This is a genomic window from Mycobacterium nebraskense, from assembly GCF_002102255.1.
Classification (GTDB): domain Bacteria; phylum Actinomycetota; class Actinomycetes; order Mycobacteriales; family Mycobacteriaceae; genus Mycobacterium; species Mycobacterium nebraskense.
This window is the reverse complement of sequence record NZ_LQPH01000066.1, coordinates 1-115343: the sequence shown is the minus strand read 5'-3', so window position 1 is coordinate 115343 and position 115343 is coordinate 1. Positions and strand designations below refer to the sequence as shown.

At 68.2% G+C, this 115343-nt stretch carries 99 protein-coding genes and 4 pseudogenes (1 of these 103 running past the window's edge); 56 read left to right on the top strand and 47 right to left on the bottom strand.

Translation table 11 applies throughout. The features are described from left to right. The 14 genes from fadD5 to AWC17_RS06825 form a co-directional block, all read left to right on the top strand. Positions 1-50, top strand: the 3' portion of a protein-coding gene (gene fadD5, locus AWC17_RS06890) for a fatty-acid--CoA ligase FadD5 (RefSeq protein WP_046185406.1). 1591 nt of this gene lie to the left of the window's left edge; 50 of the gene's 1641 nt are visible here — the last part of the coding sequence; the start codon falls outside the window, past its left edge; the stop codon is at positions 48-50. Between the two features lie 347 nt (positions 51-397). Then, positions 398-1114: an MlaE family ABC transporter permease gene (locus tag AWC17_RS06885; RefSeq protein ID WP_372517411.1), complete on the top strand. Its 717-nt coding sequence runs from the start codon at positions 398-400 to the stop codon at positions 1112-1114. Between the two features lies 1 nt (position 1115). Continuing rightward, entirely contained in the window at positions 1116-1985 is an 870-nt protein-coding gene (locus AWC17_RS06880; RefSeq protein WP_046185408.1) for an MlaE family ABC transporter permease, read from the top strand. Between the two features lie 5 nt (positions 1986-1990). Continuing rightward, positions 1991-3292 carry an MCE family protein gene (locus AWC17_RS06875; protein WP_046185409.1) on the top strand — a complete coding sequence of 434 codons (1302 nt, stop codon included), beginning with the start codon at positions 1991-1993 and terminating at the stop codon, positions 3290-3292. Beyond that, positions 3289-4329 carry a virulence factor Mce family protein gene (locus AWC17_RS06870; RefSeq protein ID WP_046185410.1) on the top strand — a complete coding sequence of 347 codons (1041 nt, stop codon included), beginning with the start codon at positions 3289-3291 and terminating at the stop codon, positions 4327-4329. The genes AWC17_RS06875 and AWC17_RS06870 overlap by 4 nt, the downstream gene beginning before the upstream one ends. Next, entirely contained in the window at positions 4326-5918 is a 1593-nt protein-coding gene (locus tag AWC17_RS06865) for a virulence factor Mce family protein (protein WP_047322380.1), read from the top strand. The genes AWC17_RS06870 and AWC17_RS06865 overlap by 4 nt, the downstream gene beginning before the upstream one ends. After that, positions 5915-7528 carry a virulence factor Mce family protein gene (locus AWC17_RS06860; RefSeq protein WP_085164456.1) on the top strand — a complete coding sequence of 538 codons (1614 nt, stop codon included), beginning with the start codon at positions 5915-5917 and terminating at the stop codon, positions 7526-7528. The genes AWC17_RS06865 and AWC17_RS06860 overlap by 4 nt, the downstream gene beginning before the upstream one ends. Positions 7529-7632: 104 nt before the next feature. Next, positions 7633-8793 carry a virulence factor Mce family protein gene (locus tag AWC17_RS06855; RefSeq protein ID WP_046187036.1) on the top strand — a complete coding sequence of 387 codons (1161 nt, stop codon included), beginning with the start codon at positions 7633-7635 and terminating at the stop codon, positions 8791-8793. Beyond that, the gene (locus AWC17_RS06850; RefSeq protein ID WP_046187035.1) at positions 8787-10337 is read left to right on the top strand and encodes a virulence factor Mce family protein; all 1551 of its coding nucleotides are present in this window, start codon (positions 8787-8789) and stop codon (positions 10335-10337) included. The genes AWC17_RS06855 and AWC17_RS06850 overlap by 7 nt, the downstream gene beginning before the upstream one ends. A 206-nt stretch (positions 10338-10543) precedes the next feature. Beyond that, complete coding sequence (locus tag AWC17_RS06845; protein ID WP_231588632.1) at positions 10544-11149, top strand: Mce protein; 606 nt, start codon at positions 10544-10546, stop codon at positions 11147-11149. Continuing rightward, entirely contained in the window at positions 11146-12117 is a 972-nt protein-coding gene (locus AWC17_RS06840) for an RDD family protein (protein WP_085164454.1), read from the top strand. Before AWC17_RS06845 ends, AWC17_RS06840 begins: the two co-directional genes overlap by 4 nt. Next, a complete protein-coding gene (locus AWC17_RS06835; RefSeq protein ID WP_046185437.1) occupies positions 12114-12668 on the top strand; it encodes a mammalian cell entry protein in 555 nt (184 codons plus the stop codon). The genes AWC17_RS06840 and AWC17_RS06835 overlap by 4 nt, the downstream gene beginning before the upstream one ends. After that, positions 12635-13339, top strand: a complete 705-nt coding sequence (locus tag AWC17_RS06830; protein WP_085164452.1) for an Mce protein — start codon at positions 12635-12637, stop codon at positions 13337-13339. The genes AWC17_RS06835 and AWC17_RS06830 overlap by 34 nt, the downstream gene beginning before the upstream one ends. 18 nt (positions 13340-13357) lie before the next feature. After that, the gene (locus tag AWC17_RS06825) at positions 13358-14029 is read left to right on the top strand and encodes a YoaK family protein (protein WP_047322375.1); all 672 of its coding nucleotides are present in this window, start codon (positions 13358-13360) and stop codon (positions 14027-14029) included. Here AWC17_RS06825 and AWC17_RS06820 read toward each other — a convergent pair. From AWC17_RS06820 to AWC17_RS06795, 6 genes and pseudogenes are all read right to left on the bottom strand, one after another. Continuing rightward, positions 14026-15135: a phosphodiester glycosidase family protein gene (locus tag AWC17_RS06820; RefSeq protein WP_141224527.1), complete on the bottom strand. Its 1110-nt coding sequence runs from the start codon at positions 15133-15135 to the stop codon at positions 14026-14028. The two genes, AWC17_RS06825 and AWC17_RS06820, sit on opposite strands and share 4 nt — an antisense overlap. Before the next feature lie 79 nt (positions 15136-15214). Further along, positions 15215-16597, bottom strand: a complete 1383-nt coding sequence (locus AWC17_RS06815; protein WP_047322373.1) for a YhgE/Pip domain-containing protein — start codon at positions 16595-16597, stop codon at positions 15215-15217. Positions 16598-16631: 34 nt separating this feature from the next. Then, positions 16632-17357, bottom strand: a complete 726-nt coding sequence (locus AWC17_RS06810) for a pirin family protein (RefSeq protein ID WP_047322372.1) — start codon at positions 17355-17357, stop codon at positions 16632-16634. 26 nt (positions 17358-17383) lie between these two features. Beyond that, positions 17384-17923: pseudogene (locus AWC17_RS06805) on the bottom strand (MarR family transcriptional regulator); the annotation flags it as partial. A gap of 3 nt (positions 17924-17926) precedes the next feature. Then, a complete protein-coding gene (locus AWC17_RS06800; protein ID WP_085164451.1) occupies positions 17927-19345 on the bottom strand; it encodes an alpha/beta hydrolase domain-containing protein in 1419 nt (472 codons plus the stop codon). Further along, positions 19342-20477: pseudogene (locus tag AWC17_RS06795) on the bottom strand (sigma-70 family RNA polymerase sigma factor). The gene AWC17_RS06800 and the pseudogene AWC17_RS06795 overlap by 4 nt, the downstream one beginning before the upstream one ends. Between AWC17_RS06795 and AWC17_RS06790 the strand changes: the two are divergent. From AWC17_RS06790 to AWC17_RS06775, 4 genes are read left to right on the top strand one after another with little or no spacing between them, the layout of a single operon-like run. Then, positions 20470-21264 carry an alpha/beta hydrolase gene (locus tag AWC17_RS06790; protein WP_372517410.1) on the top strand — a complete coding sequence of 265 codons (795 nt, stop codon included), beginning with the start codon at positions 20470-20472 and terminating at the stop codon, positions 21262-21264. The pseudogene AWC17_RS06795 and the gene AWC17_RS06790 sit on opposite strands and share 8 nt — an antisense overlap. A 34-nt stretch (positions 21265-21298) precedes the next feature. Then, positions 21299-22048 carry a DUF2786 domain-containing protein gene (locus AWC17_RS06785; protein ID WP_047322370.1) on the top strand — a complete coding sequence of 250 codons (750 nt, stop codon included), beginning with the start codon at positions 21299-21301 and terminating at the stop codon, positions 22046-22048. Beyond that, positions 22045-22557, top strand: coding sequence for a TIGR04338 family metallohydrolase (locus tag AWC17_RS06780; RefSeq protein WP_046187437.1), 513 nt, complete (start codon positions 22045-22047; stop codon positions 22555-22557). Before AWC17_RS06785 ends, AWC17_RS06780 begins: the two co-directional genes overlap by 4 nt. Further along, positions 22554-24671, top strand: coding sequence for a beta-glucosidase family protein (locus AWC17_RS06775; protein ID WP_208618365.1), 2118 nt, complete (start codon positions 22554-22556; stop codon positions 24669-24671). Before AWC17_RS06780 ends, AWC17_RS06775 begins: the two co-directional genes overlap by 4 nt. A gap of 155 nt (positions 24672-24826) precedes the next feature. Here AWC17_RS06775 and mymT read toward each other — a convergent pair whose 3' ends face one another. After that, on the bottom strand, positions 24827-24973 hold the full coding sequence (gene mymT / locus AWC17_RS06770) for a copper-binding metallothionein MymT (protein WP_082123224.1): 147 nt from the start codon (positions 24971-24973) through the stop codon (positions 24827-24829). Positions 24974-25129: 156 nt separating this feature from the next. On the opposite strand from mymT, the gene AWC17_RS06765 reads away from it, so the two are divergent. After that, positions 25130-25786, top strand: coding sequence for an O-methyltransferase (locus AWC17_RS06765; protein WP_046186918.1), 657 nt, complete (start codon positions 25130-25132; stop codon positions 25784-25786). 6 nt (positions 25787-25792) lie between these two features. On the opposite strand, the gene AWC17_RS06760 is transcribed toward AWC17_RS06765, so the two are convergent. After that, a complete protein-coding gene (locus AWC17_RS06760; protein ID WP_047322369.1) occupies positions 25793-26776 on the bottom strand; it encodes an NAD(P)H-dependent flavin oxidoreductase in 984 nt (327 codons plus the stop codon). A gap of 174 nt (positions 26777-26950) precedes the next feature. On the opposite strand from AWC17_RS06760, the gene AWC17_RS06755 reads away from it, so the two are divergent. Next, positions 26951-27391: an SPW repeat protein gene (locus AWC17_RS06755; RefSeq protein ID WP_046186670.1), complete on the top strand. Its 441-nt coding sequence runs from the start codon at positions 26951-26953 to the stop codon at positions 27389-27391. 34 nt (positions 27392-27425) lie between these two features. Here the strand turns inward: AWC17_RS06755 and ilvD are convergent, their stop codons facing one another. Beyond that, complete coding sequence (gene ilvD, locus AWC17_RS06750) at positions 27426-29141, bottom strand: dihydroxy-acid dehydratase (protein WP_046186671.1); 1716 nt, start codon at positions 29139-29141, stop codon at positions 27426-27428. A gap of 126 nt (positions 29142-29267) precedes the next feature. Here ilvD and ricR point away from each other — a divergent pair, with 126 nt between their 5' ends. The 5 genes from ricR to AWC17_RS06725 all read left to right on the top strand — a co-directional run bounded on the left by ricR (position 29268) and on the right by AWC17_RS06725 (position 34989). Next, on the top strand, positions 29268-29558 hold the full coding sequence (ricR, locus tag AWC17_RS06745) for a copper-sensing transcriptional repressor RicR (protein ID WP_046186672.1): 291 nt from the start codon (positions 29268-29270) through the stop codon (positions 29556-29558). A 134-nt stretch (positions 29559-29692) separates the two neighbouring features. Then, positions 29693-30925 carry an MFS transporter gene (locus AWC17_RS06740; protein WP_085164449.1) on the top strand — a complete coding sequence of 411 codons (1233 nt, stop codon included), beginning with the start codon at positions 29693-29695 and terminating at the stop codon, positions 30923-30925. A 118-nt stretch (positions 30926-31043) separates the two neighbouring features. After that, positions 31044-32066 carry a L,D-transpeptidase gene (locus tag AWC17_RS06735; protein WP_085164447.1) on the top strand — a complete coding sequence of 341 codons (1023 nt, stop codon included), beginning with the start codon at positions 31044-31046 and terminating at the stop codon, positions 32064-32066. Between the two features lie 92 nt (positions 32067-32158). Next, positions 32159-32746 (top strand): TetR/AcrR family transcriptional regulator, encoded by a 588-nt coding sequence (locus AWC17_RS06730; RefSeq protein WP_046185042.1) that lies wholly within the window; start codon positions 32159-32161, stop codon positions 32744-32746. Further along, a complete protein-coding gene (locus AWC17_RS06725; protein WP_046185043.1) occupies positions 32743-34989 on the top strand; it encodes a molybdopterin-dependent oxidoreductase in 2247 nt (748 codons plus the stop codon). The genes AWC17_RS06730 and AWC17_RS06725 overlap by 4 nt, the downstream gene beginning before the upstream one ends. On the opposite strand, the gene AWC17_RS06720 is transcribed toward AWC17_RS06725, so the two are convergent. Next, positions 34973-36958, bottom strand: coding sequence for a M13 family metallopeptidase (locus tag AWC17_RS06720; RefSeq protein ID WP_085164445.1), 1986 nt, complete (start codon positions 36956-36958; stop codon positions 34973-34975). The two genes, AWC17_RS06725 and AWC17_RS06720, sit on opposite strands and share 17 nt — an antisense overlap. Before the next feature lie 41 nt (positions 36959-36999). On the opposite strand from AWC17_RS06720, the gene AWC17_RS06715 reads away from it, so the two are divergent. Together AWC17_RS06715 and AWC17_RS06710 are read left to right on the top strand one after the other, a co-directional pair. After that, entirely contained in the window at positions 37000-37659 is a 660-nt protein-coding gene (locus AWC17_RS06715; protein ID WP_046185045.1) for a hypothetical protein, read from the top strand. Continuing rightward, positions 37656-38339, top strand: coding sequence for a hypothetical protein (locus AWC17_RS06710; RefSeq protein ID WP_046185046.1), 684 nt, complete (start codon positions 37656-37658; stop codon positions 38337-38339). Before AWC17_RS06715 ends, AWC17_RS06710 begins: the two co-directional genes overlap by 4 nt. Here the strand turns inward: AWC17_RS06710 and AWC17_RS06705 are convergent, their stop codons facing one another. Then, entirely contained in the window at positions 38340-38891 is a 552-nt protein-coding gene (locus tag AWC17_RS06705; RefSeq protein WP_046185047.1) for a helix-turn-helix domain-containing protein, read from the bottom strand. It abuts the gene before it with no gap. Further along, the gene (locus AWC17_RS06700) at positions 38888-41935 is read right to left on the bottom strand and encodes an MMPL family transporter (protein WP_046185048.1); all 3048 of its coding nucleotides are present in this window, start codon (positions 41933-41935) and stop codon (positions 38888-38890) included. The genes AWC17_RS06705 and AWC17_RS06700 overlap by 4 nt, the downstream gene beginning before the upstream one ends. Before the next feature lie 329 nt (positions 41936-42264). Here AWC17_RS06700 and AWC17_RS06695 point away from each other — a divergent pair, with 329 nt between their 5' ends. After that, positions 42265-42816 (top strand): hemophore, encoded by a 552-nt coding sequence (locus AWC17_RS06695; RefSeq protein WP_047322364.1) that lies wholly within the window; start codon positions 42265-42267, stop codon positions 42814-42816. On the opposite strand, the gene AWC17_RS06690 is transcribed toward AWC17_RS06695, so the two are convergent. Continuing rightward, positions 42813-43982, bottom strand: a complete 1170-nt coding sequence (locus AWC17_RS06690) for a lysylphosphatidylglycerol synthase transmembrane domain-containing protein (protein WP_046185880.1) — start codon at positions 43980-43982, stop codon at positions 42813-42815. The genes AWC17_RS06695 and AWC17_RS06690 overlap by 4 nt on opposite strands. A 156-nt stretch (positions 43983-44138) precedes the next feature. Here AWC17_RS06690 and AWC17_RS06685 point away from each other — a divergent pair, with 156 nt between their 5' ends. Further along, on the top strand, positions 44139-45296 hold the full coding sequence (locus tag AWC17_RS06685; RefSeq protein ID WP_046185879.1) for an AI-2E family transporter: 1158 nt from the start codon (positions 44139-44141) through the stop codon (positions 45294-45296). A 4-nt stretch (positions 45297-45300) separates the two neighbouring features. Here the strand turns inward: AWC17_RS06685 and mmpL3 are convergent, their stop codons facing one another. The 3 genes from mmpL3 to trmB are packed head-to-tail and all read right to left on the bottom strand — an operon-like array spanning position 45301 to position 49735. Continuing rightward, positions 45301-48180, bottom strand: a complete 2880-nt coding sequence (gene mmpL3 / locus AWC17_RS06680) for a trehalose monomycolate exporter MmpL3 (protein WP_085164443.1) — start codon at positions 48178-48180, stop codon at positions 45301-45303. Positions 48181-48229: 49 nt separating this feature from the next. Then, complete coding sequence (locus tag AWC17_RS06675; protein WP_372517367.1) at positions 48230-48940, bottom strand: NYN domain-containing protein; 711 nt, start codon at positions 48938-48940, stop codon at positions 48230-48232. 3 nt (positions 48941-48943) lie between these two features. Next, positions 48944-49735, bottom strand: a complete 792-nt coding sequence (gene trmB / locus AWC17_RS06670; RefSeq protein WP_208618367.1) for a tRNA (guanosine(46)-N7)-methyltransferase TrmB — start codon at positions 49733-49735, stop codon at positions 48944-48946. A gap of 171 nt (positions 49736-49906) precedes the next feature. Here trmB and AWC17_RS06665 point away from each other — a divergent pair. From AWC17_RS06665 to AWC17_RS06655, 3 genes and pseudogenes are all read left to right on the top strand, one after another. Next, a pseudogene (locus tag AWC17_RS06665) lies at positions 49907-51002 on the top strand (hypothetical protein). After that, entirely contained in the window at positions 50999-52576 is a 1578-nt protein-coding gene (locus AWC17_RS06660) for a hypothetical protein (protein WP_046186675.1), read from the top strand. Before AWC17_RS06665 ends, AWC17_RS06660 begins: the two are co-directional and overlap by 4 nt. Before the next feature lie 148 nt (positions 52577-52724). Next, entirely contained in the window at positions 52725-54554 is a 1830-nt protein-coding gene (locus AWC17_RS06655) for a phosphoenolpyruvate carboxykinase (GTP) (RefSeq protein WP_046186674.1), read from the top strand. 16 nt (positions 54555-54570) lie between these two features. Here the strand turns inward: AWC17_RS06655 and AWC17_RS06650 are convergent, their stop codons facing one another. Continuing rightward, on the bottom strand, positions 54571-55671 hold the full coding sequence (locus tag AWC17_RS06650; RefSeq protein WP_047323189.1) for a GGDEF domain-containing protein: 1101 nt from the start codon (positions 55669-55671) through the stop codon (positions 54571-54573). 196 nt (positions 55672-55867) lie between these two features. On the opposite strand from AWC17_RS06650, the gene fadD4 reads away from it, so the two are divergent. Together fadD4 and AWC17_RS06640 are read left to right on the top strand one after the other, a co-directional pair. Further along, on the top strand, positions 55868-57385 hold the full coding sequence (gene fadD4, locus AWC17_RS06645; RefSeq protein WP_046186016.1) for a fatty-acid--CoA ligase FadD4: 1518 nt from the start codon (positions 55868-55870) through the stop codon (positions 57383-57385). A gap of 3 nt (positions 57386-57388) precedes the next feature. Then, positions 57389-58336, top strand: a complete 948-nt coding sequence (locus tag AWC17_RS06640) for an enoyl-CoA hydratase/isomerase family protein (protein WP_046186017.1) — start codon at positions 57389-57391, stop codon at positions 58334-58336. A 7-nt stretch (positions 58337-58343) separates the two neighbouring features. Here AWC17_RS06640 and AWC17_RS06635 read toward each other — a convergent pair whose 3' ends face one another. Both AWC17_RS06635 and AWC17_RS06630 read right to left on the bottom strand, forming a co-directional pair. Continuing rightward, positions 58344-58766, bottom strand: coding sequence for a CD225/dispanin family protein (locus AWC17_RS06635; RefSeq protein ID WP_046186018.1), 423 nt, complete (start codon positions 58764-58766; stop codon positions 58344-58346). Between the two features lie 117 nt (positions 58767-58883). Beyond that, complete coding sequence (locus tag AWC17_RS06630) at positions 58884-60029, bottom strand: acyl-CoA dehydrogenase family protein (RefSeq protein ID WP_046186019.1); 1146 nt, start codon at positions 60027-60029, stop codon at positions 58884-58886. A gap of 57 nt (positions 60030-60086) precedes the next feature. Here AWC17_RS06630 and AWC17_RS06625 point away from each other — a divergent pair, with 57 nt between their 5' ends. Genes AWC17_RS06625 through AWC17_RS06615 form a run of 3 tightly spaced genes read left to right on the top strand, consistent with a single transcriptional unit; the run spans position 60087 to position 63619 of the window. Beyond that, positions 60087-61112 carry a MaoC family dehydratase gene (locus tag AWC17_RS06625; RefSeq protein WP_046186020.1) on the top strand — a complete coding sequence of 342 codons (1026 nt, stop codon included), beginning with the start codon at positions 60087-60089 and terminating at the stop codon, positions 61110-61112. 18 nt (positions 61113-61130) lie between these two features. Further along, the gene (locus tag AWC17_RS06620; protein ID WP_082147594.1) at positions 61131-62321 is read left to right on the top strand and encodes a CoA transferase; all 1191 of its coding nucleotides are present in this window, start codon (positions 61131-61133) and stop codon (positions 62319-62321) included. Further along, complete coding sequence (locus AWC17_RS06615) at positions 62315-63619, top strand: amidohydrolase family protein (RefSeq protein WP_046184629.1); 1305 nt, start codon at positions 62315-62317, stop codon at positions 63617-63619. Before AWC17_RS06620 ends, AWC17_RS06615 begins: the two co-directional genes overlap by 7 nt. Before the next feature lie 7 nt (positions 63620-63626). Here AWC17_RS06615 and AWC17_RS06610 read toward each other — a convergent pair whose 3' ends face one another. Beyond that, positions 63627-64526, bottom strand: coding sequence for an alpha/beta hydrolase (locus AWC17_RS06610; RefSeq protein ID WP_046184634.1), 900 nt, complete (start codon positions 64524-64526; stop codon positions 63627-63629). Positions 64527-64857: 331 nt separating this feature from the next. Between AWC17_RS06610 and AWC17_RS06605 the strand changes: the two genes are divergently transcribed. The 6 genes from AWC17_RS06605 (at position 64858) to AWC17_RS06580 (ending at position 71153) form a co-directional block, all read left to right on the top strand. Further along, on the top strand, positions 64858-65526 hold the full coding sequence (locus tag AWC17_RS06605; RefSeq protein WP_046184628.1) for a class I SAM-dependent methyltransferase: 669 nt from the start codon (positions 64858-64860) through the stop codon (positions 65524-65526). A gap of 188 nt (positions 65527-65714) precedes the next feature. Then, positions 65715-66896 carry an alpha/beta hydrolase gene (locus tag AWC17_RS06600; RefSeq protein WP_046184627.1) on the top strand — a complete coding sequence of 394 codons (1182 nt, stop codon included), beginning with the start codon at positions 65715-65717 and terminating at the stop codon, positions 66894-66896. 44 nt (positions 66897-66940) lie between these two features. After that, positions 66941-68350, top strand: coding sequence for a WS/DGAT/MGAT family O-acyltransferase (locus AWC17_RS06595; protein WP_046184626.1), 1410 nt, complete (start codon positions 66941-66943; stop codon positions 68348-68350). Between the two features lie 120 nt (positions 68351-68470). Further along, complete coding sequence (locus AWC17_RS06590) at positions 68471-69256, top strand: crotonase/enoyl-CoA hydratase family protein (RefSeq protein WP_141224525.1); 786 nt, start codon at positions 68471-68473, stop codon at positions 69254-69256. A gap of 101 nt (positions 69257-69357) precedes the next feature. Continuing rightward, complete coding sequence (locus tag AWC17_RS06585) at positions 69358-70860, top strand: class I adenylate-forming enzyme family protein (protein ID WP_046184625.1); 1503 nt, start codon at positions 69358-69360, stop codon at positions 70858-70860. Further along, on the top strand, positions 70857-71153 hold the full coding sequence (locus AWC17_RS06580) for a hypothetical protein (protein WP_046184624.1): 297 nt from the start codon (positions 70857-70859) through the stop codon (positions 71151-71153). Before AWC17_RS06585 ends, AWC17_RS06580 begins: the two co-directional genes overlap by 4 nt. Before the next feature lie 4 nt (positions 71154-71157). Here AWC17_RS06580 and AWC17_RS06575 read toward each other — a convergent pair whose 3' ends face one another. The 4 genes from AWC17_RS06575 to AWC17_RS06565 form a co-directional block, all read right to left on the bottom strand. Continuing rightward, on the bottom strand, positions 71158-71724 hold the full coding sequence (locus AWC17_RS06575; protein ID WP_046184632.1) for a TetR/AcrR family transcriptional regulator: 567 nt from the start codon (positions 71722-71724) through the stop codon (positions 71158-71160). Between the two features lie 89 nt (positions 71725-71813). Continuing rightward, complete coding sequence (locus AWC17_RS33800; RefSeq protein ID WP_264055584.1) at positions 71814-71945, bottom strand: hypothetical protein; 132 nt, start codon at positions 71943-71945, stop codon at positions 71814-71816. Between the two features lie 272 nt (positions 71946-72217). After that, entirely contained in the window at positions 72218-73690 is a 1473-nt protein-coding gene (locus tag AWC17_RS06570; protein WP_085164439.1) for an aldehyde dehydrogenase, read from the bottom strand. Positions 73691-73802: 112 nt separating this feature from the next. Further along, a complete protein-coding gene (locus AWC17_RS06565; protein WP_141224541.1) occupies positions 73803-74579 on the bottom strand; it encodes a class I SAM-dependent methyltransferase in 777 nt (258 codons plus the stop codon). A 61-nt stretch (positions 74580-74640) separates the two neighbouring features. Here AWC17_RS06565 and AWC17_RS06560 point away from each other — a divergent pair, with 61 nt between their 5' ends. Beyond that, on the top strand, positions 74641-75807 hold the full coding sequence (locus AWC17_RS06560) for a glycosyltransferase family 4 protein (RefSeq protein ID WP_046187297.1): 1167 nt from the start codon (positions 74641-74643) through the stop codon (positions 75805-75807). Between the two features lie 29 nt (positions 75808-75836). On the opposite strand, the gene AWC17_RS06555 is transcribed toward AWC17_RS06560, so the two are convergent. After that, positions 75837-77585 (bottom strand): MmpA family trehalose lipid delivery protein, encoded by a 1749-nt coding sequence (locus AWC17_RS06555; protein ID WP_047323180.1) that lies wholly within the window; start codon positions 77583-77585, stop codon positions 75837-75839. 8 nt (positions 77586-77593) lie between these two features. After that, entirely contained in the window at positions 77594-78871 is a 1278-nt protein-coding gene (pgfA, locus tag AWC17_RS06550; RefSeq protein ID WP_167385552.1) for a cell envelope lipid trafficking protein PgfA, read from the bottom strand. A gap of 129 nt (positions 78872-79000) precedes the next feature. Here pgfA and AWC17_RS06545 point away from each other — a divergent pair. After that, positions 79001-80255: pseudogene (locus AWC17_RS06545) on the top strand (acyltransferase family protein). Here AWC17_RS06545 and AWC17_RS06540 read toward each other — a convergent pair. The 3 genes from AWC17_RS06540 to AWC17_RS06530 are packed head-to-tail and all read right to left on the bottom strand — an operon-like array spanning position 80252 to position 83240. Then, on the bottom strand, positions 80252-80728 hold the full coding sequence (locus AWC17_RS06540; RefSeq protein ID WP_046184116.1) for a type III secretion system chaperone family protein: 477 nt from the start codon (positions 80726-80728) through the stop codon (positions 80252-80254). The pseudogene AWC17_RS06545 and the gene AWC17_RS06540 overlap by 4 nt on opposite strands. 48 nt (positions 80729-80776) lie before the next feature. Continuing rightward, a complete protein-coding gene (locus tag AWC17_RS06535) occupies positions 80777-82267 on the bottom strand; it encodes an AMP-binding protein (protein WP_046184117.1) in 1491 nt (496 codons plus the stop codon). Beyond that, positions 82260-83240, bottom strand: coding sequence for a phosphotriesterase family protein (locus AWC17_RS06530; RefSeq protein ID WP_046184118.1), 981 nt, complete (start codon positions 83238-83240; stop codon positions 82260-82262). The genes AWC17_RS06535 and AWC17_RS06530 overlap by 8 nt, the downstream gene beginning before the upstream one ends. 124 nt (positions 83241-83364) lie before the next feature. Here AWC17_RS06530 and AWC17_RS06525 point away from each other — a divergent pair, with 124 nt between their 5' ends. Beyond that, complete coding sequence (locus tag AWC17_RS06525; protein ID WP_046184119.1) at positions 83365-85062, top strand: acyl-CoA dehydrogenase family protein; 1698 nt, start codon at positions 83365-83367, stop codon at positions 85060-85062. Between the two features lie 43 nt (positions 85063-85105). On the opposite strand, the gene AWC17_RS33795 is transcribed toward AWC17_RS06525, so the two are convergent. From AWC17_RS33795 to AWC17_RS06510, 3 genes are all read right to left on the bottom strand, one after another. Continuing rightward, complete coding sequence (locus AWC17_RS33795) at positions 85106-86323, bottom strand: PPE family protein (RefSeq protein WP_197083418.1); 1218 nt, start codon at positions 86321-86323, stop codon at positions 85106-85108. Positions 86324-86447: 124 nt separating this feature from the next. Beyond that, the gene (locus tag AWC17_RS06515; protein WP_231614209.1) at positions 86448-86552 is read right to left on the bottom strand and encodes a hypothetical protein; all 105 of its coding nucleotides are present in this window, start codon (positions 86550-86552) and stop codon (positions 86448-86450) included. Between the two features lie 25 nt (positions 86553-86577). Then, complete coding sequence (locus AWC17_RS06510) at positions 86578-86925, bottom strand: ATP-binding protein (protein ID WP_046184120.1); 348 nt, start codon at positions 86923-86925, stop codon at positions 86578-86580. Between the two features lie 130 nt (positions 86926-87055). On the opposite strand from AWC17_RS06510, the gene AWC17_RS06505 reads away from it, so the two are divergent. Both AWC17_RS06505 and AWC17_RS06500 read left to right on the top strand, forming a co-directional pair. Further along, entirely contained in the window at positions 87056-87748 is a 693-nt protein-coding gene (locus AWC17_RS06505; RefSeq protein ID WP_046184121.1) for a TetR/AcrR family transcriptional regulator, read from the top strand. Continuing rightward, positions 87745-88686: a R2-like ligand-binding oxidase gene (locus AWC17_RS06500; RefSeq protein WP_046184122.1), complete on the top strand. Its 942-nt coding sequence runs from the start codon at positions 87745-87747 to the stop codon at positions 88684-88686. The genes AWC17_RS06505 and AWC17_RS06500 overlap by 4 nt, the downstream gene beginning before the upstream one ends. Positions 88687-88688: 2 nt before the next feature. Here AWC17_RS06500 and AWC17_RS06495 read toward each other — a convergent pair whose 3' ends face one another. Next, positions 88689-90065: an NADP-dependent succinic semialdehyde dehydrogenase gene (locus AWC17_RS06495; RefSeq protein WP_047323179.1), complete on the bottom strand. Its 1377-nt coding sequence runs from the start codon at positions 90063-90065 to the stop codon at positions 88689-88691. A gap of 90 nt (positions 90066-90155) precedes the next feature. Here AWC17_RS06495 and AWC17_RS06490 point away from each other — a divergent pair, with 90 nt between their 5' ends. Next, the gene (locus AWC17_RS06490; protein ID WP_046184124.1) at positions 90156-91802 is read left to right on the top strand and encodes an acetolactate synthase large subunit; all 1647 of its coding nucleotides are present in this window, start codon (positions 90156-90158) and stop codon (positions 91800-91802) included. Between the two features lies 1 nt (position 91803). On the opposite strand, the gene AWC17_RS06485 is transcribed toward AWC17_RS06490, so the two are convergent. The 5 genes from AWC17_RS06485 to AWC17_RS06460 form a co-directional block, all read right to left on the bottom strand. Next, positions 91804-92175 carry a hypothetical protein gene (locus tag AWC17_RS06485; protein WP_046184125.1) on the bottom strand — a complete coding sequence of 124 codons (372 nt, stop codon included), beginning with the start codon at positions 92173-92175 and terminating at the stop codon, positions 91804-91806. A 246-nt stretch (positions 92176-92421) separates the two neighbouring features. Next, complete coding sequence (locus tag AWC17_RS06480; RefSeq protein ID WP_046184126.1) at positions 92422-93867, bottom strand: lipase maturation factor family protein; 1446 nt, start codon at positions 93865-93867, stop codon at positions 92422-92424. 86 nt (positions 93868-93953) lie between these two features. Next, on the bottom strand, positions 93954-98156 hold the full coding sequence (locus AWC17_RS06475) for an alpha-(1->3)-arabinofuranosyltransferase (RefSeq protein ID WP_085164438.1): 4203 nt from the start codon (positions 98154-98156) through the stop codon (positions 93954-93956). Between the two features lie 235 nt (positions 98157-98391). Beyond that, the gene (locus AWC17_RS06465) at positions 98392-98565 is read right to left on the bottom strand and encodes a DUF2613 domain-containing protein (RefSeq protein WP_065443914.1); all 174 of its coding nucleotides are present in this window, start codon (positions 98563-98565) and stop codon (positions 98392-98394) included. Positions 98566-98650: 85 nt separating this feature from the next. Continuing rightward, positions 98651-98851: a DUF2613 family protein gene (locus tag AWC17_RS06460; protein ID WP_046187457.1), complete on the bottom strand. Its 201-nt coding sequence runs from the start codon at positions 98849-98851 to the stop codon at positions 98651-98653. 130 nt (positions 98852-98981) lie between these two features. Here AWC17_RS06460 and AWC17_RS06455 point away from each other — a divergent pair, with 130 nt between their 5' ends. The 3 genes from AWC17_RS06455 to AWC17_RS06445 are packed head-to-tail and all read left to right on the top strand — an operon-like array spanning position 98982 to position 102107. Next, complete coding sequence (locus AWC17_RS06455) at positions 98982-100133, top strand: glycoside hydrolase family 3 N-terminal domain-containing protein (protein ID WP_085164434.1); 1152 nt, start codon at positions 98982-98984, stop codon at positions 100131-100133. 53 nt (positions 100134-100186) lie between these two features. Then, complete coding sequence (locus tag AWC17_RS06450; RefSeq protein WP_046187211.1) at positions 100187-100840, top strand: TetR/AcrR family transcriptional regulator; 654 nt, start codon at positions 100187-100189, stop codon at positions 100838-100840. Positions 100841-100856: 16 nt separating this feature from the next. Continuing rightward, positions 100857-102107 carry a chloride channel protein gene (locus AWC17_RS06445; RefSeq protein WP_047323175.1) on the top strand — a complete coding sequence of 417 codons (1251 nt, stop codon included), beginning with the start codon at positions 100857-100859 and terminating at the stop codon, positions 102105-102107. On the opposite strand, the gene AWC17_RS06440 is transcribed toward AWC17_RS06445, so the two are convergent. Next, positions 102104-102946 carry a MaoC/PaaZ C-terminal domain-containing protein gene (locus tag AWC17_RS06440; RefSeq protein WP_046183496.1) on the bottom strand — a complete coding sequence of 281 codons (843 nt, stop codon included), beginning with the start codon at positions 102944-102946 and terminating at the stop codon, positions 102104-102106. The genes AWC17_RS06445 and AWC17_RS06440 overlap by 4 nt on opposite strands. 17 nt (positions 102947-102963) lie before the next feature. After that, on the bottom strand, positions 102964-104328 hold the full coding sequence (locus tag AWC17_RS06435) for a 3-oxoacyl-ACP reductase (protein WP_047323174.1): 1365 nt from the start codon (positions 104326-104328) through the stop codon (positions 102964-102966). A 150-nt stretch (positions 104329-104478) separates the two neighbouring features. On the opposite strand from AWC17_RS06435, the gene AWC17_RS06430 reads away from it, so the two are divergent. After that, positions 104479-105819, top strand: coding sequence for an acetyl-CoA C-acetyltransferase (locus AWC17_RS06430; RefSeq protein WP_046183495.1), 1341 nt, complete (start codon positions 104479-104481; stop codon positions 105817-105819). Positions 105820-106118: 299 nt separating this feature from the next. On the opposite strand, the gene AWC17_RS06425 is transcribed toward AWC17_RS06430, so the two are convergent. Further along, on the bottom strand, positions 106119-107954 hold the full coding sequence (locus tag AWC17_RS06425) for an acyl-CoA dehydrogenase (RefSeq protein WP_046183494.1): 1836 nt from the start codon (positions 107952-107954) through the stop codon (positions 106119-106121). A gap of 180 nt (positions 107955-108134) precedes the next feature. Here AWC17_RS06425 and AWC17_RS06420 point away from each other — a divergent pair, with 180 nt between their 5' ends. Beyond that, positions 108135-109181 carry an isopenicillin N synthase family dioxygenase gene (locus AWC17_RS06420; RefSeq protein WP_046183493.1) on the top strand — a complete coding sequence of 349 codons (1047 nt, stop codon included), beginning with the start codon at positions 108135-108137 and terminating at the stop codon, positions 109179-109181. Positions 109182-109187: 6 nt separating this feature from the next. Further along, complete coding sequence (locus AWC17_RS06415) at positions 109188-109676, top strand: flavin reductase family protein (RefSeq protein WP_046183492.1); 489 nt, start codon at positions 109188-109190, stop codon at positions 109674-109676. 6 nt (positions 109677-109682) lie between these two features. Here the strand turns inward: AWC17_RS06415 and AWC17_RS32570 are convergent, their stop codons facing one another. From AWC17_RS32570 to AWC17_RS06395, 5 genes are all read right to left on the bottom strand, one after another. Beyond that, positions 109683-109838, bottom strand: coding sequence for a hypothetical protein (locus AWC17_RS32570; protein ID WP_007167353.1), 156 nt, complete (start codon positions 109836-109838; stop codon positions 109683-109685). A 99-nt stretch (positions 109839-109937) separates the two neighbouring features. Then, a complete protein-coding gene (locus AWC17_RS06410; RefSeq protein ID WP_046183491.1) occupies positions 109938-110684 on the bottom strand; it encodes a succinate dehydrogenase/fumarate reductase iron-sulfur subunit in 747 nt (248 codons plus the stop codon). Continuing rightward, the gene (locus tag AWC17_RS06405) at positions 110684-112600 is read right to left on the bottom strand and encodes a fumarate reductase/succinate dehydrogenase flavoprotein subunit (RefSeq protein ID WP_046183490.1); all 1917 of its coding nucleotides are present in this window, start codon (positions 112598-112600) and stop codon (positions 110684-110686) included. The genes AWC17_RS06410 and AWC17_RS06405 overlap by 1 nt, the downstream gene beginning before the upstream one ends. Before the next feature lie 45 nt (positions 112601-112645). Then, positions 112646-113473 carry a hypothetical protein gene (locus tag AWC17_RS06400; protein WP_046183489.1) on the bottom strand — a complete coding sequence of 276 codons (828 nt, stop codon included), beginning with the start codon at positions 113471-113473 and terminating at the stop codon, positions 112646-112648. Between the two features lie 78 nt (positions 113474-113551). Next, complete coding sequence (locus tag AWC17_RS06395; protein ID WP_046183488.1) at positions 113552-113857, bottom strand: hypothetical protein; 306 nt, start codon at positions 113855-113857, stop codon at positions 113552-113554. Positions 113858-113973: 116 nt separating this feature from the next. Here AWC17_RS06395 and AWC17_RS06390 point away from each other — a divergent pair, with 116 nt between their 5' ends. Continuing rightward, positions 113974-114732 carry an isocitrate lyase/PEP mutase family protein gene (locus tag AWC17_RS06390; RefSeq protein WP_046183487.1) on the top strand — a complete coding sequence of 253 codons (759 nt, stop codon included), beginning with the start codon at positions 113974-113976 and terminating at the stop codon, positions 114730-114732. Positions 114733-114812: 80 nt separating this feature from the next. Here the strand turns inward: AWC17_RS06390 and AWC17_RS06385 are convergent, their stop codons facing one another. Continuing rightward, positions 114813-115262 carry an Hsp20/alpha crystallin family protein gene (locus AWC17_RS06385; RefSeq protein ID WP_046183486.1) on the bottom strand — a complete coding sequence of 150 codons (450 nt, stop codon included), beginning with the start codon at positions 115260-115262 and terminating at the stop codon, positions 114813-114815. Positions 115263-115343 lie beyond the last annotated feature (81 nt).

The following is a 115343-nucleotide window of genomic DNA, read 5'->3' as shown; positions in this document are numbered from 1 at the left end:
ACGAAAACCGTTCCACGACAAGAGGTTTTACGGGCAGAGAGGAAAGCTGACGGAAACTGTAACGTTTGCTCGTTGTTGACGAAGGGTTAATTGTGCGGATGCAGTTCACACGTGCAAGGCCATCGGGTACATTCCTGTGGTCTCCGTTACTACTTGCCAGTAGGGAGCCGATGGTCACACACGTTGGGTCGCGGCAAGGTGGGGGCACCCCCGGCCGCATAGCGGCGAGGGGGCGAGGCGTGCTACACGATCCGCCGCGGCGCCCAGAGGCTCGCGGTATCGGCCGGAGGGGGCAGCGGTGACTTCGACGTCGACGAGTCGACAGGGTCCCTACTTGGCCGGTTACCTGCGCGACCAACTGCAGACCCCGCTGACGCTCATCGGGGGATTCTTCCGGATGTGCGTCCTCACCGGAAAAGCACTGTTCCGCTGGCCGTTCCAATGGCGCGAATTCGTCCTGCAGTGCTGGTTCATCATGAGGGTGGCCTTCCTGCCGACCATCATGGTGTCGATCCCGCTGACCGTCCTGCTGATCTTCACGCTCAACGTGCTGCTGGCCCAGTTCGGAGCCGCCGACCTGTCCGGCGCCGGCGCGGCGATCGGTGCCGTCACCCAGCTCGGGCCGCTCACCACGGTGCTGGTGGTGGCCGGCGCCGGGTCGACAGCGATCTGCGCGGACCTCGGTGCCCGCACCATCCGCGAGGAGATCGACGCGATGGAGGTGCTCGGCATCGACCCCATCCACCGGCTGGTGGTCCCCCGCGTGATCGCCGCGACGCTGGTCGCCACTCTGCTCAACGGCCTGGTGATCACCGTCGGCCTGGTCGGCGGCTACCTGTTCGGTGTCTACCTGCAAAACGTCTCCGGCGGCGCCTACCTCGCCACCCTGACCACGATCACCGGCCTGCCCGAGGTGGTCATCGCCACCGTCAAGGCCGCGATATTCGGCCTCATCGCCGGGCTCGTCGGCTGCTTCCGCGGGCTGACCGTGCGCGGCGGCTCCAAGGGGCTCGGCACCGCCGTCAACGAGACCGTCGTGCTCTGCGTCGTCGCGCTGTACGCGGTCAACGTGGTGCTGACGACCATCGGCGTGCGATTCGGAACGGGCCACTGACATGTCAACCGCTGCCGTATTCCGTGCCCGCTTCCCCCGGGCAGCCGAAAACGTCAACCGCTACGGCGGGGCCGCGGGCCGCGGCCTCGACGACATCGGCCAGATGGCCTGGTTCGGGGCGGTGGCCGTCGGGCAGATCCCGCACGCCCTGCGCAACTACCGCAAGGAGACCCTGCGGCTGATCGCCCAGATCGGGATGGGCACCGGCGCAATGGCGGTCATCGGCGGCACGGTCGCCATCGTCGGCTTCGTCACCCTGTCCGGTAGCTCCCTGGTCGCCATCCAGGGGTTCGCCTCGCTGGGCAACATCGGCGTCGAGGCGTTCACCGGTTTCTTCGCCGCACTGATCAACGTGCGCATCGCCGCCCCGGTCGTCACCGGTATCGCCATGGCCGCCACCGTCGGCGCCGGCGCGACCGCGGAGCTGGGCGCCATGCGCATCAGCGAAGAGATCGACGCCCTGGAAGTGATGGGCATCAAGTCGATCTCATACCTGGCGACCACCCGGATCATGGCCGGCCTGGTCGTCATCATCCCGCTCTACGCGCTGGCCATGATCATGTCGTTCCTGTCCCCGCAGATCACCACCACCGTGCTCTACGGGCAATCCAACGGCACCTACGAGCACTACTTCCGGACGTTCCTGCGTCCCGACGACGTGTTCTGGTCATTCCTCGAGGCCATCATCATCACGGCGGTCGTGATGATCACCCACTGCTTCTACGGATACAACGCCCGCGGCGGACCCGTCGGCGTCGGGGAAGCCGTCGGCCGATCGATGCGTTTCTCGCTGGTGTCGGTGCAGGTCGTCGTTCTGGCCGCCGCGTTGGCGCTCTATGGCGTCAACCCCAACTTCGCGCTCACGGTGTAGCCGCCATGACATCGCCAGTGAAAATCAACGCCCCCCGGAACCCGCCGTACAAGCTGGCCGGCATCGCGTCGTTGATCATCGCCATAGTGGCCGTGGTTCTGATCTACGGTCAGTTCCGGGGCGACTTCACTCCCAAGACCAAGTTGACAATGCTGGCGTCGCGGGCCGGGCTGGTGATGGATCCGGGCTCGAAGGTGACCTACAACGGGGTGGAGATCGGCCGGGTGGCCAACATCTCCGAGGTGGTGCGCGACGGCAAGCCGGCCGCCAAGTTCACCCTGGACGTCTACCCCCGGTATCTGTCGTTGATCCCGGCCAACGTGAACGCCGACATCAAGGCGACCACCGTGTTCGGCGGTAAGTACGTGTCGTTGACGACGCCGAAGAACCCGTCACCGCAGAAGCTCAGCACGCACACGGTGATCGACGCGCGGACGGTGACCACGGAGATCAACACGCTGTTCCAGACGGTCACCTCGATCGCGGAGAAGGTGGATCCGGTCAAGCTCAACCTGACGCTGAGCGCGGCCGCCCAGGCGCTGACCGGATTGGGCGACCGGTTCGGGCAGTCGGTGGTGAACGCCAACGCGATCCTCGATGACGTCAATCCGCAGATGCCGCAGGCGCGTCACGACATTCAGCAGCTCGCCGGGTTGGGCGACACCTACGCCAACGCGGCGCCGGACCTGCTGGACTTCCTCAACAACGCGGTGATCACCTCGCGCACCATCAACGCGCAGCAGAAGGATCTGGACCAGGCGTTGTTGTCGGCGGCCGGGTTCGGCAACACCGGCGCGGACATCTTCGAACGCGGTGGCCCGTATTTGGCGCGCGGCGCCCAGGACCTGGTGCCCTCGGCCCAGCTGCTGGATACCTACAGCCCGGAGCTCTTCTGCACGGTGCGCAACTACCACGACATCGAGCCCAAGGCGTCCTCGTTCCTGGGCGGCAACGGCTACTCGCTGAACGCCCACACCGAGGCGCTGTCCGGGTTGGGTCTTGTGCTGAATCCGGTGGCCGCGGTGCCCACCCTCGCGTCACTCGTCGGCGGGCTCGCCGGGCTCGTCGGCGGCGCACCGAACCCGTACACCTACCCGGAAAACCTGCCGCGGGTGAATGCGCGCGGCGGTCCGGGGGGTGCCCCGGGTTGCTGGCAGCAGATCACCCACGACCTGTGGCCCGCGCCCGAATTGGTGATAGACAGCGGCAACAGCCTCGCGCCGTATAACCACCTCGACACCGGATCCCCCTACGCGATCGAGTACGTCTGGGGCCGCCAAGTAGGGGATAACACGATCAACCCATGAAAATCACCGGAACCATCGTCAGGCTCAGCATCTTCTCGTTGGTGCTGCTGGTCTTCACTGTGATGATCGTCGTCGTATTCGGTCAGATGCGCTTTGACCGCACGAACGCATACTCGGCGGAGTTCACCAACGTCAGCGGACTGCGGGCCGGGCAATTCGTCCGCGCCTCGGGGGTGGAGATCGGCAAGGTCAGTTCGGTGAAACTGGTCGACGGCGGCAAGCGGGCGCGGGTGGAGTTCGCCGTCGACCGCTCGGTGCCGCTGTACCAGTCGACGACGGCGCAGATCCGTTACCTCGACCTGATCGGTAACCGCTACCTGGAGCTCAAGCGCGGCGAAGGCGAGGGCGCCGAGAAGGTCCTCCTGCCGGGCGGTTTCATCCCGCAGTCGCGAACCACGCCGGCGCTCGACCTCGACGCCCTGATCGGTGGTTTCAAGCCGCTGTTCCGAGCGCTGGACCCGCAGAAGGTGAACACCATCGCGACGGCTCTCATCACCGTGTTCCAGGGCCAGGGCGGCACCATCAACGACATCCTCGATCAGACCGCGCAGCTGACCACGCAGCTCGGTGAGCGCGACCAAGCGATCGGCGAGGTCATCAAGAACCTGAACATCGTCCTGGACACCACGGTTCGGCACCGCCAGCAGTTCGACCAGACGGTCAACAACCTCGAGGTGCTCATCACCGGGCTGAAGGACCACGGTGACCAGCTGGCGGGCGGGACGGCGCACATCAGCAACGCGGCCGGGACTGTTGCCGACCTGCTCGCCGAGGACCGCGGGCTGCTACACAAGACCCTCAACTACCTGGATGCGATCCAGCAGCCGCTCATCGACCAGCGCGACGGGCTGAACGACTACCTCAAGAGGGTGCCCACCGCGTTGAACATGATCGGGCGCGCGATCGGCTCCTACGGCGACTTCGTGAACTTCTACGCCTGTGACATCACGCTCAAGATCAACGGGCTGCAGGCCGGCGGCCCGGTCCGCACGGTCCGGCTATTCCAGCAGCCGACGGGTAGGTGCACGCCGCAATGAGAACACTGGAACCACCCAACCGGGTTCGCATCGGGCTGATGGGCATCCTCGTCCTGCTGCTGGTTCTTGGCGTGGGCCAGAGCTTCACCAGTGTCCCGATACTGTTCGCCAAGCCCAGCTACTACGGGCAGTTCACCGACACCGGCGGCATCAGCTCGGGTGACAAGGTGCGCATCGCCGGCGTGGACGTCGGCAAGGTGGAGGGCCTGGAGATCGACGGCGACCACATTCGGCTGAAGTTCTCGATCGGCACCGCCTCCATCGGTACCGAGAGCCGGCTGGCGATCAAGACCGACACCATCCTCGGTAAGAAGATCCTGGACGTCGAGGCCAGGGGCGCCCAGCCGCTGCGGCCCGGGGCGACCCTGCCGATTGGACAGAGCACGACTCCCTACCAGATCTACGACGCGTTCTTCGACGTCACCAAGGCCGCTCAGGGCTGGAACATCGACACCGTCAAGGAATCGCTGCACGTGTTGTCGCAGACCATCGACCAGACCTACCCACACTTGAGCGCGGCGCTGGACGGCGTCGCCAAGTTCTCCGACACGATCGGCAAGCGCGACGAGCAGGTCAAGCATCTGCTCGCCCAGGCCAACCAGGTGGCCAGCGTCCTCGGTGACCGCAGCGAACAGGTCGACCGCCTGCTGGTCAACACGAAGACGCTACTGGCCGCCTTCAACGAACGCGGCCAGGCCATCAACGCGTTGCTGGCGAACGTCGCCGCCTTCTCCGAACAGGTCAAGGGCTTCATCAACGACAACCCGAACCTGAACCACGTGCTCGAACAGTTGCGCACGGTCAGCGACATCTTGAAGGAACGCAAAGACGACGTCGCCGCGGGGCTCACCGAGGTCGGCAAGTTCCTGCCGTCGTTGAACGAGGCCATCGCGTCGGGACCGTTCTTCAAGGTGGTCCTGCACAACCTCGCGCTCTACCAGATCATTCAGCCGTGGGTGGACGCCGCCTTCAAGAAGCGCGGCATCGATCCGGAGAACTTCTGGCGTAGCGCCGGGCTGCCCGAATTCCGGTGGCCCGACCCCAACGGCACCCGCTTCCCCAACGGCGCACCGCCGCCGGCGCCCCCGGTGCTCGAGGGCACGCCGGAGCACCCGGGGCCGGCCGTTCCGCCGGGATCGCCGTGCTCCTACACCCCGGCCAACCCGGGCGGCAACGTCACCGTCGGTGACGAGGGCCTGCCGCGGCCGTGGAATCCGCTGCCGTGTGCCGGTGGGGGCATCGGACCGTTCGGCGGCCCGGGCTTCCCGGCGCCGGTCGACGTGATGACCTCGCCGCCGAACCCGGGCGGTCTGCCGCCGACGCCGGGCATCCCGATCGCGGGACGGCCGGGCGACCCGACCCCGGACGTTCCCGGCACACCCGTGCCGCTGCCGGCGCAGGCACCGCCGGGCGCGCGCACCGAGAACCTGGCGCCGGCCGGACCGACGCCACCGCCGTCGACATTCGCGCCCGGGTTCCCGCCGGGACCGGTGGCGCCACCCGGACCTGGCGAACAACTGCCGGCGCCGTTCATCAACCCGGGCGGATCGGGAGGCAGCGGCGCTGCCGGGGGAGGTAGCCAGAATTGAGCACCGCCTTTGATATCCGCAACATCCGGCTGCCGAAGATGACCCGGGCGACCGTGATCCTCGGGTCGCTGGTGATCGTGCTCGCCCTCGTCGTCGGGTTCGTCGGCTGGCGCCTCTACGAGAAGCTGACCAACAACACGGTGGTGGCCTATTTCCCGGCGGCCAACGCGCTCTACCCGGGGGACAAGGTCCAGATCATGGGGTTGCGGGTGGGCGCGATCGACAAGATCGAGCCGGCCGGCGACAAGATGAAGGTCACCTTCCATTACGAGAACAAGTACCGGGTTCCCGCCAACGCCAACGCGGTGATCCTGAACCCGACGCTGGTGGCGTCGCGGGCCATCCAGTTGGAGCCGCCCTATAAGGGCGGCCCGGTGCTGGCCGACAACGCCGTGATCCCCGAGGAGCGCACCCAGGTCCCGGTGGAGTGGGACCAGCTGCGCAACAGCATCACCAACATCATCTCCAAGCTGGGCCCCACGCCCGAGCAGCCGACGGGCCCGTTCGGTGAGGTCATCGAGTCCTACGCCAATGGGCTGGCCGGCAAGGGCAAGGAGTTCAACACGACGCTGAGCAACCTGTCGCAGGCGTTGACCGCGCTCAACGAGGGCCGCGGCGACTTCTTCGCGGTCGTGAAGAGCCTGGCGCTGTTCGTCAACGCGCTGCACAAGGACGACCAGCAGTTCGTCGCGCTGAACCAGAACCTGGCGGAATTCACCACGCGGCTCGCGCACAACGACAGCGACCTTTCGAACGCGATCGAGCAGTTCGACGGTCTGCTGTCCACCGTGCGCCCCTTCTTGAACAAGAACCGCGAAGTGCTGACCTACGACATCAACAACCTGGCCACCGTGACCAACACGATCCTGCAGCCGGATCCGTTGAACGGGCTGGAGACCGCGCTGCACGTCCTTCCGACGGCCGCGGCGAACATCAACCAGATCTACCACCCGTCGCACGGGTCGGTGGTCGCCATCCCGGCGATCACGAACTTCGCCAACCCGATGCAGTTCATCTGCAGCTCGATCCAGGCGGGTAGCCGGCTCGGGTACCAAGAGTCGGCTGAACTGTGCGCGCAATACCTGGCGCCGATCCTCGATGCCATCAAGTTCAACTACCTGCCGTTCGGCGCGAACCTGTTCAGCACCGCCGAGACCCTGCCCAAGGAAGTGGCCTACTCCGAAGACCGGCTGCACCCGCCCAACGGATACAAGGACACCACCGTCCCCGGCATCTGGGTCCCGGACACCCCGACGTCGCACCGCAACACCCAGCCCGGCTGGATCGTCGCGCCCGGGATGCAGGGGCAGCAGGTCGGGCCGATCACCGCGGGTTTGATGACCCCGGACTCGCTGTCCGAGCTCATGGGAGGACCCAACATCGCCCCCGTCCAATCGAACCTGCAGACGCCGCCGGGACCGCCGAACGCTTACGACGAGAACCCGATCGTGCCGCCCATCGGCCTGAACGCTCCGGTGCCCATCCAGCCGCCGCCACCCGGGCCCAACGTGGCCCCGGGTCCGGTCGCCCCGACGCCGGCGCCGGTTGCAGCGCCCGCGCCCAACGCCGGTGGGCCAGCGGTGCCCACTGACTTCGGGGGTGGCCAGTGAGGCGCGGGACGAGCGCGGTACGCGCGAGGAGCAAGCCGAGCCGACAGTCAGTGAGGCGCGGGACGAGCGCGGTACGCGCGAGGAGCAAGCCGAACCGACAATCAGTGAGTGCGCTTCGTCTGGTTCGCCGCCGGACCTGGCAGGGGCTGGTTCTGCTGGTGGCCGCGCTGGTGCTGAGTTCGTGCGGCTGGCACGGGATCTCCAACGTCGCGATCCCCGGGGGTCCGGGCAGCGGCTCGGGCGCCATGACGGTCTACGTGCAGGTGCCGGACACCCTGGCGATCAACGGCAACAGCAAGGTGATGGTCGCCGACGTCTTCGTCGGGTCGATCAAGGCAATCGAGCTGAAGAACTGGATCGCTACCTTGACGCTGGGTATCGACAAGAACACCAAGCTGCCGAAGAACGCCATCGCCAAGATCGGCCAGACCTCGCTGCTGGGTTCCCAGCACGTCGAGCTGGCTGCACCGCCGAACCCGTCGCAGGAATTGCTCAAGAACGGCGACACGATTGCGCTGAAGAATTCCTCGGCGTATCCGACCACCGAGCAAACCCTGGCCAGCCTGTCGCTGATCCTGCGCGGTGGCGGCATCCCCAACCTGGAGGTGCTGCAGAACGAGGTCTTCAACATCTTCAACGGGCGGGGCGACCAGATCCGGGCCTTCCTGGGCAAACTGGACACCTTCACCAGCCAGCTCAACGAGCAGCGGGATGACATCACGCACGCGATCGACTCGACCAACCGGCTGCTCACCTACGTGGGTGCCCGGGCCGACGTCCTCGACCGGGTGCTCACCGACATCCCGCCGCTGGTCAAGCATTTCGCCGACACCAAGAACTTGCTGATCAACGCCGTCGACGCGGTGGGACGGCTCAGCCAGGCCGCCGACCAGTACCTGTCGGAAGCCCGCGGGCCCCTGCACACCGACCTGCAGGCGCTGCAATGCCCGTTGAAGGAGCTGGGACGCGCCTCGCCGTACCTGGTCGGCGCGCTGAAGCTGATCCTCACGCAGCCGTTCGACATCGACACGGTGCCGAAGATCTTCCGCGGCGACTACATCAACATCTCGCTGACACTCGACGTGACTTACAGCTCCGTCGACAACGCGTTCCTCACCGGTACCGGATTGTCGGGGGCCCTGCGCGCGCTCGAGCAGTCGTTCGGGCGTGATCCCGAGACGATGATCCCCGACGTCCGCTACACGCCGAACCCGAATGACGCGCCCGGTGGGCCACTGGTGGAAAGGGGGGACAGGAATTGCTGACTCCTTTCGTCAGACGCCAGCTGGTTGCGTTCGGGATCCTGACGGTCATCTCGCTGCTCGTGCTCGGGGTGTACTACCTACAGATCCCGAGCCTGGCGGGCATCGGTCGATACACGCTGAAGGCCCAGCTGCCCGCGTCGGGCGGCCTGTATCCGACGGCGAACGTGACGTACCGCGGCATCACCATCGGCAAGGTCACCGACGTCGAGCCGACCGAACGGGGCGCCGAGGCGACGATGAGCATCGACAGCCGCTACAAGATCCCGACCGACGCGACGGCCAACGTGCACTCGGTGTCGGCCGTCGGTGAGCAGTACCTGGACCTGGAGTCGACCGGGAACCCGGGCAAGTTCCTGTCGGACGGTCAGACGATCACGAAGGGCACGGTGCCCGCCGAGATCGGGCCGGCATTGGATACGGCCAACCGCGGGCTTGCCGTGCTGCCCAAGGACAAGATCGCCCAGTTGCTCGACGAGACGGCGCAATCCGTGGGCGGGCTGGGCCCCGCCCTGCAGCGGCTGGTGGATTCCGCTCAGGCGATCGTCGGAGATTTCAAGACGAACATCACCGACGTCAACGACATCATCCAGAACTCGGGTGGGGTCCTGGACAGCCAGGTCAAGTCGGGTGATGCCATCGAACGGTGGGCGCGCAACCTGAACAAGTTGGGCGCGCAGTCCGCGCAGGAAGACCAGCACCTGAGAAGCGTGCTGCGCCAGGCGGCGCCGACCGCCGATCAGGTCAACGACGTGTTCAGCGGCGTACGGGAGTCGCTGCCGCAGACGCTGGCGAATCTCGAAGTGGTGTTCGACCTGCTCAAGCGCTACCACACCGGCGTGGAGCAGGTCCTGGTGTTCCTACCGCAGGGCGCTTCGATCGCCCAGACGGTGGCAGCGCCGTTCCCGAACATGGCGGCACTGGACCTGGCGTTGTCGATCAACCAGCCACCGCCGTGCCTGACCGGCTTCATCCCGGCGTCGGAGTGGCGGTCCCCGGCTGACATCAGCATGCAGCCGCTGCCGTCCGGCACGTACTGCAAGATCCCGATGGACACCCCGGCCAACAGCGTGCGCGGGTCGCGCAATATCCCGTGCACGGACATCGAGGGCAAGCGGGCGGCCACCCCGCGGGAGTGCCGCGACCCCAATCCGTACGTTCCGGCCGGGACGAACCCCTGGTATGGCGACCCCAACCAGATCCTGACCTGCCCGGCCCCCTCTGCGCGCTGTGACCAGCCGGTGAAACCGGGTCAGGTGATCCCGGCGCCGTCGATCGATACCGGCCTGAACCCGGCCCCCTCGGACCGGGTTGCGGGGACGCCTCCGCCGACCAGCGATCCCTTGTCGCGGCCGGGGTCGGGTACCGTGCAGTGCAACGGCCAGCAGCCCAACCCGTGTGTCTACAACCCCAGCGGGTCTCCCGCGGCGATCTACAGTCCCCAAAGCGGTGAACTGGTAGGGCCAGATGGAGTTAAATACTCCGTCGAGAACTCGGCCAGAACAGGAGACGACGGATGGAAGGAGATGCTGGCGCCAGCCGGCTGAACCCCCCACCGATGCCGAAGTTTCGTCGTCTGCGCAGACGGCGTCCTAAGAACCAGGACCCGGCGGCCGCCGCCGACCCGACCAGTCCCGTGGCGGCGGCCGGGGATTCGGCAGAAGCCGAGGACGCAGCCGAACCGACCAGCGCCGAGGCGACGGCCGGGGAATTGGCAGAAGCCGAGGACGGGGCCGACTCGATCGACCCGGCGGTGACGGCCGCGGAGCCGTCGGTGTCCGAGGGGGAGCCGTCGGAACCCGACGACACAATCGAGCAGACCGGTCCCGAGTCCGGACCCGGCGAGGCCGCCGAGCGTGGTCCGTCGCGGTTGGGGCGCGGCTGGCTGGCCGGCATCGCGGCGACGCTCGTGCTCCTCGCCGCAGCCGTCGGCACCGGCGGCTATTTCGCGTTGCGCTACCACCACGAAAGCCAGGCGATAGCCCGCAACAACACCGCGGCGCTCAAGGCGGCCGTCGACTGCGTTGCGGCGACCCAGGCGCCTGACACCAACGCGATGGCGGCGAGTGAGCAGAAGATCATCGACTGCGGCACAGACAATTTCCGCTCGCAAGCCCTGCTCTACACCAGCATGCTCGTTCAGGCGTATCAGGCTGCCAACGTCCACGTCCAGGTGTCCGACATGCGGGCGGCGGTCGAACGCAACAACCCCGACGGTTCGGTCGACGTGCTCGTCGCGGTCCGCGTCAAGGTCGCCAACGATCAGACCCAGAACGAAACCGGGTACCGCCTGCGTGTGAAAATGGCTCTGGCCGAAGGGCAATACAAGATAGCCAAGCTCGACCAGGTGACGAAGTGACGGTGGTGGTCGAGAAGCCACCGGCCGCGGCCGTCCAGGAGTCCCCACGGAATGCGTTGGCGTCCTGGCATCTTCGTGCCGGTTCGCTCGCCGTCGATGTCCTGCCCGCTACTGCGGTAGTCGCGACGATGGCGCTGGCCTGTTTCACCGTTCCGCCCCGCGGCGTGTGGTGGTGGCTGTGCATCGCGGTCATCGGAGTCGTCATCCTGCTGGTCTTGGTGAACCGGCTGCTGCTGCCCACGGTCACCGGCTGGAGCGTCGGGCGGGCTCTTTTCGGCATCGCGGTGGCCCGGCGCGATGGCGAACCCATCGGACCGTGGGGACTGCTGCTGCGGGACCTGGCGCACCTGCTCGACACGGTGTCGGTGGTGGGATGGCTTTGGCCGCTGTGGGATTCGGGGCGCCGCACCTTCGCCGACATGCTGCTGCGCACCGAAGTGCGGCGTCGGGAATCGGCCGAGCCGCCGTTCAACGTGCGGCGGTGGACGACGGTCGTGGTGCTGGGCGCGGCGGGACTGTGCGTCGCCGGTGCGGTGACGAGCTATGCGGCGGTGTTAGCCCCGGACCGGGCCACCGACCAAACGCGTGCCCAGCTTGACGCGCAGGGCCCGAAGATCGTCGCGCAGATGCTGACCTACGACCCCAAATCGTTGCACGACGATTTTGCCCGCGCCTTGTCGTTGGCGACCCCCAAATACCGGACTCAACTGGCCACCCAGCAGGAGATGGTGCAGAAGGGCAACCCGGTCATCAACGAGTACTGGGTGACCGACCACGCGATCCAGTCGGCGGCGCCGGATCGGGCGACGATGCTGATGTTCATGCAGGGCCGACGCGGGGCGGCGCCCGACGAACGTTACATCTCCGCCACCGTTCGAGTGACTTTCGCCAAAGACGGCGGCAGCCGTTGGCTCGTTGACGACCTCACGGTGCTGACCAAGCCCAAACCGCCCGGGAGCGGGAAATGAGCCCGCGCCGCAAGTTTCAGCCGGGAGAGGAACCGCTCCTGGTCCCGCATCCGGTGCCGCCGGGTCGGCCCTGGGGCCTGCCGTTGGCCAGCGCCATCGCCGCGGTCTTCATGGCGGCCGCGATCACGGTATGCACCCTGATGCTCATCAACCACGAATCCCGCGACCGCGCCGAGTCGAAGAATCGCCAGGTGCTCAGCTACGTCACCGGCTTCATGACGCAGTTCACCTCCGTCGATCCGTTCCACGCCAACGACTACGTGACACGCGTACTCGCCCAGGCGACCGGCGACTTCGCCAAGGAGTACCGCGAAAAGGCGAACGAGATCTTGCTGCAGGTGGCCCGAGCCGAACCGGCCACCGGCACCGTCCTGGATGCGGGCGTGGAGCGATGGAACGACGATGGCAGCGCCACCGTCATCGTAGCCACCGCGGTCAGCTCCAAATCGCCGGACGGTAAACAAGTTTGGGAAAATGCCAATCGGTGGGCGGCAACCGCCACGCGGGAAGGAAAGCAGTGGAAGATCAGCAACCTGCAGCAGGTGATCTAGCCGCCGACGAGACGGGCGGCTCGGAAGAGGCGGCGACCGAAGAGCGGGACGAGACCGGTGCCGCCGATGAAGACACCTCTGCCGCAGCGGAATCCACGGCCGAGGACGCTGCTACAGCCGACGATCAACCATCCGGTCGCAAACGGCGCAGGTGGCTGGCCGGTAAGCGGCTGGCCATCACCGTGGTCGTGGCCGCCGCACTTTTCGTCGGTTCCGCGGCATTCGCCGGCGCGACGGTGCAGCCGTACCTGACCGATCATGCCGCCGCGGCAACGAAACTCAAGGTGGCGCGGACCGCGGCCGATGCCATCACGACGCTGTGGACCTACACGCCCGAGAACATGGACACCCTCGCCGACCGCTCATCGCGCTATCTCAGCGGGGATTTCGAAGCGCAGTACCGCAAGTTCGTCGACGCCATCGTCGCCCCCAACAAGCAGGCCAAGATCACCAACCACACCGACGTCACCGGCGCGGCGGTCGAATCGATCGACGATGCCAACGCCGTCGTCATCGTGTACACCAACACCACGTCCACCAGCCCGTTGACCAAGAACGTGCCTTCCCTGAAGTATCTGTCCTACCGGCTGTTCCTGAAGCGCGCGGGCAGCCGCTGGCTGGTGACCAGGATGACGACCATCACGTCGCTGGATTTGACGCCGCACGTCTAGCGCGATCGGCTACGACCCATGGCCGTTACTTCGCCGGTGTCGGAGCGTTCGACCGTCGCGGCATTGCTGCTGTTGACCTTCGCCACCGGCCTGGCGGACTCGATCAGCATCCTGGTGCTCGGCCACGTGTTCGTCGCCAACATGACGGGAAACGTGATCTTCCTTGGCTTTTGGCTGGCGCCCAGGACGAGCATCGATATGACCGCGGTCGTGGTGGCGCTGCCCACCTTCGTCTGCACCACGATTCTCAGCGGCCGGATATCGCGACATTTCGCTGATCGGACGCGGCCGTGGATCACCACCGTATTGGCAACGGAGATCACCCTTTTGGTGGGGCTGGCGACCCTGGCCGGTACGGGGGTCCTGCAGTACCACGACAACACCAAGCTGATCATGATCGGCGTCCTCGCGGTAACGTTCGGTCTGCAGCACTCGAGCGCCCGCCAGTTCGGTATCCAGGAACTGTCCACCACGGTACTGACGTCGACCATCGTCAGCCTCGGCCTGGACAGCCGCCTGGCCGGCGGCACGGGCGCCCGTCAAACATTGCGTATCGGCGTCGTGCTGACGATGTGTGCGGGCGCTTTCCTGGGTGCGACGATGTCACGATTCGTCGTCGCGCCGGTGTTCGCGGTCACGGCGGCGGTGGTGGGGGCCAGCCTGTTGATCTTCCGCTTTGGGCCGGGCTAGTTGAAGGCCAGCCAGCTGGGCAGCGCCCGCTCGTGCGAATCGCAGAGCACCTGCTGGGTGTCGCACGATCCCCGCGGCGAGCCAGCGCCGGCCCACATGCCGCCGGTGTCGCGGCGCAACACAATGGCGGACGACCCGCCGCCGTCGAGCAGGATGGCGTTGTCGCTGCCCAAACCGCGGAAGAGGTCCTGCATGTTGTCCGGTGTGTAGCTGCCGCCCTCGAAGATGTACATCTCGTCCTTCTGCCTCGCGTACGCCAAAGCCGTTCGCGCGGCGCTGGGTCCGCCGTCGTGCAGCTGCCCGGTGTTGCCGGGTGCCAGCAGCCCGATCCCGGATACCGCGACGAACCGCTCATTCTTGTTCAGCAGATCCTGGACCACGGGCGTGGCGGCGTCGTAGTCGCTCTTGGTCTTGGGCCACACCACATACGGCGCGCCGCCGGACGGCAGGATCATGGTCGTCAGGACGCTCCAGTTTTCACCGCCGCCCGAGAGGCCCTGTTTGCCGGGGTAGGCGACGGTGCCGGTGACGGCCTGGTTGGCGCGGCCCTGGCCGTGGGTGTTGTCCACGAAGGCGCCCAGCGGTGAACTGCAGCCGGTCTGGCGCCACGAGCCGGCCTTCTGCCCGCGGACGTCGAAGAAGTTGGCGTTGATCGCGATCGTAGGCTGGCCCATCCGCTGCCACGCCTGCAGCGGCGCATAGAGTTCCGACGCCTGCCAGAGTCCCTCGCCGGTGCGGGCCCCGGGGTTGTTCTCGCAGCGCGCCTGATCGCCTTGGTGGGTGTCGACCAGCAGGTGGGGCGAAAGCCGTCCCGCCGCATTCTTGATGATCATCAGGTGGCCGCCGTTGTTCATCTCGTACCAGCTGCCGCCGGCGTTGAGCATCGGCGCGGGGTGACCGGGGCCGAAGTTATAGACCAGGTAGGAACCCTGGGTGGTGTTGATGGCGTTGGCCAGCAGATCCCGGCCGTCGGCGGCGTGGGCGACGGGCTGTCCCGTGGTGCCCGCGAGGGCGACACACGCGACCATGGCGGTGCAGCCGGCCACCAGCCGGCGCAAGCTGGCGCGTCGGGTCAGCACGATCGCCCTTTCCGCCCTGATCTGAATGCAACGTCAACATCATCAGTCACATCCGTCACACTGTCAATCTAGATAACGGGCGGATGACGCTTGTGCGGCGTTCGAATTACGTTTCCTCGCTTGAGGTTTCGGGCTCAGTCGCGCCTGTCGGCTCGTGCTTGCCCTGGCGCGCCTGGTGCTGGGCTTGGTGTTCCATGGCGATCGCCATCTCGACCGCCCCCGGGATCCGGTGGAACCCCTTGCGGTCGTACAGGTGGGTGACGATGCCGCCCAGCAGCAACCCGATGACGAGGCCGATCGACGTCATGATCAGCGCCTGCGATATTCCGGTATCCGCGTGCCCCTTGAAATACAGCAGCGACCGAGTGCCGAGGAAGACCTGATGCATGGGCTCGAATTCGGCTAGCCAGCGGAAGAAGGGTGGCGTCGCCTCCAGGGGGACGGTGGCGCCGGCCGACGGCAACCCGAGGATCACGAAGATCAGCATGCTGACCAGCAGGCCGCCCGTGCCCAGCACCGAGAGCAGCGAACTCGAGGTGATGCCCACCGCGGCGATCGCGAACACCCCGTAAGCCCAGAGTTGCCAGCCAAGGTCGATGGGCATGCCGAGCCCGTGGGCGATCGCCAGGTAGACCGCGGAGGTGAGCAGCCCCAGCAGCACCATGATGGCCCACTTGAGCAGCAGCGTCTGGAATCGCGAGATTCTGACCTGCTCGGCGAAGCGATACACCGGGCCGAATTCGGCCGGTACGTAACCGAGTAACGCATCGACCAGGGTGCTGACCACGATGCTGCCGGTGAACCCCGCGAGCAGCAGCAAGAGCGCGTAGTAGAAGGCCGACAGCCCGTTTCCGGTGCCGTTGGGCAGCGGGTTGTACACCTTCGACTCGATGTCGATCGGAGTCGCGAGGCCCGCCTCCGCGGCCCCGGCGAGCGGGGCGCCCCCCGTCTGCGCCTTGACCTCCGCGATAAGTCGTTCGCCCACTTCGCCGTTGGCCACACCCATCGCCATGTTCAGGGTCTGGCTGGCGATGCTGGCGCCGAGCGTGCCGGCCCGCGGGTTGGTCGAAATCGTGATCACGGGCTCTTCCACATGACCCGGCATCACCGCGCTCGTCCCCAAGTCCCGAAGCTTCGACGAGAAGCTCGGCGGTATCAGCACCGAGCCGTACACGTGGCCGGTGTCCAGTTGATGCTTGGCCGCGTCGCGGGTGAGCACGCGGACGTCGAACTTGTTCTTGTCCAGGCCGTTGACCAGTCGGCTGGTGAGTTCGGCGCCGGCCGGCCCGGCATCCTCGTTCACCACGGCGATGGGGAAGTGCCGCAGGTTGGTCATCGGGTTCAAGATGCCGCCGAGATAGAGCGCGCACAACGCCGACATCAGGGCCAGCGTGATCACCAGGGGCGCCGCCCAGAACCGCACGGTCCGGACCGCCTTGATGTTCCGGTTCGGGTTGGGCGCCGCGTGCTGCGGCCGCGATTGAGACATGCCGGCTCCTGTCTGTCATGGCCACTCTATGGGCTCAGTCGCCGAGCTTCGCGTGCATCTCCCAGACCAGTAGTTCCGACGGCTCGCTCGCCGTCACCCGCCGGCCGCCGTCGTCGGTGAACCGGACGGCGTCGCCCTCGTGCAGGTCGCCGACGCCTTCACAGCTGACCGCGCCCCGCGCGGTGAATAGATGCAGGTAGGGGGCTTGCGGAAGGCTGACCGCGTCACCGGTACGCAACCGCGCGGCGTGCAGCGCGGCCTTGCGGTTGTGCAGCGCGATGGCCCCGTCCTGGCCGGGGATACCCGTGGCGATCGTCACAAGATTGCCGACCAGCTGCTCCCCGTCGATCTCATGCTGTTGATAGCCCGGGGTGATGCCGGTCTCGTCGGGCACCACCCACATCTGCACGAAATGCACTGACTCCGTGGACGAATCGTTCTTCTCCGAATGCAGGATTCCGTTGCCCGCCGACATGCGCTGGGCCAGACCCGGATAGATCACGCCGCGATTGCCGATGGAGTCCTGATGCGCCAGTTGACCCTGCAGGACCCAAGTCACGATTTCCATGTCCCGGTGCGGATGCGTGTCGAATCCGGTTCCGGGCGCGACGATGTCGTCGTTATTGACCAGTAACAAGCCATGGTGGGTGTTGTCCGGATCGTAGTGGTCGCCGAACGAGAACGAGTGCCGGGATGTCAGCCAGGGCGTCGTGGTGACGGCCCGCGCGGCCGCACGCCGAACTTCCGCGTGGGCAGGCATGTGCTCAGCCTAATCGGCCGGCGCGGTCAGGCCACCGTGGCGGTGAGCAGCCCCTGGGCATGCGCAAGCGCGGCGCCGAGCTTGGGCAGGGTCAGCCCGGGGGAGCCGCCGAGGTGGATCTCGATCTGGTACTCGGGCTGGCCGTCTGGTCCGAAAATCGGCAGCACTACGAATTCTGCTGTGGTCACATTGGTTTCGAGATCATCGCTGACCGACTGCAGCGTCACCATCGTCATGAGGGTGGTGAGCTGGCGGGTGACCTGGGAGGTCGGCTCCAGGGACGCGAGCACCTCCGCCAGCCGGTTGTGCAGCGACTGATGGGTGTCGTCGAACCGCCACGCGCCGTACGCACGGACGCGGATGTCGGCGAGTACCCGCTGGTGCTCCGCGATTTCCGCCCGGGTCAGCCGCGGCACCACCCGGTGCAGCCAGGCGTGCACGAAATCGTCGTCGCGCCAGGCCATCGCGACCAGGCCGAACGGCGGGTCGATGGGGAAGCGCTGCCCGACGGCCTGCCCGCCGTCGGTGCCGTGGCCGACCGTGTCCACGGTCGTCAGGTGCCGGCTGTTCTAGGACCGCTCGCCCGGGTAGGTTGCGGCGGCGAGCTCAAGAATCTCGGCCCGGTCCGCCGCCAGGATGAACCCGGAGCTGATGGCCGCATCGAGCGCGGTGGTGAAGCGTTTCAGGTATTGCGTAATTCCGCCCGGGTAGAGCCGGCGCACCGTGTCGGCGTCGAAGGGTTCACCGGAGCCGAAGATCGCGGCCATCAGACTTTCGTCTGCGGTGACGCCGGACGTGCGGGCAATCGGTACGTCGACCCAGGGGGTCCGGATGCCGCCCTGGGCAAGGCCGTTGGCGTCGAGCAGTAGCTGGGGCGACTCGGATTCACTCATGGCTATCGGCGCGGCGGAGGGCGCCGGCTCGCCGGTGCGGACCCACCTGTCGAGAGCGGCGATCGCCGCCTGCACCACGTAGTGGTGTTGCGGGCCGAAGTTGATGTAGTGCTCGAGTTGCTGACCCATCAGCATGTTGGTCGGCGCGTAGGCGGCCACGATGTCCGAAAGCGGGGCCGAACCCGAGTCGATCGGCGCCACCAGAATGGTGTAGTTGTCGGCATGCGCAGCGCCGGGAATCTCCCAGACCCGTAGCCACTCGTTGTCGGGCTGCCTCGCCGAGTAATAGCCCAGCGGCACATGGCCGAACAGGTCCGTTTCGGTGATGACCGTAAGCAGTGGGACCCGCAGGTCCGGACGGAACTTCACCGCCTGTTGCGACCCGCGGGAAGCCTCCAACCCCTCGATCAGGGAAACGCCGTCCAGTGGGGCGGCGGGCCCGAATCGGGAATGCACCAGGAAGCCGTCGTAAACCCGGGCGAGCGGATCGACGGCGTTGACGTAGGTGGTGAGAAACATCGCCGATTGCGACTCACCGATGCCGATGACGTGTTGTGGCCGAACCCCGCCCAGCATGCCATCGCCGTCGTTCCTGACGAGCTCGCCGATCTGGGAAAAGATGTCGAAGGCGAAGGCGTCGCCCGGGTGGTCCAGGGCCGCGTACCTGGTCGGATCCTGAGTCTTGAGGGACATGTCCATCCCGAGCAGGCTAGCGCCGCCGTCGACTCCTACCTTCTGTGCCGAGACAGCGACGTAGCCGTAGCCCGCGCGCAGTATTTCGCGATGCGCCATCATCCAGACGGCCGGCGCGTCAATGCCGCCACTGACATTCAGCCACTCGACCAGTACGGTGCCGTTGAAGTGTGCGGGATCGGCGGGAGTCAGCGCCACCATCCGAGTGGTGTAATCGGCTGTGCCGGTAGGTGTTACGTCCCATCTCCCATCGGGACCCAGCGCCCCTTGCGGAGCGTAGGACGAGGCCGTGCCGGATATGAAGAACTCTTCGGCGACATAGCCGACGCTGTCAATGGCGAAGGCGCCCAACAGTAGAAGCGGCTTGCCGGGCACGGGGGTGATGTCGAGCGATCTGGTCATAGCGCCTCCGGCAGCCTGAACTTCGCGAACAACTTCTCGTCGAGGAACGCCACCACATGTGACACCGCGTCGCCGCGCACGTCGAGCACGTGCAACTGGAAGGGCACGTGGACATCGCCGGTACGCATGTACATGGCGGCGCCCGGCTGGCCGTTGGCGACCAGCGGCAACAGGCGCATGTCGCCGGCGGACTCGGCGGGGCATTGCTGATGAATGAGCGTGACGATGTCCCGCGCACCCCGGTACCAGCCGGCGTACGGCGGCATCTCCCAGATCGCCTCGGCGGTGAACAGCTCCACCAGGCGGTCGATGTCATAGGTCTCGAAGGCGGCGATGTAGCGGGCCAACAGGTCCTGTGCCTCCGCGGAATCCGGCGCCGCCAACCGGTCGCCGGTGCTGGGGCCGACGGCGTCCAGCTGGGACCGGGCCCGCTGCAGCAGGCTGTTGACGGCGGTGGTGGTGGTACCGATCGCTTCGGCCACTTCGGCGGCCTTCCACTGCAGCACGTCGCGCAGCAACAGCACCGCCCGTTGCCGAGGTGAAAGGTGTTGCAGCGCAGCGACGAACGCCAACCGCACCGACTCGCGTGACCCCACGATGACCGACGGGTCGGCCGGGTCATTCGTCAGGTCCGGGAGCGGCTCCAGCCAGGGCACCTCGCGGCGCTCGTGCAGCTCGGCGGTCGGGTCGGGTCGGAGCTCGGCGCGCCCAGGCCGGTCGGCAACGGCCGGCGTTGCCGGCCCTCCAACGCGCTCAGACAGGTGTTGGTGGCGATGCGATGCAGCCAGGTCCGCATCGACGATTTGCCTTCGAAGCGGTCGTAGGCCTTCCACGCCCGCAGCAGCGTTTCCTGAACCAGATCCTCCGCGTCGTGCAACGAGCCGGTCATCCGGTAGCAGTGGGCCAGCAGCTCACGACGGTACGGCTCGGCATGTGTCGAGAAATCCCCGCCGACCGCCGGGACAAGACCGGAGTTCGCGGCGTTTTGCGCAAGCAGCCCCACGATGCATCAGCCTACGACAGTGTCTGGCGGGGCGACCTGCGCCGGGAGCCATTACGCTGCCCGTAATGACTAGGACCGTGCAGTGAACCGCGACGAACGGAACTTCGACGGATTCGGCGGCGTGCGCATTGTTTACGACGTCTGGACACCTGACACCGCACCGCTGGCGGTGGTCGTCCTGTCGCACGGTCTCGGCGAATACGCGCGCCGGTACGACCACGTCGCGCAGCGTTTCGGTGCGGCGGGCCTGGTCACCTATGCGCTGGATCACCGTGGGCACGGCCGCTCGGGCGGCAAGCGGATGCTGGTGCGGGATATCTCCGAGTACACGACTGATTTCGACACCCTGGTCCGCATCGCCACCAGGGAACACCACGGACTCAAGTGCATCGTGCTCGGGCACAGCATGGGCGGCGGAATCGTGTTCGCCTACGGCGTCGAACGCCCGGACAACTACGACCTGATGGTGCTGTCGGCGCCGGCGGTGGCGGCCCAGGATCTGGTGTCGCCGCTGATGGTGCTCGCGGCCAAGGTGCTCGGCGTCGTAGTGCCCGGCCTGCCGGTGCAGGAGCTGGACGTCGACGCCATCTCCCGCGATCCCGCGGTGGTGGCGGCCTACAAGAACGATCCGCTGGTTTACCACGGGAAAGTCCCGGCCGGCGTCGGCCGCGCCCTCCTTCAGGTCGGCGAGACCATGCCGCAGCGCGCACCCGCACTGACCGCGCCGCTGCTGGTGGTGCACGGCTCCGAGGACCGCCTGATCCCCGTCGCCGGCAGCCGGCGCCTGGTCGAGTGTGTGGGATCCACCGACGGCGAATTGAAGGTCTACCCGGGGCTCTACCACGAGGTCTTCAACGAGCCGGAGCGCGACCAGGTACTGGGCGACGTGGTCTCGTGGATCACCGCCCGGCTCTGAGGAAAGTGTCGGATCGCTCCCGTAGTTTGGCGCTATGACCGACGACAAAATGCTGGCCCGCATCGCCGCACTGTTGCGTCAGGCCGAAGGCACCGACAACCCGCACGAAGCGGACGCCTTCATGAGCGCCGCGCAGCGGCTGGCGACGGCGGCCTCGATCGACTTGGCGGTGGCGCGGTCGCATGCGGCCAACCGTTCGCCGGCGCAGGCCCCGACTCAGCGCACGATCACCATCGGAAACGCGGGCACCAAGGGCCTACGCACGTATGTCCAGCTGTTCGTGTTGATCGCATTGGCCAATGACGTGCGGTGTGATGTGGCATCGAATTCGACGTTCGTCTACGCCTACGGGTTCGCTGAGGACATCGACGCCACCCACGCGTTGTACGCCAGCCTGGTTGTCCAGATGGTGCGGGCGTCGGACGCCTACCTCGTGTCGGGCGCGCACCGGCCGACGCCGACCATCACCGCGCGGCTGAACTTTCAGCTGGCCTTCGGGGCGCGCGTGGGTCAGCGCCTGGCGGAGGCCCGTGACGAGGCCCGGCGCGAGGCCACCAGGGACCGGCGCCGGCCGCCGGGAACGGCGATTGCGTTGCGGGACAAGGACGTCGAGCTGCACGACTATTACCGGAGCGCGTCGAAGGCCCGCGGCACCTATCAGGTCAGCCGGGCGACGGCGGGCTACTCCTCGGCGGCGCGGCGCGCGGGTGACTGGGCCGGTCGGCGGGCGCGGCTGGGAAGCAGCCCCGAACTGCCGGGCGCGCGCACCCGGCTGGGCCGGTGAGCCCGGGGCAATCCGCCAAGAGGGACTCCCAGCGAGCCAAGGTTTATGCGGCCGAGGAGTTCGTCCGGACGCTGTTCGACCGTGCCGCCGAGCACGGGTCGCCCGCCGTGGACTTCTTCGGTGCGCAGCTCACGTTGCCGCCGGAGGGACGATTCGGCTCGGTTTCGGCCGCGCAGCGCTATGTTGACGAGGTGCTTGCGTTGCCGGCGGTGCGCCGGCGTTGGCCCTCCGTTCCGCCGCTGCGAGTGCGGCCGCGACGGGCCGCCACCGCGGCCCACTACGAATTCCGCGATGGCGCAGGCATTATCGCGGTCCCCGACCGCGATACCGCCGACTGGGCGCTGCGAGAGCTGGTGGTGCTTCACGAAATTGCGCACCACCTGTGCCAGGCCGAGCCGCCACACGGACCGGAGTTCGTCGCGACGTTCGGTGAGCTGGCGGAGCTGGTGATGGGGCCCGAACTCGGGCACGTGCTGCGCGTCGTGTACGCCAAAGAGGGTGTGCGGTGAGCGATCCGGATGCCCGGGCGCGCGAGGTCGAAGCCCAGCTGACCGACGACGAGCGATTCGCGCTGCTGGTCGGGGTGATGGGTGCCGGTGAAATGTGGCCGGTGCGCGACGAGCGCATCCCGGCGGACGTCCCGATGAGCGCCGGCTACGTGCCCGGCGTTCCCCGCCTCGGTATCCCGGCGTTGCTGATGACTGACGCCGGCCTCGGCGTGACCAACCCCGGCTACCGCCCGGGCGACACGGCCACCGCGCTGCCCGCCGGGCTCGCGCTGGCCTCCAGCTTCAACCCTGCACTGGGCCGCGCGGCGGGCGAGGTGATCGGCCGGGAGGCCCGCAGCCGCGGGTTCAACGTGCAGCTCGCCGGTGCCATGAACCTCGCGCGCGACCCGCGCAACGGGCGCAACTTCGAATACCTTTCCGAGGACCCGCTTTTGACCGCGACGATCGCCGCGGAGTCGGTCAACGGCATCCAGCAACAACACGTCATCTCGACCGTCAAGCACTACTCGCTGAACTGCAACGAGACCAATCGGCACTTCTTGGACGCGGTCATCGACGCCGACGCGCATCGCGAGTCCGACCTGCTCGCCTTCGAGATGGCCATCGAGCGCTCGCAGCCGGGGGCCGTGATGACCGCCTACAACAAGATCAACGGCACCTACGCCGCCGCCAACGACGTGCTGATCAACCGGGTGCTGAAAGGTGTCTGGGGATACCGGGGTTGGGTCATGTCCGACTGGGGGGCCACGCCGTCCTGGGAGTGCGCGCTGGGCGGGCTCGACCAAGAGTGTGGGGCCCAACTCGACGCGCTGCTGTGGCAGTCGGAGGCATTCGGTGAGCGCCTGCGGGCAGCCCACGCCGACGGCAAGCTGACCAACGAACGCCTCTCGGACATGGTCCGGCGGATCCTGCGGTCGATGTTCGCGGTCGGTGTCGACCGGGCCGAAGCCGCGCCCGCACCGGACATGGCCGCGCACAACGAGATCGCGTTGCGGATCGCCCGGCAGGGGATCGTGCTGTTGACCAACCGCGGACTGCTGCCCCTGGCGCCGGAGTCGACCACCAGGATCGCCGTCATCGGCGGATACGCGAACGTCGGCGTACCCGCCGGCTACGGCTCGAGCGCCGTCGTCCCGCCGGGCGGCTACGCGGCCGTGATACCGATCGGCGGCTCGGGGCTGGAGGCCGGGCTGCGCAAGCTGCACCTGTTGCCGTCAAGCCCGCTGGACCAGCTGCGAAAACAATTCCCCCGCGCCCAAATCGAATTCGACCCCGGCATCAGTCCCGCCGAGGCGGCGCTTGCGGCGCGACGCGCCGAGGTCGCGATCGTGTTCGCGATCCGCGCCGAAGGGGAAGGCTTCGACATCGCCGACCTGTCGCTGCCGTCGGGGCAGGACGCGGTGATCACCGCGGTATCCGTCGCCAACCCGAACACCGTGGTGGTGCTCGAAACCGGCAATCCGGTGGCCATGCCCTGGCGGGACTCGGTCCAGGCCATTGTGCAGGCCTGGTATCCGGGGCAGGCCGGCAGCCGGGCCATCGCGGAAATCCTTGCCGGCCAGGCCAATCCGTCGGGCCGGCTGCCCATCACCTTTCCGGTGGACCTGCGTCAGACGCCGCGCCCGGAGCTGCCCGGCGTCGGCGCCCCGTGGGGGGAGCCGAGCACGATCGACTACGTCGAGGGATCCGATGTCGGCTACCGCTGGTTCGCCACCACCGGCGAGGCCCCGCTGTTCGCCTTCGGTCATGGCTTGTCCTACACCGCTTTTGACTACCGCGACCTGACGGTCACCGGCGGGGACACGGTGACCGCGAGTTTCGGCGTCGTCAACGTCGGCGACCGGGCCGGGGCCGACGTCCCACAGCTGTACCTGATCGCAGCCCCGGACGAGCGATGCCTACGGTTGCTGGGATTCGAGCGGGTCGAACTCGAGCCTGGCGCCACCCGCCGCGTGACCATCGAGGCGGATCCACGCCTGCTCGCCCGCTACGACGGCAGCGTGGGAAGCTGGCGCATCAGCGCGGGCGATTACCTGGTCGCGGTCAGCGCGTCGGCGGTCACGCCGCGGCTGACTGCGATGGTCGAGCTCGCCGGCCGGACGTTCGGGCGCTGATCCCGGCCCGCTACTGGCCGCATCGAGTGTGCGTTCACGGCTTTGGGTGTGCGCTCAGGGTTGGGTTCCCCGGGGCGTGTCGCCGCCCAGGCCGCACACTCGACGCGGGCCTCAAGCGGAAGGGATCCGCCCGAACCGTACGACCGGCGTGCGGACTACTGGACCGGGGTCAGCTCGTCACCGCAGGTGCAGCGGTACGGCTCACCCGAACCGGAGCAGTGGCAGGGAACCTCGATGCGAACGCGACACCCGCAGCCCTCGTGGCCACAGGTCAGTTCCGTGCCTGCTTCGTAATTTGCCATTTCACTCACCCATTTCTCTGTGTGGACTCTTGCGGCTGTGATCGACCACATCGCCACTAGCTACCCCCGTGGGTATCTGGTAAATGGTCGTGACCCGTCCGATATCGAGCGGACCGCGGCTGCCGGGGCGGCCCCGGCGCGGCTAGCGTTGGCGCCATGACCCAGAAGCCCACCCCACAGGACGTAGACGATTTTCTGAACAACACCGTGATTGGCGACGATCCGGCCCTGGGCGCGACGCTGGAGGCCAGCGACGCGGCCGGGTTACCGCAGATCGCCGTGTCCGCCCAGCAGGGCAAGTTTCTGAGCCTGCTGGCCGGCGCCATCCAGGCGCGCCGCATCCTCGAGATCGGCACGCTGGGCGGCTACAGCACCATCTGGCTGGCCCGCGGCGCCGGCCCGCAGGGCCGGGTGGTGACGCTGGAATACGAGCCCAAGCATGCCGAGGTCGCACGGACCAATCTGGAGCGGGCGGGCCTCGCCGACCGGGTGGAGGTGAAAGTCGGCGCCGCACTGGACACGTTGCCGACGTTGAACGGCGGCCCCTTCGACTTGGTGTTCATCGACGCCGACAAAGAGAACTACGTCGCATACCTGGAGTGGGCGGCCCGGCTGGCCCGCCCCGGCGCACTCATCGTGGCGGACAACGTCATTCGAGAAGGGCGAGTCCTTCAGCCGCAGCACAATGCCCAGGCGCAGGCGGTGCGCCAGATGTTGCAGCTGATGGGCGAGCACCCGCGACTGGACACGGCCGTGATCCAAACGGTCGGGGCCAAGCGCTGGGACGGCTTCGCGCTCGCATTGGTGCGCTGACGTCGGTCAGCGCGGGCTCAGGTCGGCGACCGCGTGCGCGGCGGAGGTGAGTTCGCTGATGCGAAGCGCGGTTTCACCGGCGTAGAGCGCCGCATGGTCCACACACGCGTCGGGCATTGCGGCGAGCGGGGCGAGCGGTGTGAACAGCGGGCGGCCCGGCGACTGCAGGCGCATCAGCGTACCGGTGTCGAAGTAACCGAGCGCGGCCAGCGGGCGGCTCGCCGAGTTGATGGACGCGGGCAAAGCCTTTGCCCAGCCGTCGCCGCGGCACCAGCGTCGCGTTGCGGCGTTGGGCACAACGCGATGCCGCAGCGGCCAGCTCAGGCCGAATAGGTTGGTCTCGATCGTCTTGTCCGCGTTAGCTACTCGGCGCTGGTACTCCCGGTTGGCGTTCGCTTCGTGCGTCATCAGGAATCGCGTCCCGGCGACGACGCCGCTGGCGCCCGCAGCCAGGGCGGCGCGGGTGTCGGCGCCGGCGGCGATACCGCCGGCGAGAAACACCGGGCGGCCGCCGGCCGCGGTCAGCGCCTGTGGCAGGAACTGAAGCGCCGGAATGGTTCCGACGAGGTGGCCACCCGCCTCACGGCCCTGAGCGATCAAACCGTCAGCACCCCAACCGATGGCGGCGCCGGCCTGCGCCGCAGTACCGACCATCACGAACACGAAGATGCCGGCGTCGCGAAGGTGCTGGACGAGTCCGCGCTTCTCACCGAACGCCAGCACGGCGACATCGATCCCGGCGTCGACACAGACCGCGACGTGCGCGCGGTGAACGAAGGGCATCAACAGGTTTACCGCGACCGCGCGCCCCGGCGCCTGCTCGCGCACCTGATCGATGGACGCGCGGAGTTGCCGGGGCGTGGCCAGGCCCAGGGTGCCGAGGCCGCCCGCTTCGGCGACCGCGGCCGCCAGCGCCGCGCCCGCCAGGCCGCCGCCCATGCCGGCCTGCGCGACCGGAACGTCCAGGCGCAGGCGGTCCCCGATGTCCATGTCTTGCGACGCTACGCGGCCGGTCAATCGGGCCCTCCGGCCGGTTCCGGGCGGGCGGGATTTCGTTGCTGGCGTGAGCCGATCGAGCGTAATCTTGACGGCAGATGGATGGGTGCAGACGGCCCACAGTGCTTGTTACACAACGGGCTTGCTGCATAACAGAAAGGTCACAAAATGAGTACAGTCCATTCATCAATCGATCACCACCCGGATTTGTTGGCTCTGCGCGCGAGCTATGACCGCGCTGCCGAGTCGATGAGCGCGCACTTCACCTTCGGCCTGGCCTTGCTGACCGGCCTGTATGTGGCGGCGTCCCCGTGGATGGTGGGATTCAGCGCGACGGGATCGCTTGCCACGTCCGACCTGATCGTCGGGATCGCGGCGGCGTTCTTGGCGTACGGTTTCGCGACGGCGCTCGACCGCGCCCACGGTATGACTTGGACGATGCCGGTGCTCGGTGTGTGGGTCATCGTCTCGCTGTGGATTCTGCCGGGTGTCGCGTTGACCGCCGGCATGATGTGGTCGAATATCGTCGCGGGTGCGTTGCTGACGTTGTTGGGTCTCAACGCGACTTACTTCGGCAGGCGTACGCGCGCGGCGACCACCCACGCATAGGTTCCAAACCCGTTGAGCGAGGCGGCGATCGGGCCTAGCCGCAGACCGCGCCGATCGCCGCCGAGCTGACCAGCTTGACGTACTTGGCCAGTACGCCGGTCTTATAGCGCGCCGGGGGCGGGGTGAAACCCTCTCGCCGAGAATCGAATTCGGCTGGATCTACCAGCACGTCGAGGACGCGGTTCGCGACGTCCAGGCGGATCGGATCACCGTCGCGCAGGAAGGCGATCGGCCCGGCGTCGACCGCCTCGGGCGCGACGTGACCCACGCACAGGCCGGTCGTCCCGCCGGAGAAGCGGCCGTCGGTCAGCAGCAGCACGTCTTTGCCCAGGCCAGCGCCCTTGATCGCGCCGGTGATGGCGAGCATCTCGCGCATTCCGGGGCCGCCCTTGGGGCCCTCGTAACGGATCACCACGGCGTCACCCTTGGTGATCGTCCCGTCCTCGAGGGCGTCCAGCGCGGCGCGCTCGCCATCGAAAACCCTTGCCGTGCCCTCGAACACCTGCGAGTCGAAACCGGCCGACTTGACCACCGCGCCCTCGGGCGCCAGCGACCCGCGCAGGATCGTGATGCCGCCGGTCGGGTGGATGGGATTGTCCAGCGCCCGCAGCACCTTGCCGTCCGGGTCGGGCGGGTCGATCGCGGCCAGGTTCTCGGCAACCGTCTGGCCCGTCACCGTCAGGCAGTCCCCGTGCAGCAGGCCCGCATCCAGCAGCGCCTTCATCGCCACCGGCACACCGCCGATCTTGTCGACGTGGGACATGACGTGGCGGCCGAACGGTTTGACGTCGGCGAGGTGCGGAACCTTCGACCCGATCCGGCTGAAGTCGTCGAGCGACAGCTCGACCTCGGCCTCGTGCGCGATCGCCAGCAGGTGCAGCACGGCGTTGGTCGAGCCGCCGAACGCCATCACCACCGCGATGGCGTTCTCGAACGCCTCCTTGGTGAGGATGTCGCGGGCGGTGATGCCGCGCCGCAGCAACTCCACGACGGCCTGGCCGCTGCGGCGGGCGAACCCGTCGCGGCGGTAGTCGGTCGCCGGGGGCGCCGCGCTGCCGGGCAACGACATGCCGATGGCCTCTGCAGCGCTGGCCATCGTGTTGGCGGTGTACATCCCGCCGCACGCGCCCTCGCTGGGACAGATCGCGCGCTCGATGGCGTCGACGTCCTCCCGGGACATCAGTCCGCGGGCGCACGCGCCCACCGCCTCGAACGCGTCGATGATGGTGACCTCGCGTTCGGTGCCGTCCGACAGCTTGGCTCGCCCGGGCAGGATGGAGCCGGCATACAGGAACACCGCCGCCAGATCCAGGCGCGCGGCGGCCATCAGCATTCCCGGCAGGGACTTGTCGCAGCCGGCCAGGAGCACCGAGCCGTCGAGGCGCTCGGCCTGCATCACGGTCTCGACGCTGTCCGCGATCACCTCGCGCGACACCAGCGAGAAGTGCATTCCCTCGTGGCCCATCGAGATGCCGTCGGAGACAGAGATCGTCCCGAACTCGAGCGGGTAGCCGCCGGCCGCGAAGACCCCTTCCTTGACCGCTTTGGCGAGCCGGTCCAGCGAGAGGTTGCACGGCGTGATCTCGTTCCACGACGACGCCACCCCGATCTGCGGCTTGGCGAAGTCCTCGTCGCCCATGCCGACCGCCCGCAACATGCCGCGGGCGGCGGCCTTCTCCAGGCCGTCGGTTACGTCACGACTGCGTGGTTTGATGTCGGTGACTCCAGTCGCATCGGGTGTTGTGGCCATTGTGCAAGTATGCGTGAACTGCCCGGACGGCAAATGTGCGGGTCATACCCGGGCGGGGTATAAAATGGGTTCGTGACGCCGGCCGGGCCACGCACGGCGGCCGGAACAGGCAGGGGTGAAGGACGGATGACGAACGCGCACGGATATTCGCAGCAGAAGGACAACTACGCCAAGCGGCTGCGGCGCATCGAGGGCCAGGTGCGCGGCATCGCGCGGATGATCGAAGAAGACAAGTACTGCATCGACGTCCTCACCCAGATCAGCGCCGTCAACAGTGCGCTGCGTTCGGTCGCGCTGAATTTGCTCGACGAGCACCTCAACCACTGCGCCACCCGCGCCGTGGCCGCGGGCGGCGACGACGCCGACCAGAAGCTCGCCGAGGCCTCCGCCGCCATCGCGCGCCTGGTTCGTTCCTGATTGGTGATCTAGTTGAGACCTGACTTCCGGCCCTGATAGGGGGGGAGCTGTAGTTGCGGTCCGTACGGTAAGGCAGTGTGATCGCATTAGGCGCGACAACCCAGGAACTGGGTAGCCCGGCCGATACCGACGCCATGACTGCCGAAACCAATGCCGCCGCCCGAACGTGGACGCCACGGGTCGCAGCGCAACTTGCTGTTCTGGCAGCGGCGGCCTTCACGTATGTCACCGCCGAGATCCTGCCCGTCGGCGCGCTGCCGGCCATCGCCCGCAACCTCCACGTCAGCGTGGTGCTGGTGGGCACGCTGCTGTCGTGGTATGCCCTGGTCGCGGCCCTGACCACGATTCCGCTGGTGCGCTGGACCGCGCACCTGCCGCGCCGCCGGGTGCTGGTGCTGAGCCTGACCTGCCTGACCGTCTCGCAGGTCATCTCGGCGCTGGCGCCCACCTTCGCGGTGCTGGCCGCCGGCCGGGTGCTCTGCGCGATCACCCACGGCCTGCTGTGGTCGGTCATCGCCCCGATCGCGACTCGGCTGGTGCCACCGAGCCACGCCGGCCGCGCGACGATGTCGATCTACGTCGGAACCAGCCTGGCGCTGGTCGTCGGGAGCCCGCTGACCGCGGCCATGAGCCTGATGTGGGGCTGGCGCGTGGCGGTGGTGTGCGTGACCGTGGCGGCCGCCATCGTCACCGTGGCCGCCCGGGTGATGTTGCCGGAGATGGTGCTCACCGAGGACCAGCTCAAGTGCGTCGGCCCGCGGGCCCGCCACCACCGCAACCGCCGGCTGATCATCGTCAGCATCATCACCATGGTCGGCGTGACCGGGCATTTCGTCTCGTACACCTACATCGTGGAGATCATCCGCGAAGTCGTCGGCGTGCGCGGCCCGAACCTGGCGTGGGTGCTGGCCGCCTACGGCGCCGCGGGGGTGCTGGCCGTCGGCCTGGTCGCCCGGCCGCTCGACCGGCGGCCCAAAGGGGCGATCATCCTGTGTATGGCGGGTTTGACGGGCGCGTTCGTCGTGCTGACCGCCTTGGCCCTGGGCGGCCGGCCCGCCGCGGCGGCGGCCCTGATCGGGACGGCCGCGATCGTGTTGTGGGGGGCGATGGCCACCGCCGTATCGCCGATGATGCAGTCCGCGGCGATGCGCAGCGGGGCCGACGATCCCGACGGGGCGTCGGGGCTTTACGTGACGGCGTTCCAGGTGGGCATCATGGCGGGCGCGTTGGCGGGCGGCCTGCTGTACGAACGCAGCATTGTCCTCATGCTGACCGCGTCGGCCGGTCTGATGGCCGCTGCGCTTGTCTGCACGGCGGCCAATCGGCATGCGCTCGACGTTGCGCCGACAACCTCACGCGATTCATAGCTGGCCAGCTCAACGGCGTAAATGCCGACCTGACGGGCTGCCGTGTGCCCCCGAGAACGTTAGCTGGCGTGCGCCCTGTGCCACACTGTGTCAGGAACTCGAGCGTGGAGGGATGCATATGTCGGGCTGGACGCGAGGGAGGCTTTTGGCCGCCCTGAACGCCGCCGGATTGGCTTCTGTCATGGGTTTGGCACTGGTGTTGAGCGCGGCCCCGGCGCTGGCGGATCCGGACCCGGTCCCCGGTGATCCGGGCGTCGTGGCCGGCCCGCCCGGGCCGCCCGCGCCGCCGCCCGACCCGTTCGCGCCGCCGCCTCCGCCCGAGCAACTGCCGCCGCCACCGCCCCCGCCGCCGGCGCCGTGGCTGCCCCCGGCGGCTCAGCCGGCCGCGGCCTCGGCCGCCGGGCAGAACCCCACCCCGTTTACCGGGACGGCCCCGTTCGGGCCGCCCTCGTTCGTCCCGAAAGGCGGCTCGACTGTCGGGGTGGCCCAGCCGATCATCATCAACTTCCCGGGACGCGTCGAGGACGCGGGCGCGGCCATAGACGCCGTGCACGTCTCGTCGGTGCCGCCGGTGCCCGGCAAGTTCTACTGGATGACGCCCACCCAGCTGCGGTGGCGTCCCTTGAGCTTCTGGCCCGCTCACACCGAGGTGACCGTCGACGCGGGCGGCACGGTGACCAACTTCCGGACCGGGGACACGTTGGTGGCGACGGCCGACGACGCCACGCACCAGCTGACCGTGACCCGCAACGGCACGGTGGAGAAGACGATCCCGATGTCGATGGGCATGACGTCCGGCAATCACCAGACCCCCAACGGCACCTACTACGTGCAGGAGAAGATGCCCTCGGTGGTGATGGATTCCTCCACCTACGGGGTCCCGGTCAATTCGACGTATGGGTACAAGGTGACCGTCGATCTGGCCGTCCGGTTCGACAACGTCGGCGACTTCGTGCACAGCGCCCCGTGGTCGGTGGATGACCAGGGCAAGCGCGATGTCAGCCACGGCTGCATCAACATCAGCCCCGCCAACGCGAGGTGGTTCTTCGACAACTTCGGTGCGGGTGACCCGATCGTCGTGAAGAACTCCACCGGCGGCAATTACCCGAAGAACGACGGCTCCGCCGACTGGATGAACTAAGCCTCAGCCGACCAAAAAAGCAGCGCGGGGCTTTCGCGGGACAGCCGATTATGTATAGCATCATACATAAGCTATGGCCCTGAGGAGCGGCGATGCGCAGTCCACGCGAGCGGATGGTGATCTCCGCCGCGCTGTTGATCAGGGAGCGGGGCGCGCGCGCCACCGCGATCTCGGATGTCCTGGAACACAGCGGCGCGCCGCGCGGATCGGCCTATCACTACTTCCCGGGCGGGCGGACCCAGCTGCTCTGCGAGGCGGTGGACTACGCCGGCGAGCATGTCGCCGCGATCATCGCCGGGGCCGAGGGCGGTCCCCAGCTGATGGACACCCTGATCGACAAGTATCGGCGCCAGCTGCTCGATAGCGACTTCCGCGCGGGCTGCCCCATCGTCGCGGTCTCCGTGGAGGCCGGCGAGCAAGACGGTGAGCGCATGGCGCCGGTCGTCGAGCGCGCGGCGTCGGTGTTCGACCGCTGGACCGACCTGATCGCGCAGCGCTTCATCGCCGACGGGATACCGCGCGAGCGCGCCGGCGACCTGGCGCTGCTGGCCACCACGGCGCTCGAGGGCGCGATCGTGCTGGCCCGGGTGCGGCGCGACCTCACCCCCCTCGACGCCGTGCACCGCCAGCTACGCGACCTGCTGTCGGCCGAGGCAACCAGAAAGGACGTCCCGCAATGACCGGTGAATGGAAGTCCACGGCATGCATCCTCTGCGAATGCAACTGCGGGATCGTCGTCCAGGTCGAAGATCGCCGGCTGGCCCGAATCCGGGGCGACAAGGCGCACCCGGCGTCGCAGGGGTACACCTGCAACAAAGCCTTGCGGCTGGACCACTATCAGAACAGCGGCGCACGATTGACCTCCCCCCTGCGCCGCCGCGCCGACGGCAGCTTCGAGGAGATCGACTGGGACACCGCGATTGTCGAGATCGCCGAGGGTTTCAAGCGCATCCGGGACAGCTACGGCGGGGACAAGATCTTCTACTACGGCGGCGGCGGGCAGGGCAATCACCTGGGCGGTGCCTACAGCGGAGCCTTCCTCAAAGCCCTGGGGTCACGCTATCGGTCAAATGCGTTGGCGCAGGAGAAAACCGGTGAGGCCTGGATCGACGGCCAGCTGTACGGTGGTCACACGCGAGGCGAATTCGAGCACGCCGAGGTGTCGGTGTTCGTCGGGAAGAACCCGTGGATGTCGCAGAGCTTTCCCCGCGCCCGGGTAGTGCTCAACGAGATCGCCAAGGACCCGAACCGGTCGATGATCGTCATCGATCCCGTCGTCACCGACACCGCCAAGATGTCCGACTTCCACCTGCGGGTGCGGCCCGGCACCGACGCGTGGTGCCTGGCCGCGCTGGCTGCCGTCCTGGTGCAGGAAAACCTCTGTAACGAAACGTTTCTCGCCGAGCACGTGCGTGACGCCGACGCCGTCCGCACTGCGCTGCGCGACGTCCCGGTGGCCGACTACGCGCAACGGTGCGGGGTCGACGAGGAGTTGCTGCGCGCGGCGGCGCGGCGCATCGGCGCCGCGTCCAGTGTCTCGGTGTTCGAGGACCTCGGGGTGCAGCAGGCGCCCAACAGCACGCTCTGCTCGTACCTGAACAAGCTGCTGTGGATATTCACCGGCAACTTCGCGAAAAAGGGCGGCCAGCACCTACATTCGTCGTTCGGGCCGCTGTTCGGCCAGTTCTCCGGCCGCACGCCGGTGACCGGCGCTCCGATCATCTCCGGCTTGGTGCCCAGCAACGTCGTGCCCGAGGAGATCCTGACCGACCACCCGGACCGATTCCGGGCCATGATCGTGGAAAGCAGCAACCCCGCGCACTCGCTGGCCAATTCGGCCGCGTGCCGGGAGGCCTTCCAGGCGCTGGAACTGATGGTCGTCATCGACGTCGCGATGACCGAGACCGCGCGACTCGCGCACTACGTGCTGCCCGCGGCCTCGCAGTTCGAGAAGCCGGAAGCCACGTTCTTCAATCTGGAGTTCCCGCACAACGCTTTTCAGCTGCGGCGGCCGCTGCTCGAACCGCTGCCCGGAACCCTGCCCGAACCGGAGATCTGGGCGCGGCTGGTGCGGGCCCTGGGCGCGATGGACGACGCGGATTTGCGGCCACTGTCCGAAGCCGCCCGGCGCGGCCGGCAGGCCTACACCGAAGCGTTCCTGACCGCGACCGCAACCAACCCGACGGTCGCCAAGCTGCTTCCCTACGTCCTCTACGAGACGCTCGGGCCCACGCTGCCGGACGGTTTACGCGGCGCGGCCGCCCTGTGGGGGCTCGCCCAGAAGGCCGCCCTGACCTATCCCGAGGCCGTGCGCCGCGCCGGTCACGCCGACGGCAACGCGCTGTTCGACGCGATCCTCGACACCCCGTCCGGGGTGACATTCACGGTGCACAACTACGAGGACGACTTCGCGTTGATCAGCCACGCCGATCACAAGATCGCGCTGGAAATCCCAGAAATGCTCGACGAATTGAGGGCGCTGGCCGCAGCCCCGCCGCGGCTGACAACACCGGACTTCCCGATCGTGCTGTCGGTGGGCGAGCGCCGCGCCTACACCGCCAACGACATCTTCCGCGACCCGTCTTGGCGCAAACGCGACGTCGACGGGGCACTGCGCGTCAGTGTCGAGGACGCCCAGACCCTCGGACTCGTCGACGGATGCCGCGCCCGCGTCAGCACCGCGGCCGGCAGCGCCGAGGCCACCGTCGAGATCACCGAGACCATGCTGGCCGGACATGCGGCCCTGCCCAACGGGTTTGGGCTCGACTACGTCGACGGCGACGGGCATACCCTGGTTCCTGGCGTCGCCCCGAACGCGCTCACCTCGACCGAATGGCGCGATCCCTACGCCGGCACGCCGTGGCACAAGCACGTTCCCGCCCGGATCGAGTTGGTGGGAGTACCCGTCAGTTCCAGATCCTGACCCGCCGCCGCGGCTCCAAAAACAGCGCATCGTCCTCGGCGACGTCGAACGCTTCGTAGAAGGCGTCCATGTTGCGGATGACGCCGTTACAGCGGAACTCCGGCGGGGAATGCGGATCGGTGGCCAACCGCCGGATCGCTTCCGCCTGACGGGATTTGGTGCGCCACACCTGCGCCCATCCGTAGAACACGCGCTGCACGCCGGTGAGACCGTCGATGACGGGTGCGGGCTGGCCCCTCAGCGACAGCTGGTAGGCCAACAGCGCGATCGACAACCCGCCCAGGTCGCCGATGTTCTCCCCGACGGTGAATGCGCCGTTCACGTGATTGCCGGCGTCCAGCGCGCGCGGCGTGTACGCGGAGTACTGGTCGATGAGTGCTTTGGTGCGGGCACCGAATTCGGTGCGGTCGGCGTCGGTCCACCAGTCCACCAGGTTGCCGTCGCCGTCATACTTGGCGCCCTGGTCGTCGAACCCGTGCCCGATCTCGTGCCCGATCACCGCGCCGATACCGCCGTAGTTGGCGGCGTCGTCGGCATCGGCGTCGAAGAACGGCGGCTGCAAAATCGCTGCGGGAAAGACGATTTCGTTCATCCCCGGGTTGTAGTAGGCGTTGACCGTCTGGGGCGTCATGAACCACTCGTCTTTGTCGACCGGGCCGCCCAGCTTCGCCAGCTCACGGTCGTGGTTGACCGCATAACCGCGCTGAAAGTTGCCGTAGAGGTCGTTGCGGTCGATCACCAGCTTGGAGTAGTCACGCCACTTGTCCGGGTAGCCGACCTTGGCGACGAACTTGTCCAGCTTCGCCAGCGCCCGCTCCCGGGTTTGCGGCGTCATCCAGTCCAGCTCGTTGATGGACTGCCGGTACGCCGCCTTCAGGTTGTCCACCAGTGCGTCGATGCGGGCCTTGGCGCCCGGCGGGAAATACCGCTGCACGTACAGCTTTCCGACGGCATCGCCCATCAGGTGTTCCACCAGTGAGACCGCCCGCTTCCAGCGTTCCCGGATCTGCTCGGCCCCGGTCAGCAGCCGGCCATAGAAGTCGAAGTCCGCGGCGACCAGCTCGTCGGTCAGCCACGACGCGCGGGCGCGGATCAACCGCCAACGGGCCCAACGCTTCCAATCCTCCAGGTCGCCGCAGGCCCAGAGGTCGGCGAACGCGGTGAGGTAATCGGGTTGCCGCACAATCACTTCGGCGAAGTCCCGCGGTGTGCCGCCGAGCGCGTTCGCCCAGCCGGTCCAGTCGAAGCCCTTGCCCTCGGTCTGCAGATCCGCGAAGGTGCGCAGGTTGTAGGAGAGCTCGGCGTCGCGTCGCTTGACCACATCCCAGTGCGCGGCGGCCAGCTTGCCCTCCAGCGCCACGATGCGGGCCGCGGTCTCGGCGTGCGCCTCCGCGGGCCCGCCGTACACCACGGCGAACATCCGCGCGATGTGCCCGGGGTAGGCCGCGAGCACCTCGGCGTGCTGCTCGTCGCGGAAGTAGGACTCGTCGGGCAACCCGATGCCGGATTGGGTGACGTGCACCAGATAACGGGCCGAGTCCTTGGCGTCGGTGTCGATATACATCGCGACGCCGCCGCCCACCCCGGTGCGCTGCAGCGCGCCCACCGCCGCGGCCAACGCGTCCGCGTCGGCGGCGGCGTCGATGGTGGCCAGCTCGTCGAGCAGGGGTTGCAGGCCGCGGCGCTCGATGGCCGCCTCGTCGAGGAAGCTGGCGTAGAGGTCGCCGATGCGCTGCTGATCGGTGCCCGAGACGGCGCCGCTCTCGCTGGCCTCGATGATCAGGTCGCGCACCTGCTCCTCGGCGCGGTCGAACAGGTGACGGAACGCGCCGTCGGTTGCCCGGTCCGCCGGTATGTCGTATTCGGCCAGCCAGCGGCCGTTGACGTGGCCGAACAGGTCATCTTGGGGGCGGGTGTCGGCGTCGACGTGGCTCAGGTCGATGCCCGAGCGAATGGCCTCTACAGTCACCCCGCCATCCTTCCATCTTTGTCGGGTGCAACGATCGGGCCATGTCCGACGGCCAGCGAACCGAGCCAGCGACCCCGGAAGAGGCAGACATCGCCGACCCCGACGAAGCCCCTGACGACGAATCCGACGCCGCCGGTGGCCCGATGTTCTCGCCGTACGGCATCGCGTCGGCCGTCCTGGGGGTGCTGTCGGTGGCCGCGGTCGTGTTCGGGTTCTTCCTGTGGTCCGGGCACCGCGACGACATGGCGGAACGCCGCTACCTCACCCGCGTCATGCAAACCGCCGCCGACTGGACGGGTGTGCTGATCAACATGAACAGCGGCAACGTCGACACCAGCCTGCAACGGCTGCACGACGGGACGGTCGGCGAACTCAACACCGACTTCGACGCGGCCATGCAGCCCTACCGCCAGGTGGTGGGCAAGCTGCAGTCCAAGAGCGCCGGGCGGATCGACGCGGTGGCCGTCGAGACCGTGCACCGCGACCTGGACACGCAGCCCGGTGCCGGGAGGCCCCCGAGAGATGTCGTCACCACCAAGTTGCCGCCGTTTGCCAGCCGCATGGACTCGGTGATGCTGGTCGCGACGTCGGTCAGCGAGAACGCCGGCGCCAAACCGCAGACGGTGCACTGGAACCTGCGGCTCGACGTGTGCAACGTGGACGGCAAGCTGATGATCTCGGGGCTGGAATCGATCCGATGAGAAACATCTGGCGCCTGCTCGCGTTCGACATCCTGGCCCCGCTGGCCGCGATCGCGGCGTTGCTGGCGATCGGGCTGATTCTCGACTGGCCGCTGTGGTGGGTCTCGGCCTGCTCGGTGCTGGTGCTGCTGATCGTCGAGGGCGTCGGCGTCAATTTCTGGCTGCTGCGGCGCGATTCGGTCAGCGTCGGTACCGACGACGACGCACCGGCGCTGCGATTGGCCGTCGTCTTCCTGTGCACGGCCGCGCTGGTGGCCGCGGTGGTCACCGGATACACGCATTGGACGCAGTCGGACCGCGAATTCAAGGACGACTCCCGCGACGTGGTCCGGGTCGCCACGGGGATGGCGGAGGCGATGGCGTCGTTCACCCCGGGCGCCCCGAGCAGCTCCATCGACCGGGCCACGGCGTTGGTCGTCCCGGAGCACGCCGCCGCCTTCAAGGAGCAGTACACGAAGTCCAGCTCCGAGCTGGCCCAGCACAACGTCACCGCGCAGGCCGCCACGCTGGCGGCCGGGGTCGAGGCACTGGGGCCGGCGGCGGCCAGTGTGGCGGTGATCCTGCGGGTCACGCAGAACGCGCCGGGCCAACCGGCCAGCCAGTCGGCGCCCGCGCTGCGGGTGGCGCTGACCAAGCACGGCGACGCCTGGCTGGTGTCAGACGTGCTGCCGATCAGGTGATCAGTTGGACTCGGGCGAACGCGTCGACTTCACCTTGACGAACCGATCCGACAAGCGGCGCATCCGGATCATCAGCGAGGCCGACGGGCTGGTGCTGCCGTCCAGGTAGGCGGTGAGTTCCTCGGGGGTCACCCCGATGCGGGACGCGAATTCCTGTTGCGCCAGACCCGATCGGTCGATGAGCAGCCCGACGTGGCGGGCCACCTCGGCCCGTTCGTTGGCTTCCAGGTGGGTGCGGGCACGTTCCAGCACCTCCCACAGCGCCTTGGAGATGCCATAGGGCCGGGTGCCTTCGAGCACCTCTTCGACCTGGCGGGCCGTCCGCCCGTACGGATCGCGCTTCAGGGCGGCGGCGATGCGCTTCCAGGTGGCGATGTCGCCGCCCTGCAGCGCCGCACGAATGGCGGACGTCGGCCAGAACTCCACCGGCTGCTCGGGGTCTTGAAGAGGTCCACCGCGAGACTCACCGCCGGGTCCGCCGTCACGCCGGCGCGGCTCGGTGGCCGGCCGCTGGGGCGGCGATGCGGGGCGTCGGTCAGGTGCCAACGTCACCTCGCCTCCTCCAACATCGCTACGGCCACCGACAGGCAGCGCTGCCTGATCTCCTCCCAATCCGACCGGGCGTCGCCCCCGGACCCCTGCTCGTCATCGAAATCCCAGGGATCGGGATCAGCGAGTCGACGGACCAGCTGGGTGGCGATCCATTGCCGCCTGGGCGACTGACAACAGTAGTACCTGTCCATGCCCGCCAGCACCACAGCGGCGGTCTCGGGCTCCAACGTTTCAACCATATCGGCAAAGTCGGCGTAATCGCGGCGGCTGTTACGGCACATGATGAGGTAGCCCTTGAGGCGCAGCGTCTCGGCGCCGGTCGGGACCAGCAGCCGGTCGCCGGTGGGCAGCTGCACGTGGGTGGTCTCCACCGGGCAGCGGCGCTCGTACATCGGCCGGTCCGCGGTGTCGGTCTCGCTCTCCAGCGCGTCGATGGCGACCGAAAGCCGGCCCCGCCACAACGTGACCGGGTGGACGGGCCGGTCCGCCCCGACGATCGCCTTGGCGATGCCGTTGCGTGACGTCAGGCCCCCGACCAGCTTCTTGGCCCCGTAGGCGCCGTTGGTGTGACCGTTGTTGCCGGTCTTCCGGTCGGCGGCGCCCACCCCGACCCCCGCCTTCTCGTCGTCGATGTTGACCTGGTGGGGGATCTGACCGGGGTCCCGGCCGCGATCCTGGTCGGCCCCCTGCGGCAGGGCGCCTTGCCTCTCCTTGCCGTTGCGCCCACAGCCGGTGAAGGCCAGCGGGTCGGTCACGCAAATGGCGTCGGGCGCGAGGTGCTTGAGCTTGGCCGCCGACTTGAGCACCATCCGCAGGTCGGCGTTGGGCGCCGTCAGTGCCGATATGTCGTCGGGGATGACGACGACGTCGGCCAGGTCGACCGCGGGCAGCGGCCGGTCGAAGTCGACCGACGGCAAGACCCGGGACAGCCACGGGGGCAGCCACCAGTTCCACTGGGCGAACATCGCCATCAGCGCCGGTACCAGCACCAGCCGCACCACGGTGGCATCCACCGCGATCGCCACCGCGCATGCCACGCCGATCTCGGCGACCAGCGGCATGCCGGCGAACGCGAAGCCGACGAAGACCGCGATCATGATCAGGGCCGCGCTGGTGATGGTGCGGGCGCTGGTGCTCACGCCGTACGCCACGGCGTCGCGGGTGTTCCCGGAGTGCAGGAAGCGTTCCCGGATGCGGGTCAGCAGGAAGATCTCGTAGTCCATCGACAACCCGAAGGTCATCGCGAGCACCAGCGGGGGGACGGTGCTGTCGATCGAGCTGATCTGCGCGAATCCGAGATCCTTCAGCCAGCCCCACTGGAACACCATCACCAGGCTGCCGTAGGCGGCCGCGACCGACAGCAACGTCATCAACACGCCCTTGAGCGCCAGGAACACCGAGTGGACCGAGACCAGCAGCATCACGAACGCGATCAGCGCGACGATCGCCAGCACCAGCGGCTCGGTCTTGGACACCTGGTCGTCGAAGTCTTTGATCAGCGCGGTCGGCCCGCCGACGTCGACTCGCGCGGTTCCCTTGTCGGGCACCTTGGCCAGCTGCGCGCGCATCCAGCCGACGGTCTCGCGGGCCCGCATGTCCTCGGGGTCGACCGACAACACCGCGGACAGCAGGGCGCTGCCGTTGTCCTCGGCGAATTGCGGCGGCGCCACCGAGACGATGTTGGGGGCCTGCGTCATCCGCTGCCGGACCGCGCCGATGGTCTGGCTGTGTTCGGGTGAAGCGGCGCCGCCGTCCGGGAAGGTGACCAGCACGCGAATCGGGCCGAGCGCGCCGGGACCGAGCGCCTCGGCCGCCGCGCCCACCCCGGCACGGATCTCGTGCGACGAGTCGAACTGGCGCAGCAGGCTGTTGCCCAGCACCATCGACGTGGCCGGTGCGGCCATGACGAGCAGCACCAGCGATGCCGCCAGCGCCGATATCCACGGCCGCCGCATCACCCATCCGATCCAGCGGCTCCAGAACCGGGATTGCCCACCTTCGGGTCCGCGTGACCAGTGCAGGAAGGCCGACCGCTTGGCGGCCGACCGGCCGAACGTCGCCAGCGCCGCCGGGGTCAGCGTGGTCGAGGTCAGCATCGCGACCGCGACGGCCAGGATCGCTCCGGTCGCCATCGACTTCAGCGCCGGGGTATTGATCACGTAGATCCCGGTGAGCGAGGCGACGACGGTCATCCCGGACAGCACCACGGCCAGCCCCGAGGTGGCCATCGCGGCGTCGACGGCCTCCCGCGGCTCGCGGCCGGAGCGCAGCTCCTCGCGGAAGCGCATCAGGATGAACAGCGAATAGTCGACGGCGAGCGCGATCCCGAACATGGATACCGTCGAGGTCACGAACACCGACATGGTCGTGTAGGACGACAGCAGGTAGACCAGGCCCATGGTGACCACGACCGTGCACACACCCAGGGCAAGGGGGATCGCCGCGGCGGCCAGCGAGCCGAACACGGCCAGCAAGACGATCAGGATCACCGGCAGGTTCCAGCGCTCGGCGGCGGCGATGTCGTGCTTGGTGTTCTGCGCCGCGGCGGCGCTGAGCGCGCCCTGCCCGATCACGTACAGCCGCACCCGGCCGTTCGCGGTCTGGCCGGACTGATCGCCCTTGACGCCGATTTTTGTGCGCAGTTGCTTGGCGACGTCACTGGTGTTTCGGGAATCCAGCCGGAGCGACAGCACGTACGGCCGATCGGGTTGCGGCGGCCGCTGGGTGGGGTTGGGCACCTCCGAGACGCCGGGTAGCTCGGCGGCGGTTCGCTTCAGCAGCGCGACGGCGTCGTTGATGTCGGAGTAGCTGGCGTCCGGGCGGGGGGCCGCCACCAGGGCCAGCGAAGACGATCCCTGGTCGTGGTAGAGCTCCTCGATCTGGTCGTGGACGAGCAGCGACTGCGAACCGGCCACGTCGAAACCGCCGCCGGTCAGGTTCCCCGACTGCGTCAGGGCCAGATAGACCGCCGGAACCAAAGCCAGCAACCAGCCACTGAAGACCAACCAGCGGTACTTACGCAGGCTGCGGCTGAGGCGCATCATTAACTGCTGGATTTCTCCACTCCCCGTGTGTCGCGTAACGCGTGCTGGCGAGAATACCGCAGCGGGCTGTGGATGATGTGGGCTTTCGGCTTGCTGAGCTGCAGCGACGGCGTTGTTGCCAAGACGCTGCGAAGTCGTTGTGAACCGGTTACCGCGCGGGATTTTCCTCACACGGGCTCACGCGGGCTGGCAGGGGTGCTGCCGGCGATGGCAGGATGTCGGATGGCCCGCGGAGCCTTGGGGAGCCCCGCGATCGATGAGGCCTTCTATTGCAGCCGTTTGCGAGGCGTCGGTGCTGCGCGGGACGCCGCAAACTGTAAGGAGTTTCGATGACGAGAGGCACCGCGACCGGGCGCCGCGGAATCTTCGCGGGGCTGATCGGCGCCACCCTGCCGTGCGCCGCCCTGGCGGTCCTGGCGGGGCCACCGGCGACGGGCGCTACCGACCCGTGCGCGGCCAGCGAAGTCGCCCGGACGATCGGTTCGGTCTCCAAGTCGATGGGCGACTACCTCGATTCGCATCCGGAGACGAACCAGACGATGACCTCGATGCTGCAGCAGCAGGCGGGCCCGCAATCGATGACCGGCCTTAAGTCCTACTTCGAGGCCAACCCCAAGGTCGCCGGCGACATGACGTCGATCGCCCAGCCGTTGACCAATCTGTCGCTGCAGTGCAAGTTGCCGATCTCGCCTTCCCAGGCGATGGGCATGATGCAGCAGGCGCAGAGCGCGGCCGGTGGGCTGCCCGCCCTGCCGGGTAACGCCGCGGGGGCGTCACCGCTGGGCGGCACGCCGGCCTCCCCGCCTGCGGCCACCGGGCCCGCCGCACCGGCGCCTGCCAACCCGCTGTCGGGTCCGCCGCGCGGCAATACCGCCGGCTAGCTTTCGGTTTCCGGGCTCCGATCGGGCGGTAACGGGCCCTGCAGGGCGGTCTCGGTCGGATCGTTGCCAACCTGGTCCTGCTGCGCCGTCGGCTCGTGGTCCGGCGCGGACTCCTCGTCGTCCGGGACGGCGACGTTCTCCGTGCGGAACACGAAGAAGAACACCACCCAGCCGATGGCGGAGATGAGCAACCAGCTGATCAGCCGGTAGATCAGCATGGCCGAGATTGCGTTGGGCAACGACATCCCGCTGGATACCAACCCGGGCACCAGCACCGCCTCGACGACCAACAGGCCACCGGGCATCAGCGGTATCGTGCCGACCGCCCGCGCGGCCGCGTAGGCCACCGTCAGCCCGGCGACCGAAGCGTGATCCCCGGCGGCGTAGGCCGCGAAGCCGAGACAGGCCACGTCGGCGATCCAGTTGAACATCGACCAACCGAACGCCACCCCCATGTCGCGCCGGCCCAGGCTCACCGATTCGAGCTGCATCAGCGTCTCGCGCCACTTGGCCAGGCCGGTGTCGGCGGGTCGGCCGCGGACGGAGTTGACCCACGACAACACCCGGCAACCGATCCCGTCGATCAGTTCCGGCCGCGACGCGACCGCTTGGGCGAGAAGCAACAACGCGACGAAGCCGCCGAGGGTGAACAGCAACGAGAACGGGTTGTTCTTCGCGCCGAGGAAGAAGGCCCCGCCCAGCCCCAGCAGCGCCAGGCCCACGGCCTGCAGGACGCCGGCCATCACCAGCTGCCACGACGCCACCACCGTCGAAGCGCCCCAAAGCCGTTGCTGCCGAAGCAAAAACGTGGCCGAGAGGACCGGCCCGCCGGGCAACGTGGTGCTCAGCGAGTTGGCGGCATAGACGGCAGCTTCGGATCGCAATTGTTTGACGTGCACGCCGGCCGACCGCAGCAGCGTGCGCTGGATTTGCGCGAAGCTGTGCATCGACGCGGCGGACGCCACGACCGATGCCAGCAGCCACCACCAGTTCGCCTCGTACAGGCTCATCCAGGCCTTGGCCAGCTGATCCCAGCCCAGTGCGACCTCCACGGCAAGCACGATCGCGACGATCCCGAGGATCACCCATCGCACCCACCAGTACTTCCCGCGCGGGGTCTCTTCGCGCGGGAAGTCGAGATTGCGGGCGGGTGCGTCGTGCGGCACGTGATTTAGGGTAACGGTGCAGGTGGCGCGGGGATCGCCGCGCGGCGCCGACCGTGTCGTCGTCGTAACCGGATCGTGCCGGCGTGGCCGCGCCCGGCCGACGACGGACGGGTCCGCGTACGTTTGGCGGCGCCCCGCGCCGGATAGGCTCACCCAATGCCGGCAAACACCGACGACGCCTCGGTCGAACCCCTTGTCCGCAAGACCGCAGCCTGGGCCTGGCGTTTGCTGGTCATCCTCGCCGCCCTGATCGCCCTGCTGTGGGTGGTCAAGAAGATCGAGATCATCGTCGTCCCGGTGCTGGTGGCGCTGCTGGTCAGCGCGCTGCTGCTGCCGGTGGTGGACTGGCTGGACCGGCGCGGTTGGCCCCGCGGTGGGGCGGTGGCGATGGTGCTGCTGGGCGGGTTCGCGATCCTGGGCGGCATCCTGGCGTTCGTCGTCATTCAGTTCATCGACGGTCTGCCGGGCCTGACCGAACAGGTGACCCGCAGCATCGAGTCCACCCGGCGCTGGCTGATCCACGGGCCGGCACACCTGCGCAGCGAACAGATCGACAACGCGGGCAACGCCGCGATCGAGGCGCTGCGCAACAATCAGGCGAAGCTGGAAAGCGGCGCCCTGTCCACCGCGGCCACCATCACCGAGCTTGTCACCGCGGCGGTGTTGGTGCTGTTCACGCTGATCTTCTTCCTCTACGGCGGGCGCAACATCTGGGCCTACGTGTCCAAGATCTTCCCGGCCGACGTCCGCGACCGGGTGAGCGAGGCGGGCCGCGCCGGATACGCGTCGCTGACCGCGTATGTGCGGGCCACCTTTCTGGTGGCGTTCACCGATGCGGCCGGGGTCGGCACGGGCCTGGCGATCATGGGCATCCCGCTGGCGCTGCCGCTGGCTTCGCTGGTCTTCCTGGGTGCCTTCATCCCGCTCGTCGGTGCTCTGATCTCTGGCTTGGTGGCCGTCGTGGTGGCGTTGCTGGCCAAGGGCATCGTCTACGCACTGATCACGCTGGGGGTGCTTATTGCGGTGAACCAACTCGAGGCCCATGTGCTGCAGCCGCTGGTGATGGGCCGCGCAGTCTCGATTCACCCGCTCGGGGTGGTGTTGGCCATCTCCACCGGCGGCGTACTCGCCGGAATCATCGGTGCGCTGCTGGCCGTGCCGACGGTCGCGTTCTTCAACAACGCGATGCAGGTGCTGCTCGCCCCGGATCCGGCCGCCGAAGCCGAGAAGCAGACCGAAGAGGCCGACGAGGGCGGCGGGATCGTGCAGGCGGAACCGGACGAGCCCGAGGCGAAGTCCGGCTCGGGTTCCTAGGGGCCTACAGCCGTCCCTCGCGACGCAGCAGGTCCTGGGCGGACAGGCCGCCGCCGGAGCGTCGGCGCTGGCGCGCGTCGCCGTTCTCACCCCGGGAGTTCAGCTTTTCCGTGGCCGGGTCGGAGTCGTCTCCCTGGGACCGCGTGGACGGGAAGGCGGTGGTGGGGTCGGCCGCATCGCCCTTGTCGTCAGAACGGTTGGTAGGCACCGGAATTGCCCGGGTTTGGCCGCCGGACGGTGGCGGGGGCGGCGCCGCCGGCCCCGGGGCGGGAGGTCGTGCGGGCGCCGGGTTGGCGGGGGCGGCGTTGGGCACCGAGAGCCGCGTGGTCTTGGCCTCCGTCGGCTGACCGGGCCGCGTCTGCAGGCGCGTGGTGTTGGCGGCATCGGCCGAGGGTGCCGCGGCGCGCGGCGCACCCGCGGGTACGTCCTGGGCGGGTTTGGGTTCGGCCGGGCCCGGACGGGTCGCGCGCGACGGCTCGAGGGCGGCGGGGTGCGTGGGGTCGTGCGGCGGACGCGGCGCGGCGGCGACCAGGCTGGCCGCCACCGGCGGCCGTGCGGGCCGCCCGTTGAGGGTCGGCCGCTTGCGCTCGTCGGGCAGGTCGATCTCGCCCAGCCCGATCCGGTTCTGCAGCCGCCTGGCCCAGCGCGGGGCCCACCAGCAGTCGTCGCCGAGCAGCTTCATCACCGACGGGACCAGGAACATGCGGACCACGGTCGCGTCCAACAACAGCGCCGCCATCAGGCCGAACGCCAAATATTTCATCAACACGAGGTCGGAGAAGACGAACGAACCGGCGACCACGGCGAGGACCAGCGCGGCGGCGGTGATCAGCCGCCCGGTGGTCGCGGTGCCGATCCGGATGGCCTCGGCGGTCGACATGCCCCGTTCGCGCGCCTCGACCATGCGGGACACCAGGAACACCTCGTAGTCGGTGGCCAGGCCGAAGCCCACCGCGACGACCAGCGCGATGAGCACCACCATCAGCGGCGTCGGCGTGAAGTTCAGCCAATGCGAGAAGTGCCCGTCGACGAAGATCCACGTCAGGATGCCCATCGTGGACCCGAGCGTCAGCGCGCTCATCACCGCGGCCTTGATCGGCAACACCACCGATCCGAACGCCAGGAACATCAACAGCATGGTGGCGGTGAGCAACAGCACCAGCATCAGCGGAGCCTTGTCGAACAGGCTGTGGATGCTGTCCTGCTCCAGGGCGGGGGTGCCGCCGATATAGAGGTTGAGGCCCTTCGGCGGGTTTATCGCCCGGAGTTCGCTGATCTTCTTGGCGGCGTCATTGCGATTCGACAGGCCGTTCTGGATCACCCGCACCGCGCCGTCTTTGGGCACGCTTGTCCCGTTCGGGCCGGCGACGCAGGGGTTGCCGGCGATGGTGGGGCAGGGCCGCTCCTCCCACGTCTTGTCGGTGAACCCGTTGATCCCCGCGATCCTGTTGCGGATGTCGGCGACCTGCTGGTCGGTCACCTTGCTGTGGTTGGTGTTCTGCATGACCACGGTCAGCTGCTCGGTCCGGTATCCGGGGAAGAGCTTGTCGAAGTGCTCCTGGGCCTGGCGCACCGAATTGCTTGGCGGCAAATACTTTTCGCTCATGCCGCCGAACGACAGGTTGCTCAGCGGGATGACCAGCAGGATCATGCCGACGGCGATCGGGATGGCGAAGGCCAGCGGCCGCTTCATCACGAAGTTGACCAGCTTGCCCCAGAACCCGGCCTCGACCTCTTCACGGGTCTTGGTCTTCTGCAGCCGGTCGGCCAGCCAGTTCAGGTAGGCGCGGGAATACTTCCAGTTCCGCAGGAAGGGCACCCGGAAGGCGGTCCGCACGCCCAGCGCGTCGACGTGGCGCCCGAGGATGCCCAGGCAGGCCGGCAGAAACGTGATCGACAGCAACGCGGCCAGTCCCACCGCGGCGAAGATCGCGTAGGTCAGCGAGTGCACGAAACCCTGCGGCAAGACGAGCAGGCTGGCGCTCGACGCGATGATCAGCACCGCAGAAAACGTCACGGTGCGACCGGCCGTCATCACGGTCCGGCGCACGGCGGCCTCGGTGTCGTAGCCCTCGGCGATCTCCTCCCGGAACCGGCTCACCACGAACAGTCCGTAGTCGATGGCGATACCCAGGCCGATCAGCGACACCACCGGCTGGGCGAAGAAATGCACCGGCCCGAACATGGCGACCAGGCGCAGGATGCCCAGCGCGCCCGCGATGCTGAGCCCACCCACGATGGCCGGCAGGCCGGCCGCGACCGCGCCCCCGAACACCAGGAACAGCACCACCGTCACCAACGGCAGCGCCAGCACCTCCATGCGCCGCTGGTCCGTGGCGATGGTGCCGGTCAGGGCGTTGGCGATCGGCTCCAGGCCGGCGAGTGCCACCGTGCCGCCGTTGAGCTTCTGCAAGTCGGGCGCGATGGCTTTGTAGTTATTGAGGATGGTGTCGTCGTCGTCGCCCTTCAGGGGGATGGACACGAAGGTGTGCTTCCGGTCCTCGCTGACCATTCCTTTGATCAAGGGGTTCGTGCTTTCGGGCGCCGCCAGCCAGCCGGCCCAGCCGACGACCTGGTCGGGGTGGTCGGTCTTGAACTTGTTGAGTTCGCCGACGATTTTGTCCCGCCATGCCGCGTCATCGACCGTTTTGCCGTTGGGAGCTGTGAAGGTGGCGACGACGTGACTGGTGCGGTCGCGGCCGTACGTCTGGTCACCCAGCACCGAGGCCTTCACGGACTGACTGCCCTCGTCGTAGAAGCCGCTCTGTGTGACATGCTTGCCGAGGCTGAGCCCGAAAACGCCCCCCAGCAGGCACAGGGCTACCGTGACCCCGATCACGATGTACCGGTAGCGGTACACAGTTCGACCCCACCAGGCGAACACGCAAGCTCCTTACTGGATCGTTAACGACCCGCGCATCGGTTTTCCAGTGTCACACACGCGCGGTCAACAGAGCGGACAGCGGCCGGAACGGCTGCAGCCATGCTCCCTGATCAGGCAGCGAATCTAGGCCAATTCGCGGTAACGGCTCCCGGAACACACCGCTGATGTCTTCCAGGTCGACAAAGTCCAAGGTATCCGACGCTAGTGCCCAACTCGCATGTTCGCGAAATCCGATGACTTGAACGGTGACTCCGGAGCGTGCTATTTCCTCCAGCGGTTGACGAAACGCCTGCCCGTCGGCCGAAGCCACCACCAGCGCCGCCAGCCCTTCGCTGCGCCGCAGTTCGATGTGGGCGAGCATGTCGCGGTCGACGTCGCTGTCCTCGTCGATCTTCGGTTTGGCGAAGACCGCGAACCCCACATTACGAAGGGCGTCCACCCAGGGGCGGACCACGTCGGCGCTGCCCGGAGCGATGTTGGTGAAGACGGTGGCCTCGGGTTCGACCACGACACCCGGCCGGCCGGCACTGACCTCGGCCGTGCGCGCCAGCAGCCAGCGCCCCAGGGCGTCGAACCGCGGGCGCTCCAGGGCGGTGGGGCGTCGACCCAGGATCGAGCCGAGCCCCATGTCGAGGTTGGGCGCATCCCACACCAGCAAGACGCGTCCGCCCGGCGGCGGTGGGAAGGTTCCCAGCGCATCGTCGGACAACACCGCCACGGATTCTGCTGCGGTCTGTTCTTCCGCCAGGCTCATGGTCATCGCCTACTCATGTCGTAGCCAGATGAATTCGGTCACGGCGCTACCCGCCTCGTGGGCCTTCGTCTCGTATTTGGTGGTCGGCCGCACCACCGAGATCGGCAGCCTGCTGGTGGGGTCGGCGCGACGCAGCCGCGGCTCGGCATCGCCGACCTCGCCGATGTGTTCGGCGTAGCCGGGATGGTCCGTCGCGACATGGAGGACACCACCAGGGAGTAACCGGTCGGCGATCAGGCCAATCGTGCCCGGCTGCAGAAACCGGCGCTTGTGGTGACGGGCCTTCGGCCAGGGATCGGGGAAGAAGACGCGGACGCCGGTCAGCGAACCGGGGGGGATCAGCCGCTGCAGCACGTCGACGCCGTTGCCGCGGATCAGGCGGATGTTGCCGACCCCCTCGCGGTCGATCGCGCACAGCAGCTGCGCCAGCCCCCGCTTGTAGACTTCCACCGCGATCACATCTATATCGGGCTCGTCCTTCGCCATCGCCAGCGTCGATGTGCCACTGCCGCAACCGATCTCGAGCACCAGCGGCGCCTGGCGGCCGAACCATGCGCGGGTGTCCAGCGGCGGCTCCCCACCGCCGGGGCCTTCCCCTGCCGGGGCGCCCAACGATAAGCCCAGCTCAGGCCACAGCCGTTCCCAGGTCTGCCGCTGGGCGTCGGAAAGGGCGGAACGTCGGGAGCGAAAGGTCGATGCCGGAAGATAGCGCTGGTCGCGACGGTCGTCCGACTCCTCCTCCGGCGCGTCCGGGCACACTCCCACCCCGGGTTGCGCATGCATTTGTCCATGGTGGCCCATAAACCGGTGATGTAGCCGCCCCTGGTCCAGATTGATACCCAACAGTTGCCTTGAGCTGGTAACAGTCAAACGGTGGCTCGCATCAAAGTGACGCAAGTGCCACCATTCGGTGGGACCCGATCGGCCCCCGGGTCGGATCCTTCGAGCGGAACGGGACCGAACGGGGAGGGTATGAGGGGACAAGGACATCAATAATTTCGCCGACGAGCTGGCGCGTTTTGCCGCCGGCCACGCCGACCCGCGCGTGACGGCCATCGCAGAGCGAACGGCCGCACCGCTTCGCGTGCTGGTTCGCGGACGTCGCGGAGTGGGTCGCGGCACGGTGGCCCGCGCGCTGGACCGCGCCGGAGTCGCCGCGGGCATCTCGGTCACAACCGCCGACGCGCGTGATGCCGACGTCGTCGTGTACGTGGTCACCGAGGTGGTCAAGCCGGAAGACATCGACGCGATCGCCGCCGCCGGACGCCCGGTGTTGGCGGTGCTGAACAAGGCGGACCTGGCCGGGTCACTCTCCCGCGGCGACGGGCCGATCGCTGCGGCGCGAACGCGTTGCGCGGAGCTTGCCGCCCTGGTGGGCGCGCCCATGGTTCCGATGACGGGCCTGCTCGCGGTCGCCGCGCTCGACGACCTGGACGCCCCGGTGTGGGCGGCGCTGCAGACGCTGGCCGCGCATCCCGGGGCGGCCGCCGCCCTCGACGGCTCGTTCGCCGGGTTCATGGCGGCGGACAACCCCGTGCCGGCCGACGTGCGGCTGCGGTTGCTGGACACCCTGGACCTGTTCGGCATCGCGCTCGGCGTCGCCGCGGTCCGGCAGGGCAGGACGGCGGCGCAAGTGCGCACCCTGCTGCGCCGGACGAGCGGCGTCGACGCCGTGCTGTCCCGCATCTCGATGGCCGGTGCCGAGGTGCGCTACCAGCGGGTGCTGGACGCCGTCACGGAGTTGGAGGCGCTGGCCGTCGGATCGGACGAACCTGCAGAGACGATCAGCGGATTCCTGTCCCGCGACGCAACGGTGGTCGCACGGATGGGGGCGGCGGTCGACCTGGCCGAGGCGGCCGGGCTGGACCCGGACAATTCTGGACCCGCTGATTGGGACCGCGACCCGTCCGCGCACCTGCCGCGCGCGGTGCGGTGGCAGCGCTACAGCCGCGCGTCGGTGAGCGACCTGCACCGCGCCTGCGGCGCGGACATTGCCCGGGGATCGATGCGGCTGTGGTCGCAGGCCTGCGGGTCGCTGCCCGGGGGGCCGCTGGGGGACCGGCGGTGAGCGGCGAGCAGCACGACGATCCGGCCGCTCAAGTCGACGCGCTGGTGGCGGGCATCGGGCCGGAGCTGGATGTCCCGGCCGTCCACCGCTGTGACGTGGTGCTGGTGACCGGACCGTGGATGGCCGGGGTGAGCGCGGTGGCCGCGGCGCTGCGTGAACGGCTCCCGGAGCACAAGTTCGTCGAGTCGGCGGAGCTGGCACCCGGCGAGGTTCCGATGGCCGTGGTCTTCGTCGTCTCCGCGGCGGCCCATCTCACCGAGTCCGACTGCGCGCTGCTGGACGCCGCGGCCGCGCACACCGATGTGGTGGTCGGTGTGGTGTCCAAGATCGACGTCCATCGCGCCTGGCGCGACGTCCTCGTCGCCAACCGCGAGACGCTGGCCGCGCACGCGGCGCGCTATGGCGGCGTGCCCTGGGTGGGCGCGGCCGCGTTGCCCGACCTCGGTGAGCCGGACGTCGACGAGTTGGTGGAGACCCTCGCGAAGCGGCTGGCCGACCCCGAACTCGCGCGCCGAAACAGGCTACGGGCCTGGGAGTTTCGGCTCAAGACCGTCGCGCAGCGGATCGACCGCGATGCCGACGGCGCCGGGCGGCGGGCGCGGGTCGACGCGTTGCGCGACGAGCGCAGCACGGCCCTGCGGCAGCGGCGCGAGGCGAAAACCGAGCGCACCATCACGCTGCGCGGTCAGATCCAGCAGGCGCGGGTCCAGCTGTCCCACTTCGCGCGCAACCGTTGCTCCTCGGTGCGCAGCGAACTACAGGAAGACGCCGCGGGACTGTCCCGGCGCAACGTGCCCGGTTTCGAGGCGCACACGCGTGGCCGGCTGGACGAGGTGGTCGCCGAAGTGAACGAAGGCACCGCCACCCACCTCGCGGAGGTTGCGCAGGTGGTGGGGGTGTCGACGACCCTGCCTGCCCTCGAGACGCTGCCGACGGTCGACGTCCCGCCTCCCCCGCTGAAATCGCGGCGGCACGAAACCTGGCTGATGATGCTGCTGGGTGCCGGGTTCGGCCTGGGCGTTGCGCTGACGCTGAGCCGGCTGATGAGCGGGCTGGCCGCCCGGCTCAGCCCCGCGCTGTCCGTCGCCGCGGCGCTGACCTGCGTGGCGATCGGGCTGGCGGTCACCCTGCTGGTGATCAACATCCGCAGCCTGCTGCGCGACCGGGCGTTGCTGGACCGCTGGGCGGGCGACGTGACCTCCACGCTGCGGTCGGTGGCGGAGGAGTTGGTCGCCACCCGCGTTCTGGTGGCCGAGTCGGTGCTGACCAAGGCGGTCCTGGCTCAGGACGAGGTCGAGAACGCCGAGGTGAGCGAGCAGGTCAGCGCCATCGACCGCGAGCTGCGCGCGCACGCGATGGCCGCGTCCCGGGCCACCGCCGAACGGGACCGGGAGATGCCGACGGTGCTGACGGCCCTGGACGCCGTGCGTGCAGAACTGGGTGAATCGGGTATATATCCACCCGACGATTCCGCTTCGGACCTGAAAAAGGACGGGGAAACCGAAGCAACCGAAAAACCGGCTTCGAGGAGCGGGGATGACGATTCTGCGGGATCTTCTGAATCGTTGTTGTGAGAAGGCTTATACCTGCCCGAGACTTCCCCGACAAGGTGCTCACGATAACCTGTAGTTAACGCCACCATGCCAACCGTTGTGTGGGCGACCGCATACGCGATAGGCGCTAAAGAGAAGCCCGAGACGCAGAAGAATTCAGGAGACTTCGATGACCTCAGCGACCATTCCCGGTTTGGATACTGCACCCACGAAGCATCAGGGGCTGTTGTCGTGGGTACAGGAGGTCGCCGAGCTGACCCAGCCGGAGCGGGTGGTTTTCGCTGATGGCTCCGACGAGGAGTGGCAGCGGCTGACGGATCAGCTCGTCGAGGCGGGCACGTTCACGCGGCTGAACCCCAAGGAGTACCCGAACTCCTTCCTGGCGTTGTCCGACCCGTCTGACGTCGCGCGGGTGGAGTCGCGGACCTTCATCTGTTCCGAGCGGGAGATCGACGCCGGGCCGACGAACAACTGGATGGAACCCGCCGAGATGCGGTCGGCCCTGACGGACCTGTACCGCGGCTGCATGCGCGGCCGCACCATGTATGTGGTGCCGTTCTGCATGGGCCCGCTCGGCGCCGACGACCCCAAACTGGGCGTGGAGATCACCGACTCCGAATACGTCGTCGTCTCGATGAAGGTGATGACGCGGATGGGCAAGGCCGCTCTGGAGAAGATCGGCGACGACGGCTTCTTCGTCAAGGCGCTGCACTCCGTCGGGGCTCCGCTCGAGCCCGGCCAACAAGACGTGCCGTGGCCGTGTAGTGACACCAAATACATCACCCACTTCCCGGAAACCCGCGAGATCATGAGCTACGGCTCGGGCTACGGCGGCAACGCCCTGTTGGGCAAGAAGTGCTACTCGCTGCGCATCGCGTCGGCGATGGCCCACGACGAGGGCTGGCTCGCCGAGCACATGCTGATCCTGAAGCTGATCTCCCCGGAGAACAAGGCGTACTACTTCGCCGCGGCGTTCCCGTCGGCGTGCGGCAAGACCAACCTCGCCATGCTGCAACCGACCATCGAAGGCTGGCGCGCCGAAACGCTGGGTGACGACATCGCGTGGATGCGGTTCGGCAAGGACGGCCGGCTGTACGCGGTCAACCCCGAGTTCGGTTTCTTCGGGGTGGCGCCGGGCACCAACTGGAAGTCCAACCCCAACGCCATGCGGACCATCGCCGCGGGCAACACCGTCTTCACCAACGTCGCGCTCACCGACGACGACGAGGTGTGGTGGGAGGGCCTGGAGGGCGAACCGGATCACCTGATCGACTGGAAGGGCCAGGACTGGTACATCCGCGAGACGGAAACCAAAGCCGCGCACCCGAATTCGCGATACTGCACGCCGATGTCGCAGTGCCCCATACTGGCGCCGGAGTGGGACGACCCGCAGGGCGTGCCGATCTCGGGCATCCTGTTCGGCGCGCGCCGCAAGACCACGGTGCCGCTGGTGACCCAGGCCCGCGACTGGCAGCACGGCGTGTTCATGGGGGCCACCATGGGCAGCGAGCAGACCGCCGCCGCCGAGGGCAAGGTCGGCACCGTGCGCCGCGACCCGATGGCCATGCTGCCGTTCCTGGGCTACCACGTCGGCGACTACTTCCAGCACTGGCTCGACCTGGGCAAGAACTCCGACGAGTCCAAGCTGCCCAAGGTTTTCTTCGTCAACTGGTTCCGCCGCGGTGAAGAGGGTCAGTTCCTCTGGCCGGGCTTCGGTGAGAACAGCCGCGTGCTGAAGTGGATCGTCGACCGCATCGAGCACCGGGCCGGCGGCCAGGACACCGCGATCGGCATTGTGCCGACCCCCGAGGATTTGGACCTGGACGGGCTCGACGTCGGTGCCGAGGATGTTTCGAAGGCTCTGGTGGTCGATGCCGACGAGTGGCGCAAGGAATTGCCGCTGATCGAGGAGTGGTTCGAGTTCGTCGGCGACAAGCTGCCCACCGGCGTCAAGGACGAGTTCGAGGCGCTCAAGCAGCGGCTGGCCGACGCCGACTAGGTCGGGCTAGCCGCCGTCACCCCGCACGTCGCGAATCGGGGCTTGCCTTCTTCTCCGCGTACATCAGCTCGTCGGCGCGCGCCAGCAACTCGTCCACGGTGGCGTGCTCGGCGACGGGCGCCTGCACCAGGCCGACGCTGGCGGCAAGCCGGTAGGGCCGGTCGCTGGCCTCGTTGAAGGCGCGGAACGCCGCGGCGAGCCGCTCCTTGACCGCCGCCGTGCCACTGGCATTCTCGGTGATCATGACGCAGAATTCGTCGCCGCCGAGGCGGGCGACGATGTCGGACTCGCGCCGCACGCCGCGCAGCACCTGGGCGACGTCTTTGATCAGGGCGTCGCCGACATCGTGCCCCTGCTCGTCGTTGACCCGTTTGAGCCCGTCGACATCGAGGAAGGCCAGCACGCAGTTGTGGCCGAGGTGATGCGCCCCGCGTAGCTTCTGCTCGGCCAGCAGGTAGAAGCCGCGACGATTGTTGAGCCCGGTCAGTTCGTCGGTGACGGAGAGCCGACTGATCTCCTCGTTGGCGCTTTCCAACTCGGCGGTGCGATCGCGCACCCGCTGTTCGAGTTCGGAGTAGACCTGGACGTTCTCCATCGCGATCGACGTCGAATCGGCCAAGGCCTGCAGCAGGCGCACTTCCTGGTCGGATGGCGGATGCCGGTGGGCCCAGTAGTTGCCGATCGCCCCGATCGGGTCGAGCTTGCGGATCGGGACCATCACCAGGCTCTTGACGAACGTCGCGCGGTAAATGCCTTGGGGGATACGCGAATCCCGGTAGATGTCCGGGATTATCGCCGCCTCGCGGTTGAGCATCGCCCAACCGCTGATGCAGGCCTCGATGGGGAAGCGGCTGCCCTTCCACAGCGGGGCGATCGCGTCTTCGTCGGCGTAATAGCACTTGTCGTCGTCGCGCAGCACGAACGTGGCGCCGTCACAGCCGGTGAGCTCGCGCGCCGCGGACCGGACGATGCGCTGGATTTCGGCCAGGCTGCGCGCCAACGACAATTCCTGGACAGCCTCGAGGAGGCGCTCCATGCCGTCGACATAGTCGTAGACGCCCAATCGGTCGGTTGCGGAGCAGCAAGGCGCAGGCACGGAGAGGCGCTCGGCGTTCATGCGCACCTCCGGACGAGACTGGCCGCCGGCGTTCAAAGCCGGCGTCGTTAAGGCACGGTACCGTACACCGGTCGGCAACGCACCGGCACCGATTCGATCGATCATGCCCGGTGCTCAACCGCGCGGTCGCCGTGCTCGCCAGGGTTGACCACGACCACTTGACACCCGTCAAGTTTTTCGGCGGTACAGTCTGCGCATGCAGATTCGTGAGTATCTCGGCGCCGGTAAGCCCGCCGTCATTCTTCACCCGTCCGGCACGGTCATCACCTTCGATGAGCTGGAGGCGCGGGCCAACCGGCTGGCGCACTATTTCCGGCGGGCCGGCCTGGCCGAGGGCGACGCCGTCGCGATCCTCATGGAGAACAACGAACACATGCACGCGGTCATGTGGGCGGCGCGTCGCAGCGGTCTGTACTACGTGCCGATCAACACCCACCTCACCGCGGCCGAGGCGGCCTACATCGTCGACAACAGCGCCGCCAAGGCGATCATCGGGTCGGCGGCGTTGCGCAAGACCTGCGAGAACCTGGCCGAGCACTTGCCGGGCGGCTTGCCCGAGCTGCTGATGATCGCCGACGACGATCTCGAGGGCTGGCAGCGCTACCCGCAATGTGTTGCCGACCAACCCGATACGCCGATCGACGACGAACGGGAAGGCGACCTGCTGCAGTATTCGTCGGGCACCACCGGCCGGCCCAAGGGCATCAAACGCGAATTGCCGCACGTGCCGCCGGCCGAGGCGCCCGGCATGATGTCGGCGCTGGTCAGCTTCTGGATGAACCCGGATTCGATCTATCTGAGCCCGGCGCCGCTGTATCACACCGCGCCGTCGGTGTGGTCGATGAGCGCGCAGGCCGGCGGGGTCACCACGGTGGTGTTGGAGAAATTCGATCCCGAAGGCTGCCTCGATGCCATCCAGCGCCACCGCGTCACGCACGGCCAGTTCGTCCCGGCCATGTTCACCCGGATGCTGAAACTGCCTGAGGCGGTGCGTAATTCGTATGACCTGTCCAGCCTTCAGTGGGTGATGCACGCGGCGGCGCCGTGCCCGGTGGAGATCAAGCAGCAGATGATGGACTGGTGGGGGCCGATCATCGACGAGTACTACGCCTCCTCCGAGGCGATCGGCTCGACGCTGATCAGCGCCGAGGAGTGGCTGGCGCATCCGGGCTCGGTCGGCAAGCCGATGGCGTGCGAGATCCACATCCTGGACGAGAACGGTAACGAGTTGCCGCCGGGACAGGCCGGCGAAATCTACTTCGCGGGTGGCTATTCCTTCGAGTACCTCAACGATGCGGCGAAGACGGCGGCGTCCCGGGACACCCACGGCTGGGTGACCGTCGGCGACGTCGGCTATGTGGACGAAGAGGGTTACCTCTACCTGACCGACAGGCGCCACCACATGATCATCTCGGGCGGGGTGAACATCTACCCGCAGGAAACCGAGAACCTTCTGGTCACCCACCCGAAGGTGCTGGACGCGGCCGTGTTCGGGGTTCCCGACGACGAGATGGGGCAGCGCGTGCTGGCGGCCGTGCAGACCGTCGAGGAGGCCGACGCCACCGACGAGTTCGCCGACGAGCTGCTGGCGTGGCTGCGAGATCGGTTGGCGCACTATAAGTGTCCGCGATCGATCGCGTTCGAGGCGCAGCTTCCGCGCACCGACACCGGCAAGCTCTACAAGAACGGACTGATCGAGAAATACTCGGTTTGATCCATGCTCCGGGTAGTGGACCTGTCCAGACCGCCGGATGCCGGCCCCGCGTCACCGCCGGGCGTGATCGTGGCACACGGCTGTGCCGCTGACCTCGCTCGTTCCGAATCCTGGCTCGAGACAGCGACTTTCACCCTGACCGAGGACCGCTGCGACGATCGCCGGGTCGTCACCGTCGATTCGGTGCCCGACGCGCTCGCCGAGCTGACGGCCCGCTGCCACCGGTGGCCGCACGCCAGCAGCATCTGTGACGACGTGTTGCGCGGGGTGGACCCGGGCGGCCCGGCGCTGCCCGCGGTGGTGGCCGAGTCGCTGGCCTACTCGACTTTGCAGGCCGGCCCCGAGTTCGCGCGCTGGCTGACCGAACGCGGTCCGGCCCCGCTGCCCGACATCACCGACCCGGTGCGGGCCGAGCGCGACGGCGACACGCTGCGCATCGCGTTCAACCGACCGCAGCGCCACAACGCGTTTTCCACCGACGCCAGGGCCGCGCTGCTGGAGGCGCTGACCGTCGCGCAACTGGACCCGTCGGTGACCGGGATCGTGTTGAGCGGCAACGGACCGTCGTTCTGTAGCGGCGGAGACCTTGCCGAATTCGGCACCTTCGCCGATCCGGCGAGCGCGCACCTGGCCCGCACCCGGCACAGCCCCGCCCTGGTGATCGACGCGCTCACCGCCCGTCTTGGCCGCGCCTGCAAGGCGGACGTGCACGGCCGCGTGCTGGGCAGCGGGCTGGAGATGGCGGCGTTCTGCGGATGGGTGGTCGCATGCGACGATTCGGTGTTCGGGCTACCCGAACTGCAGCTGGGGCTGATCCCCGGTGCCGGCGGGACGCTCAGTGTCACCCGCCGGATCGGCCGGTGGCGCACCGCCTATCTCGTGCTGTCCGGCCGCACCATCGACGCGCAGACCGCGTTGGCCTGGGGCCTGGTCGACGCGACTTACACCTAAAGCGTTGTCAGAAGCCCGAATACGTGGTGCTCGTGGTCGACGGTAGGTTCGAGACGGCGATCACGCCGATGGCGACGTACAGGATCACCATGATCACCGCGAACACTGCGCCGACGATGGCGCCGATGATGGCCCACTTCTTGGCGCTGTCGGCGGCCGCCTGGGCCTCGGCGTACCGCCCTTGGGACCACAGTCCGGACACCTTGGTGGAGTACACGATCGACACGATTCCGATCGGCAGACAGCACAGCACGGTGCACAGGATGGCCCAGACGAGGTAGTTCTCCGGCTCCGGCTGGCCTTGCCAGCCCGGTTGCGGCGCCTGCCATCCCGGCTGCTGGCCCGGCCAACCCGGCTGCTGGCCCTGCCAAGGCGGCGGCTGACCCTGCCATTCCGGGGAGCCTTCGTACGGCCCTTGGGGATAACTCATGGCAGCCGACTTTCTTTCGTTGCAGTAACTTTTGCTCCCGCACCGCTTTGCTGGTGGCAGAAGTCAGGCAAGGATACAGCACGCCCCGGCGCCAAGCCCGCACATTCGGACGCGCGCTCAGATGCCGCCCCGCGCGACGAGCTGCGCGGCGATCACGTTGCGCTGAATCTCGTTGGTGCCTTCGCCGACGATCATCAGGGGCGCGTCACGGAAGTAGCGTTCCACGTCGTATTCGCACGAGTAGCCGTAGCCGCCGTGAATCCGCACGGCGTTCAGGGCGATTTCCATCGCCACTTCGGAGGCGAACAGTTTGGCCATGCCGGCTTCCATGTCGCAGCGTTCGCCGCTGTCGTAGCGTTCGGCGGCATAGCGGGTGAGCTGACGGGCGGCGGTCAGTTTGGTCGCCATGTCCGCCAGGTAGTTGCCGACCGACTGATGCTTCCAGATCGGCCGGCCGAAGCTTTCCCGTTGCTGCGCATAGGCCAGCGCGTCCTCGAGCGCCGCCGTGCCCACGCCCAGTGCCCGGGCGGCCACCTGGATGCGGCCCGTCTCGAGCCCCGTCATCATTTGCGAAAAGCCTTCGCCCATCCGGGCGCCCAGCACCGCCGACTCGGGTGCCGAGAAGTCGTCGAAGGACAGCTCGCAGGACTCGACGCCCTTGTAGCCCAGCTTGGGCAGGTCCCGCGACACCGTCAGGCCGGGCCCGTGCTGGACCAGCACGATCGAGATGCCCCGGTGGCGCGGCGCGGCATTCGGATCGGTCTTGCACAGCAGGGCGATCAGCCCGGACCGCCGCGCATTGCTGATCCACGTCTTGGCACCGTTGATCCGCAATCCGCCGGAACCGTCCGGTAGCGCCGTCGTCGTCATGTTCTGCAGGTCCGAGCCGCCGCCCGGTTCCGTCAGCGCCATGGTGGCCCGCAGCTCGCCGGTCGCCATCGCCGGCAGGTAGCCGCGCTTCTGTTCGTCGGTCCCGAACAGCGTCAGGAGCTTGGCCACCACGGTGTGCCCGCCCATCGCGCCGGCCAGGCTCATCCAGCCGCGGGCCAGCTCCTCGGTGACCCGCACGTAGCACGGCATGGACACCGGCGATCCGCCGTATTCCTCGGGAATGGCCAGGCCGTAGATGCCGATCCGCTTCATCTGCTCGATCCACGCCTCGGGATAGGTATTGGCGTGCTCGACCTCGCGGACGGTCGGCTTGACGTCGCGGTCGATGAACGCCCGCACCGTGGCGACCAGCATCTCTTCTTCGTCATTCACCTGCGAACACCCTCCAGCGTTGACCCCCGATTCCACAGCCTGCCAGCATGTGGCGTTGTGACTAGTGACGGGTATGCGCGGATCCGTGCCGGCGGGCCGTACTTCGACGATCTCTCGATCGGTCAGGTCTTCGACTGGGCGCCGGCGACGACGCTGTCCTCGGGATTGGCCGCCGCCCACCAGGCGATCGTGGGCGATCGGCTGCGGCTGGCGCTGGACGCCGTTCTGAGCACCGCCGTGACCGGTGTGCCGGGACCGCTGGCGCACCCGGCGCTGGTATGCGACGTGGCGATCGGGCAGTCGACGCTGGTAACCCAGCGGGTCAAGGCCAATTTGTTCTACCGCGGCCTCGTGTTCCACCGGTTCCCCGTCGTTGGCGACACCGTCTACACCCGCACCGAAGTGGTCGGGCTGCAGGCCAATTCGCTCAAGCCGGGTAGGGCGCCGACGGGGATGGCGGCGCTGCGGATGACCACCATCGACCAGGCCGATCGGCTGGTCCTCGACTTCTACCGGTGCGCGATGCTGCCGGCCAGCCCGGACTGGCAGCCCGCTCAAGCGGACTCAGCGGCGCCGCACGACGACCTGTCCACCGTCGGCGTCGACGTGCCCGGCCCGGCCCACGACCCGACCGCGCACTGGGACGGCGGGGTGTTCCGGGACAAGGTGCCCGGTCCGCATTTCGACCCCGGCCTGGCCGGCGCGGTGCTGCACAGCACCGGTGACGTCGTCAGCAGCGCGCCCGAGCTCGCCCGCCTCACCCTGAATATTGCTGCCACGCATCATGATTCGCGGTTCGGCGGGCAAAGGCTGGTGTATGGCGGGCATACCATCGGGCTGGCCCTCGCACAGGCGAGCAGGATGCTGCCCAATCTGGTGACGGTGCTGGGCTGGAAGTCCTGCGATCACACCGGTCCCGTCCACGAGGGTGACACGTTGTACAGCGAGCTGCGCGTCGAGTCCGCCGAGCCGACCGACCACGGGGGCGTCTTGGGGCTGCGGTCGCTGGTCTACGCCGTCAGCCCGGCGGGCGGCCCGGACCGCGCGGTGCTGGACTGGCGATTCAGCGCGCTGCAGTTCTAACGGTGCGCCACGAGCACAATGGGGGGCGTGAGCTCGGCTACGTCGATGTGGGGGAGTAGCGGGCTGGCCTACCTGACCGGCCTGCCGGACGGGCCGCCCGACTTCTCCCGCGCGAACGTGCTGGCCCACGCCCAGGGGTTGGCCGCGGCCGTCGCCGAGGGCTTGGGCACCACCATCGACGCCGCCGGCCTGTTGGCCGGGCGGGCCGCATTGCTGGGCCTGACCCGCCGCGGCCGGGTGTCCGCCGGTGGCGCCACCCGGTTGCTGGCCGCCGCCGACGGCTGGTGCGCGATCACGCTGTCGCGCCCCGAGGACGCCGCGGCCGTCCCCGCGCTGGTGCAGGCCGATGACGTGGCCGGCGACCCCTGGCCGACGTTGCAGCGCTGGGCCGCAACGCAACCACGCTCCGCGATGATCGAACGCGCGACCCTACTCGACATTCCTGCGGCGTGCCTGGGCGAAGCCACGGCCACAGCGCCGCGAATACGGCCCCGGGGCGTCCGCGGGCCGGCGCGCGACGTCGCCGGCCTACTGGTCGCCGACCTGTCCTCCATGTGGGCGGGCCCGCTGTGTGGACAGCTGCTGGCCCGCGCCGGAGCGACCGTCGTCAAAGTCGAGAGCCCGGGCCGCCCGGATGGCACCCGAGGGGGCAACCGGGGTTTCTTCGACTGGATGAACGGTCAAAAGCTCTCGTACTGTGTCGATTTCGAAGCTCAAGCCGACGAGTTGCGCGAGCTGCTCGCTGTCGCCGACGTCGTGATCGAGGGGTCGCGCCCCGCGGCGCTGACGCGGCGAAGGCTCGGCCCGGACGACGTCGAGCCGGGTGAGGGACGAATCTGGTTGCGCATCAAAGGGTATGCCGACGGCAGGCCGGCGTTCGGCGACGACGCCGCGGTGGCAGGCGGCCTCGTCGGCGTCGCGGCCGATGGGCCGGTGTTCTGCGGCGATGCCATCGCCGACCCCCTGACCGGGCTGGAGGCGACCCGGGTGGTGGCCGAATCGCTGGGCCGCGGTGGCGGCGAGCTGATCGAGGTTTCGATGGCCGCCGTCGCCGCCGGTTATGCGGCGCTGCCGACGCAGGCGTCGGTCGCGAACCGGCCCGCGCCGCCCCCGCCGCCCCCGGCGACGGGCCGGCCGGCGGCAGCGCTGGGTGCCGACAACGAGGCGGTGCGCCGCATGGTGACCGAACGGGGTTGTTTGCCATGCTGATTCGGGGCGCGACGCTGCTGGACGGCACCACCACCGATATCCGGGTCGGCGAGCGGATCGACGCGATGGGCGATGGCCTGGTCGCCGAGCGCGGCGAGGGCGTGCTGTATGCCGGCGGGGGAACCGTCCTGCCGGGCCTGCACGACCACCACGTGCACGTGCGGTCGGCGGCCTCCGCGCTGGATTCGTTCCTCGTCGGGCCACCCGGGGTCAGCACCAAAACCGAACTGCAACAACTGCTCTCGAATGCGACGCCCGGCCCCGACGGGTGGATTCGCGCCGTCGGGTACCACGAGTCGGTCGCCGGCGACCTGGACCGGACCGCCCTCGACGCCATGGTCCGCACCGTCCCGGTGCGTATCCAGCACCGCAGCGGTGCGCTGTGGATCCTCAACTCCGAGGCGCTGGGCCGGGTCGGGCTGGCCGAACATCCCGACGGCCGCCTGCGCAGCGCGGACCACGGCTGGTCGGACCTGCTGCAGCAGCGCGAAAGCGACCTCGCGGAATTGAGCCGGCGAATCACCGCGACCGGCGTCACCGGCGTCACCGACGCCACCCCCGACCTCGACGCCGATGACCTGGTGTCGCTGGTGGTGGCGCACCGGCGCGGCGAGTTTCGGCCACGGCCGACTTTCCTGTCCCCGGGCAAGAAGATCCTGCACGACGACCGCCTCGACCTGGACGCCCTGACGGACTGGATCGCCGGCCACCACGACGCGGACCGGCCGGTGGCCGTGCACTGCGTGACCGCGGCCCAACTCGTGGTCACCATCGCCGCCCTGCGGGCGGCCGGCAGCCATCCGCAGGACCGCATCGAACACGCCGCCGTCGTGCCCGACGACAACCTGGCCGACCTGGCCGACCTCCGGGTCACGGTGGTGACGCAGCCCAACTTCGTCGCCGAGCGCGGCGATCACTACCTCGCCGATGTCCCGAGCGACGAGCACGGTCACCTGTGGCGGGTCGCCTCCCTACTCAAGGCCACGGTGCCGGTGGCGCTCTCCACCGACATGCCGTTCGGCCACGGCGACCCCTGGACGGCGATGCGCGCCGCCGTCTACCGCACCACCCCCAGCGGCACCGTCCTCAACGCCAACGAATGTGTCTCCGCCCGAGCGGCTTTGACGATGTTCCTGGGGCGGTCGGACCGGCCCGGCCGGGCTCGGGCCGTTGCGGTCGGAGAGCCGGCGGACCTCTGTGTGCTCAGCGAGCCGCCGGCGACGGCGCTGGCCGAGCTGGACGCCGGCATGGTGGCGGCCACCATCATCGGCGGCGAGCTCGTTTACTTCGCGATGTGAACGGCGATCACGGCGCGATGGCGAGCGCGGCGCGCAAAATGCCGCACTGGTTGTCGAAAAACCGCTGCGACACTTGCGCTTTGGGCACGATGAGGTCGAAGCCGTGGAAGGCGCCCGGAACGGTCTCGACCTGGCACGGCACCCCGGCGGCCGTGAGGCGCTCGGCGTAGGCCAGGTCCTCGTCGTGGAACAAGTCGTGCGTGCCGACACCGATCCAGGCCGGCGGCAGCCCGCTCAGGTCTTCGCGCCGCCCCGGCACGGCGACCTGCGGGTCGGCGCCGCGGAGGTACGCCGCCCAGCCGAACTGATTGCTGCGGTTGTCCCACAGCCGATAGTTCGAATTGTGGGCGGTGGCCGAGCTGCGGTCGTCGAGCATCGGATAGGTCAGCAGCTGAAACGCGGGGCTCACCTCGGCCCGGTCGCGGGCCAGCAGGGCCAGGGCCGCGGCCAGGCCACCGCCGGCGCTCGCGCCGCCGATGGCCACCCGGTAGCGGTCCACGGACGGCAATCCGGCCAGCCAGGTCAACGCCGAATAGCAGTCTTCCAGCGGCGCGGGATACGGATGTTCGGGCGCCAGGCGATATTCCACCGACGCGACCGTGATGCCCAGCCGCCGGCTGAACCCGCTGCAGAGCCGGTCGTCCTGCTGGGCGGTGCCGATCACGTATCCGCCCCCGTGGATCCACAGCAGCGCGGGGGTGGGTTCGGCCACGCCGACTGGCCGGAACAGCCGAACACCGGCCCCCGAAGCAAGGGTGATCACCTCGACATCGCGGACGGGCTTACCCAGGCGCCCTCGCAATGCCATCCCCACCCGCATGATCGGCAGGGTCCGGGGACCGACGAGTCGGCGCGGCGCGAAACGGGCGATCCGTTGCAGGTCAGGGTGAACATCGGTGTTCGGCACCGCATCAGTATCACCGACGCGGAACACCGGGGGCCCTGGTATCAGTGATATGCGGCGGCTCAGACATCGGGTGGCAACGTGGCCGGCACCAACTGATCAGTGAGAACCCATGTGGGAAGGGACTTCTGCCGAAGCGGATCGCCAGTGAACCATTCCGCCCCCGGGCGCGTACTCCAAAGGCGTTGGATTAGCTGTTCAAAGATCGGGGTATCGGTGGAATGCTGGCGAGCGCGGCACGCGTCAGCGTGCACGCTGTTGCTTTCGTCGTCGCAACGTCCCTTACCGGGACCGAGCTTGGGGCGCCCGGTCGGGCAGGACGCGAGGGACGTGAATGCTGGGGCATCTTTATGATCGCGCACTCGGCGGCGAGCGATGTTGGATTCGCCACGATGACGGCGAGCTGCGGCCGCTGCCGGCGCACCGCTGGTTGGGCGTGCGATGTCCCGAGGACGTCTGTCCCGGTGATGGATCTGGCGGCGCCTTCGACGAAGACTTCGACGAAGCCGTCACGCAGATGTGCACCGGGCCGACGATCGAGTTGGGGTGCGGGCCGGGCCGGTTGGTGGCCCGGCTGATTCAGCGGGGGATACCGGCCCTGGGCATCGATCGCTCCGTGGCCGCGATCCGGTTGGCGGGCCGCGGCGGCGCGCCGGTCCTGCTGGGCGATGTGTTCGACCCGCTGCCCGCGATGGGTCATTGGCAGACGGTATTGCTGGTCGACGGCAACGTCGGCCTCGGCGGAGACCCGTGCCGCATCCTGGCTCGGGCCGCCGAGTTGCTGGCTCGGGGCGGGCGGTGCGTGGCCGAGTTCGACGCCGAGAACATCGGCATTCGTTCGCGCTGGGTCCGCCTGGAGTCCGCGTGCGAGGTCGGACCCTGGTTCCGCTGGGCATCGGTCGGTGTGGACAGTGCCGCCGCGCTCGCCGCGCACGTGGGTCTGACGCTGACCGGTGTTCGCCTGATCGGCGGCAGGGTGATCGCGTGCCTGGCGGCGCTGTGAGCGTGTCGTGACCGGCCGTTTTTCACCCGAATAGCAAACCCTGCCGCTGCGTAGAGCAGGACGGATCCTCGCGGGGCAATCGCGGGTCGGATGTCATTTCGATGTCGGAGGTCGCTTCGACGCAAACGTCAGTTTCGGGCGTGGGACCGGGGGTACGCTGCCCTCACACGACGGCAAGGAGGCCGACTATGACATCGTGCGCGAAATGGTTGCTGCGGGCGCATCCCGGCGACTATGCGCTCGCCTTGAGCGTCGCGGGTGCTTCGCTGCCGGTGGTCGGTAAGCACCTCGAGCCGCTGGGCGGCCTCACCGCGATGGGCATATGGGGTGCCCGGCACGCCCCCGACTTCTTCTCCGGGATGACCAAACCTCGGCAGCCGTCGCCCGCCGACGAGACCCCTCGCCGGGACCGGGAGAGCATCCAGGACGTCTCCGTCGCGGCCCTGCGGGGGATCGTGGCGGCCGCAGACCTCGAACTGGGGTGGCCCGCGGCGCTACGGACGCCGCCGATTTGGGACGCGATGCGTCAGCGCCGCTACCTCCACCGTCGCGCCGTCCACTACGGGGACCACCGCGCGCAAGTGCTCGACGTCTGGCGCCGCAAGGATCTGCCCGCGCAACCCGCGCCGGTGCTGATCTTCGTCCCGGGCGGGGCCTGGGTGCACGGCAAGGCCATGGGTCAGGGCTCCGCCCTGATGTCCCGGCTGGCCGAGCAGGGCTGGGTGTGCCTGGCGATCGACTACCGCGTCGCCCCGCATCACCGCTGGCCGCGGCACATCATCGACGTCAAGACCGCCATCGCCTGGGCGCGCGCCAACGTCGACAAGTTCGGCGGTGACCGCGATTTCGTCGCGGTGGCGGGTTGTTCGGCCGGCGGCCACCTGTCCGCACTGGCCGGGCTGACCCCCGACGATGCCCAGTACCACGCAAACCTGCCCGAGGGCGCCAACACCTCGGTGGACGCGGTGGTCGGCATCTACGGTCGCTACGACTGGGAGGACCGCTCGACTCCGGAGCGGGACCGGTTCGTCGACTTCTTGGAGCGCGTGGTGGTCAAGCGACGGATCGCCCGCCACCCCGAGGTGTTCCGCGACGCGTCGCCGATGGCGCGCGTGCACCGAAATGCGCCGCCGTTCTTGGTGATTCACGGCAGCAAGGACAGCGTCATCCCCGTCGAGCAGGCGCGCAGCTTCGTCGACCGGATGCGGGCGGTCTCGCATTCGATGGTCGGCTATCTGGAGTTGCCCGGCGCGGGCCACGGGTACGACCTCATCGACGGGGAGCGGGCGGGCGCGGCGGCGCACGCGACTTCGCTGTTCCTCAACCAGGTTTATCGCACCAAGACCAACGCGACCAAAGAGGTTATCTGAGCTGCCGCTGCTGAGTATGGTCCCTTTATGGGTATGGGGCAGCGGTGAAACGGCTGAGCGGGTGGGATGCGGTCTTGCTCTACAGCGAGACGCCGAATGTGCACATGCACACCATCAAAGCCGCTGTGATCGAACTCGATTCCGATCGGCATGACTTCGACATCGACGCGTTCCGCGAAGTCATCCGTGGCCGCCTGAACAAGCTCGAGCCGTTCTGCTACCAGCTGGTCGAGATCCCGTTCAAGCTGCACCATCCGATGTGGCGGGAAAACTGCGAGCTCGACCTCGAGTACCACATCCGCCCGTGGCGGCTGCCCGCACCGGGCGGCCGGCGCGAGTTGGACGAGGCCATCGGGCGCATCGCCAGCACGCCGTTGGACCGCACCCACCCGCTGTGGGAGATGTACTTCATCGAGGGCCTGGCGAACCACCGGATCGCGGTGGTGGGCAAGATCCACCACGCGCTCGCCGACGGCGTCGCCTCGGCGAACCTGATGGCCCGCGGCATGGACCTGCAGCCCGGGCCCGACGGCGGCCCGTACGTGTGCGACCCGGCGCCCACCACCCGGCAGCTGATGGGTTCGGCGTTCGCCGATCACCTGCGCCACGTCGGGCGGATCCCCGCGACGATCCGCTACACCGCCCAGGGGCTGGGCCGGGTCCGCCGCAGCTCACGCAAGCTGTCACCGGAGTTGAGCCGGCCATTCGAGCCGCCTCCGACTTTCATGAACCACAAGATCACGCCCGAGCGCAGGTTCGCCACCGCCACCCTGGCGCTGGCCGACGTCAAGGAGACCGGCAAGCGGCTGGGGGCGACGATCAACGACATGGTGCTCGCCATGTCGGCGGGAGCGCTCCGGACGTTGCTCCTGCGCTACGACGGCCAGGCCGAGCCCCTGCTGGCGTCGGTGCCGATGAGTTTCGACTTCTCGCCCGAGCGGATCTCCGGCAATCGCTTCACCGGCGTGCTGGTGGGCCTGCCGACCGATTCCGACGATCCGCTGGAGCGGGTGCGGTGCAGCCACGAGAACGCCATCGCCGCCAAGGAAAGCAACCAGCTGATGGGACCGGAGCTGGTCAGCCGCTGGGCGGCCTACATGCCACCCGCGCCCACCCAGGCCTTCTTCCGGTGGGCGTCCGGCCGTGACGGGCACAACGGGCTCCTCAACCTGAACATCTCCAACGTTCCCGGACCTCGCGAGCGCGGCCGGGTCGGCGGGGCGCTGGTCACCGAGATCTATTCGGTGGGCCCGCTGACGGCCGGCAGCGGCCTCAACATCACCGTGTGGAGTTACGTCGATCAGCTCAACATCTCGGTGCTGTCCGACGGCGCCACGCTCAAGGACCCGCATGAGGTGACCGAGGCCATGGTCGCCGACTTCATCGAAATACGCAGGGCCGCAGGTCTTTCCGAAGAGCTGACCGTCGTCGAAGCCGCGATGGCGCCGGCCTGAGAGGCGTCGCCCGGTCACCAACCACGTCCTGCGGAAACGGGAATCTCGGGGGAAGTTAACGCCATTTCCGCCGACCGCTACCATCTTCTCCGATAGCAGCCACCCCTATCCGAAGGAGCTGTGCGGCACGTGAGCGAAGAAGCCAACGAACCCGAAGTCCTGGTTGAACAACGGGATCGGATCCTGATCATCACGATCAACCGGCCCAAGGCCAAGAACGCGGTCAACGCCGCGGTGGCCAACGGACTGGCCGAGGCCGTCGACCGGCTCGACGGCGACCCGGGTCTTTCGGTGGGCATCCTCACCGGCGCCGGCGGATCGTTCTGCGCGGGCATGGACCTCAAGGCCTTCGCGCGCGGCGAACTCCCCATCGTCGAAGGCCGCGGCATGGGCTTCACCGAGCGTCCACCCGTCAAGCCGCTGATCGCGGCGGTCGAGGGCTACGCCCTGGCCGGCGGCACCGAGCTCGCCTTGGCCACCGACCTGATCGTCGCGTCCAGGGAGTCGGCTTTCGGCATCCCGGAGGTCAAGCGCGGGCTGGTCGCCGGTGGCGGTGGCCTGCTGCGGCTGCCGCAGCGCATCCCGTCCGCGATAGCCATGGAGCTCGCGCTCACCGGTGACAACCTGCCGGCCGAGCGCGCGCACGAGCTGGGGCTGGTCAACGTGTTGGCCGAGCCGGGCAAGGCGCTCGACGAGGCGATCGCGCTGGCCGAGAAGATCGCCGCCAACGGCCCGCTCGCGGTGGCCGCCACCAAGCGCATCATCGTCGAGTCCCGCGGCTGGAGCCCTGACACCATGTTCGCCGAGCAGAACACCATCCTGGCTCCGGTGTTCGGGTCCAACGACGCCAAAGAGGGTGCGATCGCCTTCGCCGAGAAGCGCCCCCCGCGCTGGACGGGCAGCTGAGTGCGCGGCCCAGTCTCCGGCCTCCGGGTGATCTAAACTACAGTCAGGCATGACACTTTTGGTCAGCTTTGTAACGTGTTGATACCCGAGAAAGTGCAAGCGTGAGTATTTCGTTGCTGCTGGAGATGGCCGCGTCGAGCAATCCCGATCGCACGGCCGTGGTTTCCGGAGGCCTGCGGCTGACGACCCAGCAGCTCAGCGATCTCGCCGACGGCGGCGCCGGTGTGATCGCCGCATCGAACGCCAGACACGTGGCCTACGTGGGCACCGGCGGCGCGATGCTGCCGGTGCTGATCTTTGCGGCCGCACGCGCCGGGCTGCCCTTCACCCCGATCAATTACCGGCTGTCCGCCGACGGCATCCAGGCGCTGATCGAGCGCCTGCCGGACCCCCTGGTGATCGTCGACAGCCGCTACCGGGACATGGTCGGCGACGCTACCGGCCGGCTGATGACCACCGACGAATTCCTGGCGGCCGCGCACGACAACGAGCCGGCCGCCGAATTCCCCGACCCGGACTCGGTCGCGATCGTGCTGTTCACCTCGGGCACCACGTCGCAACCCAAGGCCGTCGAACTGTCGCACAACAACCTGACCAGCTACGTGACCGGCACGGTGGAGTTCGAATCGGCCGCCGAGAGCGACGCCGCGCTGATCTGCGTGCCGCCCTATCACATCGCCGGGGTGGGCGCCGCGCTGTCGAACCTGTACGCCGGGCGCAAGATGGTCTACCTGCCGAATTTCGATGCGCAGGAATGGGTTCGGCTGATCAACGCCGAGAACGTGACCACCGCGACCGTGGTGCCCACCATGCTGGACCGCATTGTTGCGGCACTGGAGGCCGACGGCCACGAGCTGCCCTCGCTGCGCAACCTGGCCTACGGCGGGTCCAAGGTCGGGCTGCCGCTGGTCCGCCGGGCCCTCGAACTGCTGCCCGACGTGGGCTTCGTCAACGCCTACGGCCTGACCGAGACGAGCTCGACCATCGCGGTGCTGACCCCCGACGACCACCGGGCGGCGCAGGCCGCGGAGGGACCCGACCAGAAAAAGTGGGCGAGGCGGCTGGCGTCGGTCGGGCAGCCGGTGCCCGGCATCGAGATCGAGATTCGAGACGAGGACGGCAACGTGCTCGGCCCCGGGGAAACCGGTGAGCTGTTCGTACGTGGCGAACAGGTTTCCGGACGCTACACCGGGATCGGTTCGGTGCTCGACGAAAACGGCTGGTTCCCAACCAAAGACATCGCCATGCTCGACGAGGACGGCTACCTGTTCATCGGCGGGCGCAGCGACGACACCATCATCCGCGGCGGCGAGAACATCGCACCCGCCGAGCTCGAAGAGGTTTTGGTTGAGCACCCGCACGTGCGGGACGTCGCCGTGGTCGGCGTCGAGGATGCGCAGTGGGGTCAGGCGATCGTCGCGGTGGTGGTGCCCCACCCCGGTGCGGAACCGGATCCCGAGGAATTGCGCGAGCATGTCCGTAAAAGCTTGCGCGGGTCGCGAACCCCGGACCGAGTGGTCTTTCGCGACGAGTTGCCCACGACCCCCACCGGCAAGGTACTTCGCCGGGAGATCATCGAGACGCTAGAAGGGCTACGTGCATGATCAAGAACGGAACCCGCCTGGCCAGCCAGGTGTGTGACACGCAGGTGATCGTCGTCAGGAGCGCCGACAGCCTCGACGACTTGCGTTGTGGCGGTGCGCCGATGGTGCCGATAGGCGCCGAGCGTTCGGGTGAATTGGACCCGGCCTTCGCCGACGGCACAGTGATGGGCAAGCGCTACGTCGACGAGACCGGCGCCGAGGTGCTGGTGACGAAACCGGGCGCGGGGAGCCTGAGCGTCGGGCAGACCGCGCTGCAGCTCAAAGAGGTCAAACCGCTGCCGGCCAGCGACTGAGGAATTACTCCGCGATCTTGTTGCGGACCACGAATTCCCTTGCCTTGATGAGGAATTCGAGCTGGTCGCCGACCTGGCGCAACGGGTCGATGCTGCCGGTCGAGCGGGACAGCACGATGGCGCCTTCCAGGGCGGCGATCGACATCACCGCCAGCGAGGCGGCGCAGGGTTCGTCGAAGCCGTCGTGGGTGAACGCCCTGGTCAACGCGGCGCACCAGCGGCCCAGGATGGCGCCGGCCTCGGCGGAAAGCGTGGCATCGTCGTCGTCCGAGCCGATTGCCGCGGCCACCACCGGGCAGCCGGCGTTGAAGCCGCCCTCGGTCAGCAGACGCTCCCAGAACTCGACGAACTTGCCCAGCAGCACCCGGGCGCCCTGGTCGGCCGCGTCGTCGATCATCGCGGTGATGGAGTCACCGGAATACCGCAGCGCCTCGATCAGGATCTGATTGCGGCCGTCGGGGAAGTGGTAGTAGACGGAGCCGCGCGGCGCGCCGCTGCGGGCGAGCACCGCATCGATGGTCACTCCCGCGGCGCCTCGTTCACGCATCACCTCGGCGGCGCTGGCCAACATCTTCTTGCGCGTGCCGCCGCGCTTCGTCGGGGTGCGGTCCTGCACTGTTTCGCTCGTGGTCGCCACTCTCGTGCCTCCCGTGGCCAACGTCACGCAGCGTGTGAATGCCGCAGTACCGGCCAATGCATGCTGCGCGGGCTGAAGCGGAAAGTCCGGTGCTTCAGGTCGGGCATCTCGCGGGTGAATTGATAGCCGCCGATGTTCAGCTCGATGATCCACATGATTCTCTCCCGGCCTAAGCGCCGCCGATAATTATGCTGAGAAGCATATAAGACAGCGGTCTAGTAAGCAAGTTTCATTGACTATGTAAATCCAGACGCACGGGAAACGTCGCTGCCCGATGCCTGCGACCGTGATTGACGGACGTGTAACAACCAGGTTTCTATGCTGTTTTACATAATTCCAGGTTGCTACCGAGCGGAACGCCGAACCCGCATCCATCGCGGAATTTCTGCTGATCTTCGCGGTGAGTGCACGCTCGGCGCGTGGGGCGTCAGCCCTCGATCGTGTGGCCCATCGGCATGAGCACGCTCTTTTGCTGAGTGAAGTGCTCCACACCTTCGGGGCCGTTCTCACGGCCGATGCCGGAGTTCTTGTAACCGCCGAACGGGCAACAGGGGTCGAAGGCATACCAGTTGATGGCGTAGGTCCCGGTGCGGATCTTCTCCGAGACTGCGATGCCACGCTCGATGTCGGTGGTCCACACGCTGCCCGCCAGGCCGTACACCGAGTCGTTGGCGATCTTGATCGCGTCCTCCTCGGTGTCGTAGGGGATGATGCTGAGCACGGGCCCGAAGATCTCCTCCTGGGCGATCGTCATCTTGTTGTCGACGTCGGCGAAGACGGTGGGCTGCACGAAGAAGCCGCTGTCCAGGCCCTCGGGGCGGCCGCCGCCGCACACCAGCCGCGCGCCCTCCTCGATGCCCTTGGCGATGTAGCCCTCGACCCGGGCGCGTTGCTTCTCGGAGATCAGCGAACCGATCTGGGCGGCCGGGTCCGACGGCAGCCCCACCGGCAGCGCCTGCACGAAAGCGCTTACCGCATCCACGATTTCGTCGTACCGCGAACGCGGGGCCAGGATGCGGGTCTGCGCCACACAGGCCTGCCCGGTGTTCATGATCCCGGAGAACACCAGCATCGGGATGGCGGCGGCCAGGTCGACGTCGTCGAGGACGATGGCCGCCGACTTACCGCCGAGTTCCAGGGTGCACGGCTTGAGCATCTCCGCGGCACGGCGGCCGATCTCCTTGCCGACGGCCGAGCTGCCGGTGAAGGAGAAGAGGTCGACGCCGGGGTTGGAGGTCAGCGCCTGGCCGGTCTCGATCCCGCCGGGCACCACCGACAGCACGCCCTCGGGCAGGCCGGCCTCGGTGAAGGCCTCCGCCAAAAGGTTTGCGCTCAGCGGGGTTTCGGCGGCCGGCTTGAGCACCACGGTGCAGCCGGCCAGCAGGGCCGGGCCCAGCTTGTTGACGGCGAGGAACAGGGGCACGTTCCATGCGACGATCGCCCCCACCACGCCGATCGGCTCGCGATGGACGATGCTCTGCCCGTAGCCGCCGGTGCGGATCTCTTTCCACTTGACCTGGTCGACGGCGGGGCCGGCGAAGAAGTTCAGCGCCCCGATCGAGCTCATCCAGTGCATGGTTTCGACACCGGTCGGCGGCTGGCCGGTCTCGGCCGCGAGCAGCTGGGTGAACTGGTCCTTGCGCTCCTCCATCAGCTTGAGCGCGTTGGCGATCACGGCCGCGCGCTCCTTGGGCGGCGTCGTGGGCCAGGGTCCGTTGTCGAAGGCCGCGCGGGCCGCGGCGACCGCGGCGTCGACGTCGGCGGCCGCCGCCAGCGGCACCTTGCCGACATACTCGCCGGTGGCCGGGCAGCGCACCTCGATCACCTCGTCGGTCGACGGCTCGGTCCACTTGCCGCCGATGAAAAGCTTGTCGTATTCCGTCGTTTGGCTCTCGGGCATATGCGCCGCTCCTCTTCATCGCTCCGTCCCCCGCAAGCGGGAGGTACCCCCGCTGCATCGGGGGCGGTCATGGCGCCACCCTACCCAAGCCGACGCAAAACGAGAACATGTTTCATTCTCGGGGCTGCAGCACCAGCACCAGATTGCTGACTGCGAACTCCCGCAGCAACGGGACCGACGTCATCCACCACGCCCATCGGGGGTGGTAGCGGGGAAATGCGGCCACCGCCGCCCCGGTACTGGCGGCCCACGTCAGGCCGTCGGCCGCGGACACCGCGAACAACGACGACCCGTAGTTGTTTTTCGCCGGATGCCCGTGTTTGCGGGCGTAGCGCTCGGCGGCGCGGGCGCCGCCAAGGTAATGCGTCAGCCCCATCTCGTGCCCACCGAACGGGCCCAGCCAGACGGTGTAGGAGAGCACGGCCAGCCCGCCGGGCTTGGTCACCCGGAGCATCTCGCCGCCGAGTTGCCACGGTCGCGGCACGTGTTCGGCGACGTTGGACGACAGGCAGATGTCCACCGAGTCGTCGGCGAACGGCAGGGCCATGCCCGAGGCGCGCACGAAGTTTCCGGCGCCGCCCGCGGGCGTGGGGCCGGCCGCGTGCATTTCGCTCGGGTCGGGTTCGACGCCCAGGTAGCGGATCCCGGCGTCGGCGAACGCGGCCGAGTAGTAGCCGGGGCCGCCGCCGACGTCGAGCAGGGTGCGGCCGACCGGCGGCTCGCCGTGCGTCGCCAGCCACAGATCACCCACCATCGCCGCGGTATCCGCCGCCACCGCGCCGTAGAACCGGGCCGGGTCCGACTGCTCGAAGCGGAACTCGGACAGGAGCCGCACCGCGCGGGCCAAGGTCGCCCGCCGCGCGAAAACTCGGGTGGGATCCGGGTTCACGGCCACCGGCCAACCCTACGCAGCGCCGGTGTGCATCGTCGCCGGGCTAGGCTGACCAGTGATGTCTGGTCTGCGCTCCGTACTCCTACTGTGCTGGCGCGATATCGGCCATCCACAGGGCGGCGGCAGCGAAGCCTACTTGCAGCGCATCGGCGCGCAGCTGGCCGCATCCGGCATCGAAGTCACGCTGCGCACCGCCCGCTATCCCGGCGCGCCCCGCCGCGAAGTGGTCGACGGTGTGCGCATCGACCGCGCCGGCGGCCGCTACTCCGTCTACGTCTGGGCCTTACTCGCGATGGCGGCGGCACGCCTGGGGCTCGGACCGCTGCGGCGGGTGCGGCCCGACGTGGTCGTCGACACGCAGAACGGCCTGCCGTTTCTCGCCCGGCTGGTGTACGGCAGGCGGGTGGTGGTGCTGGTGCACCACTGCCACCGCGAGCAATGGCCGGTGGCCGGGCCGGTGCTCGGCCGGCTCGGCTGGTTCGTCGAATCGACGTTGTCGCCGTGGCTGAACCGGCGCAACCAGTACGTGACGGTGTCGCTGCCGTCGGCCCGCGACCTGGTGACACTCGGGGTCGACAACGCGCAAATCGCGGTGGTGCGCAACGGCCTCGACGAGGCCCCGGCGCGATCGCTGTCCGGCCCGCGCGCCGCCGCGCCACGGGTGGTGGTGCTGTCACGGCTGGTGCCGCACAAGCAGATCGAAGACGCGCTGGAGGCCCTCGCGCAGCTGCGGCCGCGCATGCCGGGTCTGCACCTCGACATCGTCGGCGACGGCTGGTGGCGACAACGGCTCGTCGACCACGTCCAGCGGCTCGGCATCTCCGACGCGGTGACGTTCCACGGCCACGTCGACGATGTGACCAAACACCATGTGCTGCAAAGCTCCTGGGTGCAGCTGCTGCCCTCGCGCAAGGAGGGCTGGGGCCTCGCGGTCGTCGAGGCGGCCCAGCACCGGGTGCCGACCATCGGCTATCGGTCCTCGGGTGGGCTATCGGACTCGATCGTCGACGAGGTGACCGGGATCTTGGTGGACACCCACCCCGAGCTGGTGGATCGTCTCGAAGAGCTGCTTTCCGACCCCGTGCTGCGCGATCAACTCGGCGCCAAGGCGCAGACCCGAAGCGGTGAATTCTCTTGGCGGCAAAGCGCCGACGCGATGCGCACGGTCCTGGAGGCGGTGCAAACCGGCCACCCGGTCAGCGGCCTACTCAGCGGCCGCGGCTGAGCGCGAGCGCCACGCCGGGACCGCGAGACTTAATCCTTGGCGGAGTCTGTCGGCGTTTCGTCGCCCCGGTTTAAGTGTCGCGGCGGTTCTGGTGCCGCGGCTGAGCGCGAGCGCCACGCGCTGACCAACGCGCCGGCGCCGCCCACCATCAGCGCCGCCAGCCACGCCAGATGCGCGATCAACGTCGCCGTGCGGGCCGCGGCGGACACCCCGGCGGTGTGGCCGCCGATGCGGTAGAGCGCAATGTCGTCGTCGCGGTAGACCGGCGTCAGCGCACCGAGGGTGCGGGCGGACGCCCCCATGTCGCCGGCGGTGTCCGCCTCCACGACCAGCCAGCCCACCCCGGCCGGGGCCAAGGCGGACGGATCGGGCCCGGCCAGCAGCAACTGCTGCACCGCGCGCGCGTGGCCGCCCTCGCCCGGGATGACCGTCCCCGAGATGACCAGATCGCCCGTGCTCAGCACGTCGGCGCGCACCCAGCGGGGCAACGGATCCAACACCGGCGCACGACCCGACCAGGAGTAGAGCCGCATGGTGCCGGCCGGCAACACCGCCACCGCCCCGGGTTGACCGTTGATCGCGCCGGCCACCGCCGCCCACCCGCGCGGATACTGCACCGGCGACACCTGCCCCCACACCCCCCAGGCCAGATCGGGCAGCGCGAAGAGCAGCGCGAGGCAGCAGACCGTCGCCGTAACCGCCGGCCACACCCACCTACGCAGCGTCACCACCGCGCTCGCGCCCGCCAACGTGTATCCCGGCACGGCCAGCGCCACCCACTTCTGCCCGTCCCGCAGCACACCGAAGCCGGGCGCGGCGTCAACCAACGCGCCCAGCAGGTGCAGACCCGGGCCGGTGGCCAGCGCGGCCGGCAGCAGCACGGCCGCCACTGCCAATGCCAGCAGCGGTCGCGCCACCGGGCGGCGCACCACGGTCGGCAACCCGGCCGCCACCGCGCCCAGCAGCGCCGCTGCCGACGCCGCCGCGAACAGGATGGTCCGCGAAATCGGCACGGCCTCGCCGTTCCAGATCCCGCCAAGGCTGGCCAGGCTGCCCAGCGTGCCCAGACCCGGTTCGGCGCGCGGCGCGAACGCGGCGACCCCCAGCGTGTTCGCCGCGGTGTGGGAGGTGAACGACGCACCCAGGGCCGACGCGATCAGCCAGGGCAGCGCGGTCACCAGGGCGGCACCCGACGCCACCGCGGCACACCGCCAGCGTGATTGGCCCAGCCCGGTTGCGGCCACGCAAACGAGCGCGACGGTCGCGGCGAGCAGCAGACCGGTCGGCGTCAGCCCGGCCAGGGCGATCCAGAAGCCCAGCCCGAAGAACGAGCCGGAGGCCGTCCGCAGCCTCAGCATCGCCGTCGCAACCCAGGGCAGGCAGCCGTAGCCGACCAGCAGGCTCCAGTGACCCTGGAGCAACCGCTCGGCGACGTAGGGATTCCAGATCGCCAGGGTGGTGGCGACGAACTGGCCGGCCGCGCCCGCGTCGGGCAGCGCCGTCGCGACCAGTCGGGCCGCGCCCCATCCCGCGAGCCACAGCCCCAGGACGAGCAGCGCCTTCACCACGACGCCGCCGTCAATCACGTGCGAGGCCAACGCCACCGCGAAGTCTTGCGGCGTAGCCCGCGGCGCCGACGTCAACCCCAGCGCGGTGTCGGACACATACGAACGCGGCGTGGACACGGCGTCGCGCAGCAGCAGGTAACCGGGCTTGAGCAGCGGCCCGACCACCAGTAGCGCCAAGGCCAACGCGTACCCGGGGCGGGTCCAGCGCACGCGGCGGGCTATTCCCGTTCGGGTGGAGTGCTGGGCTCGGGCGGCGGACCGGGCGGCTCATCGGAGCCCTGCGTGGGCGCGTCCGCACCGGGATCATCGCGGGACGTGGGCCGCTGCGTCGGCAGCTTCTCGGTCTCGGCCTCGGCGCCGGGCACCGGCTCCTCGAGCCCGCTGCGGCCGAAGAAGTCCTGGTCACCCCGGTCCAGGCCGGGATCGGTCAACGCGCTCTCGGTCCGCAGGCTGAACGAGGCGAGCAGACCCCCACCGACCAGCGCGATCAAACCGACCGCAGTGAACGTGATCGGCAGCACCCGCGACCACAGCGACAGCCGGTCACGCTCGTCGCGGGCGGCGTTGACCTGCGATTCGACGGTGTCTTGGTTGGAGGTGACCTTGTAGTCGGCCAGCGTCAGCTCCGGCTTGAGCGGATCGCGTGCGAAGTAGTGGTTGGCGTGCTCGGTCTGCTTGACGATGGTGCCCGACACCGGGTCCACCCAGAAGGTCCGCTGCGCCGCGTAGTAGCGGGTCATGGTGATCTGCTCGTTCGGATCGCCGCCCTGCACACCCCACATTGCCGCCGAGGCGGTGAACTTGGAGTCCGTCGTCTGGTCGGCGTACAGCGACGGGTACGCCACGGGAGCCACCAGCTTGCCGTCGGCGTTGTAGCCGATGTTCTGGGTGAACTTGTACGTGGTCAGACCGTTGACGTCTTCTTGGCTGTCGTAGTTGACGTCGAACGGCTTCTGCGCGATCGGGTCGAAGTAGGGGTACGTCTTCTTCTCGGTGTGGAAGGGGAACCGGTAGGCCAGGCCGTCGTGCCGCAGCGGCATCGCGGTGGGCGGGTTCTCGTCGCTGAAGGCGCGCGGCTTCTGGACCGAGCCGCCGGTGTGGGTGTCGTCGGATACGGCCATCGCCGTCTTGCGGTTGAGGGTGACGGTGTCGACGATCGCCAGCAGCAGGCCGCTGTCCTTCTGCTTGTCGGTGCGCCGCACCGAGGTTCCGACCTGCAGCGTGACCACGTCGGCGTTGGCGGGCGACTCGACGCTGACCTGTTGTTGGGACACCAGCGGCACGTTCTGGTTGACGACGACGTGATCAGTGGACAAGGACGCGGAGTCGACCGCGGTTCCGGTGCCGTCGCTGATCAGCGTCGTGTCGATGTTGAGCGGGACCTTGGTGATCCTGCTGGTGGTGTACGTCGACAACAGCAGCGCGGCGATCAGCAGGGCGGCTCCGAGTCCGATGATCCCGCATGCGGCGAACCGCAACATGACTGCTCGGTTCACGTTGCTGTGCCCTCCTAGTGCTCTATTGCGCCGTCGGCCGCGACCCGCCCCGACCTGAGCAAGCACCGAGGCAAACCCGTTCGACACTAACAGCAGAACGTAAGGCGTCGGCTTACGAACCTGTTGCTATTGGAAGCGGGTTCTTCAGGTGTACCCATTCGTCCTCCCAACCCATCGGATGCACACTGTGGGGGTGACGGATGGCCAGCGGCCGGGCGGGATTCGCAGCTTCCTGCCCGCCGTGGAGGGGATGCGCGCCTGCGCGGCCATGGGCGTGGTGGTCACGCACGTCGCTTTCCAGACCGGGCACTCCAGCGGTGTCACCGGCCGGCTCTTCGGCCGGTTCGATCTCGCCGTCGCGGTGTTCTTTGCATTGTCGGGTTTCCTGTTGTGGCGCGGGCACGCCGCGGCGGCACGCGGCCTGGGGCCCGAGGGTTTCAGGGGACCCCGCACCGGCCACTATTTGCGGTCCCGGGTGGTGCGCATCATGCCCGCCTATGTGGTGGCAGTCGTCGTGATCCTGTCGCTGCTGCCCGACGCCGACCACGCCAGCCCGACCGTGTGGCTGGCCAACCTGACCCTCACCCAGATCTATGTGCCGCTCACCCTGACCGGCGGTCTGACCCAGATGTGGAGCCTGTCCGTCGAGGTCAGCTTCTACCTGGCGTTGCCGATTCTGGCGTTGTTGGCCCGGCGCCTGCCGGTCGGCGCGCGGGTCCCGGCGATCGCCGCGCTGGCGGCGCTGAGCTGGGCCTGGGGCTGGGTGCCCATCCATTCCGGATCGGGAACCAATCCGCTCAACTGGCCGCCGGCCTTCTTCTCCTGGTTCGCCGCGGGCATGCTGCTGGCGGAATGGGTCCACAGCCCGATCGGCCTGCCGCACCGGTGGGCGCGGCACCGTGTCGTGATGGCCGTCGTCGCCGTGCTGGCCTACCTGCTGGCGGCCTCCCCGCTGGCGGGCCCGGAGGGCCTGATTCCCGGCACGGCCACCCAGTTCGCGGTGAAGACGGCGGCGGGCTCGCTGGTCGCGTTCGCACTCGTCGCCCCACTGGTGCTGGATCGCATCGACACTGCGCACCGATTGCTGGGCAGCACCGTCATGGTGACCCTGGGCCGGTGGTCCTACGGCATGTTCATCTGGCACCTCGCCGCGCTGGCCATGGTGTTCCCGGTGCTCGGGACGTTCGCGTTCACCGGGCGGATGCCCGCGGTGTTGGTGCTGACGCTGATCTTCGGGTGGGCGATCGCCGCGGTCAGCTACGGGCTGGTCGAATCGCCCTGCCGGGAAGCGTTGCGGCGCTGGGAGAAACGCGAGAAGCCGGCCGGAACCCCCTTCGAAACAGAGGGAGCCGTCGACGCCGAGGCGGACGCGATCGCGCCCTAGCCGGTGCGGTCCATCCATTCTTCCAATGTGTCCGCGGACGGCAGGCAGATGGCCCGCTCGATCTTTTTGAACAGATCGGCCCCGTACTCCACGGTGGATCGGACGAGGTTGCCCAGCGCCTCGACGTGAATGCCGTCGGTCAGCAGGTAAGCGTTCTCACCGACCACGCTGACCTGGCTGGGTCGGGCGGTCTCGCGCACAAACGCCTTGGGCCAATGGGTTTCGCGATTCCAGTCGTTCACCAGTTCCATCAGCCGCGGCCGCTCGGTCGCGGGGTAGTAGCCGGCCGGGCTGATCGAGATCTCGAAGACGTCGCGCCGCAAACCGTTGATCCGCAGGTTCACGTGCAGCTTGCCGCGCTCGTAGCTGGGCAGCATCATGAACTCCTCGCCGTCGTCGCTGCGGAAGAAACGCAACTCACGCGATCGCAGATAACGGTCGATCAGCTCGGTGCTTAGCGGTTCGATCTGCATAGCCCGATGATGCGGTGGCGGCCTTGGAAGATTCTTGGTGCGAGCGCGTCAAGCCGGCTCGGCTGCCTGCAGGCGCGCGATGATCTCGGCGCGCACCGCCGACCGCCGGGCCTTGCCGGCGTCGTCACGCAGGGGAGCGTCGACGAATTCTATGAAGTTGGGGGTGGGCGGCACCTTGTACGCCGCGAGGTGTCCGCGCAGGAACTCCTGCACCCCGGCGGCGTCCAGCGTGGCGCCGTCGGCGGTGTGCACCAGCGCGTAGGGCACCTGGCCCAGGTCGCCGGAGTTCGGGTCGGGGACGCCGACGACGAGGCAGGACAACACGTCGGGGTGCGCCGACAGCGCGTTCTCGATCTCGGCGGGGTACACGTTGCGGCCGCCGACGGTGAACATGTCGACGCGACGATCGGACAGATAGAGGAACCCGTCGGCGTCGAAATGGCCCAGATCGCCGAGCGAATCCCAGCCGTCGCGGCTCTTCGCCGTCGCGCCGACGTAACGGTAAGTGGGCGCGCTGTCCGCGCCGGGCCGCATGTAGATTTCGCCGACCACGCCGGGCGGGCAGGGATTGCCGTCGTCGTCGAGCACCTTCATCTCCCCGGCGACCACCACGCCCACCGAGCCGCGGTGGGTCAGCCACTGGTCGCCGGAGATGAAGGTGAGCGCCTGTAATTCGGTGCCGCCGTAGAGTTCCCAGACTTTTTCCGGGTCCAGTAGCTCGATCCACGCCTGCTTGATGGCGGGCGGGCACGGCGCCCCCATATGCCAGAACCGGCGGATAGATGACAGGTCGTAGGACCCGGGGTCGGCGTGGTAGACGGGCAGCGCCCGCTGCATGATCGTCGGCACCGTCGTCAGGAAGGTGACGCGATGGTCGGTGATCAGCCGCAGGAACCGCTCGGGGTCGAACCGGCTCATCACGACCAGGTGATGGCGCATCAGCAGAGCGAGCGTCGCGGTGGTGAAACCGGTGTTGTGGGACAGCGGGATCGGAATAAGGGTGGTGTCGCCCTCCTGCGCGCCGAGGGGATAGCCGATGGCGGCCGGGATGCGGCTGTCGCCGCCGGATTCGATGAGCTTGGGCCGGCCGGTGCTGCCGCCGGATCCCATCGCCTTCCACACCGGCGACACCGCTTCCGGCAACGCCGTGTCGGAGCAATCCGGGCCGGGCGTGAAACCGGCTGGCACACTTGGTATTCCGGGATGCTCGCGGCCGACCAGCAAGGCGGGTGGGCGCAGGTCCAGCAGGCCCTGCAACTCCGCATCCGGCAACCGCGCAGACAGCGGCTGGGGCACGGCGCCCAGCTTCCAGCACGCCACCGCGGCCTGGATCCACTCGACGGAATTGGGCAGCACCATGGTCACGTAGTCGCCGACGCCGACGCCGCGGTCGGCGTAAGCGCGGGCCAACCGGTTCGTCGAGGCGTCGAGCTCGGCGCGGGTGAGGGTGAGCCCGTCGCAGGTGACGGCGGGCTCGTCGGGAGCGAGTTCGGCCAGCGCCGCGATCTGGGTGCCGATCGGCGGGATCGGCTCACTCATATGCGCCCTGCCGCTCGAAGATGCGGCGGGGGTTGTCGACCAGCATGGTGTGCAGTTGCTCGTCGGTGACGCCGCGCTCCTTGAGGGCGGGGATGACATCGTTGTGGATGTGCAGGTAGTGCCAGTTCGGTGCCATCTGCGGCACGAGCTCTTCGGGCAGCGCGTCGAAGTAACAGTTGGCGTCGTGGGAGAGCACCATCTTGTCGGCGTGCCCGCGCTCGCACATGGTCGCCACGATGCCGACCCGCTCCTCGAACGGCGAGATGACGTCGAGGCCGAACCGGTCCATCCCGAGATACGACCCCGCGGCGACGAGCTCTTCGAGGTAGCCGACGTCGGTGCTGTCGCCGGAATGTCCGATGACCACCCGGGTCAGGTCGACGCCTTCTTCTTCGAAGATGCGTTGCTGCTCGAGGCCGCGTCGCAGGCCGGCGTGGGTGTGTGTGGAGATCGGCACCCCGGTGCGCTTGTGCGCCTGAGCCACCGCGCGCAGAACCCGCTCGACGCCGGGGGTGATGCCCGGCTCGTCGGTGGCGCACTTGAGGATTCCGGCCTTGACGCCGGTGTCGGCGATGCCCTGCTCGATGTCGCGGACGAACATCTCGGTCATGATCTCCGGGCCGTCCAGCATCCCGCCCGGGCCCTCGTAGTGGAACCGGAACGGCACGTCGTTGTAGGTGTAAAGCCCGGTCGCCACAACGATATTCAGCTCGGTCGCCGCCGCGACGCGGGCAATCCGCGGGATATAGCGGCCCAGGCCGATCACGGTGAGGTCGACGATGGTGTCCACGCCGCGGGCCTTCAGCTCGTTGAGCCGGGCGATGGCGTCGGCCACACGCTTTTCTTCGTCGCCCCAGGCCTCGGGGTAGTTCAGTGCGATCTCGGTGGTCATGATGAACACGTGCTCGTGCATGAGCGTCACGCCGAGGTCGGCGGTATCGATGGGGCCGCGGGCGGTATTGAGTTCTGACACGTGACTGATGCTAGGGCGACTCGGTGGTCGGACAACAGTGCCGATTTATTCCGGTGCGCCCCGTCGGCCGCGGCGGTGGCGTACCGTCACCGTCGTCCTAACCGGAAGCCGTGGGAGTCCCGTCATGTTGCTCAATCCCAACCACCTGCAACGCCAGTACCCAGACCGGCGCTCGGCGGAGATCATGGCCGCGACGGTGGACTTCTTCGAATCGCGGGGGAAGGCGCGGTTGAAGTCCGACGACCACGAACGGGTGTGGTACTCCGAGTTTTTGGACCACATCGGCCGCGAGCGCATCTTCGCCTCCCTGCTGACGCCGTCTGCGTACGGCGCGGCCGATTGCCGCTGGGACACCTACCGGATCAGCGAGTTCGCCGAGATCGTGGGCTTCTACGGGCTGAGCTACTGGTACCCGTTCCAGGTCACCGCGCTGGGGCTGGGCCCGATCTGGATGAGCGCCAACGAGGACGCGAAGCGCAAGGCCGCCGCGCAGCTGGAGGCCGGCGAGGTGTTCGCCTTCGGGCTGTCGGAGCAGACTCACGGCGCCGACGTCTACCAGACCGACATGATCCTGACGCCGTCGGAGAACGGCTGGACCGCGAGCGGCGAGAAGTACTACATCGGCAACGCCAACGTGGCGCGGATGGTCTCCACCTTCGGGAAGATCGCCGGCTCTGACGAGTACGTGTTCTTCGCCGCCGACTCCCAGCACGACCGGTATGACCTGATCAAGAACGTGGTTAACTCGCAGAACTTCGTCGCCAACTACGCGCTGCGCGAGTACCCGGTCACCGAAGCCGACATCCTGCACCGCGGTCCCGAGGCCTTCCACGCCGCCCTCAACACCGTCAACGTCTGCAAGTACAACCTGGGCTGGGGCGCGATCGGGATGTGCACTCACGCCATGTACGAGGCAGTCACTCACGCCTCCAACCGCGTCCTGTACGGGACCGTCGTCACCGACTTCAGCCACGTGCGGCGGCTGCTCACCGACGCCTACCTGCGCCTGGTCGCGATGAGGCTGGTCGCCACGCGCGCCTGCGACTACATGCGCAGCGCATCGGCGGACGACCGGCGCTACCTGCTGTACAGCCCGCTCACCAAGGCGAAGATCACCAGCGAGGGGGAGCGGGTGGTCATCGCCCTGTGGGACGTCATCGCCGCCAAGGGGGTGGAGAAGGACACCTTCTTTGAGGCCGTCACTCGCGAAATCGGTTTGCTGCCAAGGCTCGAGGGCACCGTGCACATCAACATCGGGCTGCTTGCCAAGTTCATGCCCAACTTCCTGTTCGCCCCCAATGGCGAACTGCCGATCATCGGTCGTCGCGATGACGCGTCCGACGACACCTTCCTGTTCGCGCAGGGACCGACCGGGGGCCTGGGTAAGGTGCGCTTCCACGACTGGCGCGCGCCGTTCGACGGCTTCGGGCACCTGCCCAACGTCGCGTTGCTGCGCAAGCAGATCGATGTGCTCGCCGACATGCTGGCCAGCGCGACCCCCGACGCCGCGCAGCAGAAGGACGTCGACTTCGCGTTCGCCGTGGGCCAGCTGTTCGCGACGGTGCCCTATGCGCAGCTCATCCTCGAGGAAGCGCTGCTGTCGGACGTGGATGAGACCTTGATCGACGAGATCTTCGCCGTGCTGGTCCGGGACTTCAACGGCTACGCCGTGGAGCTGAGCGACAAGTCCGCGACGACGGACGAGCAGGCCCGCTTCGCGACGCGGATGATCCGCCGCCCGGTCCACGACCCCACGCGCTACGCCCAGATCTGGAAGGAACACATCCTTCCCCTCAACGGCGCGTACCAGATGCGGCCATAGGTCCAGCCGAATTCCGGCAAGCGCGGCAGGAGGTTTGGCTCTGCTATTCGGCGGCGGCTGAGAGCGCGTCCAACAGAGCGTCGACGTTGAGCTGGGGTTGGATTCCAGCGGTTCCGGCCAGGCCCGGTGCGCTGGTGACGATGCCTGCCGCGGGTACCGCGCCTATCGCGCCGGAGGATGTGGCGACAACGGGGGCGACGGGGAAGACGTAAGGGGTCGCGGTGACCGGACCGGTGATGACGGTGCCGCTGTTGATGGCGGTGACGAGGCCGGTGCCGACGTTGATGGTGACCTCGGCGCCTGCGCTGCCGGCGGTGACGGCGCCGCTGGGGATGGTGACCGCGGCGTTGACGCCATTGACTTGGGTAACGGTGCCGGCCTCGATGGTCCACGTTCCGGGACCAAAGGAGAAGATACCTGTACCAATAGGAATGGTCACCCCGCCCGGCGACGTAACGGATCCGGGGGTGGAAATATTGAACGAGGCGGCAAACCCGGGTAGCTGAGTGAAGACGACGGGGTTGCCGGGGGTGGCGGTGAAGGTCACGCCCGGACTGATGGTGGCGCCGCCGGGTGCGATGTTGGCGGTGCTGCCTGAAGGCAGGGGCGGGTCGACGAGGTTGGCCTGCTGAGTGGCCAGGGTCTGCGTCATCTGCGCCAGGGATTGGGTGCGGGCGCTGGTGGTGTTGGCGGCCGTCTGGGCCATCGACTGCGCTTGGGCGTCCTGGCCCGCCGGGTTGGTGGTCTGCGGCGGTTCATTGAATGACGTCATGGTGCTCGCGGTCGCCGAGTCGGCAGCGTAGGCGTACATGGTGGCGGCGTCTTGGGCCCACATCTCGAAGTACTGGGCTTCGGTGGCCGCGATCGCGGGGCCGTTTTGGCCGAAGAAGTTGGTGGCGATCAGCGCCATCAGCTGGGCGCGGTTGGCCGCGATCACCGGCGGAGGCACCGTCATCGCGAATGCCGCCGCATAGGCCGCGGCCGCCGCATACGCCTGCGTGGCGGTGACTCCGGCTTGTGCGGCCGCGGCCTGCAGCCACGCCACGTAGGGGGCGGCCGCGCCCGACATCGCCATCGACGACGGGCCGAACCACGCCAAGCCGGTCAGGTCGGCGAGTTGTGAAGAGTAGCCCGCTGCCGTGGATTCCAGCTCGGCGGTCACCGCGTTCCAGGCCGCCGCAGCGGCCAGCAGCGGTCCCGATCCCGGGCCGGCATACATCAACCCCGAGTTGACCTCCGGGGGCAGCAACCCGAAATCCATGGCATCTTGCTCTCGTTAGAACCAATGGCCAACGCACTCACCGACCATCGTCAACCTAACCACGACGGTTTAACCCGGGAGGGACTACTGCATTTGCGGCCCCATCACCGACGGACTAGCGCAGTCACCGCAACGACGACGCGCCGCCGATGACGCCGGCCAGGCCGGTGCGTCCGGCCACACCGGCCTTGCTGCACGCGCGATAAATGTGGCTCTCGACGGTCCGCACGGACAGCGACACCGCGTCGGCGATCTCACGATTCGACAGGTCGTCGACAAGACCACGAGGCGGTCCGGTTGCGTACCGGCGTCAGTGCATCGACGACGCGGCGCGCCAACGCGTAGGGCGCGCTCTGAACATCGTCGGTCCATGTTGCGAAGGCGCCCAGGGGAATCGGGCGGCTGGTCACGGTGGCGGCGGTGCTGCGGACGGTCCACCCGGCATCCGCGGCCCCCTGCGCTGCTTCGCGCGCCAACCGCGACTTGCCAACCCCGGCTTTGCCCGCCAATGCCACACCTCGCGGCCCGTCAAAAGTGGCGAACAGGCGGCTGAACTCGTCGATCTCCTCGCGTCTGCCGACAATGGGCCACTGGTCGAGCACCTGCAAATATTAGCCAGCGGCCCCCATTTTCACCTGCTATTCGGCCCAACGGGGCCCGCTCCGCCAGACCCCTTGACTGTGACGCAGCTCACCGTAATATGACCAGTGGTCATCAACGCTAGGAGGCCGTATGCCAACGGTGACTTGGGCGCGGGTCGACCCCGCTCGTCGCGCCGCCATCATCGAAGCCGCGGAACATGAGTTCGGGGCGCACGGGTTCTCCCGCGGCAGCCTCAACGTCATCGCGCGGCGGGCCGGCGTCGCCAAAGGCAGCCTGTTCCAATACTTCGCGGACAAGCGCGACCTCTACGCGTTCATCGCCGACATCGCCAGCCAGCGGGTCCGCGCCTACATGGAAGACCGCATCCGCGAGCTCGACCCCAGCCGGCCATTCTTCGATTTTCTGACCGACTGGCTCGACGCGTGGGTGGCCTACTTCGCCGACCACCCGCACGAACGCGCGCTGCACGCCGCGGCGACCCTTGAAGTCGACACCGAAGCCCGCGTCAGCGTGCAGAACGTCATTCACCGCCACTACCTGGAAGTGATGCGGCCGCTCGTCCGCGACGCGAAGGTGCGCGGCGACCTGCGCGCGGATTCGGACACCGATGCGCTGTTGTCGTTGCTGCTCTTGGTCTTTCCGCACCTGGCGCTGGCGCCCTACATGCGCGGCTTGGATCCGATTCTCGGGCTCGACGAACCCACCCCGGAGCAGCCGGCGCTCGCCGTGCGCCGGCTCGTCGCGGTGCTGGCGGCCGCCTTCTCGGCGTCACCGCGCCCGCCCGTCCACTCAGCCCCACAGCAATCCGAGGAGGTCAGATGACACGCACACATACGAACTCGATGGTTCGAGGGGGGCTCAACTGGGACAGTCTGCCGTTGCGGCTGTTCGCCGGCGGCAACGCGAAATTCTGGGACCCGGCCGACATCGACTTCTCCCGCGACCGCGCCGACTGGGAGCGGCTGTCGGACGACGAACGCCACTACGCCACCCGGCTGTGCGCGGAGTTCATCGCCGGCGAGGAAGCGGTGACCGAGGACATCCAGCCGTTCATGTCCGCGATGCGGATCGAGGGCCGGCTGGGCGACGAGATGTACCTGACGCAGTTCGCGTTCGAGGAAGCCAAGCACGTCCAGGTGTTCCGCATGTGGCTCGACGCCGTCGGTGTCACCGACGACTTGCACGAATACCTCGACGACATCCCCACGTACCGGACGATCTTCTACGAGGAATTGCCGGACTGCCTCAACGCCTTATCGGTCGACCCGTCACCGGCCGCCCAGGTGCGGGCGTCGGTCACCTACAACCACATGGTCGAAGGCATGCTGGCGCTCACCGGCTATTTCGCCTGGCACAAGATCTGCGTGGAGCGCGGCATCCTGCCCGGCATGCAGGAGTTGGTCCGGCGCATCGGCGACGACGAGCGACGCCACATGGCGTGGGGAACCTTCACCTGCCGGCGCCACGTCGCGGCCGACGACGCCAATTGGGGCGTCTTCGAAACACGCATGAACGAGCTCATGCCGCTCGGGTTGCGCCTCATCGAAGAGGGCTTCGCCCTGTACGACCCGATGCCCTTCGGCATTTCGACGGACGAGTTCATGGCCTACGCCGCCGACAAGGCGATGCGGCGGTTCGGCACGATCTCCAGTGCCCGCGGGCGGCCGGTCGGCGAGATCGACCTCGACTACTCGCCGCTGCAACTCGAGGACACCTTCGCCGACGAGGACGAGAAGGCGCTGGCGGCGGCGTCGGCCTAGGCCTACCCGACCCAGACGGTCTTGGCGTTGCAGAACTCGCGGATCCCGTGGCCCGCGAGTTCGCGGCCGTAGCCGGACCGCTTGACGCCGCCGAATCCCAGCTCCGGGTAGGACACCGTCATCCCGTTGACGAAGACCTGGCCGGCCTCGATGTCGTCGATGAAGCGCTGCTGCTCGGCCTCGTCATTGGTCCAGGCGTTGGACCCCAGCCCGAAGGTGGTGGCGTTGGCGATCTCGATCGCCTCGTCGATGCTCTCGGCGCGGTACATCGACGCCACCGGGCCGAACACCTCTTCGGTGTAGAGCTCCATGTCCTTGGTGATGTCGGTGACCACCGTCGGCGGGTAGAACCAGCCCGGCCGGTCGATCGGCTTGCCGCCGGTGCGAACCTTTGCGCCCGCCGCAACGGCGTCGTCGACCTGCTTGGCGATCTCGTCGCGGCCGGACTCGGTGGCCAGCGGGCCCACGTCGGTGTCGGGATCGGTCGGGTCGCCGACCTTGAGCGCCTGCATCCGCTCGACGAACTTGTCGACGAACGCGTCGTAGATATCGGCGTGGACGATGAACCGCTTGGCGGCGATGCAGGACTGGCCGTTGTTCTGCACCCGCGCGGTGACCGCGGTCTTGACGGCCTCGTCGAGATCAGCGGACGGCATCACGATGAACGGGTCGCTGCCGCCGAGTTCGAGCACGGTGGGTTTGATCTCGTCGCCGGCGATGGCGGCGACCGACTGGCCGGCCGGCTCGCTGCCGGTGAGGGTGGCCGCCGCAACGCGGGGGTCACGCAGGATGCGCTCCACTGCGCTGGACGAGACGAGCAGCGTCTGGAAGCAGCCCTCCGGGAAGCCGCCGCGCGCGATGACGTCGGCCAGGTACAGCGCCGACTGCGGCACGTTGGACGCGTGCTTGAGGATGCCGACGTTGCCGGCCATCAGCGCCGGCGCGGCGAAGCGGACCGCCTGCCAGAGCGGGAAGTTCCACGGCATCACCGCCAGCACCACGCCGAGCGGCTGGTAGCGGATGTATGCCTTCGACGCGCCGACCTTGGCCGCGTCGGCCGGCTCGTCGGCCAGCAGCTGCTCGGCGTTCTCGGCGTAGTAGCGAAAACCCTTGGCGCACTTGAGGGTCTCGGCCCTCGCCGATACCAGCGTTTTCCCCATCTCCATGGTCATCATCGCGGCCACGTCGTCGGCTTCCTTCTCCAACAGATCGGCGGTCGCGTTTGCCCACTGCGCCCGCTGGGCAAAGGTGGTGTTATGGCGGTAGTCCTGGAACCGGGCGTACGCGCGGGCGATGGCCGCGTCGACTTCCTCGTCGGTGGCCGGGGTGAAGGTCTTCACTGTCTCGCCGGTAGCCGGGTTGATCGTGGCGATGGGCACGCTGGCTCTCCTTGATTCGCGTCGCTCGGGGTCCTGGTGAAACGTCCAACAACTAGCCTGCCACTATCGTTCCCTCAAGGGAGGTGCCGGATGAGCAAAGCCGCCGAACTGATGGTCAAGTGCCTGGAAAACGAAGGTGTTTCCGTCGTCTTCGGCCTGCCGGGGGAGGAGAACATCCGCTTCGTGCAGGCGTTGGCGTCGTCGAGCATCCGCTATGTGCTCACCCGGCACGAGCAGGGCGCGGCCTTCATGGCCGAGATGTACGGGCGGGTGACCGGACGGGCGGCGGTGGTGTCGAGCACCCTGGGTCCGGGCGCGATCAACATGCAACTCGGCGTGGCCGACGCCACCACCAACAGCACTCCGTTGGTCGCCATCTCCGCGCAGGTGGGTCAGGACCGGGAGTTCAAGGAGTCACACCAGTACGTCGACCTGGTGTCGATGTTCGCGCCCATCACTCGGTGGGCCGCCGGGGTCCCCACGGCGCGCGCCATACCCGAGATGTTTCGCAAGGCGTTCAAGGTCGCCGAGACCGAACGCCCGGCCGCGGTCTATGTGGCCGTACCCGAGCACATCGATGCCGACGAGACCGACTACGACCTGACGCCGTTGCCGCGCAACGTCGTTCGCCCCGACGCACCCGCACCCGGTCAGGTGGAGCGCGCGGTCGACATTCTGCGCAAGGCCAAGCGTCCGGTGGTGCTGGCCGGGCACGGCGCCGCGCGCGGCAACGCCACCGCCGCGCTTGTCCGGTTCTCCGACGAATTCGGCATCCCGGTGGCCAACACCTTTCACGGCAAGGGCGTGATGCCCGACGACCACCCCAACAGCATCGGAACCATCGGGTTCATGCGGCACGACTACGTCAACTTCGGCTTCGACAACGCCGACGTGGTCATCGCCGTGGGCTACGAGCTGCAGGAGTTCGACCCCGTCCGGATCAACCCGCAGGCCGACAAGAAGATCATCCACATCCATCGTTTCCCGGCCGAGGTCGACGCGCACTATTCGGTGGACGTCGGGATCATCGGTGACATCAGCGCCTCGTTGGATGCGTTGACGGACTCGCTGGACGGCCACGCCTACGAGGCCGATCCGGAGGTTCCCGGCCACGGCCTGCTGGCCGAGGAATTCGCTCGGGGGCAACAGGATTCACGCTATCCGCTGGCTCCGGCGCGGGTGGTGGCCGATACTCGCGAGGCGCTGGGCCGCAGCGACGTGGTCCTGGTGGACACCGGTGCCACCAAGATGTGGATGGCGCGGCTCTACCCGACGTACGAGTGCAACACCTGCCTGGTGTCAAATGGCCTGTCTACCATGGGGTTTGCGCTGCCGGGCGCGCTCGGGGTGAAGCTGGCGCGCCCCGAGTCCAAGGTGCTGGCCGTCGTCGGAGACGGCGCGTTCCTGATGAACTCGCAGGAAATCGAGACCGCCGTCCGCGAGCGGATACCGCTGGTCGTGCTCATCTGGGAGGATGGCGGTTACGGGCTGATCGAGTGGAAGATGGATCTCGAGCTCGGCGCACACTACTACGTGAAGTTCGGCAACCCCGATGTGGTGAAGTATGCGGAAAGCTTTGGCGCCAAGGGTTATCGGATCAACAGTGCCGACGAACTATTGCCGACGCTGCAGGCCGCGCTCGACGACGACGGTGTCTCTGTGATCTCCTGCCCGGTCGACTACTCGGAGAATCTGCGGTTGACCGACCGGCTCGGTGAGCTGGACGAGACACTGTAGTTCACGGACACATCCAGGCAAAGGGCGGACAGACGCCGGTGTTCGGCGGCAGCCGCAGCCCGGGCGGCTGTCCCTGCACCATCAGCGCGGGGAGTCCGGAGTCAGGCGCGAAGTAATAGGTGTGGCAGACGTTCGTGTCCCAGTCCGGCATCCGCCGCATTTCGCCCACGTTCGGGCACCACATCTGGCTGCAGATGTGTGAGGTGTAGCAGCCCGGAGGTCCCTCGGGCGGGGCGCATTCCGGCGGCTGGTTAGCGCCGTTGTTTGTGGAGCAGACCGCATGGGCGGTGCCTGGGCCGAGCATCAAGTCCGCCGTCCACAGGCTGCCCGAGAGCACCAGCACCGTTGCGAGCCCCGCGATTGCTGGTTTCATGCTGGGCTCCTTCGTTGACGTATGTAGCTCCCATGGGGGCCTAAATCCTCATAATCATCGCTCTGACTGCCCGGGCATACCAAGAATCTCCGAATTCCTTGCGCGAGTGTGCATCTATGGCGATTGTCGGGGCTTTTCTGTGGGTGGGCGTGGCTAGTTTGGCGGTGTTAGTGTTGATCCCGAGGCGGTGTCGGCGGCTTTTGACGTCATCGATGCCGCCTTCCGCCACCCCGAAAACTGCATAGCTCAGCCCTGCTGTGAGGTCGCCGTGGGCAGCGCCAGCGGCCGGACGTATCCGCCGATCAGCGTCCGGTGCCACCAGGCCCGCTCACGGCGCAGCTCGGCGGGCGTCGTGAAACGATACTCATAGAGGCGCGCACGCACATACCGCGGCGGCGAATCGGGAAAAGGGTTGTGCCGCAACAAGCGCAGTGTTGGTCGATCGTTGCGCAGCAGCCGCTGCAGGAACGGCGTCAGCCACGGCTGCGCGTAGCCGGGCGAGATGGCGGCGAACCACATCAGCCAGTCCAGACGCAGGTGATAGGGCGCCCACTGTCGCGGAATCCGGCGCACGGCACCGGGCTTGCCCTTGAATTCGTATTCCTTCCAGACTGTCTGCTCGGTGAGGCGTGCTTCCTCGGTGCCTTCGATCACCACTTCGCGGCGGACGCGTCCGATGCTGCCGAACGCGCCGTAGGTGTTCACCAGATGAAAAGAGTTGAACGACGCGTTCATTCGCTGACGCGAGGACAGCATGTTGCGCACCGGCCAGTAGCTCATGAACAGCACCGCCGCGGCGAACGCGATCACCAGCGCGGCGAACCACAGCGGCGGTCCCGGCAGCGCGGCATGGGCGGGCGCGCCAAGCACCGCCGCGATCGACGAGTCGTCGATGGCGCTGCATGCCAACAGGATCGTCACCCAATTGAGCCAGGCGAAGTTGCCCGACGCCACCAGCCACAGCTGGGTGACGACGATGATCGCCGCGGCAATGCTGGCCACCGGTTGTGGCGCGAACAATCCGAACGGCACGATCAGCTGCGCGAAATGGTTGCCCGCCACCTCGATTCGATGCAGCGGCTTGGGCAGGTGGTGGAAGAACCAGCTCAACGGCCCGGGCAGGGGCTGCGTCTCGTGGTGGTAGTACAAGCACGTCAGGTTGCGCCAGCACGGATCGCCTCGCATCTTGATCAAGCCGGCACCGAATTCCACCCGGAACAACAGCAATCGGGCCATCCATAACGTGAGCACCGGCGGCGCCACGTGGTCGTTGCCGAGGAAGATCATCAGGAAGCCGGTTTCCAGCAGCAGCGACTCCCACCCGAACGCGTACCAGGTCTGCCCGACGTTGACGATCGAAAGGTAGAGCACCCACAGCGTCAGCCACATGAGCATCGCCGCCCAGAGCGGTACCGCGTCGGCCGCGCCGGCGACGATCGCCACCGACAGCGCAGCGCCAAACCAGGACACCGCCGAGAACAGGCGATCGGAGTAGCGCAGATGAAAGAGGCTGGGGGTCCGCCAAAACGACTGCCCGGCCAGAAACCGGGGGACGGGCTGGATTCCGTGCTCCCCGATGAGCGCCCGGAACTGCGCCGCGGCGGCGACGAAGGCAAGCAGGTAGACCACCGCGGCGCCCCGCTCGAGCGCCTCTCTGCCGAGCCAATATTCGGGTGCGGAAAACCAGCCCATGGCCGTAACTCCTCGAACGGTGGCGGTCACACAGACCCGCATATCCAGTCAAGCAGCCGACAAACCGGTAGCCAATAGCTGAAGGGCTATTCGTCGCGCGACCGGCGCACTCCGGATCGCATCGTCACCGCGGAAGCGGCGAGCACCGCAAGCGAAATCAGCGCCAGCAGCTGAACATTCGCGGAATGGCCGGCGTAGCCGTCGACCGATCGCCACGGGTGCCGCGACAACACCGCCCCGGCCAGAATGAGCCCACCCGCGCTCAGCACCACCGTGGCGCGGTCTAAGCGCCGCCGCCGCAGCGCGTACCGCAGGCCCAGGGCCGCGCCGACCACGACGACTCCGGCCGCCCCGGCGATCACCGCCCCGCAGGCCAGCACCGCGATCGCCGCCCATGTCCCCGGGTTCCACGGTCGGGCGGGTGCGTCGTCGGCACGCCTGCTCCGGGTGCGCCACAGCGCGAGCATGACCAGCAGCGGCAGCAAGGCCAGCCCCACCGCCAGACCCACCCGGTACGGCGTGTTGGACGGGAAGGTCAGCGTGATGGTGCCGGGGTCTCCCGGGGGCACCACCCAGCCCTGCTGCCACCCGTTGACGGCGACCGGGGTCAGCCGGGCCCCGGTGCTGGTGCGCGCCACCCAACCGGGGTTGATGCTCTCGGGGATGACCAGAACCCGCGATGCGGCCGACGGGGCAGCCTGCACCACGCGGCGATCCGGACCCCACGCCCGCCACACCGGAGCTCCGATGGCGCCGGGCTCGACGGCGGCCGGGGCCTGCGGTGACAGGTCGGCGCCGTCGACGACGAACTGAGCGCCCGGGCTGATCAGCAGCTCCTGCTGACCCGCCGGCAGCGCGATCGGGTCGCGGTCGCATGGCCGCGCCGCAACGGGTTGGTCGTCGAGCAGCGCGCCGACGGTGGTGTGGATCGACGTGTGCACGAACCGGCCCGCGACCGCGATGACCGGGCCGTGATCGCAGTCGACGGCGATCTCTCGCGCGCGATCGCGGGCGGGGTCGGCGGGTGCGATCGGGTTGCCGCCGGCCCCGAGTGCCGCCAGCTCGGCTAACCCCGGTGGCTTGAGCTGGTCGAAACCCAGCGCGTTGCGGTCGATGACGTCCTCCCAGTCCAGCAGGCTGACGGTGACGCTGTCGGTAACCCGGGGATTCAGCGAGAGCGTCTGCGGTTCACCGGGTTTCAACGAGCGCACCTGCGGGCCATCGCCCAGATTGACCGCCACCATCGTCGGGTGGGCGGGCAACGCCGACCGGCTCGGCACCAGCCGCAGCCCGGTGACCTCGGTGGGCCGCGGCAGGGTGAGCGTCAACGTGGGCGGGGTCTTGTGTTGCACGACCCGCTGCGGTGCCGTCCACGCGGTGGCCGGGTCGCCGTCGGTCGCCGCGTACGCCGAGCCGAGGACGTCGACCAGGTCGGAGTCGCCCCGCGCCCGGGTGGTGTTCGGCTCGGCGATCAGGTCTGCCAGCTTGGGCCCCTGCCGTGGCCGCACCCACACCATCGGGGTCACCGACATCGGCGCCGGAACGGTCAGCGTCCGGCTGAGGTTGACCGGCTCTTCGGGTGCCAGAGCCATCGATGGCGCGCAGCGCACGCCGTCGGACGCGGTCGCGCAGCCCGGCCTGCCGAGCAGTTCCGAACCCAGGTCCCACCCCGCGATCGCCGATCCCGGCGGCGGCCCCGGCACCCGCACGGTGTGCCTCAGGTCGAGCTGGTGGGCGAATCCGGACGCGTCGTACTGGGTGATCGACAGGTCGGTGATGCCGAATTGCACGCCGGGAGAACCGTCGTCGGTGCCCGCGGCGGTGACCCGCACCCACGGCGTCTCGCCATAGGGCAGCGCGGCGGCGAGCGGCTTGCCAGGCTCGTCGAAGCGCAGGGTGGTGCTGCCGGTCGCGGTTTCGATGAGGATGCGGCGGACCTGAGCGCCGACGGCGGTCGCGCTGGGCGTCAGGGTGATGGCCGCGTTGGTCACCGGATGGTCGAAATCGACCTGCAGCCACTGGCCGACGGCCGCCTGCAGCGAATTGGACACCCATGCGGTCGCCGAGTCGCCGTCGATGGCGGCGACGGGGGAGGTCGCCGGCGCGACGTCGGGCATCGCGGTGGAGTCCGACGACGAGCTCGACACGGTGATCCGCCCGCCGGACCAGGCGCCGACGACCGGGTCGGCGCCGGAGACGGGATAGTCGGGCACCCGGTTGTAGGTATGCCGCGCGTCGCCCGCGGCCCGGATGGCCGACGAATGTTGGTCCACCCGGCCGTAGTCCGTCTCGCGGGCCACCGGGGTGTCGGTGACGGTCACCATCGGCACCGGCACACCGGCGCCGCGCGCATCGGCGGCCATCAGCACCGGGCCCAGCGGCGGCTGGCCCTGGAGCCGTCGCCGCTCGTCGAGGCGCAGCAGCGCCTCCGGTCCGCCGTCGACCCGGGGCAGCTGGTCGACGTCGGCGAAGTAGGGCGCTCCCGGATCGCCGGCAACCCCCACCCGGTACACCACTCGGTAAATTTCGATGGCCGGGTATCGCGGACGCAGTCCACTGTCGGCGACGAAGCCCGCCAGGGTGCCGGGCCCCACCGGCTCGCCGAACTGCGCCACCTTCTGCAGCCCCGGGGACCCGTCGACGGCACGGTGCACCAGGATGGGGCGCGCCGAGCGCGACGTATCCGGATCCAGGTCGTTGCGCACCACCACATACGAAATACCTTGGTGGGCAAGGGTATCGGCCAGGCCGGCCGAGGGGCGCCCGGCGGCGAACAGGCGTTGCACCGAATCCAGCGCCCGGATGGTTTGCGGCGGGGTCAACGGGATGGAGTCGCGCACGCCCCAGGGGCTGCCGCCGAGCACCTGCAGCGGCTCGTCATGGCTGGTGCCCCACACCTGCGTGGCGAACGGCGCCCCCGGGGCAACCAGCACCCGACCGGGGACGGGGTTCCCGGTGTTGTGCTGGTCGAGCCAGTCGGCCGTCTCCTGCCAGTACCGGGGTATCGCGCTGAAGGTGCCGGGCGGGGTCAGCCGGCCGGTCCACGCCAGCGAGGTGCTCACCATCAGCGCCGTCAGGACGACGATCGCGACCGCCACCCGCCGGTCGCGCTCGGGGTGGGCGAACGCGCGCAGCCACACCGAGACGGGCCGCCAACCAGGGAGCGGTATCCGGCCCAGCACCTGCGCAATACCCAGCACTATCGGGATCCGGATCACCGATCCCAGCTTGTGCACGTTGCGCAGCGGCGCACCGCCGGCGTCCAGGAACGCCTGTACCGCGTGCGCGACCGGCGAGCCGAGGCCGCCGCTGTAGCCGGCGGCCATCAACACCACGCCGGCCAGCAGCATCGTCACCAGCCGTCCGCGGGCCGGCATCGCGGGACTGGTCAGCCCCGCCAGCCCGGCCGCCGCGACCAGGCAGGTGGCGAGGACGGCCGCCGAGCCGGTCACCAGCGGTGCGCCCGCGGTGGCGGTCGGCGCCACATACGGCGTCCAGCTCTCGGTGCCGCGCAATATCTCGGTCAGCGACGACCATTGCGTTGTCACACCGGAGGATTCGATGAAGTCCAGGAAGGGCGGGCTGATGGCCCGCAGCGTCACCAGCGCCACCACCCACCACGCCATCGCCAGGAACAGCGCCAGCAGCCACCACCCGGTGTAGCGCCACCACAGCCGGTTCGGCCGGTGGCACGCCCACCAGATCACCGCGGGCAGGCATCCGGCCAGCGTGGCGATCGCGTTGACCGCGCCCATCAACGCGACGGCCAGACCGGCCTGCGCGGCGAGCGTTCGCACCGATCGGTTGGTGGAGCCGCGCAGCGCCAGGATCGTGGGCAGCAACACCCAGGGCGCCAGCATCATCGGCAGGGTTTCCGACGAGATGGACCCCAGGGTGGTCAGCACCCGCGGCGACAGCGCGAACGCGGCGGCGCCGATCACCCGCGACGCCGGGCTGCCGATGCCCAGCGCCTCGGCGACCCGCAACAGTCCCCAGAAGCCGACGGTGAGCAACAGCGCCCACCACAGCCGTTGGGTGATCCACCCCGGCACCGAAAGCAGATGGCCGACGGCAAAGAAGGTGCCGTGCGGGAAGAGGTACCCGTAGGCCTGATTCTGCGCCTGCCCGAACGGCAGCTCGCTGTTCCACAGGTTGGTGGCCCGGGCCAGGAAGCGCAGCGGGTTGGCGGTGAGGTCGAGTTTGGTGTCGGGGGAGATCCGGCCCGGGGATTGGGCGAACGTCAAAAGCAGGGCGATCGCCCCGACCAACCACAGCCAGCGGCGTGAAATGGGCGCGGCCGGCGAACATGGGACCGGCGCGCCGGAGTCCGCTTTGGCCGCTGAATTCGATGGCGGCGACCCGTCCCCCGCAAGCGGGAGGTGCCCCCAGCGCCCGGCGCCGCGCTTGCGATCGCCGCTGTCTGATGGCGGCGACCCGCTGCGCCCGGCTTCGCCGCGCTTGCGATCGCCGCTGTCTGATGGCGGCGACCCGCTGCGCCCGGCTTCGCCGCGCTTGCGATCGCCGCTAGCTACGGTTGCCGTACTCGACCCGGTTGAGCACTGACGACTGCGGATCGCCCCCGGGGAGTGGCGGTTTCGTGTCCTGCTGCACCATCAAGGTGATCCCGAAGATCGCGGCCGCACCGAGCAACAGACCAACCACCACGCTCGCGGCGGCGGGCGCAATGATCCGGTTCATCAATTGCTCCTTACAGCATCTTCGATAACGTAGCGGCGGCCTAGCGCCAACCTAGCAGAAGCCGGTCGGCGCCCCGGAGCGCTCGTCAGGGCAGACAGTGCCCATGGAAGCACCGGTCGCCGTATTGCACCTGATGGGGCCCGAGCGGGTTCAGGGCCGCCGGACGGACCCGCACCGGTGCCACGCCGTGGTCGGCGACGGCAAGCGTGACGCCCAGGGTCGTCGCGACCCCGACCGACAGACCCACCGCGATGCTGGCCGCAGCGGCCAGGGTGAAACCGGTCATCGCTGGCTCCTTGATCTCGCCCCCGCTAGCCCAGCTAGCACCTGCCCACGAATGCCCGCGCGGTCAGAGAAGAAAACCTCGTCGCTCCCCAGACCCGGAGGCCGGGACCCCGCCGTGCAAACATGGCCCGATGTCATTTTCGCGCACCATGACCGTCGCAGGGGCCGTGCTCGCGTCCGTGTCGGCTCTGGTGGCGGGCTGCGCTCACCACGCCGCCTGGCCACCCGGCCCGTCGACCTCGGTCAGCAAGCCGCCGGCCGCGCCCGCGCCGCCGGCGTGCGGCGACGTCACCACGCTGCCGGTCCGCGACAAGCTGGCCCAGCTGCTGATGGTGGGCGTGAAAAACGCCGATGACGCCCGCTCGGTGGTCAACGGCTACCACGTCGGCGGCATCTTCATCGGCAGCTGGACGGACCTGTCGATCTTCAAGGGCCCGCTGGCCGACATCGCCGGGAAGGCGGGACCGCTCCCGCTTGCGGTCAGCGTCGACGAGGAGGGCGGCCGGGTGTCGCGGTTGCGGTCGCTGATCGGCTCGGCGCCATCGCCGCGGGAGCTGGCCCAAACCCAGACCGTCGCCCAGGTCCACGACTTGGCGGCCGAGCGGGGCAAGAAGATGCGCGAGCTGGGCATCACCATCGACTTCGCACCCGTCGTCGACGTCACCGACGCCACCGACGGCGTGATCGGGGACCGCTCGTTCGGTGGCGATCCCAACGCGGTCACCGCCTATGCCGGGGCGTACGCCCAAGGCCTGCGGGACGCCGGGCTGCTGCCGGTGCTCAAGCACTTCCCCGGACACGGGCACGGCTCCGGCGACTCGCACACCGGCGGTGTCGTGACGCCGCCGCTGAGCGACCTGCAGAACGTCGACCTGGTTCCTTACCGGACGCTGGTGACCGCGGCCCCGGTCGCGGTGATGCTGGGTCACTTGCAGGTCCCCGGGCTGACCGGCGACGACCCGGCAAGCCTGAGCCCCGCGGCGGTGCAGCTGCTGCGCAACGGCGTCGGCTACGGCGGTCCGCCGTTCAACGGCCCGGTGTTCACTGACGACCTGTCCAGCATGGGCGCCATCTCCGACCGGTACGGCGTCGCCGAGGCGGTGCTGCGCGCCCTGCAGGCCGGCACCGACGTCGCGCTCTGGGTCACCACCGACGAGGTCCCCGCCGTCTTGGACCGGCTGCAGAAGGCGGTGGCCGCCGGCGAACTGCCCGCGCAGCGGGTCGACGACGCGTTGGTGCGGGTGGCGGCGATCAAGGGCCGTAGCCCCGCCTGCGGCCACTAAGGCGTGTGCATTGCTTACTCTGGAGTCAGATAGACGGGCTAGAGAGGCAAGCGATGGCGGGTGGCACCAAGCGGTTACCGCGTGCTGTCCGCGAGCAACAAATGCTCGACGCCGCCGTGCAGATGTTCTCGGTGAACGGCTACCACGAGACCTCGATGGACGCCATCGCCGCCGAGGCGCAGATCTCCAAGCCGATGCTGTACCTGTACTACGGCTCCAAGGAGGACCTGTTCGGGGCCTGCCTGAACCGGGAGATGGGCCGGTTCATCGATGCGGTCCGCGCCGACATCGACTTCACGCAGAGCCCGAAAGACCTGCTGCGCAACACCATCGTGTCGTTCATGCGCTACATCGACGCCAACCGGGCGTCGTGGATCGTGATGTACACCCAGGCCACCAGTTCGCAGGCGTTCGCGCACATGGTGCGCGAGGGGCGTGAACAGATCATCGAGCTGGTCGCCGGCCTGGTGCGCGCCGGAAGCCGCACGCCGCGGACGGACCGCGAAAACGAGATGATGGCCGTGGCGCTGGTGGGCGCGGGCGAGGCGACGGCCAACCAGCTCAGCACCGGCGACATCGACGCCGACGAGGCGGCCGAGCTGATGATCAACCTGTTCTGGCACGGCTTGCGGGGCGCACCGGAGGAGCGGGAGGCTGCCGCCGCGGGACTGCCCGAGATGGGCGGACCCAGCGCCGCGGGGGGCTAACCCCTACATTCGTCATGTGGCTCGACCGCCCGCCCGCCGCAACGTCGACTTCTTCTGCGCCGTAATCATCGTCGGGTTGCTGGCCGGGGTTGCCGGATTGGCGACGACGTTCGTGCTGCGCTTCGTCCAGCACCTCACGTATCACTACACCTTTGGCGCGCTGCTTGCCGGCGTCGCCGGCAGCAGTCCGGTACGCCGCGCGCTGGGGCCGATGATCGGTGGGGCGTTGGCGGCAGTCGGGTGGTGGATCTTGCGCAGCAGAAGGCAAGTGCCGCCGCTGGCGGAGACCATCGCGCGCCGTGAGCCGATACCGCGGCTTTCCTGGAGCATCGACGCCATGCTGCAGGTGCTGCTCGTCGGATCCGGGGCGTCGCTTGGTCGGGAAGGGGCCCCGCGTCAATTCGCGGCGGCCCTGGGCGATTTCGGGACCGGCTGGCTCAAGGGGCTATCGCCCCGGGACCGCGAGGTGTTGCTGGCCTGCGCGGCCGGAGCCGGGCTGGGCGCCGTGTACGCCGTTCCGCTGGCCGGTGCGCTGTTCTCGGTGCGGATCCTGCTCACCACCTGGCATCCGCGGGCGGTTGGCGCGGCGTTCATTTCCTCCAGCCTGGCGGTCGCCGTCGGTTCGGCGATCACGCGGGATGAGCCGAACCTGCAGTGGCCGATCGGGGAGTCGACTTACCTGCTGACCGCGCACGGGCTGTTGCTGGCGCCGCTGACCCTCGTGGTGGGACTGGCCTTCAACCGGTTGATGGGGGCGGCCCGGCCGGCCAAGCAGATGCGGACGTGGGTGCTGGTTCCCGCGCTCGCCGGGGCCGGGCTGGTGATGGGCATCTGCTCGCATTGGTGGCCCGAGTTGCCCGGCAACGGCCGAAGCATCCTGACCGTCAGCTTGGCCAGTGGCATGACGCTGTTGTCGGCGCTCGCGATCCTCGCCCTGAAACCCTTGCTGACCGCGCTGTTTTTGCGTGCCGGCGGGGCCGGCGGAATGCTGACCCCGTCGCTGGCCACCGGCGCGGCCGCCGGGGCGGCGCTGGTGCTGGCGATCAACTGGGCGGCCGGGACCAGCCTGCACGTGCCGGCGGTGTCGCTGGCGGGCGCCGCCGGCGTGCTCGCGGTGACGCAGGGCTCACCGATCTGGGCGGCGATCTTCGTCTGGGAACTCGCCCGGCCGCCGCTGTGGTTGTTTCTTCTCTTCCTGCTGACCGCGACCAGCGCCCACGGGCTGAAAGTCCTTGTCAAAGGCCGCGGCCCGACGCACTCGGGCTAAAGCGCCCGGACCGTGCCGGTCAGATACGGGTAGCCCTTGGCGATGTTGCGCAGCGAAATGTCCCAGCCGTCGTGGCCTTCGTCGATGTAAAGCCCCGCGGTGCCGGGCAGCACCAGCGGCTTGCCGAACCGCACCGAATACTTCACCGCGTCCGGGAAGCGGGCTTCGATGTTGGCCAATACGGCTGCGGCGCTGAACATTCCGTGCGCGATGACGGTGGGGAAGCCGAACAGCTTGGCCGCGATCGGGTTGGTGTGGATCGGGTTGTGGTCGCCGCCGACGACGGCGTAGCGCCGGATCAGGCCGGGGCTGACGCGCACGACGGTGCTGGGCGGGGGCAGCTTGGGTTGCTTCTGCGGTGGCGGCTTGGGCTCGTCGGACAGGCTGGTGCGTTGCTGGTGCAGGAAGGTAGTCACCTGATGCCACGCGGTGTCGTTGCCGACACTCACGTCGGTCACCAGGTCGACCAGCAGGCCTTTGCGGTGCTCCCGCAGGTTCTCGGCGTGCACGCGCACACCGACGCTGTCGGTGACCGCGATCGGCCGGTACTGCGTGATGTGGTTCTCAACGTGCACCGAGCCCATTGCGGCAAAAGGAAAGTCGAACCCGGTCACCAGCGACATCATCGTGGGGAAGGTCAACGCGAACGGATACGTGAGCGGCACGTTGTTGCCGTAACGCAGGCCGGTGACCGCCGCGTACTCGGCCACGTTCGCGTGGTCGATGGGCAATTCCTCTATCGTTACCGTGCGCGTGGGCAGTTGGTTTCCGCGCGGCACCACCGGCAGTGCCCCGGCCGCCGCGCGCAGCATGTTCTTCAGGCCGCTTGGCTGGTTCATCGCGTTCTCCTCAGCAGCTATGCGCCCAGCATGGCCTGGCCGCAGACGCGAATGACGTTACCCGTCACCGCGTTTGACGCCGGACTGGCGAAGTAGGCGATGGTCTCCGCGACATCGACGGGTTGGCCGCCCTGCAGCAGCGAGTTCATCCGGCGGCCCACCTCGCGGGTGGCCAGCGGAATGGCAGCCGTCATCTGGGTTTCGATGAATCCCGGCGCGACGGCGTTGATCGTGATGCCCTTGCCGTAAAGCCCCGGCGCCAGCGCCTGGGTGAGGCCGATCATCCCGGCCTTGGTGGTGGCGTAGTTGGTCTGCCCGCGGTTGCCCGCGATGCCGGCCATCGAGGACAGCCCGATCACCCGACCTCCCTCGCCGATGCTGCCGTTGCCCACCAGCCCTTCGGTAAGCCGCAGTGGGGCAAGCAGATTGACGGCCAGGACGGCGTCCCAACGCGCGTCGTCCATGTTGGCCAACAGCTTGTCGCGGGTGATGCCGGCATTGTTGACCAGGACGTCGGCGCGTCCGCCGTGGTGCTCGCGCAGGTGCTCGGTGATCTTGTCGACGGCATCCTCGGCGGTGACGTCGAGCCACAACGCGGTGCCCCCGACCCGGCTGGCCGTCTCGGCCAGCGTCTCGGCGGCCGACTCGACGTCGATCGCGACGACGCGCGCGCCGTCGCGGGCGAACACCTCCGCGATCGTCGCACCGATCCCGCGGGCCGCGCCCGTCACGATCGCGACCTTGCCGTCCAGCGGCCGCTCCCAGTCGGCCGGCGGCGTGGCATCGGCCTCGCCGATGTAGAACACCTGGCCGTCGACGTAGGCGGACTTGGCCGACAGGATGAACCGCATGGTCGATTCCAGGCCAGTCGCAGCGGGTTTGGCATCGGGCGACACATACACCAGCGCCACCGTGGTGCCGTTGCGCAACTCCTTGCCCAGCGAGCGGGTGAAGCCCTCCAACGCGCGCTGTGCGATCCGTTCGTGCGGGCTGGCGGCGGCGTCGGGCGTGGTGCCGACCACCGCGACGCGCGCGGAATGGCCCAGGTTGCGCAGCAGCGGCGTGAAGAACTCGTACAAACCCTTGAGCCCCTCCGGCGTCGTGATGCCGGTGGCGTCGAACACCAGCCCGCCAAACTGGTCGGCCCAGCGTCCACCGAGGTTGTTGCCCACCAGGTCGTAGTCCTTGGCCAACGCGGCACGCAGCGCCTCGACCATCCGGCCCTCACCGCCGATCAGCAGCGATCCGGCCAGGGGCGGATCGCCGGGCCGGTAGCGGCGCAGTGTCTCGGGTTGCGGGACACCGAGCTGCTTGGCGAGAAACGATCCAGGACCGGAATTGACAATCTGCGAGAACAGATCGGACGAGACCTTGGGAGCCACCGGAGCTACCTTCCATGTGCTTTCTAAGTCGGGGTATGCCTACCGCATAACCGTAACGACGACGAACTTACTTCAGAGTAAGAACAGTGGGTAGTATGGCCCCAACGGGCGATACGGAAACCAATAGACCGCAGATACACGGAGAAGACAGTGGCCCCTGCAAGTTCTGAGGCAAGCAACCAGCGCAATTCGCAGCGTCGACGAGTCGCCGTGCTGGGCGGCAATCGCATCCCGTTCGCCCGGTCCGACGGCGCCTATGCCGAGGCGTCCAACCAGGACATGTTCACCGCCGCCCTGGGTGGGTTGGTGGACCGCTTCGGGCTGGCCGGTGAGCGACTGGGCATGGTGGTCGGCGGCGCGGTGCTCAAGCACAGCCGGGACTTCAACCTCACCCGCGAATGCGTGCTGGGTTCCGAGCTGTCGTCGTACACGCCGGCGTTCGACCTGCAACAGGCGTGCGGCACCGGCCTGCAGGCGGCCATCGCCGCGGCCGACGGCATCGCGTCCGGGCGCTACGACGTGGCCGCGGCCGGCGGGGTGGACACCACCTCGGACCCGCCGATCGCCCTGGGGGACAACCTGCGCCGGACCCTGCTCAAGTTGCGCCGGTCCAAGTCCAACGTCCAGCGGCTCAGGCTGGTCGGCACGCTGCCCGCGAACGTTGGCATCCAGATCCCGGTCAACAGCGAGCCGCGCACCGGGTTGTCCATGGGCGAGCACCAGGCGATCACCGCCAAGGAGATGGGCATCAAACGGGTCGACCAGGACCAGCTGGCCGCCGCCAGCCACCGCAACATGGCCGCCGCCTACGATCGCGGCTTCTTCGACGACCTGGTCACCCCGTTCCTGGGGCTGTACCGCGACGACAACCTGCGCCCGGACTCGTCGGCGGAGAAGCTCGCGAAGCTCAAGCCGGTGTTCGGTGTGAAGTCCGGCGACGCGACGATGACGGCCGGCAACTCGACGCCGCTGACCGACGGGGCTTCGGTCGCGCTGCTGGCCGGGGAGGAGTGGGCGGCCGCCCATTCGCTGACGCCACTGGCCTTCCTGGTGGATTCGGAAACCGCCGCCGTCGACTACGTCAACGGCCGTGACGGCCTGCTGATGGCGCCGACCTACGCGGTGCCGCGGCTGTTGGCCCGCAACGGCCTGGGCCTGCAGGACTTCGACTTCTACGAGATCCACGAGGCGTTCGCCTCGGTGGTGCTGGCGCACCTGCAGGCATGGGAGTCGGAGGACTACTGCAAGGAGCGGCTCGGCCTCGACGCAGCGCTGGGCTCGATCGACCGGTCCAAGCTCAATGTCAACGGCTCGTCCCTGGCCGCCGGGCATCCCTTTGCCGCCACCGGCGGGCGGATCCTCGCCCAGGCGGCCAAGCAGCTCGCAGAGAAGAAGGCCGAGCGCAAAGGTGGCGCGGGCAAGCCGCTGCGGGCCCTGGTCTCCATCTGCGCCGCCGGCGGCCAGGGCGTGGCCGCGATCCTCGAGGCCTGACCGCCCGCTGAGCCGGCCGGGCATCGTGGCGCTTTCATGAAATCGGTCACAGCGGGTTAGTAAATCGAGCGGAGGGGTATCCGAGTGCCCGGATGACCCCGTGTTGTGGTCTGACCCCCCGACCCCGACGGCAATACGGGGCATCCCCGAAACGACCGCCGGTCAGCGCGGACGGGCGTGCGAAAAGGGCCGCCGCTGGAGTGAGGGGATCCAGCGGCGGCCTTTTTGTTGCCATTTTGATGTCGGCGGAATGCCAAAACCCCGCTCCCTTTCGGAAGCGGAGTTTTGGCTGATGCCTGTCAGAAGGCGGCTTCGTCGAGCTCCATGATGTCGTTGTCCAGCGTCTCGATCACCTCACGGGTGCTGGCGAGCAGCGGCAGGAAGTTCTTCGCGAAGAACGACGCCACCGCGACCTTGCCCTCGTAGAAGGACCGCTCCTCGCCGCTGGCGCCGGCGTCCAGCGCCTGCACAGCCACCGCGGCCTGACGCTGCAGCAACCAGCCGATGACCAGGTCGCCGACGCTCATCAGGAAGCGCACCGATCCCAGGCCCACCTTGTAGAGACTGGTCACGTCCTCCTGCGCCGCCATCAGGTAGCCGGTCAGCGTGGCCGCCATCGCCTGGACGTCGGCCAGGGCCTTCGCCAGCAGCTCGCGCTCGGACTTCAGCCGGCCGTTGCCGGACTCGCTGTCCACGAACTTCTGGATCTCACCCGATACGTGGGCCAGCGCCACACCCTTGTCGCGGACGATCTTGCGGAAGAAGAAGTCCTGCGCCTGGATGGCCGTGGTGCCCTCGTAGAGGGAGTCGATCTTGGCGTCCCGGATGTACTGCTCGATCGGGTAGTCCTGCAGGAAGCCGGACCCACCGAAGGTCTGCAGGCTCTCGGTGAGCTTGGCATAGGCCTGCTCCGAACCGACGCCCTTGACCACCGGCAACATCAGGTCGTTGACCTTGACGGCCAGCTCGGCGTCCACACCGTGCACCGCCTCGGCAACCGCCGCGTCCTGGTAGGTCGCGGTGTACAGGTACAGCGCCCGCAGACCCTCGGCGTAGGCCTTCTGGGTCATCAGCGACCGGCGCACGTCGGGGTGGTGCGTGATGGTCACCCGCGGCGCGGTCTTGTCGGTCATCTGCGTCATGTCGGCGCCCTGCACGCGGGACTTGGCGTACTCCAGCGCGTTCAGGTAGCCGGTCGACAGGGTCGCGATGGCCTTGGTGCCGACCATCATGCGGGCTTGCTCGATCACGTCGAACATCTGCGCGATCCCGTCGTGCACCTCGCCGACCAGCCAGCCCTTGGCGGGCACGTCGTGCTGGCCGAAGGACAGCTCACAGGTGGCCGAAACCTTCAGGCCCATCTTGTGCTCGACGTTGGTCACGAAGACGCCGTTGCGCTCGCCCAGCTCGCCGGTCTCGAAGTCGAACAGGAACTTCGGCACGAAGAACAGCGAAAGGCCCTTGGTACCGGGACCGGCGCCCTCGGGGCGGGCCAGCACCAGGTGGAAGATGTTCTCGAACATGTCGCCGGAGTCGCCTGACGTGATGAAGCGCTTGACCCCGTCGATGTGCCACGAGCCGTCCTCTTGCTGGACCGCTTTGGTCCGCCCGGCGCCGACGTCGGAACCGGCGTCCGGCTCGGTGAGCACCATGGTGGAGCCCCACCCGCGCTCGGCGCAGATCACGGCCCACTTCTTCTGCTCCTCGGTGCCGAGGTGGTAGAGGATGTTGGCGAAGCCGGCGCCGCCGGCGTACATCCACACGGCGGGATTGGCGCCCAGCAGGTGCTCGTGCAACGCCCACAGCAGTGCCTTGGGCATCGGCATCCCGCCCAGGGCCTCCTCGAGGCCTACCTTGTCCCAACCGGCTTCCTGGACGGCGCGGATGGAATTCTTGAACGACTCCGGCAGCGTCACCGAGTGGGTCTTCGGGTCGAAAACCGGTGGATTGCGGTCGCCCTCGACGAACGAGTCGGCCACCGGGCCTTCGGCCAGTCGGCTGATCTCTGTCAACATTTCGCGGGCGGTGTCGGCGTCCAGGTCGGTGTATTCGCCGGCGCCTAAAGCTTGGTCAACGCCCAATACCTCGAACAGGTTGAACGCCTGGTCGCGGACGTTGCTCTTGTAGTGGCTCACTACGGTTCCTCCTCGTTGAGAATGCCACTTGTTGGTTGGGTACTAGGTCTAAGTTACCCACCAGTAACACCGTTAAAATATCGCTCAGGGTCAGTTCTGCGCAAGTTAATGTGAGCTAGATTCCATCGTCTAATTAACCAACCGGTTGGGAAGTCGGTGGGGAGGCTCTGACCTGCGGCGATGATGGGACGGATAAGAACTGTGGGGAGCGTCACCGCCCTGCCCGTGGTGGATCTGCGGGCGGGCGAGGCCCAACTGCGGCGGGGTCTGCGCGAGGCCGCTCACGAGGTGGGGTTCTGCTACCTGACCGGTCATGGCGTCTCCGACGGGCTCGCCCGCAGGGTGTTGGAGGCCGCGCGCCGGCTGTTCGAGCTGCCTCAAACCGACAAAGATGCGATCGCCATGGTGCGCAGTCCGCATTTCCGCGGCTATACCCGGATGGGCGGCGAGCTGACCCGAGGCCAGGTGGACTGGCGAGAGCAGATCGATATCGGGCCGGAACGTGCCCCGGTCGGGGGGCCCGGCAAGCCCGACTACCTGTGGCTGCAGGGGCCCAACCAGTGGCCGGCCGCGTTGCCCGAATTGCCCGGCATCATCGCCGAGTGGGACGCCGCGCTGTCCGCGGTGGCACGCACCCTGCTCCGGCACTGGGCGGCCGCCTTGGGCAGCCCGTCGGACGCCTTCGGCCCCGCCTTCGCCGAAACGCCCGCCACGCTGATCAAGATCGTGCGCTACCCGCGGACCGCGGCCTCGTCGCAGGGCGTGGGCCCGCACAAAGACTCCGGCGTGCTCACGCTGCTCCTGGCCGAGCCGGGGAGCCGGGGCCTGCAGGTGCGGCGGCCCGGCACACAGGAGTGGATCGACGTGCCGCCCACCGACGGCTCCTTCGTCGTCAACATCGGCGAGCTCCTGGAGGTGGCGACGGGCGGTTACCTTCGGGCCACCGAGCACCGGGTGAACCTGGACGGGCAGCCGGCGGACCGGATTTCGGTGCCGTACTTCTTCAACCCGCGACTGGACGCGCAGATCCCCTTGCTGACGCTGCCCCCCGAACTGCAAGCGAGCGCCGGCCGGGTGACCGACCCCTCGGATCCGATCTTCTCCGTCTACGGCCGCAACGCCTGGAAGAGCAGGTTGCGCGCGCATCCCGATGTGGCTTCGGCGCACGGATATTCGGCAGGTAGGGTCGGGAATGAGAATCCCGTTCTCGGCTCAAGGGGCGAATGAATTCCGGTGAACTCGAACACGAACCTGACACCGTCCACGCTGCGTGAGGCCTTCGGCCACTTCCCCTCGGGGGTGGTGGCCATCGCCGCCGAAGTCCAGGGAACCCGGGAAGGGCTGGCGGCCAGCACCTTTGTCCCCGTCTCCCTGGATCCGCCGCTCGTCTCGTTCTGCGTCCAGAACACGTCGACGACGTGGCCCAAGCTCAAGGACCTGCCCATGCTGGGCATCAGCGTGCTCGGCGAGGCCCACGACGAGGCCGCGCGCACCCTGGCCGCCAAGACCGGGGACAGGTTCGCCGGTCTCGAGACGGAATCCAGGCAGAGCGGCGCGGTGTTCATCAAGGGCACCGCCCTCTGGCTGGAAAGCGCAATCGAACAGCTGATCCCGGCCGGGGATCACACCATCGTGGTGCTCCGGGTCAACGAAGTGACCATCGACGCCGAGGTCGCACCTATCGTGTTTCACCGCAGCGTGTTCCGGCGCCTCGGCGTCTGAACGCGGCTATGGCCGGCGGCTGAGTTCCGCCCGAAAGCCCGCTATCCGCTGCTCGATCTCCGCGGCGTCGTCGTGGCGGCCTTCCTTGCGCGCAAGGTCGGCGCGAACCGACAACTCCCGGATTGCGGTTCGAATTTCGTTGATGCTGGTGGTTTCTCGCATATCTCCCACGCTGCCTTCAGAGTTGAGGGCTGACCGTCGGGTGTGGACCCAACAGGTTATATGCGAGTACCCGGTGCGCCGGGCGGGCTAACGCCCGGGTCAGCGCCGGAACAGTTTGTTGCCCAGCCACACCACGGGGTCGTACTTGCGGTCGACGACCCGCTCTTTCATCGGGATCAGCGCGTTGTCGGTGATCTTGATGTTTTCCGGGCACACCTCGGTGCAGCACTTGGTGATGTTGCAGTAGCCCAGGCCGTGCTCCTCCTGGGCCTGGTTGCGCCGGTCCAGCGTGTCCAGCGGGTGCATCTCGAGTTCGGCGATCCGCATCAGGAAGCGCGGTCCGGCGAACGCCTTCTTGTTCTCCTCGTGGTCGCGCACCACGTGGCACACGTTCTGACACAGGAAGCACTCGATGCACTTACGGAACTCCTGCGAGCGCTGCACGTCGGACTGCGCCATCCGGTACTCGCCCGGCTGTAGATCCTTCGGCGGCGCGAAGGCGGGGATCTCGCGCGCCTTCTCGTAGTTGAAGGAGACGTCGGTGACCAGGTCCCGGATCACCGGGAACGTCCGCAGCGGCGTCACCGTCACCACCTCGTCCTCGGCGAAAGTGGACATCCGGGTCATGCACAACAACCGCGGCACCCCATTGATCTCCGCCGAGCAGGAGCCGCACTTGCCGGCCTTGCAGTTCCATCGCACCGCGAGGTCGGGAGTCTGGGTCTGTTGCAGGCGATGGATGATGTCGAGCACCACCTCGCCCTCGTTGACCTCCACCGTGAAGTCCTGCAGCGCGCCGTCGGCATCGTCACCGCGCCACACACGCATGGTCGCGTTGTAGGTCATTAGCCTCTCCGTCCTGGATGCTCGGCCAGCTCGTCGTCGGTGTAGTACTTCTCCAGCTCGGAGATCTCGAAGAGCTCCAGCAGATCGGACCGCATCGGCACCTGGTCTTTGCGGGTGATGCTGATGTCCGGGATCACCTCGTCGCCGCCGGCGGCCTGGCAGACCAGCAGCACCTTGCGCCAACCCGAGTCCATCGACGGGTGGTCGTCGCGGGTGTGGCCCCCGCGGCTTTCGGTGCGCTCCAGCGCGGCCTTGGCGACGCACTCGCTGACCAGCAGCATGTTGCGCAGATCGATGGCCAGGTTCCAGCCCGGGTTGTACTGGCGACCGCCCTCCACGTGCATGTTCTTGAACCGCTCGCGAAGCTTGTCGAGTCGTCCGAGGGCCTCGGAGATCTCGTCCGCCTTGCGGATGATGCCCACCAGGTCGTTCATCGACTGCTGCAGCTCGAGCTGCAGCGTGTAGGGGTTCTCCGCCGGGGCGCCGTTGGTCGGCCCCTCGAAGGGGGACAGCGCCCGCTTCGACGCGGTTTCGACGGCCTCCGCCGAGATCGTCGGGCGGCTGCCGAGGGCCCGCACGTAGTCGGCCGCGCCCAGCCCGGCCCGCCGGCCGAACACCAGCAGGTCCGACAGCGAGTTGCCGCCCAGCCGGTTGGAGCCGTGCATGCCGCCGGAGCACTCGCCCGCGGCGAACAGCCCGGGAACGGTGGCCGCGCCGGTGTCGGCGTCCACCTCGACACCGCCCATCACGTAGTGACAGGTGGGCCCGACTTCCATCGGCTCCTTGGTGATGTCGACCCCGGCCAGCTCCTTGAACTGGTGGTACATCGACGGCAGGCGTCGCTTGATCTCCTCGGGCGTCAACCGGGACGCGATGTCGAGGAACACGCCGCCGTGCGGGCTGCCCCGGCCGGCCTTGACCTCCGAGTTGATCGCGCGCGCGACCTCATCGCGGGGTAGCAGGTCGGGGGTGCGGCGGGCCGAGTCGTTGTCCTTGAGCCACTGGTCGGCCTCTTGCTCGGACTCCGCGTACTGGCCTTTGAACACCGGCGGGATGTAGTCGAACATGAACCGCTTGGTGTCGGAGTTCTTCAGCACACCGCCGTCACCGCGGACACCCTCGGTGACGAGGATCCCCTTCACGCTGGGCGGCCACACCATGCCCGTCGGGTGGAACTGGACGAACTCCATGTTGATCAGGGACGCGCCCGCCCGCAGGGCCAGCGCGTGTCCGTCGCCGGTGTACTCCCAGGAGTTAGAGGTGACCTTGAACGACTTGCCGATCCCGCCGGTAGCAAGCACCACGGCGGGCGCCTCGAACAGGACGAACTGGCCCGTCTCGCGCCAGTAACCGAACGCCCCGGCGATCGCGTCACCGTCCTTGATCAGCTCGGTGATCGTGCATTCGGCGAATACCTTGATCCGTGCCTCGTAGTCGCCGAGCTCGGCGTGGTCCTCCTGCTGCAGCGACACGATCTTCTGCTGCAACGTCCGGATCAGTTCCAGGCCGGTGCGGTCACCGACGTGCGCCAGCCGCGGGTACGTGTGCCCGCCGAAGTTGCGCTGACTGATCTTGCCGTCTTTGGTGCGGTCGAACAGCGCGCCGTAGGTTTCCAGCTCCCAGACCCGGTCCGGGGCCTCCTTGGCGTGCAGTTCGGCCATCCGCCAGTTGTTTAGGAACTTCCCACCGCGCATGGTGTCGCCGTAGTGGGTCTGCCAATTGTCTTTCGGGTTGGCGTTACCCATAGCCGCCGCAGCACCACCCTCGGCCATGACCGTGTGGGCCTTGCCGAACAGCGACTTGCACACCACGGCGACCTTGAGGCCGCGTTCCCGCGCCTCGATGACCGCACGCAGCCCTGCGCCGCCGGCACCGATGACGACTACGTCGTAAGCATGCCGTTCGACCTCAACCATGAAAACCCTCGCTAGCTAAGTTCTGATTGTTCTTCAAATGGCTTGTCAGCCAACAAATCTCAGGTCACCAATGGTGCCGCTGGCAACCAGCGCGATGTAGAAATCGGTGAGCATCAGGGTGCCGAGCGTGATCCAGGCGTACATCTTGTGTCGGGTGTTGATAACGCTGACCTGGGTCCAGATCCAGTACCGCACAGGGTGCTTGGAGAAGTGCTTGAGCCGGCCGCCGGTCACGTGCCGGCACGAGTGGCAGGACAGTGTGTAGATCCACAGCATGATCACGTTGCCGAGCAGGATCAGGTTGCCCAGACCGAAGCCGAATCCCCCGGGCCCGCTCTCGGAATGGAACGCCACGATCGCGTCGTAGCTGTTGATCACCGAGATGATGCCGGCGATGTAGAAGAAATAACGGTGGGTGTTCTGGATGATCAGCGGGAACCTGGTCTCGCCGGTGTAGTGGACGCGGGGCTCGGCCACCGCGCAGGCGCTGGGCGACTGCCACACCGTGCGGTAGTAGGCGCCACGGTAGTAGTAGCAGGTCAGCCGGAACAGCAGCAGGAACGGCAGCGAAAGCGCCGCGTACGGCAGCCACCACACGTCGGGCAGGAACTGTGGCCAGATGTCGCCGGCCTCACCGCAAGCCTTGCTGACGCAGGGTGAGTAGAACGGCGTCAGGTAGTGGTACTTCGGGACGAAGAAGTAATCCTGCTGGAATGCGCGCGCCGTCGCGTAGATGATGAACGCGGCGAAACCCAGGTCGATCCGCAGCGGCGACATCCACCACCGGTCGGTGCGTAGGGTCCGTTGCGGGATGCGGGCGCGCGTGGGTGAAAAGACACCTGACGCAGGACGGTTCGCCGTGGGTGCGCTCATCTAGTGTTCCTCTTCGAACGGGCTGTTGGTCGAAGGGTACACAGAGAGCACCCCCTCATTTCCGGGGGGCTTCGGTTGTCAGGACCTGCTGTGACCCCCGACACCCTCGTCGTCGACATCGCGCCAGAATTCGCTGTCGTACGGGGTGTCGGGAATGACGACTTTCTCGCTGGACTGCTGGACGGTGGCGCGCGCGAGGTCCAATTCGGACATGTCTGAGTCAAGCAGTTCGACGTCGGACAGGATCCGGTCGGCGTCGATGACGATGCGCCGCAGCGCCGGGCTGTCACCGTAGCGACTCTTCAAGGAGCCCACACACCGCCGCAGGCCGCCGATGAGGTCGTGAAGTTCGGCGAGTTCAGTAGTGCCGGTAGGGGGCGTCAACGGAGATCTCCTCGGGCAGACGGTGTTACGGATCACAGTACGCCCCCGATACTATCCACGGCACGGCCTGACGTCAGGCGACTCACTTCCCTTACCCCTACGGAGCAAACCCGCCTATGACAGGCCAGACCGCCGCAGAACGTGCCACCGCGCTGCTCGACCTGCACCGGCCGGGTGACCCGGTGGTGCTGCCGACCGTGTGGGATGCCTGGTCGGCCCGCCTCGCCACCGACGCGGGGTTCGCCGCGCTGACCGTGGGCAGCCATCCCATGGCCGACTCGATCGGCAAGCCCGACAACGAGGGCATGTCGTTCGACGACGTCCTGACCCGGGTCGCCCAAATCACCGCCGCGGTCGACGTCCCGGTGTCGGTGGACATCGAGTCCGGCTACGGCCAGTCGGCCCAGCGCTTGATCGAGGGCCTGCTGGGCGTGGGCGCCGTCGGACTGAACATCGAAGACACCGTGCACTCGGAGGGCAAGCGGCTGCGGTCAGCCGGTGAGCACGCCGAATTAGTAGGTGCGCTGCGGTCGGCCGCCGACGCGGCCGGGGTGCATGTCGTGATCAACGCCCGGACCGATCTCTTCCTGCGCAGGGACGGAGACGATTCGGACCGCGTCGAACGGGCGGTGGCGCGGCTGACCGAGGCGGCCGAGGCCGGCGCCGATGTGCTCTATCCGGTGGGCCGCCACGACGCGGAGACGTTGCGGCGTTTGGCCGCGGAGCTGCCGTTACCGATCAACGCGATCGCGCTGCCCGACCAGGACGACCCGGCGTCGTTCGGGCCGCTGGGTGTCGCCCGGATCAGCTTCGGCCCCTTCTTCCAGGCCGCGCTGGCGATCCGGGCCAAGGAACTGCTGGGCCGCTGGGGCTAGGGCCTCCCGGGTGGGCAAAACCCCTGTGCGGCAGACGAATCCGGCGGGGCCGGTGACCCCGCCGGATCGTCGTCCACCTATTACTTGGTGATCTCGATGCGCTGCGCCTGGTTTCCCGCTCGGTCTTTGAAGGCGCCGGTGACCCGCACAGTGAGCACGCCGGCGTCGTAGGAGGCCGTGATGGCGTCCCCGGTGACGTGGGCGGGCAGCCGGAACGACCGGCGGAAGGATCCGTAACGGACCTCGCGCAGGGTGCGGCCGTCTTTCTCTTGGGCGTGCTCGTCGCGGCGTTCGCCGTGGATCACGAGTCGGCCGCGGTCGACCTCCACATTGACGTCCTTCTCGACGTCAACGCCGGGGAGCTCGACACGTACGATCGCGTCGTCGCCGTCCTTGACGATCTCCGCGGCGGGGCTGAAACCGCTGGTCGCCGGCTTGTACCAATCCGACGCGGCGGCGGGGCCGAAGAAGTCGCGCAACCACCGGTCGGTGTCCCAGGCCGGTCGCGACCACAATGCGAGATTACTCATGGGGTCCTTACCTTTCTTGCAGGGTGGTTGTTGCCCTCGGCCGTAGGCTTCGAACTGCCCAGGGACGTCGGGTATGGCTTT

Bases quoted from the DNA above. Each gene is read 5' to 3' on its own strand.
- AWC17_RS06885 (WP_372517411.1), top strand. From the start codon at position 398: ATGTGCGTCCTCACCGGAAAAGCACTGTTCCGCTGGCCGTTCCAATGG.
- AWC17_RS06880 (WP_046185408.1), top strand. From the start codon at position 1,116: ATGTCAACCGCTGCCGTATTCCGTGCCCGCTTCCCCCGGGCAGCCGAA.
- AWC17_RS06875 (WP_046185409.1), top strand. From the start codon at position 1,991: ATGACATCGCCAGTGAAAATCAACGCCCCCCGGAACCCGCCGTACAAG.
- AWC17_RS06870 (WP_046185410.1), top strand. From the start codon at position 3,289: ATGAAAATCACCGGAACCATCGTCAGGCTCAGCATCTTCTCGTTGGTG.
- AWC17_RS06865 (WP_047322380.1), top strand. From the start codon at position 4,326: ATGAGAACACTGGAACCACCCAACCGGGTTCGCATCGGGCTGATGGGC.
- AWC17_RS06835 (WP_046185437.1), top strand. From the start codon at position 12,114: ATGAGCCCGCGCCGCAAGTTTCAGCCGGGAGAGGAACCGCTCCTGGTC.
- AWC17_RS06825 (WP_047322375.1), top strand. From the start codon at position 13,358: ATGGCCGTTACTTCGCCGGTGTCGGAGCGTTCGACCGTCGCGGCATTG.
- AWC17_RS06815 (WP_047322373.1), bottom strand. From the start codon at position 16,597: ATGTCTCAATCGCGGCCGCAGCACGCGGCGCCCAACCCGAACCGGAAC.
- AWC17_RS06810 (WP_047322372.1), bottom strand. From the start codon at position 17,357: ATGCCTGCCCACGCGGAAGTTCGGCGTGCGGCCGCGCGGGCCGTCACC.
- AWC17_RS06800 (WP_085164451.1), bottom strand. From the start codon at position 19,345: ATGACCAGATCGCTCGACATCACCCCCGTGCCCGGCAAGCCGCTTCTA.
- AWC17_RS06785 (WP_047322370.1), top strand. From the start codon at position 21,299: ATGACCGACGACAAAATGCTGGCCCGCATCGCCGCACTGTTGCGTCAG.
- mymT (WP_082123224.1), bottom strand. From the start codon at position 24,973: ATGGCAAATTACGAAGCAGGCACGGAACTGACCTGTGGCCACGAGGGC.
- AWC17_RS06765 (WP_046186918.1), top strand. From the start codon at position 25,130: ATGACCCAGAAGCCCACCCCACAGGACGTAGACGATTTTCTGAACAAC.
- AWC17_RS06760 (WP_047322369.1), bottom strand. From the start codon at position 26,776: ATGGACATCGGGGACCGCCTGCGCCTGGACGTTCCGGTCGCGCAGGCC.
- AWC17_RS06755 (WP_046186670.1), top strand. From the start codon at position 26,951: ATGAGTACAGTCCATTCATCAATCGATCACCACCCGGATTTGTTGGCT.
- ilvD (WP_046186671.1), bottom strand. From the start codon at position 29,141: ATGGCCACAACACCCGATGCGACTGGAGTCACCGACATCAAACCACGC.
- ricR (WP_046186672.1), top strand. From the start codon at position 29,268: ATGACGAACGCGCACGGATATTCGCAGCAGAAGGACAACTACGCCAAG.
- AWC17_RS06740 (WP_085164449.1), top strand. From the start codon at position 29,693: ATGACTGCCGAAACCAATGCCGCCGCCCGAACGTGGACGCCACGGGTC.
- AWC17_RS06735 (WP_085164447.1), top strand. From the start codon at position 31,044: ATGTCGGGCTGGACGCGAGGGAGGCTTTTGGCCGCCCTGAACGCCGCC.
- AWC17_RS06730 (WP_046185042.1), top strand. From the start codon at position 32,159: ATGCGCAGTCCACGCGAGCGGATGGTGATCTCCGCCGCGCTGTTGATC.
- AWC17_RS06725 (WP_046185043.1), top strand. From the start codon at position 32,743: ATGACCGGTGAATGGAAGTCCACGGCATGCATCCTCTGCGAATGCAAC.
- AWC17_RS06715 (WP_046185045.1), top strand. From the start codon at position 37,000: ATGTCCGACGGCCAGCGAACCGAGCCAGCGACCCCGGAAGAGGCAGAC.
- AWC17_RS06710 (WP_046185046.1), top strand. From the start codon at position 37,656: ATGAGAAACATCTGGCGCCTGCTCGCGTTCGACATCCTGGCCCCGCTG.
- AWC17_RS06700 (WP_046185048.1), bottom strand. From the start codon at position 41,935: ATGATGCGCCTCAGCCGCAGCCTGCGTAAGTACCGCTGGTTGGTCTTC.
- AWC17_RS06695 (WP_047322364.1), top strand. From the start codon at position 42,265: ATGACGAGAGGCACCGCGACCGGGCGCCGCGGAATCTTCGCGGGGCTG.
- AWC17_RS06685 (WP_046185879.1), top strand. From the start codon at position 44,139: ATGCCGGCAAACACCGACGACGCCTCGGTCGAACCCCTTGTCCGCAAG.
- AWC17_RS06675 (WP_372517367.1), bottom strand. From the start codon at position 48,940: ATGACCATGAGCCTGGCGGAAGAACAGACCGCAGCAGAATCCGTGGCG.
- trmB (WP_208618367.1), bottom strand. From the start codon at position 49,735: ATGGGCCACCATGGACAAATGCATGCGCAACCCGGGGTGGGAGTGTGC.
- AWC17_RS06655 (WP_046186674.1), top strand. From the start codon at position 52,725: ATGACCTCAGCGACCATTCCCGGTTTGGATACTGCACCCACGAAGCAT.
- AWC17_RS06650 (WP_047323189.1), bottom strand. From the start codon at position 55,671: ATGAACGCCGAGCGCCTCTCCGTGCCTGCGCCTTGCTGCTCCGCAACC.
- fadD4 (WP_046186016.1), top strand. From the start codon at position 55,868: ATGCAGATTCGTGAGTATCTCGGCGCCGGTAAGCCCGCCGTCATTCTT.
- AWC17_RS06640 (WP_046186017.1), top strand. From the start codon at position 57,389: ATGCTCCGGGTAGTGGACCTGTCCAGACCGCCGGATGCCGGCCCCGCG.
- AWC17_RS06635 (WP_046186018.1), bottom strand. From the start codon at position 58,766: ATGAGTTATCCCCAAGGGCCGTACGAAGGCTCCCCGGAATGGCAGGGT.
- AWC17_RS06620 (WP_082147594.1), top strand. From the start codon at position 61,131: ATGGGGGGCGTGAGCTCGGCTACGTCGATGTGGGGGAGTAGCGGGCTG.
- AWC17_RS06615 (WP_046184629.1), top strand. From the start codon at position 62,315: ATGCTGATTCGGGGCGCGACGCTGCTGGACGGCACCACCACCGATATC.
- AWC17_RS06605 (WP_046184628.1), top strand. From the start codon at position 64,858: ATGCTGGGGCATCTTTATGATCGCGCACTCGGCGGCGAGCGATGTTGG.
- AWC17_RS06600 (WP_046184627.1), top strand. From the start codon at position 65,715: ATGACATCGTGCGCGAAATGGTTGCTGCGGGCGCATCCCGGCGACTAT.
- AWC17_RS06580 (WP_046184624.1), top strand. From the start codon at position 70,857: ATGATCAAGAACGGAACCCGCCTGGCCAGCCAGGTGTGTGACACGCAG.
- AWC17_RS06575 (WP_046184632.1), bottom strand. From the start codon at position 71,724: ATGTTGGCCAGCGCCGCCGAGGTGATGCGTGAACGAGGCGCCGCGGGA.
- AWC17_RS33800 (WP_264055584.1), bottom strand. From the start codon at position 71,945: ATGTGGATCATCGAGCTGAACATCGGCGGCTATCAATTCACCCGCGAG.
- AWC17_RS06570 (WP_085164439.1), bottom strand. From the start codon at position 73,690: ATGCCCGAGAGCCAAACGACGGAATACGACAAGCTTTTCATCGGCGGC.
- AWC17_RS06560 (WP_046187297.1), top strand. From the start codon at position 74,641: ATGTCTGGTCTGCGCTCCGTACTCCTACTGTGCTGGCGCGATATCGGC.
- AWC17_RS06540 (WP_046184116.1), bottom strand. From the start codon at position 80,728: ATGCAGATCGAACCGCTAAGCACCGAGCTGATCGACCGTTATCTGCGA.
- AWC17_RS06535 (WP_046184117.1), bottom strand. From the start codon at position 82,267: ATGAGTGAGCCGATCCCGCCGATCGGCACCCAGATCGCGGCGCTGGCC.
- AWC17_RS06525 (WP_046184119.1), top strand. From the start codon at position 83,365: ATGTTGCTCAATCCCAACCACCTGCAACGCCAGTACCCAGACCGGCGC.
- AWC17_RS33795 (WP_197083418.1), bottom strand. From the start codon at position 86,323: ATGGATTTCGGGTTGCTGCCCCCGGAGGTCAACTCGGGGTTGATGTAT.
- AWC17_RS06505 (WP_046184121.1), top strand. From the start codon at position 87,056: ATGCCAACGGTGACTTGGGCGCGGGTCGACCCCGCTCGTCGCGCCGCC.
- AWC17_RS06500 (WP_046184122.1), top strand. From the start codon at position 87,745: ATGACACGCACACATACGAACTCGATGGTTCGAGGGGGGCTCAACTGG.
- AWC17_RS06490 (WP_046184124.1), top strand. From the start codon at position 90,156: ATGAGCAAAGCCGCCGAACTGATGGTCAAGTGCCTGGAAAACGAAGGT.
- AWC17_RS06485 (WP_046184125.1), bottom strand. From the start codon at position 92,175: ATGAAACCAGCAATCGCGGGGCTCGCAACGGTGCTGGTGCTCTCGGGC.
- AWC17_RS06480 (WP_046184126.1), bottom strand. From the start codon at position 93,867: ATGGGCTGGTTTTCCGCACCCGAATATTGGCTCGGCAGAGAGGCGCTC.
- AWC17_RS06465 (WP_065443914.1), bottom strand. From the start codon at position 98,565: ATGAACCGGATCATTGCGCCCGCCGCCGCGAGCGTGGTGGTTGGTCTG.
- AWC17_RS06460 (WP_046187457.1), bottom strand. From the start codon at position 98,851: ATGACCGGTTTCACCCTGGCCGCTGCGGCCAGCATCGCGGTGGGTCTG.
- AWC17_RS06455 (WP_085164434.1), top strand. From the start codon at position 98,982: ATGTCATTTTCGCGCACCATGACCGTCGCAGGGGCCGTGCTCGCGTCC.
- AWC17_RS06450 (WP_046187211.1), top strand. From the start codon at position 100,187: ATGGCGGGTGGCACCAAGCGGTTACCGCGTGCTGTCCGCGAGCAACAA.
- AWC17_RS06440 (WP_046183496.1), bottom strand. From the start codon at position 102,946: ATGAACCAGCCAAGCGGCCTGAAGAACATGCTGCGCGCGGCGGCCGGG.
- AWC17_RS06420 (WP_046183493.1), top strand. From the start codon at position 108,135: ATGATGGGACGGATAAGAACTGTGGGGAGCGTCACCGCCCTGCCCGTG.
- AWC17_RS32570 (WP_007167353.1), bottom strand. From the start codon at position 109,838: ATGCGAGAAACCACCAGCATCAACGAAATTCGAACCGCAATCCGGGAG.
- AWC17_RS06410 (WP_046183491.1), bottom strand. From the start codon at position 110,684: ATGACCTACAACGCGACCATGCGTGTGTGGCGCGGTGACGATGCCGAC.
- AWC17_RS06405 (WP_046183490.1), bottom strand. From the start codon at position 112,600: ATGGTTGAGGTCGAACGGCATGCTTACGACGTAGTCGTCATCGGTGCC.
- AWC17_RS06400 (WP_046183489.1), bottom strand. From the start codon at position 113,473: ATGAGCGCACCCACGGCGAACCGTCCTGCGTCAGGTGTCTTTTCACCC.
- AWC17_RS06390 (WP_046183487.1), top strand. From the start codon at position 113,974: ATGACAGGCCAGACCGCCGCAGAACGTGCCACCGCGCTGCTCGACCTG.
- AWC17_RS06385 (WP_046183486.1), bottom strand. From the start codon at position 115,262: ATGAGTAATCTCGCATTGTGGTCGCGACCGGCCTGGGACACCGACCGG.